Source organism: Fibrella rubiginis (genome assembly GCF_017353185.1).
Taxonomy (GTDB): Bacteria; Bacteroidota; Bacteroidia; order Cytophagales; family Spirosomataceae; genus Fibrella; species Fibrella rubiginis.
In genome coordinates this window covers 1-115,343 of the sequence record NZ_JAFMYV010000008.1, presented here as the reverse complement: position 1 = coordinate 115,343, position 115,343 = coordinate 1, and the positions used below count along the sequence as shown (strand labels likewise).

General features: G+C 52.3%; 81 protein-coding genes and 1 pseudogene. 58 read left to right on the top strand and 24 right to left on the bottom strand.

The features are described 5' to 3' along the window. Window positions 1–29: 29 nt before the first annotated feature. Window positions 30–2,162, bottom strand: a complete 2,133-nt coding sequence (locus tag J2I47_RS16155) for a prolyl oligopeptidase family serine peptidase (RefSeq protein WP_229374689.1) — start codon at window positions 2,160–2,162, stop codon at window positions 30–32. 121 nt (window positions 2,163–2,283) lie between these two features. Between J2I47_RS16155 and J2I47_RS16150 the strand changes: the two genes are divergently transcribed. Further along, window positions 2,284–3,210, top strand: a complete 927-nt coding sequence (locus J2I47_RS16150) for a DUF1207 domain-containing protein (protein ID WP_207365623.1) — start codon at window positions 2,284–2,286, stop codon at window positions 3,208–3,210. Between the two features lie 31 nt (window positions 3,211–3,241). Continuing rightward, complete coding sequence (gene purB, locus J2I47_RS16145) at window positions 3,242–4,573, top strand: adenylosuccinate lyase (RefSeq protein ID WP_207365622.1); 1,332 nt, start codon at window positions 3,242–3,244, stop codon at window positions 4,571–4,573. A gap of 96 nt (window positions 4,574–4,669) precedes the next feature. Here purB and proC read toward each other — a convergent pair whose 3' ends face one another. From proC to gatB, 4 genes are all read right to left on the bottom strand, one after another. Then, window positions 4,670–5,473: a pyrroline-5-carboxylate reductase gene (gene proC, locus J2I47_RS16140; protein ID WP_207365621.1), complete on the bottom strand. Its 804-nt coding sequence runs from the start codon at window positions 5,471–5,473 to the stop codon at window positions 4,670–4,672. 46 nt (window positions 5,474–5,519) lie between these two features. Continuing rightward, the gene (locus tag J2I47_RS16135; protein WP_207365620.1) at window positions 5,520–6,410 is read right to left on the bottom strand and encodes a DMT family transporter; all 891 of its coding nucleotides are present in this window, start codon (window positions 6,408–6,410) and stop codon (window positions 5,520–5,522) included. A gap of 4 nt (window positions 6,411–6,414) precedes the next feature. Continuing rightward, window positions 6,415–7,578 (bottom strand): TlpA disulfide reductase family protein, encoded by a 1,164-nt coding sequence (locus J2I47_RS16130; RefSeq protein WP_207365619.1) that lies wholly within the window; start codon window positions 7,576–7,578, stop codon window positions 6,415–6,417. A gap of 87 nt (window positions 7,579–7,665) precedes the next feature. After that, the gene (gene gatB / locus J2I47_RS16125; RefSeq protein ID WP_207365618.1) at window positions 7,666–9,150 is read right to left on the bottom strand and encodes an Asp-tRNA(Asn)/Glu-tRNA(Gln) amidotransferase subunit GatB; all 1,485 of its coding nucleotides are present in this window, start codon (window positions 9,148–9,150) and stop codon (window positions 7,666–7,668) included. 199 nt (window positions 9,151–9,349) lie between these two features. Here gatB and bshC point away from each other — a divergent pair, with 199 nt between their 5' ends. The 5 genes from bshC to J2I47_RS16100 all read left to right on the top strand — a co-directional run bounded on the left by bshC (window position 9,350) and on the right by J2I47_RS16100 (window position 14,332). Beyond that, complete coding sequence (gene bshC, locus J2I47_RS16120; RefSeq protein WP_207365617.1) at window positions 9,350–10,984, top strand: bacillithiol biosynthesis cysteine-adding enzyme BshC; 1,635 nt, start codon at window positions 9,350–9,352, stop codon at window positions 10,982–10,984. A gap of 12 nt (window positions 10,985–10,996) precedes the next feature. Next, on the top strand, window positions 10,997–11,587 hold the full coding sequence (locus J2I47_RS16115; protein ID WP_207365616.1) for a 5-formyltetrahydrofolate cyclo-ligase: 591 nt from the start codon (window positions 10,997–10,999) through the stop codon (window positions 11,585–11,587). Between the two features lie 97 nt (window positions 11,588–11,684). Continuing rightward, window positions 11,685–12,386 carry a porin family protein gene (locus tag J2I47_RS16110; RefSeq protein ID WP_207365615.1) on the top strand — a complete coding sequence of 234 codons (702 nt, stop codon included), beginning with the start codon at window positions 11,685–11,687 and terminating at the stop codon, window positions 12,384–12,386. A gap of 128 nt (window positions 12,387–12,514) precedes the next feature. Beyond that, window positions 12,515–13,261: a porin family protein gene (locus J2I47_RS16105; RefSeq protein WP_207365614.1), complete on the top strand. Its 747-nt coding sequence runs from the start codon at window positions 12,515–12,517 to the stop codon at window positions 13,259–13,261. Between the two features lie 57 nt (window positions 13,262–13,318). After that, window positions 13,319–14,332 (top strand): aspartate-semialdehyde dehydrogenase, encoded by a 1,014-nt coding sequence (locus tag J2I47_RS16100; RefSeq protein ID WP_207365613.1) that lies wholly within the window; start codon window positions 13,319–13,321, stop codon window positions 14,330–14,332. A 101-nt stretch (window positions 14,333–14,433) separates the two neighbouring features. On the opposite strand, the gene J2I47_RS16095 is transcribed toward J2I47_RS16100, so the two are convergent. From J2I47_RS16095 to J2I47_RS16055, 9 genes are all read right to left on the bottom strand, one after another. Next, window positions 14,434–15,612, bottom strand: a complete 1,179-nt coding sequence (locus tag J2I47_RS16095; RefSeq protein ID WP_207365612.1) for an acetyl-CoA C-acyltransferase — start codon at window positions 15,610–15,612, stop codon at window positions 14,434–14,436. Between the two features lie 134 nt (window positions 15,613–15,746). After that, entirely contained in the window at window positions 15,747–17,315 is a 1,569-nt protein-coding gene (locus J2I47_RS16090; RefSeq protein ID WP_207365611.1) for a cryptochrome/photolyase family protein, read from the bottom strand. 63 nt (window positions 17,316–17,378) lie between these two features. Continuing rightward, entirely contained in the window at window positions 17,379–17,936 is a 558-nt protein-coding gene (locus tag J2I47_RS16085; RefSeq protein ID WP_207365610.1) for an NADH-quinone oxidoreductase subunit J family protein, read from the bottom strand. Between the two features lie 145 nt (window positions 17,937–18,081). Further along, on the bottom strand, window positions 18,082–18,642 hold the full coding sequence (locus J2I47_RS16080) for a NuoI/complex I 23 kDa subunit family protein (protein ID WP_207365609.1): 561 nt from the start codon (window positions 18,640–18,642) through the stop codon (window positions 18,082–18,084). Window positions 18,643–18,649: 7 nt separating this feature from the next. Next, on the bottom strand, window positions 18,650–19,810 hold the full coding sequence (nuoH, locus tag J2I47_RS16075) for an NADH-quinone oxidoreductase subunit NuoH (RefSeq protein WP_207365608.1): 1,161 nt from the start codon (window positions 19,808–19,810) through the stop codon (window positions 18,650–18,652). Between the two features lie 78 nt (window positions 19,811–19,888). Next, complete coding sequence (locus tag J2I47_RS16070; protein WP_207365607.1) at window positions 19,889–20,965, bottom strand: NADH-quinone oxidoreductase subunit G; 1,077 nt, start codon at window positions 20,963–20,965, stop codon at window positions 19,889–19,891. A 128-nt stretch (window positions 20,966–21,093) separates the two neighbouring features. Further along, entirely contained in the window at window positions 21,094–22,098 is a 1,005-nt protein-coding gene (locus tag J2I47_RS16065) for an STELLO glycosyltransferase family protein (protein ID WP_207365606.1), read from the bottom strand. 81 nt (window positions 22,099–22,179) lie between these two features. Continuing rightward, complete coding sequence (locus J2I47_RS16060) at window positions 22,180–22,881, bottom strand: glycosyltransferase (RefSeq protein ID WP_207365605.1); 702 nt, start codon at window positions 22,879–22,881, stop codon at window positions 22,180–22,182. Window positions 22,882–22,921: 40 nt separating this feature from the next. Continuing rightward, complete coding sequence (locus J2I47_RS16055; RefSeq protein WP_207365604.1) at window positions 22,922–24,592, bottom strand: hypothetical protein; 1,671 nt, start codon at window positions 24,590–24,592, stop codon at window positions 22,922–22,924. 181 nt (window positions 24,593–24,773) lie between these two features. Here J2I47_RS16055 and msrA point away from each other — a divergent pair, with 181 nt between their 5' ends. The 3 genes from msrA (at window position 24,774) to J2I47_RS16040 (ending at window position 27,014) form a co-directional block, all read left to right on the top strand. After that, window positions 24,774–25,460 carry a peptide-methionine (S)-S-oxide reductase MsrA gene (gene msrA / locus J2I47_RS16050; protein WP_207365603.1) on the top strand — a complete coding sequence of 229 codons (687 nt, stop codon included), beginning with the start codon at window positions 24,774–24,776 and terminating at the stop codon, window positions 25,458–25,460. A gap of 228 nt (window positions 25,461–25,688) precedes the next feature. Next, the gene (locus J2I47_RS16045; RefSeq protein ID WP_207365602.1) at window positions 25,689–26,681 is read left to right on the top strand and encodes a ribonucleoside-diphosphate reductase small subunit; all 993 of its coding nucleotides are present in this window, start codon (window positions 25,689–25,691) and stop codon (window positions 26,679–26,681) included. A gap of 189 nt (window positions 26,682–26,870) precedes the next feature. After that, entirely contained in the window at window positions 26,871–27,014 is a 144-nt protein-coding gene (locus J2I47_RS16040; protein ID WP_229374687.1) for a DUF2283 domain-containing protein, read from the top strand. 1 nt (window position 27,015) lies between these two features. Here J2I47_RS16040 and J2I47_RS16035 read toward each other — a convergent pair whose 3' ends face one another. Next, a complete protein-coding gene (locus tag J2I47_RS16035) occupies window positions 27,016–27,477 on the bottom strand; it encodes a regulatory protein RecX (RefSeq protein WP_207365601.1) in 462 nt (153 codons plus the stop codon). Window positions 27,478–27,676: 199 nt separating this feature from the next. On the opposite strand from J2I47_RS16035, the gene J2I47_RS16030 reads away from it, so the two are divergent. The 15 genes from J2I47_RS16030 to J2I47_RS15960 all read left to right on the top strand — a co-directional run bounded on the left by J2I47_RS16030 (window position 27,677) and on the right by J2I47_RS15960 (window position 48,509). Further along, a complete protein-coding gene (locus J2I47_RS16030; protein ID WP_207365600.1) occupies window positions 27,677–28,528 on the top strand; it encodes a 3'-5' exonuclease in 852 nt (283 codons plus the stop codon). Window positions 28,529–28,571: 43 nt separating this feature from the next. Continuing rightward, window positions 28,572–28,919 (top strand): NADH-quinone oxidoreductase subunit NuoK, encoded by a 348-nt coding sequence (gene nuoK, locus J2I47_RS16025; RefSeq protein ID WP_229374685.1) that lies wholly within the window; start codon window positions 28,572–28,574, stop codon window positions 28,917–28,919. Between the two features lie 144 nt (window positions 28,920–29,063). Then, window positions 29,064–30,998 carry an NADH-quinone oxidoreductase subunit L gene (gene nuoL, locus J2I47_RS16020; RefSeq protein ID WP_207365599.1) on the top strand — a complete coding sequence of 645 codons (1,935 nt, stop codon included), beginning with the start codon at window positions 29,064–29,066 and terminating at the stop codon, window positions 30,996–30,998. Window positions 30,999–31,019: 21 nt separating this feature from the next. Next, a complete protein-coding gene (locus J2I47_RS16015) occupies window positions 31,020–32,489 on the top strand; it encodes a complex I subunit 4 family protein (RefSeq protein WP_207365598.1) in 1,470 nt (489 codons plus the stop codon). Between the two features lie 132 nt (window positions 32,490–32,621). Further along, window positions 32,622–34,049, top strand: coding sequence for an NADH-quinone oxidoreductase subunit N (locus J2I47_RS16010; protein WP_207365787.1), 1,428 nt, complete (start codon window positions 32,622–32,624; stop codon window positions 34,047–34,049). A gap of 100 nt (window positions 34,050–34,149) precedes the next feature. Beyond that, window positions 34,150–34,659, top strand: a complete 510-nt coding sequence (locus J2I47_RS16005) for a GtrA family protein (RefSeq protein WP_207365597.1) — start codon at window positions 34,150–34,152, stop codon at window positions 34,657–34,659. Between the two features lie 140 nt (window positions 34,660–34,799). Continuing rightward, a complete protein-coding gene (locus J2I47_RS16000; protein ID WP_207365596.1) occupies window positions 34,800–35,012 on the top strand; it encodes a hypothetical protein in 213 nt (70 codons plus the stop codon). A gap of 67 nt (window positions 35,013–35,079) precedes the next feature. Next, window positions 35,080–35,709: a SprT family zinc-dependent metalloprotease gene (locus tag J2I47_RS15995; RefSeq protein ID WP_229374683.1), complete on the top strand. Its 630-nt coding sequence runs from the start codon at window positions 35,080–35,082 to the stop codon at window positions 35,707–35,709. Window positions 35,710–35,811: 102 nt separating this feature from the next. Beyond that, entirely contained in the window at window positions 35,812–39,225 is a 3,414-nt protein-coding gene (porU, locus tag J2I47_RS15990; RefSeq protein ID WP_374759911.1) for a type IX secretion system sortase PorU, read from the top strand. Window positions 39,226–39,320: 95 nt separating this feature from the next. Continuing rightward, window positions 39,321–40,535, top strand: a complete 1,215-nt coding sequence (porV, locus tag J2I47_RS15985; protein WP_207365594.1) for a type IX secretion system outer membrane channel protein PorV — start codon at window positions 39,321–39,323, stop codon at window positions 40,533–40,535. A 161-nt stretch (window positions 40,536–40,696) separates the two neighbouring features. Continuing rightward, complete coding sequence (locus J2I47_RS15980) at window positions 40,697–41,983, top strand: M16 family metallopeptidase (RefSeq protein WP_207365593.1); 1,287 nt, start codon at window positions 40,697–40,699, stop codon at window positions 41,981–41,983. Window positions 41,984–42,111: 128 nt separating this feature from the next. Next, window positions 42,112–42,759, top strand: a complete 648-nt coding sequence (plsY, locus tag J2I47_RS15975; protein WP_207365592.1) for a glycerol-3-phosphate 1-O-acyltransferase PlsY — start codon at window positions 42,112–42,114, stop codon at window positions 42,757–42,759. 71 nt (window positions 42,760–42,830) lie between these two features. Then, the gene (locus J2I47_RS15970) at window positions 42,831–44,195 is read left to right on the top strand and encodes a dipeptidase (protein ID WP_207365591.1); all 1,365 of its coding nucleotides are present in this window, start codon (window positions 42,831–42,833) and stop codon (window positions 44,193–44,195) included. 190 nt (window positions 44,196–44,385) lie between these two features. Then, entirely contained in the window at window positions 44,386–47,592 is a 3,207-nt protein-coding gene (locus J2I47_RS15965) for a ligand-binding sensor domain-containing protein (protein ID WP_207365590.1), read from the top strand. 245 nt (window positions 47,593–47,837) lie between these two features. After that, a complete protein-coding gene (locus tag J2I47_RS15960; RefSeq protein ID WP_207365589.1) occupies window positions 47,838–48,509 on the top strand; it encodes a TetR/AcrR family transcriptional regulator in 672 nt (223 codons plus the stop codon). A gap of 94 nt (window positions 48,510–48,603) precedes the next feature. Here the strand turns inward: J2I47_RS15960 and J2I47_RS15955 are convergent, their stop codons facing one another. Together J2I47_RS15955 and J2I47_RS15950 are read right to left on the bottom strand one after the other, a co-directional pair. Continuing rightward, on the bottom strand, window positions 48,604–50,667 hold the full coding sequence (locus J2I47_RS15955) for a kojibiose hydrolase (protein ID WP_207365588.1): 2,064 nt from the start codon (window positions 50,665–50,667) through the stop codon (window positions 48,604–48,606). A gap of 56 nt (window positions 50,668–50,723) precedes the next feature. After that, entirely contained in the window at window positions 50,724–51,449 is a 726-nt protein-coding gene (locus tag J2I47_RS15950; protein ID WP_229374678.1) for a hypothetical protein, read from the bottom strand. Window positions 51,450–51,590: 141 nt separating this feature from the next. On the opposite strand from J2I47_RS15950, the gene J2I47_RS15945 reads away from it, so the two are divergent. From J2I47_RS15945 to J2I47_RS15935, 3 genes are all read left to right on the top strand, one after another. After that, window positions 51,591–52,838, top strand: coding sequence for a TolC family protein (locus tag J2I47_RS15945; protein ID WP_207365587.1), 1,248 nt, complete (start codon window positions 51,591–51,593; stop codon window positions 52,836–52,838). A gap of 20 nt (window positions 52,839–52,858) precedes the next feature. Continuing rightward, entirely contained in the window at window positions 52,859–53,941 is a 1,083-nt protein-coding gene (locus tag J2I47_RS15940) for an efflux RND transporter periplasmic adaptor subunit (protein WP_207365586.1), read from the top strand. Window positions 53,942–54,099: 158 nt separating this feature from the next. Beyond that, window positions 54,100–57,249 carry an efflux RND transporter permease subunit gene (locus J2I47_RS15935; protein WP_229374676.1) on the top strand — a complete coding sequence of 1,050 codons (3,150 nt, stop codon included), beginning with the start codon at window positions 54,100–54,102 and terminating at the stop codon, window positions 57,247–57,249. A 38-nt stretch (window positions 57,250–57,287) separates the two neighbouring features. Here the strand turns inward: J2I47_RS15935 and J2I47_RS15930 are convergent, their stop codons facing one another. Beyond that, entirely contained in the window at window positions 57,288–59,372 is a 2,085-nt protein-coding gene (locus tag J2I47_RS15930; RefSeq protein WP_310587677.1) for a sialate O-acetylesterase, read from the bottom strand. An 825-nt stretch (window positions 59,373–60,197) separates the two neighbouring features. Between J2I47_RS15930 and J2I47_RS15925 the strand changes: the two genes are divergently transcribed. The 17 genes and pseudogenes from J2I47_RS15925 (at window position 60,198) to nuoF (ending at window position 79,304) form a co-directional block, all read left to right on the top strand. Next, window positions 60,198–61,031 carry a MotA/TolQ/ExbB proton channel family protein gene (locus J2I47_RS15925; RefSeq protein WP_207365584.1) on the top strand — a complete coding sequence of 278 codons (834 nt, stop codon included), beginning with the start codon at window positions 60,198–60,200 and terminating at the stop codon, window positions 61,029–61,031. Between the two features lie 68 nt (window positions 61,032–61,099). Continuing rightward, complete coding sequence (locus J2I47_RS15920; protein WP_207365583.1) at window positions 61,100–61,726, top strand: ExbD/TolR family protein; 627 nt, start codon at window positions 61,100–61,102, stop codon at window positions 61,724–61,726. Window positions 61,727–61,838: 112 nt separating this feature from the next. Continuing rightward, window positions 61,839–62,375: an ExbD/TolR family protein gene (locus J2I47_RS15915; RefSeq protein WP_207365582.1), complete on the top strand. Its 537-nt coding sequence runs from the start codon at window positions 61,839–61,841 to the stop codon at window positions 62,373–62,375. Window positions 62,376–62,378: 3 nt separating this feature from the next. Then, the gene (locus J2I47_RS15910; protein WP_207365581.1) at window positions 62,379–63,206 is read left to right on the top strand and encodes an energy transducer TonB; all 828 of its coding nucleotides are present in this window, start codon (window positions 62,379–62,381) and stop codon (window positions 63,204–63,206) included. A gap of 371 nt (window positions 63,207–63,577) precedes the next feature. After that, window positions 63,578–64,102, top strand: a pseudogene (locus J2I47_RS15905) (ExbD/TolR family protein). Window positions 64,103–64,149: 47 nt separating this feature from the next. Next, complete coding sequence (locus J2I47_RS15900; RefSeq protein ID WP_229374674.1) at window positions 64,150–65,166, top strand: PstS family phosphate ABC transporter substrate-binding protein; 1,017 nt, start codon at window positions 64,150–64,152, stop codon at window positions 65,164–65,166. Window positions 65,167–65,266: 100 nt separating this feature from the next. Further along, a complete protein-coding gene (locus J2I47_RS15895; RefSeq protein WP_207365580.1) occupies window positions 65,267–67,096 on the top strand; it encodes a tetratricopeptide repeat protein in 1,830 nt (609 codons plus the stop codon). A gap of 117 nt (window positions 67,097–67,213) precedes the next feature. Next, window positions 67,214–67,798 (top strand): adenylate kinase, encoded by a 585-nt coding sequence (locus J2I47_RS15890; protein WP_207365579.1) that lies wholly within the window; start codon window positions 67,214–67,216, stop codon window positions 67,796–67,798. A 30-nt stretch (window positions 67,799–67,828) separates the two neighbouring features. After that, entirely contained in the window at window positions 67,829–68,839 is a 1,011-nt protein-coding gene (gene obgE, locus J2I47_RS15885; RefSeq protein ID WP_207365578.1) for a GTPase ObgE, read from the top strand. A gap of 92 nt (window positions 68,840–68,931) precedes the next feature. Next, window positions 68,932–72,087 (top strand): T9SS type A sorting domain-containing protein, encoded by a 3,156-nt coding sequence (locus J2I47_RS15880; protein WP_207365577.1) that lies wholly within the window; start codon window positions 68,932–68,934, stop codon window positions 72,085–72,087. Window positions 72,088–72,207: 120 nt separating this feature from the next. Then, on the top strand, window positions 72,208–74,427 hold the full coding sequence (locus tag J2I47_RS15875) for a T9SS type A sorting domain-containing protein (protein WP_229374672.1): 2,220 nt from the start codon (window positions 72,208–72,210) through the stop codon (window positions 74,425–74,427). A gap of 140 nt (window positions 74,428–74,567) precedes the next feature. Next, window positions 74,568–74,942 carry an NADH-quinone oxidoreductase subunit A gene (locus J2I47_RS15870; protein ID WP_207365576.1) on the top strand — a complete coding sequence of 125 codons (375 nt, stop codon included), beginning with the start codon at window positions 74,568–74,570 and terminating at the stop codon, window positions 74,940–74,942. Window positions 74,943–74,962: 20 nt separating this feature from the next. After that, window positions 74,963–75,508, top strand: coding sequence for an NADH-quinone oxidoreductase subunit B (locus J2I47_RS15865; protein WP_207365575.1), 546 nt, complete (start codon window positions 74,963–74,965; stop codon window positions 75,506–75,508). 83 nt (window positions 75,509–75,591) lie between these two features. After that, window positions 75,592–76,089, top strand: a complete 498-nt coding sequence (locus J2I47_RS15860) for an NADH-quinone oxidoreductase subunit C (RefSeq protein ID WP_207365574.1) — start codon at window positions 75,592–75,594, stop codon at window positions 76,087–76,089. A gap of 110 nt (window positions 76,090–76,199) precedes the next feature. Next, the gene (locus J2I47_RS15855; RefSeq protein WP_207365782.1) at window positions 76,200–77,444 is read left to right on the top strand and encodes an NADH-quinone oxidoreductase subunit D; all 1,245 of its coding nucleotides are present in this window, start codon (window positions 76,200–76,202) and stop codon (window positions 77,442–77,444) included. A gap of 6 nt (window positions 77,445–77,450) precedes the next feature. Continuing rightward, on the top strand, window positions 77,451–77,954 hold the full coding sequence (locus J2I47_RS15850) for an NADH-quinone oxidoreductase subunit NuoE family protein (RefSeq protein ID WP_207365573.1): 504 nt from the start codon (window positions 77,451–77,453) through the stop codon (window positions 77,952–77,954). A 9-nt stretch (window positions 77,955–77,963) separates the two neighbouring features. Then, window positions 77,964–79,304, top strand: coding sequence for an NADH-quinone oxidoreductase subunit NuoF (gene nuoF / locus J2I47_RS15845; RefSeq protein ID WP_207365572.1), 1,341 nt, complete (start codon window positions 77,964–77,966; stop codon window positions 79,302–79,304). 96 nt (window positions 79,305–79,400) lie between these two features. Here the strand turns inward: nuoF and J2I47_RS15840 are convergent, their stop codons facing one another. Continuing rightward, on the bottom strand, window positions 79,401–80,507 hold the full coding sequence (locus J2I47_RS15840) for an LBF_2804 family protein (protein WP_207365571.1): 1,107 nt from the start codon (window positions 80,505–80,507) through the stop codon (window positions 79,401–79,403). Between the two features lie 216 nt (window positions 80,508–80,723). Between J2I47_RS15840 and J2I47_RS15835 the strand changes: the two genes are divergently transcribed. Beyond that, a complete protein-coding gene (locus J2I47_RS15835; RefSeq protein ID WP_229374669.1) occupies window positions 80,724–81,269 on the top strand; it encodes an IMPACT family protein in 546 nt (181 codons plus the stop codon). Between the two features lie 28 nt (window positions 81,270–81,297). On the opposite strand, the gene J2I47_RS15830 is transcribed toward J2I47_RS15835, so the two are convergent. Together J2I47_RS15830 and J2I47_RS15825 are read right to left on the bottom strand one after the other, a co-directional pair. Further along, on the bottom strand, window positions 81,298–83,130 hold the full coding sequence (locus tag J2I47_RS15830; protein WP_207365570.1) for an ABC transporter ATP-binding protein: 1,833 nt from the start codon (window positions 83,128–83,130) through the stop codon (window positions 81,298–81,300). An 85-nt stretch (window positions 83,131–83,215) separates the two neighbouring features. Next, on the bottom strand, window positions 83,216–83,890 hold the full coding sequence (locus J2I47_RS15825; RefSeq protein WP_207365569.1) for an SDR family oxidoreductase: 675 nt from the start codon (window positions 83,888–83,890) through the stop codon (window positions 83,216–83,218). Window positions 83,891–84,021: 131 nt separating this feature from the next. On the opposite strand from J2I47_RS15825, the gene J2I47_RS15820 reads away from it, so the two are divergent. Then, window positions 84,022–84,753, top strand: coding sequence for an MlaE family ABC transporter permease (locus tag J2I47_RS15820; protein WP_207365568.1), 732 nt, complete (start codon window positions 84,022–84,024; stop codon window positions 84,751–84,753). 8 nt (window positions 84,754–84,761) lie between these two features. Beyond that, window positions 84,762–85,511 (top strand): ABC transporter ATP-binding protein, encoded by a 750-nt coding sequence (locus J2I47_RS15815; protein WP_207365567.1) that lies wholly within the window; start codon window positions 84,762–84,764, stop codon window positions 85,509–85,511. A gap of 97 nt (window positions 85,512–85,608) precedes the next feature. On the opposite strand, the gene J2I47_RS15810 is transcribed toward J2I47_RS15815, so the two are convergent. Beyond that, on the bottom strand, window positions 85,609–86,964 hold the full coding sequence (locus J2I47_RS15810) for a vanadium-dependent haloperoxidase (protein ID WP_207365566.1): 1,356 nt from the start codon (window positions 86,962–86,964) through the stop codon (window positions 85,609–85,611). Window positions 86,965–87,089: 125 nt separating this feature from the next. Between J2I47_RS15810 and J2I47_RS15805 the strand changes: the two genes are divergently transcribed. Beyond that, window positions 87,090–88,061 carry a quinone oxidoreductase family protein gene (locus tag J2I47_RS15805; protein ID WP_207365565.1) on the top strand — a complete coding sequence of 324 codons (972 nt, stop codon included), beginning with the start codon at window positions 87,090–87,092 and terminating at the stop codon, window positions 88,059–88,061. Between the two features lie 115 nt (window positions 88,062–88,176). On the opposite strand, the gene J2I47_RS15800 is transcribed toward J2I47_RS15805, so the two are convergent. Together J2I47_RS15800 and J2I47_RS15795 are read right to left on the bottom strand one after the other, a co-directional pair. Further along, the gene (locus tag J2I47_RS15800) at window positions 88,177–90,156 is read right to left on the bottom strand and encodes a M1 family metallopeptidase (RefSeq protein WP_207365564.1); all 1,980 of its coding nucleotides are present in this window, start codon (window positions 90,154–90,156) and stop codon (window positions 88,177–88,179) included. Window positions 90,157–90,241: 85 nt separating this feature from the next. Continuing rightward, the gene (locus tag J2I47_RS15795) at window positions 90,242–93,202 is read right to left on the bottom strand and encodes an FAD-binding and (Fe-S)-binding domain-containing protein (protein ID WP_207365563.1); all 2,961 of its coding nucleotides are present in this window, start codon (window positions 93,200–93,202) and stop codon (window positions 90,242–90,244) included. 484 nt (window positions 93,203–93,686) lie between these two features. Here J2I47_RS15795 and J2I47_RS15790 point away from each other — a divergent pair, with 484 nt between their 5' ends. The 9 genes from J2I47_RS15790 to tnpA all read left to right on the top strand — a co-directional run bounded on the left by J2I47_RS15790 (window position 93,687) and on the right by tnpA (window position 115,265). Further along, window positions 93,687–96,719 carry a SusC/RagA family TonB-linked outer membrane protein gene (locus tag J2I47_RS15790; protein WP_207365562.1) on the top strand — a complete coding sequence of 1,011 codons (3,033 nt, stop codon included), beginning with the start codon at window positions 93,687–93,689 and terminating at the stop codon, window positions 96,717–96,719. A 20-nt stretch (window positions 96,720–96,739) separates the two neighbouring features. After that, the gene (locus J2I47_RS15785; protein WP_207365561.1) at window positions 96,740–98,236 is read left to right on the top strand and encodes a RagB/SusD family nutrient uptake outer membrane protein; all 1,497 of its coding nucleotides are present in this window, start codon (window positions 96,740–96,742) and stop codon (window positions 98,234–98,236) included. Window positions 98,237–98,366: 130 nt separating this feature from the next. Beyond that, window positions 98,367–98,921 carry a hypothetical protein gene (locus J2I47_RS15780; protein WP_207365560.1) on the top strand — a complete coding sequence of 185 codons (555 nt, stop codon included), beginning with the start codon at window positions 98,367–98,369 and terminating at the stop codon, window positions 98,919–98,921. Between the two features lie 36 nt (window positions 98,922–98,957). Then, window positions 98,958–102,419, top strand: a complete 3,462-nt coding sequence (locus J2I47_RS15775; protein ID WP_229374667.1) for a VCBS repeat-containing protein — start codon at window positions 98,958–98,960, stop codon at window positions 102,417–102,419. A gap of 397 nt (window positions 102,420–102,816) precedes the next feature. Next, complete coding sequence (locus J2I47_RS15770) at window positions 102,817–105,918, top strand: SusC/RagA family TonB-linked outer membrane protein (RefSeq protein ID WP_207365559.1); 3,102 nt, start codon at window positions 102,817–102,819, stop codon at window positions 105,916–105,918. 18 nt (window positions 105,919–105,936) lie between these two features. Continuing rightward, window positions 105,937–107,508 (top strand): RagB/SusD family nutrient uptake outer membrane protein, encoded by a 1,572-nt coding sequence (locus J2I47_RS15765; RefSeq protein WP_207365558.1) that lies wholly within the window; start codon window positions 105,937–105,939, stop codon window positions 107,506–107,508. A gap of 130 nt (window positions 107,509–107,638) precedes the next feature. Further along, entirely contained in the window at window positions 107,639–111,061 is a 3,423-nt protein-coding gene (locus J2I47_RS15760; RefSeq protein WP_207365557.1) for a VCBS repeat-containing protein, read from the top strand. 206 nt (window positions 111,062–111,267) lie between these two features. Next, on the top strand, window positions 111,268–114,642 hold the full coding sequence (locus tag J2I47_RS15755; protein ID WP_229374665.1) for a VCBS repeat-containing protein: 3,375 nt from the start codon (window positions 111,268–111,270) through the stop codon (window positions 114,640–114,642). Between the two features lie 170 nt (window positions 114,643–114,812). Further along, complete coding sequence (tnpA, locus tag J2I47_RS15750) at window positions 114,813–115,265, top strand: IS200/IS605 family transposase (protein ID WP_207365556.1); 453 nt, start codon at window positions 114,813–114,815, stop codon at window positions 115,263–115,265. The last annotated feature ends 78 nt before the right edge of the window (window positions 115,266–115,343 follow it).

Below are 115,343 nucleotides of genomic sequence, written 5' to 3'. Positions count from 1 at the left end.
CCTGTGCGGTTGGAAATGAACGCTGGCCCTTACTTGCTGGCAATCTCTTTCAGCGTGCCAATCCCCATGTTCCAGAGAATGAATGAGTACATGTCGGCGGTGAGTTCGATGTTCTTTTTGGTGTTACTGGCACCGTGGCCCGAGTTTGTATCGATACGGATCAGGACGGGATTCTTACCCTTGTAAACCTCCTGCAGGGTGGCGGCGTACTTGAATGAGTGGGCCGGTACTACGCGGTCGTCGTGGTCGGCGGTCGTAATAAGGGTGGCGGGGTAGTTTAGGCCCGGCTTCAGGTTGTGCAGCGGTGAGTAAGCGCGAAGAAACGGAAACTCATCGGCATTGTCGGCGCTACCGTAATCGGCAATCCAATTCCAGCCAATGGTGAATTTGTGGAAACGGAGCATATCCATCACCCCTACCTGCGGAATAGCCACCCGAAACAAGTCGGGGCGTTGGTTCATGACCGCGCCCACAAGCAGACCCCCGTTTGACCCTCCCCGGATAGCGAGCCTGGCCGAACTGGTATACTTCTGCTGAATCAGGTATTCGGCGGCAGCGATAAAATCATCGAATACGTTCTGCTTTTTGGCTTTCATGCCCTGCTCGTGCCATTTTTCGCCGTATTCCGAACCGCCCCGCAGGTTAGCCTGAGCATAGACGCCCCCCTGCTCCAGAAACGGAATCAGCAGTGAACTGAATGCAGGTGGCAGGCTGACATTAAACCCGCCGTAGCCGTAGAGAATGGTCGGGTTGGTGGCGTCGAGTTTCAGCCCTTTCCTGTAGGTAATGAACATGGGCACTTTCGTGCCGTCTTTGCTGCTGTAGAACACCTGCTTCGTTTCGTAATCGGTGGGTTTAAAATCGACTTCCGGCTGACGAAACACACTGCTTTTTTTCGAGGCAATATCATAGCGGTAGATCGTGGGCGGGAATGTGAAGGATGTGTAGGTGTAGAACACAAACTTATCGTCGCGCTCGCCTCCAAACCCGCTGGCCGAGCCTATACCGGGAAGGGTAATCTCGTTTTCCAGCTTGCCGTTTAGGTCATGCACGTATACCCGCGAGGTGACGTCTTTGGCGTATTCAACAAATAGTTTGCCGCCCGCCGTACTGCTGCTGGTGAGGGGTTCGGGTTTTTCGGGCAGGATTACCGTCCACTTTTTTGTAGCCGGGCTGTAGCGCACCACCTTGTTGTTGGGGGCGTTATCGTTGGTTTCAATCAAAAAATCGGCCCCTACGTTGTCAATAACGCCATATTGCGAGTTAGTAATCTCAGCTACAATCGGCTGGAACGTTGCGTTGGGTTTACCCGCCTCCATGAAATACAGGGCGTTACCGTCTTTGCCTTTACCCCGGTCACTAACGTTTAGAAAAGCAAAGCGTTCATCGTCGGAGGTGCTGACTGTGTGGAAACGTTGCGGATTTTTGGGGTCCTCAAACACCAGCCGGTCGGCCGATTGCGGGCTGTTCAACTTATGAAAAAAGACCTGGTGGTTTTCGTTTTTGGCCGCCAGCGCTGACCCTTCGGGTTTAGGGTAGCAGCTGTAGTAGAACCCATCACCCTGCCAGGCTGTACCCGATACTTTTACCCATTCCAGGGTTTCGGGCAGGTAACTTTTGTCGGCCAGCTTCATGATCCGGTAATCGTACCAGTCCGAACCGCCTTTGGAGGTGCCCACCACGGCATAGTCGCCATTTTTCGAGAGGGCAAACGCCGTCATGCGGGTGGTGCCGTCGGTCGAGAGTTTATTGGGGTCGATAACCAGTTCGGGTGTGCCGTCGAGGCCTTTCTGCCGGTACAGCACTGACTGGTTCTGGAGACCGTCGTTTTTGGAGAAATAGAACCAGTCACCTTTGCGCGACGGGGCCGAATATTTGGGGTAATTGAACACCTTTTCGATCCGGTCCTGTAGCTGCTTGCGGTACGGAATCTGGGCCAGGTAGTCGAACGTAACTTTGTTTTCAGCCTTCACCCACTCGGCGGTTTCGGCCGACCGGTCATCTTCGAGCCAGCGGTAGGGGTCGGCGATCTGGGTGCCGTGGTATGTATCAACGTGGTCTGACTTGCGGGTTGTAGGGTACGTAAGGGGCGATCCGGTTTGGGCCGTGGCGGCGGTGGTGGCAAGCATAAGCGAAAAGCCAATGAGCGTTTGTTTGTTCATGTGTTGACCAGAGAAGAGTAAGCGATGCCTTAAAGTTCGGGTTTATAGCTGGTTGGTGGTGCACGTATGCGGGGCCTGCGGTCGGTTTTTGGTAGCTTTGCGCTCCGTTTTACCTACCTGCATGAGAGGATTTGTACTGGCTGGGGCTTTGTGCCTGCTTTACCTGACTGCCCGGTCTCAATCGGCCACCGACACTACTGCTTATCCACGTAAGGAATGGTTTCCCAAAAACCATTTGTTCGCGCCCATTCTGCTCGATCCTATTGAAGCGCAGGTATATGGCAGTGCGTTGCCCTTTTTCAACACCACCGGCGAACGAAAGGTGGGCTTTACCGAAACCGATACCCGCGATAAAGACCTTAACCAGGGCACCATTGTGCCGTTTGCGTTTGGCTTTCACAAACCCTTCTACCGCGTCACCACGGCACCGGGCCAAGCGCATGAATGGGGGCTTGATGTGGGGTCGTTTACGCAGTTTCAGGTGTTCAACGACACCTCGCGGTTGGCCAAAAAACCCGGGCAACTGGTCTACAAGATTATTAACAACGACTATAAACTCAGTTTTTGGTATAACCTGCACAAAGGTCGCAACAGCTACCGGGCCCGAATTTATCACGTCTCCTCGCACCTGGGCGATGACTATATTGTTCGTTACCAGCTTAATTACTACACGCCCAATGCGGTTAATTACGAATTACTCGATTTCACGATGAGTCACGATTTGCCTATTGGCCTGCGGGTATATGGCGGAGCGGGTATCTGCCTGCGTGGGCAGACCGAGCGCCAGCGTTTTAACCTGGAAGTTGGGGCTTATTACCGTCAACAGGGTAATAAAAAACAGCGGCTGGTGGGTGGAATCGACATTAAGTCGTGGCAACAGACCAATTTCAAACCCGGTATCCACGCGGGCGTCGGCTACGAATTGGGCCGTTCGAGCCAGAACCTGACGGCCTTACTGGACCTATATTATGGCTATCGGCCTTATGGCCAATATGAATACCAAACCGTTGCTTGGGCTGGTATTGGCTTGTATTTCAATCCATTTTAAAAGCCCCAACCCCCGAAGGGGGCTTACGTCTATGTCTCTCTCCGCAATCTCCCCAATAGATGGGCGCTATGCCCGGCAAGTAACTGATCTGGCTCCCTTTTTCTCCGAAATGGGTCTGATTCGATACCGGGTTCGTATTGAAGTCGAATACTTCATTGCGCTCTGCAAACTGCCATTGCCTCAGCTATCGGGCGTCGACGCAACTGTGTTTCCCCAACTGCGGGCATTGTACGAGCAGTTTACCGAAGCCGATGCCGAGCAGGTAAAGACCATTGAAGCCACCACCAACCACGACGTGAAAGCGGTGGAATATTTCATCAAAGAAAAGCTCAAGGGCCTCTCGGTGGAGCCATTCTTGGAGTTTATCCACTTTGGGCTAACCTCGCAGGATGTCAACAACACGGCCATCCCCTTACTATTGCAGGAAGCGTTGACGCAGCAAATTGAACCGGCCTACCGGCAGGTGTACATGCGCCTTCAGGAACTGGCTACGCAATGGGCCGACGTGCCGATGCTGGCCCGGACTCATGGTCAACCTGCCTCGCCCACGCGGTTGGGTAAAGAACTGATGGTGTTTGTGGAACGGCTGGAAAAGCAGCTATCCATGCTCAGCAGCATTCCGATGGCAGCGAAGTTTGGTGGCGCAACGGGTAATTTCAATGCGCACCATGTGGCTTATCCTACCGTCGACTGGGTATCATTCGGCAACGATTTCGTGGCGGATCTGGGTCTGGAACGGAGCCAGTTTACCACCCAGATTGAGCACTACGACATGCTGGCGGCCCTGTTTGATACTTACAAACGCCTCAACACCATCCTGATTGACCTTGACCGCGACATCTGGACGTACGTGTCGACGAATTACTTTAAACAAAAAATTAAGGCCGGCGAGGTCGGGTCGAGTGCCATGCCGCACAAGGTGAATCCCATCGATTTTGAAAATTCGGAGGGTAATCTGGGCATCGCCAACGCCATTTTTGAACATTTGTCGGCCAAACTTCCCATCTCACGCCTGCAACGCGACCTCACCGATTCAACGGTATTGCGGAACATCGGTGTGCCGTTTGCCCACTCGGTCATCGCGCTGAAATCGACGTTGAAGGGGCTGAATAAGCTGGAGTTAAATCAGGCCGCACTTAATGCCGATCTGGAAGCCAACTGGGCGGTGGTGGCAGAAGGCATCCAAACCGTACTCCGCCGCGAAGGATACCCGCAACCCTACGAGGCCCTGAAAGCCCTGACTCGCAAAAACGAAGCCATCACGGCCCAAACGATCAGCGAATTCATTGACGGTCTGAACGTTAGCGACGCCATAAAAGATGAGCTTCGGGCTATTACGCCGTTCACGTACACGGGGGTGTAAGAGGGTTCAACGTCCAACGTTTAAGGTCCAATGTTGCTTCGCACATAGCTTGATGCGAAGCAACATTGGACCTTAAACGTTGGACGTTGAACCCTCTTATCCCTTCGATAGCTCCGTAGCTCTTACCTGAGCGGCGTGGATGCCGGCCTGAAGTGTTTCCCCCAATGTACCTGCCTCGAACGTGCGCAGGGCGGCTTCGGTGGTGCCGCCTTTGCTGGCTACGGCTTTGATGAGGTCGTCCAGCGATTTGTCGGCGTTGTTGATGAGGTGGTAGGAGCCAAGCATGGTCTGTTTCACCAGCAATGAGGCCGTGCCTTCGTCAAAACCCATCTGCTTACCCGCCTCCACCATAGCCTTTACGACGTAGTAAAAGTAGGCCGGGCCGCTGCCGCTGAGAGCCGTAACGGCATCGAGCATGGCTTCGTTTTCGAGGAAAATAGACCGCCCGGTGGCATTGATGAGGTTTTCGACCCGGCGTAGGCTGGCAGCATCCACCTCTGGCGAGGCCGTGAAGCCTGTAATGCCCATACCTAACATGGCGGGGGTGTTGGGCATGGCCCGGATCACCATGCGGTGAGCCAGTCGTTCCTGGATCAGACTGATGGGTATGCCCGCCATAATCGACAAGATCACCTGCCGGGGCTGGATAACCGCCCGGAGTTCATCTTGTGCTGAAGCAAAATCCTGTGGTTTCACCGACAGAATAATCAGATCAGCATCGCCGGTGCGGGGGCCAATGGTGTCGACAACTACGCCCGCTTTTTCGGCGCGAAGCGTTTCGGTGCGTTCCACGCTTTTTTCGATCAGCAGCAGATCATCTTTTTTTACAAGATCATACTGCAAAAAGGACTTGGCAAACGCCATGCCCATGTTACCACAACCAAGTATTGCTATTTTCATAAGTTAAGGAGGAAGGTGTATGGAAAGCTGATTGACGAAATAGCAGTTACTTAAAAAGTATGATCAGCACGGCGCCCGTTACCATAATTACCGCCCCGGTCAGCTTACGTATCAGACCCGTTTCGTTGAAAAAGCGGTAGCCAAACAGAACGCTCAACAGAGCAGAGGTTTGAAAAAGCGCCAGGGCATAGCCCACCTGCATACGACTAAAGGCAATGTTTGTCGATACCTGCATGAGGCCAATACAGACAAACAGCGCCAGGTAGGTCGGCCATTTACGTGCCAGTATCGTTGCCTGCGCCGGGCTTGTTCGCCATTGGGTGGTGACGAACCAGACTAATGACATAACGAAGCCCAGCCAGCACCAAAAGAAAAAGGCGGTGCCCGGCGATGACAGTTGGATGGCCCGTTTGAGAAACACGCCGTCAATGCCTGAGCACAGTAAGGCCATGAGCCTCAAACGAACTTCAGGCTGATTAACGATGGCCCATGACCAGGTGCTTCCGCCGCCCTTGCTGAGTACTATGTAGCTACCCGCCACGATAAGCCCTACGCCGGTAAGCCCCAGCCAACTGGGTAGTTCGCCGAGCACTACTATGCCTGCCAACAGGCTTACCACAGCCTTGTACGCATTTATCGGACCCAGCACAGACAGGTCGCCGAGGTGCGTAGCCTTAACCAGAAACACGTTGCCCAGCACTCCTAACACACTGCAAACCAGCATGTTTTGCCAGAAGACTGCCGAAAGATCTGTTAACGCAAAGTGATTAAGAACGGTCAGGCAAGCCAGGGTAAGAAAACCGTAGGTGGCGCAGGTGACGAATAGAGGAACTGCCGAACGGTGGGTAAGCTGCTTTTGAAACACGTTAGCGAGCGGATTGGCAATAATCCGCACGCCAACGGCCACAAAAGGGAGCGAAAACAGCGCAGACAGCATGGGCCTACTGCTTCAGCACTTCCGTCAATTTAGCCTCCAGGGCATCGCCACGCAGGTTTTTAGCCACAATCTTCCCGTTGGGGTCGAGCAGGAACGTGGCCGGAATGGCACTGACGCCGTACTTCTGCGCCGCCTCCGACTGCCAGCCTTTCAGATCCGACACGTGCGTCCAGGTGAGGCCATCGTTGCGGATGGCCCGTACCCAGGCTTCACGTTTGCCGGGATTGTCGAGCGAGACACTGTAGATAGCGAAACCCTTTTCTTTAAACTTGTCATACATGCGCACCACGTTGGGGTTTTCATTGCGGCAGGGACCACACCAGCTTGCCCAGAAATCGAGGAGGACATATTTACCGCGCAACGACGACAGCGGTACCGCCGTACCATTGGTATCCGTAAGGGCGATTTCGGGGGCATCAGCACCAACGGCTACGCCCCGGATACGGCTGATCGTACCAATAAATGACTTAGTGTGGGGGCTGTTGGGATTCTCCTTTTCAAACCGGCGGGCCAGCGTATCGAGCGTGGGGAAATCCGTTTCCACGTTCAGGAAGTTAGTGGCGTAGAGCGCAGCCAGCGACGTGCCCAGTTCGGGCAACATGGCTTTGACCTTCTGGGTATTGGCCTTGGCCATATTGTCGAACATCTGCTCAACGTTGCTCATGGCTTTGGCGTCGTTCTTGGCCTGCGCCTCCTGATAGGACTTCATCAGCACTTTACCCTGCGCTTCAAGATCGCTTTGCATCTGAAACAGCTGCCGAAACTGGTCATTCACCTTCGCGCCGCTCATGGTGATTTTAGGTTTTGGACGGTCCGCTGCTGCGGCAGAGGCATTTTTGTCTTTTCCCCGAACGCCCGGCTCGGCCATCACGGTAATCTGCTCACCACCTTCCAGCAACACCGGCGATTTTACGCTGCCCATGTTGATGATGTAAATGTTGCCGCCTTCGGGCACGGCCATCTTCAGCGAAAACTTCCTGTCGGCAGTCACCACTGTCGAGTCGAGCTTGAGGGCGGGGTTGGTGTTGGTTTCCAGATAGACTTTGCTACCGGGAGCCAGGTTAGTGAGCTGACCTACCACCGTCGACGGCTTTGTGGCCTGAGCCATGGCCTCAGAGGCCAGTAAACTAACGGCGCCAGCAAGAGCGCCAATGAGTAATTGCTTCATAGTTTCGTTTAACAGGCTATTGGATGCCAGCCATTGGACACTGGAAACAGCAGACGGATTAATGGCTGTTTCAACATGAAATATTAATCAACTCAACGCATTCATAATCAACTGGTTGACCAGCTTAGGGTCTGCTGAACCTTTCGATTTTTTCATCACTTCGCCCACGAACAGGCCAAGCAGATTCTTTTTCCCTTTCCGATACTGTTCTACCTTATCGGGCCAGGCAGCAAGTACCCCATCAATTAACGATTGCAAATCGTTGGTATTACGGTTCTGTAACAAACCCTGTGCCGTTGCCAGTTCGGCGGGTGATCGTTCGGGTTGTTCTACCATCAACCCAAATACCGTCTGGGCGGCGGTTTGGCTGATCGTGCCCTCGTCAATAAGCCGAATGAGGGCCGCCAGGGCCGTTGCCGACACCGGAAACTGCCGGTCGCGCAGGTTTTTCTCCGATAATTGTGCCTTCACCGGACCCATCAGCCAGTTGGAGGCCGCCTTATAATGGGGTGTTTCGGCACAAACAGCTTCGTAGAATTCCACCAGTTCACGGGCCTCTGTCAGCAGGGCAGCATCATAATCGGGCAAGCCGTACTGGGTGGTTAGCTTGTGGTACAAATCGCGGGGAAGGGCGGGCATCCCGGCCTGAATGTTGGCCAGCCAGGCATCTGAAATGACTACAGGCATGAGGTCAGGATCAGGAAAGTACCGGTAGTCATTCATGGTTTCTTTCTCGCGCATGCCCGCCGTTTGACCCAAATCGGCATCGAACAAGCGGGTTTCCTGAATAATGCGTCCACCGGTTTCGGTTAGCATCACCTGCCGCCGAAACTCCGCATCCACGGCCCGCATTACGTTACGAATCGAATTCAGGTTCTTCACTTCCACCTTCGTCCCCAGTTCCGTAACTCCTTTCGGCCGGATAGATACGTTCACATCACAACGCAACGAACCTTCCTCCAGGTTGCCGTCGCAGATGCCGAGGTAGCGAACCAGCCGCCGTACTTCGGTCAAGAACTGCCCCGCTTCATCGGCTGAGCGCAGGCAGGGTTCCGTTACCATCTCAATCAGAGGCGTACCGGCGCGGTTGTAGTCGAGGCAGGTGGCGTTGGGGTCGATGTCGTGGATGGATTTGCCCGCATCTTCTTCCAGATGGATATGGTGCAGCTGAATGGCCGTGTCGCGGAGGGTGCCGTCGAAACCTTTAGCCCGTACCGGAATCTGCCCACCCACACAAATGGGGCCTTTATCCTGCGAAAGCTGATAGCCTTTGGGCAGATCGGGGTAGAAATAATTTTTCCGGGCAAAAATGTTCCGCCGCGTAATGGCCGACCCACAGGCAAGGCCCATCCGCACGGCATATTCCACAGCCACGCGGTTGGCTTTGGGCAACGCGCCGGGGTGCGCCAGCGTGATCACGCTCACCTGCGTGTTAGGCTCGGCGCCAAACGCGTTGGCGTCGGCAGCAAACATTTTGCTGTTGGTCAACAACTGACAATGCACTTCCAGCCCAATAACGGCTTCGTAAGTGGTTGACAATGGGGGCGTTAAAACGGTCGATTCAGCTTGCATTGGGGCAAAGATAGGGAGGAGGTTTAGCATCGGCATAACCCCCCGCCCTAAAGGGGGCCTGTTGGCGCGTTAGTAGCTCCGCTGTAGGTGTGCTGACGCGCCAGCAGGCCCCCTTTAGGGCGGGGGGTTACGCCGATGCTGAAACTTGAAACCCGCTCATCACGTTCCCTCACCTGTAACCCGTCATTCAACCTGCTGCATGGAGTGTCAGTACGTGCCCCTCTCGGCCACCGGCCAGTTTTCGTCTCTTTTTCTCGATTATATTGGTTCAGCAGATACCGGACCGGTAGGCCGGAGCCGGTCCGACGGTGCGGGCGGGGCTGAACCCAATCCACAGCTTCGTTCCTTTTATACAGATTACCCCACGATTGAGGCGTTTGCCGCGCAGATAGAGAAAAAGGGCTTTTCTGATGAAAACAGAGCTATTCTGGTCGATGCACTGGAACGCCAGTACGCCCACCTCGCCACCGAAACGGACGTGCCCCTGCCCAACCTGGCGCAGCTCCGCAACAGCAGGACGTTTACTGTCACTACGGGCCACCAACTGAATCTATGCACCGGTCCGCTGTACGTTGTCTATAAGCTCATTACGATCATTAATCTAGCCCGGAAGCTAGCCGAAAAATACCCCGATTATACGTTTGTGCCAGTTTACTGGATGGCTTCAGAAGACCATGATTTTGCTGAAATCAACCATTTTCGGCTGTTTGGTAAGACCCACACCTGGCATACGGAGCAACGTGGTGCCGTAGGCCGTATGGACCCCCGCGAACTGGCTTCGCTGTTTGATGAAATTCCTGAGAAACTGGCTCTTTTCGAGAAAGCCTATCTGAATCACAGCACGTTAGCCGACGCCGTTCGCTACTACATGCACAGCCTGTTTGGGGCCGAGGGCCTTGTCTGTATCGATGCCGATGATCCCGCCCTGAAGCAGGTATTTGCCCCCATTATGCGGGACGAACTGCAACAGCAGCGGACGAGTGGCCTGGTGAACACGACCACCGAAAAGCTGACTGCGCTGGGCTACAAAACACCGATTTCGTCGCGCGATATCAACCTGTTCTACCTTACCGGTTCTGGAGCCGACGGCCTCCGGGAACGCATTGTCCGGAATGACGCCGGTGTGTATGAAGTGAATGGTACGAAGCTGCGTTTTTCGGAAGCCGAGATCTTAACCGAACTAGCTGCTCACCCCGAACGGTTCAGCCCGAACGTGGTGATGCGGCCTCTGTATCAGGAAGTTATTCTACCGAATCTGGCATACATCGGCGGGCCGTCGGAGGTGCCGTACTGGTTGCAATTGAAGGGCGAGTTTGATCATTATGGCATTGCCTTTCCGCTACTGATGCCACGCAATTTTGCCTTGTACGTCCCCCGCGTTACGGCGCAACGCATAGCCAAACTGGGCCTCGACACGATTGATATGTTTCAGGACGTGGTGACGCTCAAGCGTGACTATGTGGAGCACCATACCGAACATAGCCTGACTTTCGACGAAGAAAACAAAAGCGTTACCCGTGCGCTGGAAACAATTTTGGTGAAAGCCCAGCTCGTTGACCCCACACTGGAAAAGGCCGTTCTGGCCGAAACAAAGCGGTTTGCCAATGCTGTGGCGCGGTTGGAAAAAAAGATGCGCCGGGCCGAAGAGCGCAACCAGGAAGTAGGCGTTCGGCAGCTGCTGGCCGTAAAAGAAGAGATGTTCCCCGGCGGCACCCCACAGGAGCGCACCGACAATTTTCTGACGTTCTACCTCAACGACCGGCAATTTCTCCAGAAACTCCTCCACAACTTCGACCCGTTTAATTACCAGATGCAGGTTTGTCTGGAAGGGTAACGTAAGGTTCAGATGACAAAAGCTCAACTTCGTGCGGAATACAAACAAAAGCGGGCTTTACTGACTTTTGAAGCCGTTTCTGCAATGAGCCAGCAACTAGCCGACCGGTTTTTTGCGGACGAGGAAATTCAGCACGTTCTGGTCAGACCCGCTGCTGTGTTGCACACGTTCCTGCCCATTGTCCGTCAGCATGAAGTAGACACCTGGCCCATTATCCGGCGAATATGGGCCGAGTTTACCCACGTTCGGGTAGTGGCTTCGATCACGGATACAGCCACTCGTACGCTGCCTGCATTCGACCTGTTTCCCGACACAGTGTTGGTCGACAATCGCTGGGGTATACCCGAGCCGCCGTCGATAGATCAGCCAGTACCGCCGGGTAAATTTGATCTGGTACTGGTGCCGCTACTGGCTTTCGACCAACAAGGGCATCGTGTGGGTTATGGGGGAGGCTATTACGACCGGCTACTGGCCCAATGCCGCCCTGATTGTCTCAAAATCGGGTTATCTCTGTTTGACCCCGTGCCGCAAATCGAAGCAATTGAGCTAACAGACATTGCTTTGCGCGCCTGCATTTGCCCTGAACATACTTACTGGATGTAGGCTTTCCGGGTAAACATGACGGAATAGTAATGGACACATTGCTTCATGTTGTCTTGTTACGTTGATTTGCGTAACCATTCACAAAAAATCAGATTACATGAAAAGAGTTTACCTGTCTATTATTGTTTGCTTACTTGCCACGGCTGCTCAGGCTCAGATTCTCTTCGGGGTGCAAAGCAGTTTCCAGTCGTCCAACGTCTCTATCAGCAGCGGAGCCATTGGTGGTATTGATCCCAGCTCGTTTTTAACATCATCGTGGGGATACCGGATCGGCGCTATGGCCGATATACCCGTTACTGACCGACTGTCTGTGCGGCCCCAATTGCTTTATTCGACCAAAGGTTATAAGGTTGATTTCAGTTCGTTGCTGGGTGGTTTCGGCGGCGGACTTGGTGGTGGGCTGTTGGGCGAAGTCGCAGCCATCCGGCTGACCACAAACTACCTTGAATTACCCGTGCAGGCCATGTATGGGTTTGATGCCGGTTCGGGACGAGTGGTGGTAGGGGCTGGCCCTTACGTGGCCTATGCACTAAGTGGGTCGGTCGACGGCGTATCGACACCATTTGAGGCTGGTACGCCTCGCCTCGATGCTGGTGCAGCTTTGTCATTGGGCTACGAGACGTCAGCGGGCATGAGTATTTCGGCTTTCTACTCCCACGGTTTCGCCAACACCATCTCGTCAAATCCTAACACGAACGCCCCGGCAGACCCTAACAACCCTGGATTTACGCCTACGGGCACCGTTATGAACCGTTCGTTTGGCCTCACGCTGGGCTACTTTTTTGGTACAGGCAACTAAGCGCATTTTTGCCTCTGTTTCCTACATACCCTGGCCAATCAGCCGGGGTATGTTGTTTTATGCCTCAACGGGTTGGCTTATGGCCTGTTCTGACGTTGCTTTGTAGACGCATTAACCAGCAAGAACTGATGAACAGGCTATTTATAATGGGCACAGTATGGTTGCTGTGCATAACCAGCACCAGCGGTCAGGTCCGATTTGGGGTGCAGGGTGGCGTGCAGGCCGCTACTGTCTATTCGAGTGTCGATCTGTCGTCGCTGACTACGCTGGGGAAGGTAACCATTCCGATTGGTGAGCGTACGGGCTTTCGAGGTGGTATCATGGCTGATATTCCCCTCTCAGCAAACTGGTCAGTGCGACCACAATTGCTTTATTCAACCAAAGGGGGCAACGCCAATGTGGTTCAGTTTGCTACTGACTTGATCACAAAACTTGGTCTCAGCGGCAGCATTGATCCAAAACAATTAGGGAATAGCCTTAACTCCGCCGTTGTGATCAACTACCTCGAACTACCCGTTCAGATCACGTATGGGCTACCCGCTGGACCGGGGAAAGTGCTGATTGGTGCAGGTCCGTATATCGCGGGCGCCACGGGCGGTACCATCAATGACAAACCGATCACTTTTGACACGGGTAATTTCAACAAGTGGGACTTTGGCGCCATCGGATCGGTAGGCTACGAACTTAACATGGGATTCTCAGTATCAGCGTATTATTCCTACGGGCTATTGAACTACTCGAAACGCTCGTCGCTGAATCTGGCTTCGCTAAACCCGAACAATGTATCAACTCTTGACCCTTCGTCGTTCGGGGGAACATTGTATAACCGGGCCTATGGCGTCAGTATTGGCTATTTGTTGCCTTCACGTCGGTAAATGGGCAAGAAAGCCGTACTTTTGCGGTCAATTTTTCAATAAAACAAACAGATTTCTATGAAAATCGCAGTCGTTGGGGCCACGGGCTTAGTCGGTGGCGAGATGCTGAAAGTGCTGGCCGAGCGGAATTTCCCGGTCACCGAACTCATTGCCGTCGCCTCTGAGCGGTCGGTGGGTAAACAGGTGATGTTTAAGGGTAAACCAGTTACGGTGGTAGGTTTCGACGAAGCTATCGCCCGCAAACCCGCGATTGCCATCTTCTCAGCGGGGGGGAGTACCTCGCTCGAATTGGCCCCCCGTTTTGCCGAAGCCGGGATCACCGTCATCGACAACTCGTCGGCGTGGCGCATGGATCCAACCAAAAAACTGGTGGTGCCCGAAGTAAACGCCGACACGCTTACCGCCGCCGACAAGATCATTGCCAACCCCAACTGCTCAACCATTCAGATGGTGGTGGTATTGAAGCCATTGCACGAGAAGTACGGCATTAAGCGGGTGGTGGTTTCCACGTATCAATCCGTAACCGGAACGGGTAAAGCCGCTGTTGATCAACTGTTTGCCGAACGAAACGGCGACGATTCAGTAGCCAAAGTATACCCGCACCCCATTGACCTGAACGTGCTGCCCCACATCGACGTATTTCTCGACAACGGCTACACGAAAGAGGAAATGAAGATGGTGAAAGAAACGACCAAGATCATGGGCGACGACTCAATCCGCGTTACAGCCACTACGGTGCGTATCCCAACCATTGGCGGTCATTCCGAAGCCGTTAACATCGAATTTGAGCGTGATTTTGATGTGCAGGAAGTGAAAGACTTACTGGCAAAAGCTGAGGGCGTCATTGTGCAGGACGACCCCGCTAATAAAGTTTACCCCATGCCTCTGACGGCCCACGGTAAAGACGAGGTATTCGTGGGTCGTATACGCCGCGATGAAAGTCAGCCTAATACGCTGAATCTCTGGATTGTGGCCGATAACCTTCGTAAAGGAGCCGCCACTAATGCCGTTCAGATTGCTGAATACCTGGTGAAGCATGAACTGGTTGCTGAGGAAGCAGAAGTAGCGTAGACTCAACCTATAAGGTCCGAAAGGAGACCTGATAGGTTGAGTCGGTGCAGTTTGCTCTAGCTCAACCTATCAGGTCTCCCTTCGGACCTTATAGGTTTATTTTAATTCAGTCGCTCAAAAATGCCGGCCACGCCCTGACCGCCACCTACGCAGGCCGACACCATGCCGTACTTCTCGTCGCGGCGTCGCATTTCGTTCAGCAGTTGCACCGTGAGGCGACCGCCCGTTGAGCCAAGAGCATGACCTAGGGCAATGGCCCCGCCATTGTGATTGATTTTGGATGGATCCAGACCCAGTTCCTGAATAACGGCCAATGACTGCGCGGCAAAGGCTTCGTTCAACTCGATCTGGTCAATATCGTCCTGTTTCAAACCCGCTTTTTGCAACGCAATGGGAATAGCCGCAACAGGGCCAATGCCCATAATGCGCGGCTCGACCCCCGCCGAAGCGTAGGACATCATTCGGGCGATTGGCTTTAGGTTCAACTCATTCACCAGCCGTTCCGACATGACAATCACAAAAGCCGCTCCATCGGATGTTTGCGAGGAGTTACCCGCCGTCACTGAGCCACCGGCCGCGAAGACAGGCTTCAGCTTAGCAAGACCTTCAGCGCTCGTGTCTTTCCGGGGGCCTTCATCCTGCGAAACGGTCCATTCGCGGGTCTTCTTCTTGCCGCTCTCCGCATCAAAATAAGTCTCCTTAACGTTGATGGGCACTATTTCGTCGGTGAACTTACCCTCAGCCTGTGCTGCCAACGCCCGCCGGTGCGACTCCAGTGCGAAGGCATCCTGCGCGTCGCGGCTAATCTTGAACTGCTCGGCCACCTGCTCGGCGGTGAGGCCCATGCCAATGTAATAGTCCGGGTGCGCCTTAGCAATGTCGTAATTGAGGGCCGTTTTCCAACCCATCACCGGCACCATCGACATAGACTCGGTGCCACCTGCAATGATGCAGTCGGCCATGCCCGCGTGAATTTTAGCTGAGGCAATGGCAATGGCTTCAAGGCCCGAACCACAGTATCGGTTGATGGTCATGCCCGGCACACTATTGGGCAATGAGAGCAACGCAATGTAACGCGAAATCTGCATGCCCTGCTCGGCTTCAGGCACGGCGTTGCCCACGATAAGGTCTTCTACACGCGCTGGATCGAGGTTGGGCACCTGCGCCAGAAGGTGTTTGATAACCTCGGCGGCCAGGTCGTCGGGGCGGGTAAGGCGGAGACCACCGCGAGGGGCTTTACCAACGGGGCTGCGAAAGCCCGCTACAATATAGGCGTCCATAAAGGAAGTTTAGAGTTCAATGTTTACCATTCTTCAGTAGCCTGATAAACTTCTGAAGCAGGTTCTACTCACTAAACAAAGTCAGATTCGGAATAGTACAAAGATAGAAAAAATAGTATGCGTGCATACTATTTTCAAAGGGATTCCAACTGGGCCAAATACGTCTGTGCCTGTTGCAAAATGGCTGCTTTATCGGCGGGCTGCATTTTATCCCAAACGCGATACATCATGCCAATACGCGGGTTGTGTTCTAGTTTAGCGCGGTTTCGGTCGTAGAAATCCCAGTACAGGCTGTTGAACGGGCAGGCCGGTTTGCCTTTGTTGTCATTTACTTTTTTAGCTTTATCGTACTGACAACCAGTGCAATAATGGCTCATCTTGTTGATGTATGTTGCCGAGGATACATAGGGTTTAGTGCCTACAATACCCCCGTCGGCAAACTGGCTCATGCCCCGCGTGTTGGTAATTTCAACCCATTGGATAGCGTCGATGTACACACCCAAATACCAGGCATCAACCTCATCGGGATGGATGCCGGTCAGCAGCGCGAAGTTGCCCGTCACCATCAGCCGCTGAATATGATGCGAATAGGCGTAGGTCAGCGAGTGGCGTACGGCATGGTGTACGCAGTTCATACGGGTATTGGCATCCCAGTAATAGTGCGGTAATTTTCGTTGATGATTGAAGAAATTTAGGTGCGCAAATGCAGGCATTTTGGCCCAATATACACCCCGCATGTACTCACGCCAGCCTAAAATCTGCCGAACAAACCCTTCTACCTGTGCATAGCTGATGCGTTCAGGGTCAGCCCAATAAGCGGCTACCACCCGGTCAATTACCTCGCGCGGAGCGATGAGTTTACTGTTCATGCCAAACGACAGCCGCGAATGAAACAGCGACCACTCGGCGGGGGCCATTGCATCCTGATACGTGCCAAAAGCGTAGAGCAGGTTATCGGCAAAATGTTCCAGCATGTCAAGATACTCGCTCCGCGTTACCGGCCACAAAAACCGGGCTGGGTCAATCGTACCCATTGTGCTTACGCCCTGTTGCTGAAGTAGTTGCACGATGTCGCTCACATCGCGGGCGTGTTCGCGGGCAGGGGGACCAACGAAGCCTTTAGGCAGGCCGTTGCGGTTGTCGGCGTCGTAATTCCATTGGCCGGTAGCCGGTTGCGCGTTGGGGTCATTGCTCTCCATCAGGATACCGTGCTTACGGCGCATATCCCGGTAGAAGGGTTCCATAATAAAATTCCGTGCACCAAACCGTTTAGCAAAATCATCCCGCTTCGTGTAAAAGTGTTCCGTATCGGCCACGCCCGTCTCGATAGGCAGCGAGGCAGCTAGTTCCACCAATTGCCTGTCGAGGCGGTGTTCATCGGGCAGCAGATACTCAAACTTTGTAAAGCCCTGTAAATTAATTAGCTCGTTAATATTACCGGGCAACGACTGCGTGTTGGCCGGATTGTCGAGCGTCAAATAGGTGACAGTATGCCCCGCCTGCCGCAGTTCATCGGCAAAGTGGCGCATGGCCAGAAAAAAGGCGACTACTTTCTGAATATGGTGCTGAGCATAGTCAGTTTCCTGACGCATTTCCATGAGTACGTACACTACGGTTGGATCTACCGTACGAAACCAGGAATGCTGCTGGTTGAGTTGGTCGCCCAGGATCAGGCGGAGGGTTTTGGGTGATGCGGCGGTCATGGCTCATAAACAAAAAAAGCCGCCCCAAGGCAGCTTTATTATAAACAAAGAAATGACTTTTGCTTAGAAGTGGGGATCGCCAGCTTCGCGCTTACCAAGCATAACGGCACCCACCATCGCCACCAGAAACAGGATAGAAGCCAGTTCAAACGGCAAGATGTAATCACTATAAAGCACAATACCCAAGCGTTCAACCAGACCCGTTTTGGCATCAAACGATGCCGGATTGTAGGTACCCACGGGTGCGTAGTTGAAGATGGAAAGTAGCAGCACCATCAGTACGCCGCCCACAATCACCGCCGCCATTTTGGTTACGTTGGTTTTGGCTTCTTCGTCTTCTTCTTTCAGGTTCAAAAACATGATCGCAAACAGGAACAGTACCATGATGGCACCGGCATACACGATGATGTTGACAATGGCCAGAAACTGCGCGTTAAGCAGCATATAATGGCCGGTTAGGCAGAAGAACGTAAAGATCAGGGCCAGCACACTGTGGATCGGGTTTTTGGCTGTCACCACCGAGATAGCGCTGATAAGTGTGATCAAACCCAATCCGTAGAACAGATAACCGGCCGTGGTCAGATTCTTGAAACTCGCCAGAAAAGTATTGAATTGATTCATGGAGAAGAGTTTAAAGTCTAAAGTTCAACGTCTAAAGTTTAATACGGTTCGCCGCAACGATTACTTCACCTACAACTGACCTGCTTATGAGGCAACCACGGCAGCGGACTGTGTTAAACTTTAGACATTAAACGTTGAACTCAATTTATCCCACCGACCGCGACAACGTCGGCTCGGTAGGGGTGGCTTGTGCGTCAGGGTTATTGCGGATATAGCGGTCGTCGAGTTTTTCAACCAGCCGGTCTTTGCCGTAGATAACCTGATCACGTTCCGTGAAAACAGGCACCATGCGGTCGTGACGAAGGTATACGGCTTGCTTGGGGCAGGCTTCTTCGCAAAGGCCGCAGAAGATGCACCGGAGCATGTTAATCTCATAGACTGCCGCATATTTCTCTTCGCGGTAGAGGGCTTCTTCGCCTTTTTTCCGCTCGGCGGCCACCATCGAAATAGCCTCGGCGGGGCAGGCAACGGCGCAAAGGCCACAGGCTGTGCAGCGTTCGCGACCCTGCTCGTCACGCTTCAGCACGTGGTGTCCCCGAAAAATCGGACCCAGATACCGCTTCACTTCGGGGTACTGGATCGTCGGCTTTTTCATGAAAAAGTGCCGAATCGTGATACCAAGGCCACCAAGGATAGCTGGCAGATACATCCGCTCGGCCAGAGTCATTTCTTTAACGCTGACTTGCTTTGATCGGTTTGTGAGCATGTTTCTCTTAAAGTTGTGGCACCGTTACCGGTTTGCGGCGGGGCGCTTTAATAGCGTTGGTAGCGGCCATGATAATCATGACGATCACAATCAGCCAGGTCGCGTATTTGAACTTATCGAACAGCAAACCTGCGCCGGTGAGCACTACGTTTAAGATCGACAGTGGGATCAGTGTTTTCCAGCCCAGATTCATCAACTGATCAAACCGGAAACGCGGGATAGTCCAGCGCACCCACATGAAGAAGAAAATGAAAAAGAAGATTTTGCCGAACAAAACGGCCGTGCCAATGCCCGTAGCAATGTTGTGGCCAACTGTGCTACCCAACGAATCCACCAGCGCGTCGTGAACCTGGTGCATGAACGGGTACTGAAATCCACCGAAATACAACGTCGAGATAATGGCCGACGAAGTGAACATGTTGATGTATTCGGCGAAGAGGTAGAAACCCAGCTTCATCGAACTGTATTCGGTATGGTAGCCGCCTACAAGTTCAGTTTCGCACTCGGGTAGGTCGAACGGAGTACGGTTACACTCAGCGAAAGCGCAGGTGAGGAAGATCACGAAGCCCAATGGTTGCGTAAACACATTCCACTGGAAAAACCCATTTTGCTCATTCACGATGTGCCGCAACGACAGCGAACCGGTCATCATCAGGATGGCAATGATTGAAAGTCCCAGGGCCACTTCGTAGCTGATATTCTGCGACGCCGCCCGGATAGCACCCAACAGCGAAAACTTATTGTTCGACGCCCACCCGCCAATCATAACGCCATATACGCCCAGCGACACCACGCCGAAGACATATAAGACCCCCACGTTGACATCAATACCCTGCACCGGTACCTCAAAACTACCATAGCGAATGCTGTCGCCGAAGGGAATCACGGCGCTCGACATCAGGGCGGTAAGCATGGCAAGACACGGCCCCAAAATAAAGAGCCACTTGTTGGCCTGGGCGGGAATAAAGTCTTCTTTAAAAAACATCTTCCCTGCATCGGCAATAGGCTGTAGCAGCCCGAAAGGACCCGCCCGGTTTGGTCCGATGCGGTCCTGCAAAAACGCGGCTACCTTCCGCTCGGCATACGTCGAGTAAGTAGCAATCAGCAGCGTGATGCCGAACACAGCCAGAATCACAAGCGATTTAATAACGAGAACGGTTAATTCCATTTGTAAGAATACTGGATGTTGGACACTGGATGCTGAACTTTTTCAGTTGTCCAGCATCCAGTGTCCAAAGTCTAACGTCTACTCTTTTGCTGATGGCAGCGTTTTGGCGAAGCGTTCGGGAGGAAGCTGTTGAATACCGAGTTGGCTGGTATCGCGTTTGTCGTCGATGGGTTTGTATTCGGCGGCAGCTACGCGGTCACCAAAACTGGGTTTCTGGAGGTCGGCGCGGTATTTATTGGCCGAAATAACCGATGACCGCGAAATCTTCGTGGGACCTTCAATTACCCAATCAGCTGTTTCTTTTTTCTCGAACCGGCAGGTGTTGCAGATAAACTCCTGCGCCTCGCCCCACTCATTTTTACGGGCCGTAACGCGGATCACTTCACTGCCTCGGTACCACAGCGATACCTTACCCGAACAGGTGGGGCAGTCGCGGTGAGCATCGACGGGTTTAGTGAACCATACCCGGTTTTTGAAGCGGTACGTCTTATCGGTCAGGGCACCTACGGGACACACATCGATGACATTGCCCGAAAAATCATTGTCGATGGCCTTTTCAATGTACGTTCCGATCTCGGCGGCATCACCCCGGCCCAATACACCATGCACGCGCTTGTCGGTGATCTGGTCGGCGGTATGCACACAGCGATAGCACAGAATGCAGCGCGTCATGTGCAGTTGGATGTACGGACCCAGATCGTGCTTCTCGAACGTGCGGCGGTCCTCTTCATAGCGCGTAGCCGAGGTGCCGTGTTCAAAGGCGAAGTTCTGGAGATCACACTCCCCGGCCTGATCACAAATAGGGCAGTCGAGGGGGTGGTTGAGCAAGAGAAATTCCACCACACCTTTGCGGGCATCAAGCACCTGCGGGCTGCTGAAATTTTCAACTACCATACCATCCTGCGCGGGCGTGATGCACGAGGCTACCAGTTTAGGCATGGGACGCGGATCTTTGGCAGAACCCGCCGCTACCCGTACCAGACAGGCCCGGCACTTGCCGCCGCTACCTTTCAAAGGCTGGTAGTAGCACATGGCCGGAGGGGCCACTTCGGGACCAATTTTTCGGGCGGCCTGCAGGATGGTTGTTCCCGGTTCCACCTCGACTTCAATCCCGTCTACGGTTACTTTAATGAGTTGAATCTGATTATCGACCATTGTTGTGCAAGCAGTTCATTACGTCGCTGAAAGAGCGTCGTCGGGCAGGCTCTTATACTATAACGAAGGGGCGGCCAAAATCCGCCAGAGGCAGGGCCGTTTCTTACCGTAAAATAACGACAAAGCACTCAGAAACCCAACTGACGCAGGTCGGCAACCCAGGCTTCAACCAGGGGCATTTCGGCTTTACCGACGTAATTTTTCTCCGTCAACAACCGGTAGCAGGTCAACAGATTAGCGTGCAGGTGTTCGCGGCCGTGGGGGAGGTCGAGGGCGGCCAAATCGGCGCAGATTTGCTTGTTCTGGGTGTAGCCGCTCACCTCGTCTTCGAAATCACGCATGAGGTTGTGCTCGTTGCGCTCCTGCCAAACGGTGGCGTTGTGAAACAGAATGCTCCAGCCACATGTCCAGGCCAGCCGTTGGGCTACGTAGCTCCGCCAGATGTCGGTCATGCGAAAGCTGCAATGCGACGGCAAATACAGCAATGGAAATGCCTCAGCAAACCATGTGGTATTCTGCGAGTTAAAGGCGCACCAGGCCCCGTCGCCGAGGGCTACGCTTTCGCGCTCGTCGAACGAAACGGGTAGAGGTAGGGTGAGCCGGTAAATGGCATCGACGTCCGGGTTTTCGTTGGCCAGGCCCTGCTGAATGGGGCAATCTACAGAGCCAAGTCCCGGCAGGGCGGGTAGTGGGTCGTGGAGGTGTTCGAGCGCGTAGCCACGGGGCCATATGTACTTATCGGTGAAGTACTTATACACGTTCGTCCAGCCTGTTTGCGTTAGCGGATGCGCCGACTGCTGCCGGTTGCGAGCTTCCCAAAATGGAGCCAACGGGTAATTGTCGTCGTCGGTTTCGAGGATCACCTGCGCGCCCTGTTGCATTGCTACGAGGTAGCCCAGGTTTTTGCGGCCGTAGTGGCGTGTAGGCAGGTTTTCGACCAAACTAAATGGCAACGTCAACTGCCGGTCGAGGCTCCAGAAATCACAGCCATCCAACTCAAATGTTGGGGGTGATTTGGTGTCGCCCATCACCACAAAGTTTACCCCGTTCAGATGTGCATTTTGGGCACAATCTTTCAATACGGCGTTGGGGGCAGCGATAGAGGTAATTATAAGAAAGGTATTGTCGTTCATATTTATTGATTGATAGACCGCTGATCGTTATGATTATCATATTGGATCATAAAAATCATAACGATCAGCGGTCTATCTTTTTTATTCAATCAACGCTGCCTTACCCGCCAGACGTAATTTGAAATAATACCAAAGCGTTGATAGTGAGTTTTTTATGGCATTTTCAGAAACACTCGGCGACGGTGCCCTGTAATGAATGGGTATTTCGGCAAAGCGTTTTTTACGAAGCAGATAGCGTAGCTCTGTCTGGTAAAAGTGCGCTGTCGATTTTAACGGATAAGCCATAAATTCAGCTACCACATTTGCATGAAACCCTTGATAACCCGAAGTCATATCGTGCATGGTAGTGCCGAGCAAAACAGTCGACATATACGTGCCAATCTTCGACAAAAATGTGCGTTTGAAATTTGATTTATAAATAGAGCCACCATTAATAAACCGACTCCCAAAGGCACATTCATTGCCTTCGTTCAAGACGCGCAAAAACATCGGGATCGCACGCGGATCGTGTGACAGGCCCGCGTCCATTTCAATGATGATATCGTGGCCGTTGGCAAGTGCCTCGCGATAGCCACGGAGGTAGGCATGCACAATGTTACGGTTCTCGGGTGCCCAAATCGTAACGAACCGGTTATCCCGCGCCGACAGCGCCCGCGCCATGTCCAGCGTCCGGTCTTTGGTGACGTTGTCGATAACCATATACACCCGGCCCGATTGAATCTTGTCTAGCTCAGCAGCCAGGGCAGCGGTGTACTCGTCGAATTCGTTTTCTTCGTTCGCCATGGGGGTGACGATGGCGAAATTGCTTTGGTAGAAAAACACGTCAGGGGATTCTGGGTGAATGATTGGCGGCAACTAATTCATTTTTGACCAGCACACAGCGGTCGGGTTGGGCGGTTTCGGTTGGTGAAACGGGATAGCGTGTAAAACCCAGCGAACCAGGATCAGCTACCAATTGGGCAAAATAAGTGTCTTTACCGTATTCAGCCACCATTTCAGGACGCATGTAGACGCAATTGATCTTGCGTTCGGCCATAAACGCCTGCATGTCTTTGGGGCGATATTGCTCCAGAAAATCGAAGTTCCAATTTTCGCCGAGGTATAGTTTGTAGAGTAATGGCACACTACCGATCATATTGACATGACCCTGCACTGGTATCTGTTGCAACCCTGTGAGCAAATGGGCAATGGGGCGGGGACGGGGCTGCCGGGCCGTCTGCCAGTGAGGCCAAAGAAATACCCCAAGCAACAGTGTAGTGGCTATGTAGGCTAGTGAAGCGGGTTGTTTCGCCAAAAGTGGTCGGGTAGCCCAGTCACGCAACAGCACCCCGGCCAGTGGTATATAGGCCAGCAGGTGAAAAACAACGTAATGTTCGCGGGGGTAAATAAGGATGCAGGAAATAAACGTGGGCGCAATACAGAGCAGTACGCACACCCAGAACCAGCCATCGCGCCGGAATCCTGCCCGCCAGTTGATCAGCGATTGTTTCCAGTTGGTAATGCCCAATATCGTTACCAGCATGGCGAGAATGAGATAGCGCCGTCCCGGAAATACTAACCGTGAAAGCCAGGGCGTAATAAGCACATCCTGAAGCATTTGCGCGGTCATCTTAACCAAGTTAATCAGGTTCTGACCAACATGCTTCATGAACATGCTCGGATTGAGAAAAAATGCGTCGCCCATAGACGTTATGTCGCGTCCAAAGCCGGCGCGGATAAACTCCTGCGAGTGCATCCACGGCGAAAACGGAAATCCGGGATGCCAAACGGCATAGTTCATGGCAAAATGCTGACCAAATGCGATGTGGCTCCGTCCGCCTGCCAGCGGAAAGCCCAGCCATAACACGAGCACTGCTGCCACACCTACCAGCGAGATAAGTGCGTAGGGTAAATGAGCTGTCTCTGAAGTCTGAGTGCCCTGCCTGCGTCGTTGCCAAAACCAGTAACCTGCCGCAAGAATGCTCAGCAGGATAAAGCCAAGGTAAAATTCTGGTCGGCCATAGGTGGCGAGCAGGGCACCAGCGGCGGCGGCTACCAGCTTACCCAGCGGTGAAACTGTTCGGTTGGCCACGACCAACCCGCCCATGAGCCAGAGCATTGTAAAGACAGATACCTTGAGTGACAGCGGAAAGTTTAAGGGGCAAAACAGGAAAAATACCGTGAGCCATACGCTTGTAGGCACCCCTACCCGCAGGCTACGCAGCAACGCGTAGAAACCCAGCCCCGGCAGCACCGACATAATGGCCCAACTGACGTAGTATGTACTGATGACATTTCCCGTAAACGCCTGAATGATAATGTACCACAGGCTAAAAAGCGGGGCCATCTGCGTGGGCGGCAGGTTGCGCCAGGTGGCGTTTAGTCCATTGCGGAAATACACATCGTCGTCGGTGGCAACAATGTCTAGCCGATGGGTGATTTGGTAGATGAGTACCCAACTACTGAGCAGAACAAACAGTAAGCCAAGAAGATCGCTACGTCTCTTGCCGAGCATTGCTTAAGATTGAATGAAGCCGCAAGTTAGCGGTTTTCAGCCTGATGCTCCGAAATATGAGCAACCGGGGATGGTTCCAGACTTCTGTCTGTGAGTCAGGAATACACGGACTGAAGTCTATGGTACTGCTCCCGCCACCTTTTTCTCGTACATACGGTTATCTCATAAACATACCTGACACATGAAACCATATGTTGCCCTTATTGCCCTGTTGAGCTTCTTTTCGGGGGGGTGTGCGACCAAGAAAGAAGCAGATAAAAAGGCGGAGAGCGAGGCTAAAGACACGTCTATTGCCAAATTGCCCGAACCAAAACCCGGCGAGGCCGTAGCTACGTTTGCGGCGGGCTGCTTCTGGTGTATCGAAGAAGAATTTGAATTGCTCAAAGGAGTGCGTGATGCCGTGTCGGGCTACGCGGGTGGACCCGGCGGGCAACCCACTTACGAAGAAGTTGGCTCCGGCAGCACCGGCCATGCCGAGTCTGTACAAGTGTATTACGACCCCAGGGTGATTCCGTATGATACGCTGGCCAAGGCGTTTCTGATGGCACATGACCCTACCACACTCAACCGGCAGGGACCAGATCGCGGCACCCAATACCGGTCGATGGCGTTTTACCGTACCCCCGCCGAAAAGGCCTCGCTGGAAGCGGCCATTGCCCGGTTCAATGCGTCGGGCGAATACACCGATCCGGTGGTGACGCAGGTAGTGCCGTTTAAGGCGTTTTACCCCGCCGAAGTATATCACCAGGGGTATTACCGCGCTCACCCTGACGACTTTTACATCATGAGTGTATCCATGCCTAAAGTGGAGAAATTCAAAAAGCATCTGGCTGATAAACTGAAGCCCGAAGGCGCTGTTAATCAGTAGCTTGTATGAATTTGTTCACTAAGTAAATTTGCCAGTTTCCCTAGTTAGTAGCGCCCATTTTACTCTGAAATGGGCGCTTTGTCTTTATGGTTTGGACCATTCGCTAACGTCAGAAATATATCTAACGGTAACTGGCAACGGCCCCGGATGAATCGCTATTTTTGTTGACCGCAACAACTATCAACGCGCCGAACAGGCGGTCTTTCATCGCTAAACAACTCATACCTTATGCTTACCGAAGTCAGTGTAGAACCTATTCTGGAAGAAGACAAAAGCCGCTTTGTGCTGTTTCCCATCAAGCACGATGACATCTGGCAGATGTATAAAAAGCACGAAGCGTCGTTCTGGACCGCCGAAGAAATTGATCTGGGGCAGGACATGAAAGACTGGAACGGCCTGGGCGACGGCGAACGTCATTTTATCTCGCACGTGCTGGCCTTCTTTGCCGCTTCCGATGGTATCGTAAACGAAAACCTGGCGGTCAATTTTCTGTCGGAGGTGCAGTATGCCGAGGCCAAATGCTTCTATGGTTTCCAGATCATGATGGAAAACATTCACTCGGAGACCTATTCGTTGCTGATTGATACCTATATCAAAGACCCCGTCGAAAAAGACCGGCTGCTCAACGCCATTGATACCATTCCGTGCGTGCAGAAAAAGGCCGAATGGGCTTTGCGCTGGATCGAAAATGGCACCTTCGCCGAGCGACTCATTGCATTTGCGGCCGTAGAAGGCATTTTCTTCTCTGGGTCATTCTGTTCTATTTTCTGGCTGAAGAAGCGGGGCCTTATGCCTGGCCTGACGTTTTCGAACGAGCTGATCTCGCGTGACGAAGGCCTACACCGCGATTTCGCCTGCCTGCTCTACACTGATCACATCCGTAACAAAATGGACCCGGCGGCGGTGTATGACATCATCCGCAATGCGGTAGAAATTGAGCAGGAATTTGTGACAGACGCCCTACCTGTTTCGCTCATTGGTATGAACGCGGGCCTGATGAAGCAATACATCGAGTTTGTGGCTGACCACCTGCTGGTTACGCTAGGTCTGCAAAAAATGTATAACGCTACCAACCCCTTCGATTTCATGGACATGATTTCGCTACAGGGAAAAACTAACTTCTTCGAAAAAAAAGTAGGCGAATACCAGAAAGCCGGCGTGATGAGTTCAACCACCAAAGAAAAAGAAGTCGGCAAGTTCTCGATGGAAGAAGATTTTTGAGGACGTTCAACGTTCAATGTTAAAGCCCAAGGGGCGCAGGGAGATCAATTCTCGTTGCGCCCCTTGTCTTTCGGTTTATCCTAGGACTAACGTACGTAACATTCAGCTTCTGCGGCAAACTAAAATGATTAACCCGTTCTATGAAACTGAAATACGACCGGGAAGCTGATGTTCTATAGGTTTGTTTGAATGACTCCCCAATTGAAGAGAGATGAAGGCCGTCCTGGCGTCATAATCCAGTATGACGCTAATGGTCAAATCGTTGGCATTGAAATTATGAATGCATCAAAGCGCAATATTCAACCCACCAAGCTAGAACTGGAAGTAGCTTAGCCTACTCCTCTTCCGCGCCCAGCACCTCCCAAACCAGGTTCGATTCGTAACCTTTGCTGAGGGCGTAGCGGGCTAATTTCTGTTTGACAACCAACGGGTTGTCATCACGGATGAGACCGCGCTTTTTGTCGATAAGCTCAACGAGGCGCGACTTATAATCGTCGGGGGCGATGTTGGCGAGGGCTTTGTTGAGGTTGTAGCCCGTGATGCCGCGCTGTTTCAACTCTTGCGTGATTTTGCGCTTGCCCCATCCCATAACCCGGAATTTACCTCCCGCAAAACTCGTAGCAAACCGCTCTTCGCTCAGGTAGCCCTGCGTGATGAGTTCGGCAATGAGTTCTTCGGCATCATCGCCGTAGATGTCCCATTTGTCCAGCCGTTTGCGTACTTCCTGCTGCGTCCGTTCCTGATACGCGCAGTACGAAGCGATCTTCCGCAGAGCATCTTTGAGGTATTCGGTCATACCCCAAAAACACCGTCGGTGGGAGTGAGGTTCGGGAGGGGGAAGTCTAAAGTACAAAGTCTAAGGTCCAACGTTGGCTGGCGCCAGAACACCTATGCGTCAGCCAATGTTGGACTTTAGACTTTGAAGCCCCTATTCACAGAAACAATCCTCGCTTATTTTTGTGGCCTACCTTTTCGGCCTACGAGATACCTTGTCCATGACGCATCACTTTATTCTGAAGAAGCCACTAGCTTTTTTCGACCTCGAAACCACCGGCGTTAACCCCGCCAAAGACCGGATCGTGGAACTCTGTGTGGCCAAGGCAATGGTAGGGGGAGAAATGCAGGTGAAAACGTTTCGGGTGAACCCAGGTATACCTATTCCGCTGGAAACGAGCCTGATACACGGTCTGTATGACGATGATGTAAAAGACGCGCCACCGTTTAAGGCCATTGCCCGTACGCTGGCGCAGTTTCTGGAGGGCTGCGACCTGGCCGGGTTCAACAGTAACCGCTTCGATATCCCGCTGCTGGTAGAAGAATTTCTCCGCGCCAACGTCGAGTTTGACGTGAAAAACCGGCGGATGGTGGACGTGCAGCGCATTTACCACCTTATGGAACCCCGTAATCTCACGGCCGCATACTGGCATTTTTGCGGGAAAGAATTGATTGGTGCCCACGGTGCCGAAGCCGATACCATTGCCACATTCGAAATTCTGGACACGATAGTGCAGGAGCATTTGGGCCGCACCATTCGCGATGAAGGCCGGCGACTGGAGTTCACCCTTAGCAACGACGTGGAAGCCCTGGATGCCATTGCCCGCAACAGCAACGTAGACTTGGCCGGGCGGATGGTTTATAATGAAAAAGGTGAGGCCGTTGTTAACTTTGGCAAACATGCCGGCAAACTGGTGCTCGACGTACTGAAAACCGAGCCTGCTTTTTACGACTGGATCCAGAAAGGCGACTTTTCGCTGGATACCAAACGCCGGCTCACCGAAATCCGCCTTCGCATGTTGACGGGAGCACTGAACGGGACGCATTCGCGGGGCGCTTCACGGGAAAAATAGATTTTATCCTACCTTTGCCCGCACTTTACATTCATTGGCACTTATGCAACCAAACGACGTAGCGGTCAACATTCCTGAGGTTATTCAACAGATTCCGCTGAATTATTACCTCATCTTTAGCACCGCCCTGTTTGTCATTGGCATCATCGGCGTGTTGACCCGGCGCAACGCCATCATCATATTCATGTCTATCGAATTGATGCTCAACGCCGTAAATACTCTCCTCATCGCCTTCTCGTCGTACCGGTCCGATCCTACGGGGCAGGTATTCGTCTTTTTCATCATGGCCGTTGCTGCCGCCGAAGTGTCGGTTGGGCTGGCCATTATTGTCATGATTTATCGTAACATCCGCACTATCGACGTGGGGGTGCTCAACAAATTGAAGTGGTAAAAGAAGTTCAAGGTTCAACGTCTAAGGTTCAAGGCGCCCTCGCTACGGTTATTTCGCCTATTCCATAGCGGTAATGCGCGAAGCAACCGCAGCGACGGACCGCTTTGAACCTTAGACGTTGACCCTTGAACCCGTTTCGTTCCTATGTCTCCTCATCTACTCTGTATCTTAATTCCGTTGCTACCCCTGCTGGGGTTTGTGGTCAATGGGCTGGGTTTCCGCAAAGTGCCGACCAGCCTGGTTGGTATAGTTGGTCTGGCGGGACCGGTATTGGCGTTTTTGTGTGTTTGCCTGCTCTGGGGCAATTTCCACGCAGGCAACGATGCCGTAATCAAAACCACCCTCTTCGACTGGATCAGTGTGGGGGAGATGCACATCAATTTCTCGTTCCAGATTGATCAGCTCACCATGCTCATGCTGGGCATCGTGACGGGTATTGGTTCGCTGATTCATTTATACAGCATCGGCTACATGAACCACGACGAGGGGTACGGCAAGTTCATGGCGTTTCTGAACCTGTTTTTGTTCTTCATGTTGCTGCTGGTGCTGGGGTCGAACTTCGTTATCATGTTTATCGGCTGGGAAGGCGTGGGGCTGTGTTCATACCTGCTTATCGGCTTCTGGAACACCAACACAAGTTATAATAACGCCGCCCGGAAGGCCTTCGTTATGAACCGCATTGGCGATCTGGGCTTTTTGCTGGGCATTTTCACCATCATGACCACGTTTGGCTCAGTCGAATATACCGACGTGTTTGAGCAGGTAGTGGGCATGGACGTCAATGCGCCGGTGATCCTGACCATTACGCTGCTGTTGTTTGTAGGGGCGATGGGTAAGTCGGCGCAGATTCCGCTGTTTACCTGGCTCCCCGATGCGATGGCCGGCCCCACGCCGGTGTCGGCGCTGATTCACGCGGCCACCATGGTGACGGCGGGCATCTATATGGTAGTGCGGGCCAACGTGCTCTTCAGCATGGCCCCGCTCACGCTCGACATCATTGGCGGCATTGCCATTGCCACGGCTCTGCTGGCAGCGTCGATTGGCCTGTTGCAAAACGATATCAAAAAAGTACTGGCTTATTCAACCGTATCGCAGCTGGGCTATATGTTTCTGGGTCTGGGCGCGGCGGCTTACACGGCGGGTATGTTCCACGTCATTACCCATGCTTTTTTTAAAGCTCTGCTGTTCCTGGGTGCCGGTAGTGTCATCCACGCCATGAGCAATGAGCAGGATATTCGGAACATGGGTGGTTTGCGGAAGTCATTACCCATTACGTACTGGACGTTTTTGGTGGGCACTATTGCCATTGCTGGTATTCCACCCTTCGCTGGTTTCTTCTCGAAAGATGAGATTCTGGCGCACGTCTACGAGCATAGTAAGGTACTCTGGGCGCTGGGTCTGCTGGGGTCGGCCATGACGTCGTTTTATATGTTCCGCCTCTTGTTTCTGACTTTCTTCGGCGAATTCCGGGGTACAGACGAACAGAAACACCACCTCCACGAGTCACCGCTGAGCATGACTCTGCCCCTGCTGGTGCTGGCCGTACTGTCGGTAGTTGGCGGATTCATGAACGTACCTGAGGTGCTGGGTGGACACAGCGTGCTGGCCGAATTTATGTCGCCCCTGTTTGATCAGGCGCGGCAGGCTAACCCAGCTCTGTTTGAAGCCAACGCCCTCGACCACGGTACCGAATTAATGCTGATGAGCATTTCGGCGGGGGTAGCCATTGTCATGGCTGTTGTTGCTTACGTCATGTATGTACGCAACGCCGCCGTACCTGCTCCCGATTCGCAGGTACGTTCACTGCCCCAACAGGTGGTGTATGGTAAATACTACATCGATGATTTCTACGACCGGCTCATTGTGCGGCCTGTTCGCGGTCTTGGTGATGCCTTCTATAGCCTTGGCGAATTTGTCATCGACGCTGTAGTAGGCGGGGTAGCCTGGTCAGTACGGAGCAGTGCAGGCGTGTTTCGCCGGGCGCAAAGTGGTTCTATCGGGCTGTATGTGCTCTTGATGGTGCTGAGTATCACCCTGTTTATTGCCCTGCGCTTCTTCAACTGGAAGGTATTTAACTGATCGCAACCGTCATACGTCACTATGCTTACGTTATTTCTCATTCTATTTCCCATCGTAGCGGCTACTGCGGTTCTCTTTTCGACGGATACTATAGCCAAGACCGCTGCCCTGATAGGCGCTATTGGCGAGTTGGTGATAGTAGGGGTGGTTTTCTTCACCTTTGTTGCCAACGATCAGTATCAGTTCGGCTTTGATTACGCCTGGTTTGGGGCTGCCACCAACGGATCGAGTGGTGTGCGGCTCAGTGGGGCTATTGATGGTATCAGCTTGTTGCCGGTGGTGCTCACAGGACTAGTCACGCCGCTTATTATTCTGTCAACATTTAAACAGACCTACACCCGACCTACTTCGTTTTATGCCCTGATCCTGTTTATGCAGGCCGCCCTAATGGGTGTGTTTGTGGCCCGCGACGGATTTTTATTCTACTTTTTCTTTGAGGCCGCGCTGATTCCAATCTATTTTCTCGCAGCCATGTGGGGCGGCGAAAATCGGATTGCCGTCACGTTTAAATTCTTCGTCTACACCATCTTCGGCAGTCTGCTTATGTTGGTGGCACTGGTGTACCTCTATCGCCAAACGCCCCTTGTCAGCGGTGCTCATTCGGCCGCCATTGCTGATTTCTATGCACTAAACTTGTCAGCAAAAGCTCAGGGTTGGGTGTTTTGGGCGTTTTTCATTGCCTTCGCCGTAAAAATGCCACTCTTTCCGTTCCACACCTGGCAGCCCGATACCTACGTTGAATCGCCAACACCAGCCACGATGTTGCTGGCGGGTATTATGTTGAAAATGGGTGTTTATGGCCTCATTCGCCTCATTCTACCCATCGTGCCGGAAGGTGTTAATATCTGGGGCAGCACCGCCATGATTCTGGCGGTGATCGGTATCGTCTACGGGGCCATCATCGCCGTCCGGCAGCGCGATATGAAACGGCTTATTGCCTACTCGTCGTTCTCGCACGTAGGCCTGATGGCAGCGGGCGTATTCTCGCGGTCGGAGATGGGCTTGCAGGGAGCATTGATCCAAATGCTGGCGCACGGTGTCAACGTAGTTGGCCTTTTCTTTATCGCCGAACTAATTTTACAGCGCACCGGTACCCGTCAGCTCGATCAGCTGGGCGGCATCACACGCAACACCCCCCGGCTTACGGTGTATTTCATGATCATCCTGCTCGGCAGCGTGGCATTGCCACTAACCAACGGTTTTGTGGGTGAATTCCTGCTATTGTCGGGCGTATATGGCTACAATCATTACATCGGTCTGGCGGCTGGACTGACTATTATTTTTGGGGCGGTATATATGCTGCGGATGTACCAGAAAAGTATGTTTGGCCAACCCGCCCCCCGCACGGCAACTTTCGTCGATCTGGCGGGCAGCGACAGTTATGTGCTTCTCATTCTCTGCGTGTTTGTGTTCTGGATGGGACTGTATCCTGCCTCATTCCTGAAACTGACTGAACCCGCCGTGCTGAACCTTATGCAATTCATCAAATAGGATTGAAGTCTGGAAAGTCATAGGGAGGAGTCCTATGAGTCTGGAAAGTGGCCTTAACTGACTTTCCAGAGATGACTTTCCAGACTCATAGGACTCCTCCCTATGACTTTCCAGACTTACGACTGTCTTCAGATGCTTCCCATCATTCTACTTTCTCTTTCGGGCATTGCGCTACTGTTTCTGGGTTTTCAGAAATCGCGGGCGTTGCTGTTGCCGGCTACCCTACTGTTTTTGGTCATTGCGTTTGTCGCCAATTTCCTGGACTGGGGCAAAACGTATATGTACTTCCGCGACATGCTGCTGGTGAACAACCTTGCCATGATTTTCACGGGTGTTGTGCTGCTCTCAACGTTTATGGTGGTGTCATTGTCGGGTAGCCTGGCCGACGATGAAGATGCACAACCCGCTGAATACTATGCTATTCTTCTGTTTTCGCTGGTGGGGGCAATCATGATGATTGGGTTCGAGAACCTGATTATGCTCTTTGTCGGCGTCGAAATTTTGTCGGTAGCCATGTATATACTTACGGGTAGCGACAAGCGCAATCTCCGCTCGAATGAGGCCGCACTGAAATACTTCTTGATGGGCGCGTTTGCCACAGGTATTCTGCTCTTTGGCATCGCCTTGCTCTACGGCGCTACGGGTTCATTCGTGTTGTCGGGCATCGGTAACTATGCACACAGTGCAACCAACGCGGGTGGTTCTATGCTGCTGTTTTACGTTGGCATGTTTATGCTCCTGATTGGTATGCTGTTTAAAGTATCAGCGGCACCGTTCCACTTCTGGACGCCCGACGTATACGACGGAGCACCGTCACTCTTCACCGCCTACATGTCGACGGTGGTGAAAACGGCCGGTTTTGCGGCCCTGCTGCGTATTCTGTCTGTCTCCTTCAGCGGCGTCTACGATTTCTGGTGGGTAGCTATGGCCGTGGTGACTGTACTCACACTGCTGATCGGCAACATTACAGCGGTATACCAAGCCAGTTTCAAGCGCATGATGGCTTACTCGAGCATTTCGCACGCAGGTTATCTGCTCATTGGCCTGGTAGGGCTATCGCAGGCATCGAAACCGGCTATTGCTTTCTATTCACTAGCCTATTCACTCTCTACCATTGCGGCTTTTGGCGTACTAATGTTGGTGGCCCGCAATCGTCCGCTCAATGCAGCCGTTTTTGGTGACCAGACCACGCTGGCCCGCACCGACGAACATTACGATGCGTTCAACGGGCTGGCCCGGAAAAATCCCCTGCTGGGCTTTGTCATGGCTGTTTCTATGCTGTCGTTGGCGGGAATTCCGCTCACGGCGGGTTTTTGGGGCAAGTTTATGGTCTTCTCGGCCGCCGCCGACCGCGGGGCTGTCTGGCTGCTGGTTGTAGCCGTGCTGATGTCGGCGGTGGGTATCTATTACTACTTCCGGGTTGTCATCGCCATGTATTTCCGCGAGGGGCAGACCGACACAATCCGGGTAGCTCCTTTTTATAGAATCGTACTCATTGCGGCTACCGTGCTTACGCTGGCATTAGGTTTGTTGCCTAATTTATTTCAAGGGCTTATCTGAACATTGTCCCGTTAGCTCAGTCAAGTAAGTTAATTGACTAGCAAAAAGCGTTGATCCGTACATTTGCGCTATTAATCGGACCAACCTTAGTTTATTCATCGTGCAGCCAGTCGATATCAGCATCGTGCAGACAGAAAAATACAAAGCGCCACGGGAGTTTTTCTCCTTTTTCTTAACGGCGTTGCTCGGTGCCTCTATCAACTTTGTGAGTCGATTTCTATACCGAGAATTTTTTGCAATAGATTTTAGCACCAGCGTTTTATTCGGTTACCTCACGGCCACTGTACTCACGTTTATCCCCACTAAAAAGTACGCCTTTGCGGCTGGTAACACGGGCAACACAAAGCGGGAAGCCATTAAATTTTTGATCATTGCTGGTGTGGCCTTAGCCGTGCAGGTATATGTGGCCAAGTTCACACTGGAATATATTGCCAACCCCCTCTTCCCTAACCTCGACAAAATCTGGCGCGAAGCAGGGTCGCACGTAGTGGGCATGGGGCTCAGTTTTCTGGCCAATTTCTTCGGTCACAAGCTACTCACGTTCCGCAGTACGGGCGTGTATGACCGCATAAAATCGCGGACAAACCGGCAGGATCAGGACATGTATTGATCCGGTCATCTTGAATGCATTTTCTGTAGTTTTTCAAGACCGCATGCCGTTCTGCAAAGATTTTGGCCTTCTATATTGCACAGAACCAAGGCGATAGCTACTTTTGCGGTGGAAAATTTAAAGCCACCAAGACGAGTACCATGAAAAAAGTTATCGCCCTCCTGTTTGTAGGCAGCGTTCTCACGTTTGCCGCTTGCCAAAGCAAACCCAAGACTGAAGAAGCTGCTGTTGATTCAACCGCCGCTGCCCTCGATTCATCAGCCGCCGCTGCTGACACGTCAGCTACGGCCGCCGTTGACTCGGCTGCTGCTTCAATGTCAGTCGTTGCTCCTGCCGACAGCGCGAAGAAGTAAGTTGGTTGCCCGATGGCAACGTCCCAAAAAGCCCTATTTTCGTAGGGCTTTTTTGCTTTAAAGACCGTTGCTACACGTACTCACGTCCCATATTCCGGCGGTTGCACTGCCATACTGCCAGCAACTGCATGCCCAGTACCCCTTCCAGTTTCGGGTGGTCCGGCCCCGCCGCACCCGGTTTGGTGATTTCCGCGTTATGCCCGACCGGTCCATGCACATTACGGTCAATGCCGATCTGAATCCCTACGCGTTTTTGCTGACTTACGTGCACGAGGTAGCTCATTGTGCCGTTTACCGCACCTATAAAAGACCGGGACCGCCACATGGCAAAATCTGGCAGACTATGTTTCGGCAATTGATGGCTCCGCTGCTTACCGACGCCGTTTTCCCGACAGATCTGCTGCCCCTGTTGCAACGCTATTTTCTGAAGCCTGCCGCCACCACGGCTGGGCACCCGGCCCTGCGGCAGGCCCTGCGTCAGCATGATTCGTCAGTAACACAATCCGCTGATCAGCAATGCGTTGTAGAGGTGGGCGAGCCGCTCTGGACCCTGCCCGATGGGCAGCCTTTTGTGTTTCAGAAAAAAACGTTTGTGCGGGGTAAGCTCCGGCGTACCCGTGTCGTTTGTAAAGAAGTGCGCACCGGGCGTTCCTACGCTATACTGGCCGACGTGCGGGTGGAGGTATTGACAGAATGAATAATGTATAATGTACAGTGGGCAATGAGTGTTGCCGGGCATAAACTCTCCTGCTTAGTGAGGCGCAATGCCCCATTTCGGTTTTGCCAATGCATACTTACATTGTCCATTATCCATTGTACATTCTTTATCCCTCTAAAAGCTCAATCTGTCCTCCAGGCGGGCAAGTGGTTTAAAATAGGGGTGCTTGGAACAGGTGTTTACAAGTTGGACTATACGTTGCTGACTCAGCTTGACCCAGCGTTTAAAACGGCTGATCCGCGGCAGTTTCGGGTGTACGGCAACGGGGGAGCCCCCTTGCCACAGGCCAATAACATCCCCCGCGCAACGGACCTAACCGAAACTGCCATTCAGGTTACTGGTGAAAGCGATGGTCGGTTTGATGCCACCGATGGGGTCTATTTCTACGCCGCCGGACCCAAAACGATTTACTTCGATAAGGTCGAAAAACGACTGCGTCACCAACTCAATCCATATTCCGACACTACGTTCTATTTCCTGACCGTCGCCGATGGTCAGGGCAAGCGCGTTGGTGTACGTGCTGTGGGTACGCCACCCAACAACCGGGTTATTAGCACCTACGACCATTACGATTTCTACGAACGCGATACAACAACACTGACCAGTTCGGGCAGGCAATGGTGGGGTGATTATTTTGGCACGTACCCACAACAGATTTTTCCGTTTACTGTGCCGGGGCGGGTGCCAGGGGCACAGAGCATCGTGACCCTGAATGTGGTAGGCGTGTCGCCGCGGAGTTCGTCGTTTTCGCTGTCGCTGAATAATGTCGATCTGGGCACGGCGAAATTTGATAGCATCAGCGCCTACGAATTCGCCCCACGCGGTTCCCTGAGGCAGATCATCAGCCGGTCGGTGTTGCCCGTCACGCCCGACGAGATGCGGTTTATGCTGACCTTCAACCGGGATGGAAATGGCGGTGGTGCAGCCTACATGGACTATTTCTCTATCCAGACTCCCCGCGAAATCCGGCAGTATGACCGGCCCGTTACTGTGCGGGGTGGGGCGGGGCAATACATAGCCAAACAGGCCACTGGTGAGCTGCAGATCTGGAACATTACCAACGTTGCCGAACCGGTTCAGCAGGCTTATACGCTGACCAATGGACAAGCCATCTGGTCGGCCCCGGACAGTTCTGCTTTTTTGTTGCACACCCTCGCTATGGCCGGTGCACCAGCATCAGTGAAGGCCGTTCCAAACCAAAATATTCATGCGGCCAGTACACCCAACCTGCTCATTATTACCCCCCAGGCATGGCTCGATCAGGCTGAGCGGCTGGCTCAGTTTCGCCGGAAAAATGATAACCTGACGGTGCTGGTAGTGACCACGGCGCAGGTATTTAATGAATTTTCGTCGGGCCAACCCGACCCTACGGCCCTACGCGATGCCTGCCGTTATTTCGACAAAAAACAGTCGGGTACGCTGCGTTACCTGCTTTTGTTTGGCGATGCAAGCTTCGACTACCGAAACAAAACCTTTTCGGTAACACCCGCCCAACTGCAAAACCTAGTACCAACCTACGAAAGCCGCGAATCGCTCGACCCGGTGCGTAGTTTCACTTCCGATGATTATTTCGGGTTTCTGCAGGACGACGCGGGCGAATGGGCCGAAAATGCTACTGGCAATCACAAACTCAACATTGGTGTGGGGCGACTGGCCGTGAAGACCCCTGCTGAGGCCCGCAACGTGGTCGACAAGCTTATTCGGTATGCGTCGGACACCCGCCTCCTGGGCGACTGGCGGACCCGCCTGATGCTCGTGGCCGACGACGGCGATGGGAATATTCACCAAAACGATGCCGATCAGTTGGCCAGTTTTGTGGAGCGTCGCCATCCCGAATTCAGGCCGCAGCGGCTCTTTCTGGATGCGTTCAAACAAGATACCATTCAACTGCCCAATCAGCCCGCCAACTACGTCAACGAACGGGCACCCGTTGTCAATCAGACCATCAATCGGGCGTTGGATGAAGGGCGACTCATTATCAATTATGCAGGGCATGGCGGCACGGTAGGCTGGGCGCAGGAGCAGATTCTGACTGTTGGCGATATCCTGACGTGGAAAAATACCCGGATGCCGCTCTTCGTTACTGCCACCTGTCAGTTCGGGCGCTACGATGACCCCAACGTGGTATCGGGAGCCGAGTTGGCACAACTGGACCGGGGTGGGGCCATTGGGTTGCTCACCACCGCCCGCCCGGTATATGCAAACACCAACTTCCTGCTCAACACAGCCTTTTATGGAGCCATTTTTAAAGCCGTCGAAGGCAAAATTTCCCGCTTGGGCGATGTGATGCGGGAGACCAAGAACAACAGTTTCAGCGACGTCCTGAATCGTAATTTTACTCTTCTCGGCGACCCATCTATGGCTATGGCTGCCCCCCGGCTATCGGTGGTATTTACCCAACTAAACGGTCAGACCACCCCCGCCGTTCGGCTCGACACGCTGCGGGCTGACCAGTTGACAAAACTGAAAATAGACACCCTGCGGGGCGGGCAACGCGTAACCTTTTCGGGTGAAGTCCGGGGAGTAAACGCAAATCAGCCGCTAACTGATTTCAACGGGACGGTGCGCGTAGTGGTGTATGACAAGCCACTGAACCTGCTTACGCGGGGCACCGAACGCACCAACCCGTTTCCGTATCGGGCTTATGAAAGCGTGCTCTACGCTGGAAATGCCACGGTGCAGCAGGGGCGTTTTTCGGTGGCCTTCACCGTGCCCAATGACGTAAACCCAGCGGTTGGTTTTGGGCGAGTGTATGCTTATGCTGTTCGGGGCGACAGTACCGCCGATGCCTTTGGGGGTTACCAGAGCCTTGTTTTGGGCGGGAAAAGCACGGTTGTTACCGATACGCGTCCACCTAGTTTAACGCTCTCGCTGGTGGGTATCGACCCCGCTGCCACCCAACCTGTGGTGCCTGGTCCGGTGGTAAACGTGCGTATTCAGGTGGCCGACGATACGGGTGTGAACCTGACCCAGACTACGGCCAACCACGGCCCCACGCTTCAGCTAGACAACAATACGCCCGTCCGGATCGCCGATTATTTTAGTGGTACGGCCGACGGTCGGGGCGGGGAGTTTGTTTTTCCGGTGCGTGATCTGGTGCCGGGCAGCTATGCAGTGCGGGTGCGGGTATTCGATCTTAACAATAATCCTGCTGATGCTACGTTGGCATTTAAGGTATCTGATCAGCCTCCCATGAGCCTTCTAAACCTCACGGCGGTGCCTAATCCGATGCAGGAACAGAGTCAATGGCAGTTTTCGCATAATCGCACGGGCCAGAACCTGACGCTTAACTGGCAACTGCTCGACCTGAAAGGGCGTATATTGACTGAGCGGCAGCAAACCTGCTACGACTGTCCCGGCACGGTTAATGTCGATGGTTGGAACAGCGCACAATCGCCAATGCCAGCTGGAATGTACCTTCTGCGCCTTCGGGCCAGAATTGACGAAACCGCTGAACAGGCTACGGCCACGAGTCGAGTGCTTAAAGTAGACTAAACGTTTTTTCTATACACCAGAAACCTTGTACTTTTGACGGTCGCAGCAACAGGTCTCATCGGCCTAGCTATTGATCGACAACTAGAACTGACTCTATGAAGCGTATCTTTTCCTGCCTTTTGCTCGGTGCAGGCTACTTTATTCTTACCACAACCGCATTGGCCCAAACAAATTTGTCTGGACAGCCCCTGCGGGTGCCCAACTCGGCGGTTCCTTTTCTGAACTTCACACCTGATGCCCGTTCGGGGGCTCTGGGCGACGCTGGTGTGGCCCTCGACAATGCTGATGCCAACTCCATTTTCTGGAATCCATCGAAATTGGTATATGCCAAGCAGGATGCTGGCGCGTCGATTTCGTACACTCCCTGGCTCCGCGATCTGATCGGCGACATGTATTACGGGTATTTCTCAGGGTATAAAAAACTGGGTAAAGACCAGGCTATCGGCCTCTCGTTGCTCTATTTTGATCTGGGTACCATCAACTTCACTACCTCACAGGGGGTTTCAGCGGGTTCGTTCAATTCGCGGGAGTATGCGCTTACGGCCACCTATTCGCGTCGGCTGGCCAAAAATTTCTCGATGGGCGTAAACCTGAAGTACCTGAACTCGAATCTGGGCGCGGGTACGTTCGTCAACGGTACACCCATTGAAGCAGGTTCGACTGCTGCTGCCGACATCAGCGCCTATTACAACAACTCAACCCGCGATGCCGTCACGGGTAAAGGCATCAGCTGGGCCTATGGCCTGATGATCTCCAACCTGGGCGGGCGTATCAACTACGGTAGTAAAGAATTATACTATATCCCAACGAACTTCCGCCTCGGTGGTTTATTCACCTACCACGCTGACACGTACAACAAGTTCAACTTTGTGCTTGACCTGAATAAGCTGATGGTGCCAACGCCACCAATTTATGGGACTCCAGTTGGCGGTGTTGCCCCTATTATCAGTGGCCAAAACCCCAACCGTCCCTACTTTAGCGCCGTCTTCGGTTCCTTCGCCGACGCCCCGGGCGGCTTTGCAGAAGAGCTGAAAGAGATAACCATCTCAACCGGTGCTGAATACTGGTACAACGATCAGTTTGCGGCCCGCGTGGGTTACTTCGGCGAATCGCTTGAAAAAGGAGGTCGTCAATACATGACGGCGGGTATTGGTGCTCGTTTGTCTACATTGGGCGTCGATTTCTCGTATCTGTTGCCTGTTCGGTCGGGTAGCCCGCTGGCTAACACGCTCCGGCTGTCATTACTATTCAATTTTAATAAAGGGCAACGGGTGGCAGAAGACGCCGAAACTGCTGACAACGACAACTAGTGAACCTTACCTCATAAATGGCACCGGCAGCTCATGCAAATGGGTTGCCGTTTTTTTTAGGAAAAATTCATCGTTTTCAGTTCACCATTTTCAGTTGCTCGGCGAGAGTAATCTGGATGCGAAACAACTTAAAACGGTGAACTGAAAACTGTAGACTGACCATGCTTCTAGATCGCACACAAGCTCCTGATTATCAACTTGTAAATGACGCCAGGCTGGTTGCTGTGAAAACGCAGAAACTTGACAACGGTGCCCCTTTGTACCTGATCGCCTTTGATCAGCAACCCGTTATGCGGGTAGAAGTAAATTTCGACGCGGGATCGTGGTTTGAACCAGATGATCAGGCCGGAGCCGCCTTTTTTGCCTGGAAAATGCTGTCAGAAGGTACCCGTAGCCGTACCTCGGCGCAGATCAGTGAAGCCTTCGACCAGTACGGTGCGTTTCTGGAACTCAACAACGGCTTCGACCGGGGGAGCCTGGTGGTGTACTGCCAGCCAAAACACCTGCACAAGGTGTTGCCCCTACTTGCCGAATTACTCACCGAAGCGGTCTATCCCGAAAAGGAATTCGATGATCTGAAAACAATGACTTTGCAGAACCTGAAGGTCAACTTCGAGAAAACGAGCCACGTAGCGTCGGTGCGTTTCCGCGAAAAACTGTTCAGCCGGGCGCATCCGTATGGGCGCAGTCAACAGCCCGACAGCGTAGCCAGACTCACGCCCGCCGACGCCCAGCATTTCTACGAGCGGCGCATCCAACTGCAACCGTTCCGGGTTCTGCTGGCCGGCCAGGTGGGCATTACCGAAGTAGCCCTGGTGAACCAATACCTTGGCGCACTGCCTGTTGGTCCGCCCGGTACCGAGGCTATGCCAACGCCAACGATCACCACTGATCCCACACCCGAACTGATCGAGAAAGCCGGGAGCCTGCAATCATCCATCCGGATGGGGCGCACGTTGTTTAAACGTAACCATCCCGATTTTCATAAGGTGCTGGTGATGAACGAAGTGTTTGGTGGCTATTTCGGGTCGCGGCTGATGAAAAACATCCGGGAGCAAAAAGGCTATACGTACGGAATCTCGTCGAACGTGGGTGCTTTTCGCGAAGCAGGGCAGTTTATGATTGGAACGGATGTGAAGCGTGAATTCACCCAGCAAACCATTGATGAAATCTGGAAAGAGATACGTCTGCTACAAACAGAACCCGTAGGCGACGACGAACTGATGACGGTGAAGAACTATATGGCCGGTGAGTTTGTGGGGTCGCTGAACACGCCATTTGAGATTGCCGATCGCTACAAATTAATCCTGCTGGATGGACTCCCTGCCGATTTCCTGAGCCACTACATTGCCCGGATCCGGGCTGTAACTGCCAGCGATGTGCAACAAATGGCCCAAACGTATCTGGCCGAAGGGAGCCTGATTGAAGTGGTTGTGGGCAGTAAATAGCCTACTTGTCTAGTTAGGTAACCAAATGGTCAATAGATGGAATTAATAGGACAATAGTTGCTTCTTGCCTATTTTTGAGGCATTACACCACCCATACTGTTGAACCGTTTTCCCTGTTTGCTTCTCGAATGACCTTGCTTTTTTGCGTCGCGCTGTTGCTTGCCTACCTGCTGGGGTCCATACCTACGGCGGTTTGGTATGGCAGAACCTTCTTCAACATCGATATTCGGCAGCACGGGAGTGGCAATGCGGGTGCTACAAATACCTTCCGCGTGTTGGGCAAACGGGCGGGCACAATTGTCATGCTCGTCGACGTATTAAAGGGGTTTGGGGCAGCGTCGCTGACGTTTTTGCTGCGCCGCGAAGGCACAATGACAGAAACAGAATTGCTGGCATGTGCGCTCATTTTCGGGTTTGTGGCCGTACTGGGGCATCTTTACCCTGTCTTCGCCAATTTCCGGGGGGGCAAGGGCGTGGCTACCTTACTGGGTATGGTGCTGGCTATCCGCCCCGACGTAGCAGCCGTTTGCATTGGGGTCTGGCTGCTGGTTGTTATCGCCTCGCAGTATGTGTCGCTGGGGTCGCTGCTGGCGGCGTTGGCGTTTCCGGTATTGCTGCTGCTGCGCGTATTTGGCCAACCCGAAAACCCACTGCTGATTGGTTTCGGCTTTCTGGTATTTTTGATGGTAGTTATCACCCACAAAAAGAACATCGGTCGCCTGCTTCAGGGCAATGAGAGCCGCACGGTACTAATCAAGATGAAGAAAACCAAATAGACGTTGGATGCCGGACATCGGATACTGGACAAGGACTAGTATCAAACGTCCGGCATCCAGCGTTCCTTCTTATGCTCGCAACCTATCTCTCCGATAATAAGCAGCGGTTTCTGGACGAACTGCTGGATCTGATTCGCATTCCGTCGGTATCAGCTGATGCTAAATTTGATGCCGACGTGCGCCGCGCTGCCGAGTTTGTACGCGATCGCCTGGCCGACGCCGGACTGGACAATGCCGAGGTAATCGACACGGCGGGACACCCCATAGTTTTCGCCGAAAAACTTATTGACCCGGCCAAGCCAACGGTGCTGGTATATGGTCATTACGACGTGCAACCGGCTGATCCTTACGAGCTTTGGCACACGCCGCCTTTTGAGCCGACCATCCGCAACGAGCGTATTTATGCCCGTGGTGCCTGCGACGACAAGGGGCAGTTTTATATGCACGTGAAGGCGCTGGAGGCTATGCTGGCTACCAACAGTCTGCCGTGTAATGTGAAAGTGATGATTGAAGGTGAAGAGGAAGTAGGCTCGGAACACCTGGGCACGTTTGTGGCTGCCAACCGCGAAAAGCTCGCCGCTGACGTGATTCTGATTTCCGACACAAGCATCATCAGCAACGAGGTGCCGTCGCTGGAAACGGGGTTGCGAGGACTTTCGTACGTGGAAGTGGAAGTAACTGGCCCCAACCGCGATTTGCATTCGGGCGTATATGGTGGAGGGGTGGCTAACCCGGCCAACGTGCTTTGCCAATTGATTGCTTCGCTGAAAGATGATCAGGGGCGCATTACCATCCCCGGCTTCTATGACAGCGTGGCCGATCTAACCGATGCCGAACGTGCCGAACTGGCCAAAGCCCCCTTCGATCTGGATGAATACAAGCGCGATTTGGGTATCGACGACGTCATGGGCGAAGCAGGCTATTCAACCAACGAACGCACCTCAATCCGGCCAACGCTCGACGTAAACGGCATTTGGGGTGGTTACACCGGCCCCGGTGCCAAGACGGTATTGCCCTCGAAAGCATCGGCCAAGATCAGTATGCGGCTAGTGCCCAACCAGACTCCCGATGAAATTACGGCGCTGTTTAAAGCGCATTTCGAGGCCATTGCTCCCAAGTCGGTACACGTAACCGTAACCCCGCATCATGGTGGGCTGCCTTATGTTACACCCACTGATTCAGTTGAGTTTGAGGCGGCAAGCCGGGCGTTTGAACAGGCCTGGGGTAAAAAACCTATACCTACGCGCGGTGGAGGCAGCATTCCCATTGTAGCTCTCTTCGAGCAGGAGTTAGGCATCAAGACGATCCTGATGGGCTTTGGCCTGGATAGCGACGCACTGCATTCGCCAAACGAAAGCTACGGCCTCTTTAACTTCTACAAAGGCATTGAAACAATTCCGTATTTCTATTCGAACTATGCGAAGATGAAGCAATAAAGGGACAGCCATTTCTCGATTAGTAAATAAAAAAGCGCTTCTGCAAGGCGCTTTTTTATTTACTAATCAAACATGTAATACACTTGGTGACTATTCGATCTGAAAAATAAGCATTTACGGATGTATTTTTCCAGTTGAAAAGTTCGTATAATTCGGTTCATTTATAAGTCGTTACAGCCTAACCATGGAGATGAACCGCCAGCAAATACCACATTTGTGGCTACTATGCCTATGGGGTTGGCTGGTGTTGCCAAACACGGTTGATGCCGAACCGCTGCTACCACCTGCCCGGTTTAGGATTGACCACATCAGCGTGGCAAACGGGCTTACACAAGGGTCGGTTTATTACATCATCGACGATTCGCGGGGGTTTATGTGGTTTGGCACTCAGGATGGCCTCAACTGCTACGATGGTCATCGGTTTCGCACCTACCGCCCAAGCGACCATCGCGCTGGCCAGATCAGGGGAGTCAACATTTTCGGTATCATTGAAGACCCCACCGGCGACTTATGGGTGGGCACTGAGGAAGGACTAAATCACTACGACCGGAAACACGACCGGTTTACCTGCTATTATGCCCGCGCGCCCAAACCCGGCGCACGCCCTACTCCTTGTCGCACGTTACCATTCTACGCCAATGCTACAGAGCTACTTTATCTCAGCGATGATGAGGGGTTGGTACGGGTCGATTTGTCCCGGCGTATGAAGCGTATACTAAACGCGTCGCTCAAACCCAAGCATGAATATGATCTGCAAAGCTCAACCGTACGTACTGCAGCAGGCGACGTTTGGTTGCACTCTCCGTCTGGACTAGTTCGCTACAATCTGGCCAGTAGACGGCTGTTTCATTATTTCAGTAACCACCCTGACAACGCGTTTGGCCCTCCCCGAACAGTATTTTCATTTCACATCGACAAAGACGATATCGCCTGGATTGGCACGGCAACGGGTCTTATTCGGTTCGACCATCGCGCTGGTGTTGCCCGGAGCTATGCTGTAGCAGGTACTACACCCATTAGCCCCATCTACAGCCTCAGCGAAGACCAGAATGAGCGGCTCTGGCTGGGTACGCAACAGCAGGGTATCCTCTATTTCGATAAACGGACCCGCCTGTTTGGCAATGCTGAGGCCTCGGTTAGTAACACTCGTCTGCTACGTTTATTTGAGATCAACAAAATTATGGTTGATCGACAGGGCCTGATCTGGGCTAACGTTGACCCCAATGGCGTTGTAAAACTGGTACCTGATGCATTTGTATTTGGTGGGGTAATGAAAGACAGCCGGGTAGATACAGACAAGAATGCCTCTCGTTTATCGAACTATACCGTACGTGGTTTTGCCGAGTATGCAGCCAATGCCTCTGATAAAGTAATGCTTCAGCCACCGTTATGGGTTGCTACTGAGCTGGGTATCAATGTAATGAACCAACAGACAGGTCAGCTAATGCGGCAGTATATGACCAACCACCCGCGTAGTCAACTGCCGATGCACAACCTGGTAAAACAACTCTACGTGGATCCTTATAACCGGATGTGGGTAGGTTCTATTGGCGGAGCTTATCTCTTTCACCCCCGTACCGATTCGTTTGAGTTGTTTCCGTTCCTGCCTGCCGGTACCACCGACGCCGATATAGCTGAAAATTATGCCCGCAACCTGGTTTCAATTAGCGCCGATACGCTGCTGGCAGCTACGGAAGACGGGATATATCAATTGAGTCTGGCCCGTCGGGGCTGGCAGAAAATGCCCTACTTAGCCAACGACAACCTGTTTGCTTTTCGTTGGGATGCGCAACGGCGGCAACTTTGGGTAGGCACCTATCTGAATGGCTTTGTTTGCTACGCCCTGCCGCCGCCGGGTTCATCGGCACCGTGGCGACGGCTGATGTCGGGTTTGCCGGGTTATACGGTGCTTCACATCCACGATGATCCTGCTCATAATGCTGTCTGGATCTCTACTGACCGTGGCCTGACCATGCTTGACCGTCGTACCAACCGATTGATAACCTACACGGAACGCGACGGGTTAGCCAACGCCTTTGTCTACGGTGTGCTGCCCGACAAGAATAATAACCTCTGGATGAGCACAAACCGGGGTATTTCCCGGTTTGACCTGGATACCCATCATTTCAAAAATTTTGACCTCAGTGACGGCCTGCAGGGCCTTGAGTTTAACGGAAACGCCTTGCTAAAAACCCGTGATGGGCTATTGCTTTTTGGTGGTGTAAATGGATACAATAGCTGCCGTCCTGAACTATACCGCAGCGTTCGGTCAAATCCACCCGTATACTTTTATAATCTACGGGTAAATGAAGAGTCCTTTCAACCCGATGCGCCCATTAGCGAGGCTAAGGAAATAGCCCTTACGAGCGCACAGAACACGTTTTCTCTTGAATTTTCGGCGGTTGATTATCAAAGCAACACACACAACCTATACGCCTACAGGCTAACGGGCTACGATACCGATTGGGTGAAAGCCGGGGAGAAAAACTACGTGCGTTATGCCAATGTACCCCCTGGCGATTATGTTCTGGAAGTGAAAGCCGCCAACAAAGACGGCCACTGGAGCAACCGTATCCAGCGGTTAGCCATTCACATCAGCCCGCCGTTCTGGCGTACATTCCCATTTCTAATCAGCCTTATTTCGGCTTTGGGTGGACTGGCTGTCTATTGGGTTCGTCACCGGGAGGATCAGTTGCGTCGGCAGCAGGCCGATCAGTTACGACTGGCATTTGATGTACAGGAACAGGCCAAGAAAGACATTGCCCGCGACCTCCATGATGAGATTGGTACCCGTCTGGCCACGTTAAAACTATACACTACGCAGTTGGCTCGCTTTGCTGGTGATGAAGAAACGCCCCGAAACTTGCGTAATGCCATCAATGGTCTTATTAATGATACCATCAGCGACGTGCGTGACCTGCTGCGTGAGTTAAACCCCCGCACATTAGCGCAATATGGCTTTGGCCCGGCGCTGGAAGAATTGTTGGAACGCATTGGGGGTACCGGTGCTATCCACACAAGTCTGGTGCTCGACGCTGCCCTCAGCCGCCTCCCCGCCGATACCGAACTGATGCTTTACCGTATTGTACAGGAGCTAATCAACAACACCTTAAAACATGCCAACGCCTCTCAGATCGACATTTCGTGCCGGTACTGGGAAGACCGAATTCAACTGACCTACGCCGACAATGGGCAGGGATTTGTCTATGAACGGGTGCGACAGGGATTGGGCATTGGTAACATCGAGTCGCGGGTGGCCATGCTGAAAGGTACCATCCAGTGGCAGGCCGCTACTGATAAGGGTACCTCGGTGTTGATTCTGGTGCCGCTACCCTACGCTGATGGTACACCCCGCCGAACGCAAACGTCGATTAAGATACCGTCCGTTTCTAATTAAAAGAGGTAAAGACGCTTGGTCTGTGTTATAGACAAAAACAGGAATAAATAAATTAATAGTTTATAACTGCGTCATTTAGCTAATTATAGCCTTACTCATCTGCGTGGTTTCTTTATTACCGTACAAAAAACTTCTGCTTGAGTATACAAATTTTTTGCAAAGCAGCCTTTAATGTGTAATCTGCCGGTGACTTCCAGACATGTTACCCGTCTCACCGAAGTTCCTAAACATAGGACTTTAACCTAATGGAAAAGACAAAGAGAAACCGTGCCAAAACCACACAGCGTATCCTCGATGCTTTCGAGGAGGTATTAGCTGAGAAGGGCCTGCAACACATTGGCGTTAACCGGGTTGCCGAACGGGCGGGCGTTAGCAAAGTGCTTATTTACCGTTATTTTGGGGGGCTGGAAGGACTAGTTGAACATTATACAAAAAGAGGTACCTTATTCCCTACGTTTACCCCTGCTGTGCTGGCGCAATTGCGCCCTGCCAACGACAGCGAATTAGGCCGTATCTGGCATCGGCAGCTTATTCAGATATTCCGTCAATTTAGGACCAGTAAGGCCGCACGGGAATTATTAAAAGCCAACACAATCAGCGATGATCCGCTGGCCGAAGCCGCGAGCAAAGCCATTGACGAGGAAACGCAGCGGCTTATTAACGAGCTTTCCTACATTGGTGGGGCCGATATACAGGCGGTGTCAGCAATTACCATATCGGCGCTATCCTATATGACTTTGTTAGCCGACAATAACCGGACGATGGTCGGTATTGATTTGCGCAGTGAAGAGGGCTGGAACCGCATTGAGCAGGGGCTTAAACTAATATATATTGCGCTTGGCCGCACAGTGGTTGATTCGAATAAGGTGCAGGTAGACCGAAAAGAAACAGCGCTGGTTGATGGGCAGTGGAAATAGCAGCGAGAAGCGAAACAAGAGGTAAGAGTCAGGAAACAAGAGGATAACACAAGCGAGTTGCTCATGCGTCATCCTCTTGTTTCGCTTCTCGCTGCTATTTTACCACCACCGTCCTCTTGTCGGTGCCAATGCCCTTGATAGTCAATGACTTCCACTTTTTAGGTAGTTTGCCTTTTAGCTGATTAATACCTGCGTCGGTGATGTCGAGACCACCAAAACCGCTAAGCACAGCTTGTAGCATCCCCCCCGCGCCAGTAGCGAAATAAGGGTTGGTTCCCCCGGCGGTTTCAGCCATCACACCAAAGGGCGGCACCTCATTCGGCTTGTAGCTACGCACAAACCACTCGTATCCTTTCTCAGCGTCGCCCAGGCGCGTGTTCAGCGTCGACAGCGTTGACCAGCCCATAGCGGGGCCATCCGGCGAGTAGCGAGGGCCGTAATAGGCCAGGTCTTTCCGAATCTGCGCCTCATTGGTAACTACCTTAAGCGGGTAGGCCAGCAGGTTCACGTCGGCCTGCTTGATTGTGACGCCGTCATAAGTGCGGTTTTCTTTGGTAGTACCGTCCGGGAAGGTCAGGATCGGGATGCCCGCTGCCACAATGTTCCACTGCGGGTCGGGGGCAAGGCCCAGTTCCTGCGCGGCTTTGGTGGCGTATTGCAACGACGTTTTAGCCATACCGTTTGTGAAGGCATTATCGTCGATGTTCTCCTGCCACTCATTCGAGCCAATTACGTTGTTGATGTGCAGTTGCCCGTCAGTACCTTTTTCCACGCGGCTTTTCCAGAAATCGGCCACCTCTTTTAGCATTGGGTAGCCACGGGTACGGAGCCAGTCTTTGTCTTTCGTGACCTGGTAATAGCTCCAGAATGACCAGCCTACGCAGCCCGTAATATGGTGCTGAAATGGACCCGTGAGTGCCCACACGGGGGTGGCCTCCTGCCCGTCGGCATCTGACTCCCAGGGAAACATAACACCCTGATAACCATGACTAAACGCGTTTTGCCGTGCCATGCTCATGCGCTCAAAACGATACTCAAGCAGTGATTTGGCTATCTCTGGTTTCAGCATCAGCAGGGGAGGGTACATCCAGAGTTCGGTATCCCAGAATACGTGCCCGTTGTAACCCAGCCCTGACAGGCCCATCGGCGACAAGCTATAGGCGGTGCCTTCCCGTGCAAACGAGTATAGGTGGTAGAGTGCCTGGCGAACTGCTCGTTGGGCGTCAGCATCACCGTCAATGATGATGTCCGACTGCCAGAGTTTATCCCATTCGGCGTTATGGCGAACCAGCAGCCGTTGGGTGCGTTCCAGAGCTGCAAAAATCGTGAGACGTTCGGCTTCGTTATGTGGGTCGGCGGTGTGGGCGGTAGAAGATACCGAACCCACTACGCTGAACTTATAAGTTTCGCCCGCCTTCAGCCGCTTTTTAAACTTGGCCAGGTGCATGTTGTAATCCCAGTCTTCGTGGATCACGTCGGGTTCCTGCCCGTGGGGTTCGTCGAAAATGAACGAGGTGGAGGCGGCTACCGTATGTTTACCCGACGGGCTTTTGGCTACCGACGTCAGCAGGCGAATGGTGACATGGGGCCGGTCGATTTCGGAGTAAAAGTTTTTGACTTCTTTTAAATTCTCCGGTGATTCAAGCACCGACATCGGAATGATTTCGCAGGCAGTTTTGGCCGTGATTTCTACCATCGTCAGGGCTGAATAAGGCAGGTGCCGCAGGGCCATAACGGTCTGTTTCACGGTCACTTTATTCTGATAGTCGAAGGTGGTGGTGAGCGCAGCCTTCTGCATATCAAGCGTTTGGCGATAGTTGCTGATGGTTTTGGGGCCAATCCGCTGTCCGTCGACGTCGAGGTTCATGTTGGCGAAGTTGAACACCTTCAGGATGTTCGACACCCGCCCGCGTCCGTATGTGTCAAAGGCCCCGTTGAGCACCACGTCTTTCACCTTCATGGGCTCGGGCGACGAGACAAGACCGATCATACCATTGGCAACGGTGATACCATAATAATTGGCCGGGTCTATATTCTGCGCCGCAATCTGCCACTCACTGGCTGGTGACGGTGACGAATTCTGCGCGGACGAAACGGGGGGTAATGCACTGGACAACAGGCCGAGCAATGCTAGTTGAGCTAAAAACAGGCTCCTCATATATGACAGGTTTTGGTCAAAATAAGGACAATATAGCAAGCCGGCCGTTGGCTAGTTCATTCCGGGCTATAGGTCAGCTGTACAATCAACCCCGACGAACCATCCTGGTTGTTGCGCTGCCAGCCCAGTGCTAGGGGAAGGCTTTTTGTTAAATAGATTTCCAGCCCTAATCCCAGTTGACCAACGTCGTGCTGCCCGGATATCCAGTCGCCAAGCAGGTGCAGTTTCTGGTAAAAAATACCCGCATCAAAGCCCGCCTGAAATCCTACCGCCTGACTGCCGCCGAGGTAGCGTACATGGCCATTGTAAATTCCCGCTGTGACCTTGTAGTGGTCATCGCGGAAAGACTTATTCAAGTTGGCGTAGACATAATGCACAAATTTTTGCTGCCCCGTCTGAGGAGTAAGGTTGAAGCCTGCCTGCCCACCCAGCCCCACATGGAAATCATGACCGAGCTTAAAAATTTTTTGCGAATTCAGCAGCAGCAGAGGTGAATAGGCGTTTTCGGTGGTCGAATCATTACGCTGAAAACTGCGCGTCTGGGGGTAATAGTCGAGGTTCAGCAGGTTAGCGCCTATTTCCCAATCCTTACCGAGCCCATAATCAACCGTAGTTAACGACCGATAAAAGTCCTGAAAGTTGAACTGCTGTTGCACCGTAAATTTATGTTTCTCTGCTACGTCCGACTCCGGAACGTTGAAATAGGACTCCTGTGCCAGAACGGGTAGACAGGTGCCTAAGGCCAATAATATGGCCGTAAAAAGTGTAAATTGATTTTTCATAACGTTGTGTAATTGTACCTGGCTACATACCAATTCCTATTAATGTTTAGGCATTAATATCATTTTAATGCATAGGGGTTTGTTTAAGTGGACCTTTGCATTGCAGTTATTGGTACTTTTTGCTGTTTTAATTTCACCACTATGCGTTTATGTTTCGCTGTGTTTTTGTGCATCTGCACAACCGCCGCAGCGCAGGACACACTGTCTGTCACGTTGCCCCAAGCCGACAGCCTATTTATTCGTCGAAACCTGCTGGCCCTGGCGGGTCGGTTTCAGATCGAAGCTGCACAGGCGCAGATTGTGCAGGCTCGCTTGTTCGACAACCCCACGGCTTACTTAGAACTGAATGCATTTAACCCTGCCGCCGGGCAAGTGTTAGACGTTGGTGGCACTGGGCAGAAAGCGCTGGCCATCCAGCAAACCATTCTGCTGGCCGGGAAACGCAGTAAGCGGGTGGCAGTGGCCACTCAGCAAAGTCGCCTGACAGAATTACAATTTGCCGATCTGCTTCGTACCCTTCGGTTTGATCTACACAGTCGATTTTACTCTATCTACTTCACCAGCAATACCTTGGCTGTGTATCGGCAGCAACGTACCCGCCTCACCGAGACGATTGCGGCTTTTGCCCGGCAGTACGAAAAAAATAATGTGGCTCTGCGCGAACTCGTCCGGCTTAAAGCTCTGCTGTTGCAACTCAACAATGACCAGTTGGAGCTACAAAACCGCCTGACCGAACAGCAACGTGATCTGCGTATTCTGCTGCAAACGTCGGCCACGATTCAACCCATTATCCGCCCCGCCGATACTACCCGCTTTGCCCGGTCATTGCCCACATTAACCGACGCGGTGTCACTTGCTCTTGAAAACAGACCCGACCTGAAAGGCGCTGAAGTAGCCGTGCGTCAGGCCGATGCAAACGCGGCTTTTCAGAAAGCACTTGCCACCCCCGACCTGCGAGTGGGGGGCATGTTTGATCAAAATGCATCCTACACACCCAACTATCTGGGTATTACGCTCAGCATGGATTTGCCGATTCTGAACCGAAATCAGGGCAATATTCAATCGGCACGGGCACAGGGAAGCTATTTGCGGTTGGCGCAACGGCAGGTGCTGACGGTGGTGGAAAACGAAATTCGGGCGGCACTGGAGGAAATTCAGCAGACCGAAGTAGCCTACCGATCTATTGACCAAAGTTTTCCCGCACAGTTCGACCAGCTCAACCAAAGCATCCTGCGCAATTTCGAGCGGGGCAACGTGTCGCTGATCGAATTTGTGGATTTGTTCGAAACATACCTTCAAAACGTACAACAACTCAACCGCCTCAGTGCCGACCGCATTACGGCCTACGAACAATTGACGTTCACCATTGGCACCGACCTGTTCCGGTAGTGCTTTCTTCCTCAAGAACCATGAAATCTGTTTTTATGCTCCTAGTTCTGGCGGCGGTAAGCTGCTCGAAAGAACAAAAACCGGCGGTGTTGGAGGCGTCTAAAGCGGCCTTTGTCCTTACTGATACTATGGTTAGCCGAGTACAGACTGAAGCCGTTCAAAGCCTGCCTATTCGCAGCCAATTGCGCCTGATTGGTCATGTAGTGCCCGACGAAAACCGCCTGATCCGGGTGTTTCCGTTGGTGGGGGGCAATGTGCGCGACGTGCGGGCCGAGCTAGGTGATTATGTACAAAAAGGGCAGACGCTAGCCATTATTCAATCGGGTGAAGTGGCGGGCTACAATAAGGAAGTGGCTCAGTCACAGGCGGAGCTACGGCTGGCCGAAAAAAACTTAAAAGTCGCGCAGGAGATGTTTACCGACAAACTCAGCTCGGAGCGCGATGTGGTGGCGGCCCGCAAGGAAGTGGAACGTGAACAAGCCGAACAGGCCCGCCTGCGTGAGGTATTGCAGATTTACGGAGCCGACAAGCAATCACAGTCAACGGTGAAGGCCCCCATTTCGGGCTATGTGCTCGAAAAGAATATTAACCGGGGTATGCAACTCCGGTCTGACGATGCCAACGCGGTGTTTACCATTTCGCAGCTCAACGAAATATGGGTTATGGCCAACGTCAATGAGTCGGAAATAGGACGGATGCGGATGGGTTTGGTGGCTCAGATCCGGACGCTCAGCTACCCCGACCGCGTTTTTTCGGGTCATGTCGACAAGATTTACAACGTACTCGACCCTACCACCAAAACCATGCAGGTCCGTATCCGGCTGGCGAATGAAAAGTTGCTGCTGAAACCGGGCATGAATGCCAGCGTCACGCTCGCTTTCGACGAAGGTGGGTCAATGCCCACGATTCCGGCGAAAGCCCTGATTTTTGATAAGAGTCGTCAGTTTGTGATGGTGTTTCACGACAAAGCGCACATCGACACCCGCGAAGTACAGGTATACCGGTCGCAGGGCGACATCGCCTACATCCGTTCCGGCCTTGCTCCCGGCGAAAAAGTTATCACCCAGTCGCAATTGCTCATTTATGACGCCTTGAATGATTAATTGTGAATGAGTGACGGTCCGGCGTCCCGGTGAGTGAATGAGTGAATAGTTTGGAATGGCTTTGCCGTGTGTATGAATAACGCTCGCGCAGCAGTCCAAGCTATTCACTCATTCGCTCACCGGGACGCCGGACCGTCACTCATTCACTCATTGACACTATGAACGCACTCATCAAAGCCATACTGACCTTTTCGTTGAAGAACCGATTCTTCGTGTTTTTCATGGTGGGGTCCATTGCCGTTGCCGGGCTGGTTAGCTACCTCAAAACACCCATTGAGGCGTTTCCCGACGTGACTAATACCCAGATTATTGTGGTGACGGAATGGAACGGACGTAGCGCCGAAGAGGTAGAACGATTCGTGACCGTGCCCATTGAGGTAGCCATGAATTCGGTGCAGCGCAAAACCAATGTTCGGTCCATCACCATGTTTGGGTTGTCAGTGATGAAAATCATTTTTGAAGACGACGTCGAAGACTTTTTTGCGCGGCAGCAGGTGAACAATCTCCTGCGTACGGTGTCGCTCCCAGAAGGCGTAGAGCCTGATATTCAGCCGCCTTATGGGCCTACCGGCGAGATTTTCCGCTACACGCTAAAATCCCCCACCCGTGATACTCGTGAACTGCTCACGATTCAGAACTGGGTCATCGACAGGCAGTTACGGGCCGTGCCGGGCGTGGCTGATATTGTGGCATTTGGTGGTCGCGAGAAAACATATGAGGTGAGCGTGAACCCTATGCTGCTGACCAAATACGGCATCACACCCTCGGAAGTGTACAACGCCGTGACGCAGAACAACCTCAACGTGGGTGGTGACGTAATCGAAAAGAACGGGCAGGCCTATGTAGTCCGGGGTATCGGTTTGTTGACTAACATCGCTGATATTGAGAATATTATCGTGGATGAGCAGGGTGGTTTACCCGTACTGGTGCGCGACGTAGCGCAGGTCAGTGAGTCTAATCAGCCGCGCGTGGGGCAGGTGGGCCTGAACAAAAGTGACGACGTTGTTGAAGGCATCATTGTGCAGCGCAAGGGTGAAAACCCGTCGGAGGTGCTGGGCCGGGTGAAAGAAAAAATCGCGGAACTGAACGAGAAGATTCTGCCCGACGACGTGAAGATGGAGACCTTCTACGACCGCGATAACCTGATGAGCTATTGCACCGAAACGGTGTTGCACAACCTCGCCGAGGGTATTCTGTTCGTGACGGTAATCGTGTTTTTGTTCATGGCCGACTGGCGCACTACGGTGATCGTCAGCATCATTATCCCGCTGGCGTTGCTGTTTGCGTTCTTCTGTATGCGCCTGCGTGGTATGTCGGCCAACCTGCTGTCTATGGGTGCCGTTGACTTCGGTATCATCATCGACGGTGCCGTGGTGATGGTTGAGGGTATTTTTGTGGTGCTCGATCATAAGGCGCATAAAGTGGGGATGGAGAAGTTTAACCATCTGGCCAAACTGGGGCTGATCCGCAAAACGGGCACCGACCTGGGCAAGGCCGTTTTCTTCTCGAAGCTCATTATCATCACGGCTCTGCTGCCCATCTTCTCGTTTGAGAAAGTGGAGGGCAAAATGTTTAGTCCCCTGGCCTGGACGCTCGGTTTTGCCCTGTTGGGTGCCTTGTTTTTCACCCTCACGCTGGTGCCGGTGCTCTGCTCGATGCTACTGAATAAAAACGTGCGAGAGAAGAACAACCCGGTGGTCAATTTCTTCAACAAGATCGTGACCAACGGCTTTGTCTGGACCTATGGCCATCAGAAAATCAGCATGTTAGTGGCTTTGCTGTTCATGGGCTTAACCTTCGCGTCGGCGTCGTTGCTTGGTACTGAATTTCTGCCGCAACTGAATGAGGGCGCCCTTTGGGTAGAAGCGAAACTGCCCATGAGTTCGTCGCTGGGCGAGACCGTGAAAATGGTGCATACCCTCCGCGAAAAACTGTCAGGCTTCCCCGAGGTGCGCGGCGTGCTCTCACAAACAGGCCGTTCCAACGACGGCACTGATCCTTCAGGGTTCTATTACGTACAAATGCAGGTAAACCTGAAGCCTAAAAAAGACTGGACCCGCAACATCACTACCGACGGCCTGATTGAGGAGATGGATGCCAAACTGAAGCAGTTTCAGGGCATCAACTACAACTATTCGCAGCCCATCATCGACAACGTGGCCGAGGCTGTGGCGGGTATGAACGCCAGCAACGCCGTCAAAATTTTCGGCAACGACCTGGCCGAACTGGATAAGTACGCTAACGAGGTGATCGGGGCCATCCGTGACGTGCCGGGGGTGAAAGATGTGGGCATTTTGCGCAACGTGGGCCAACCCGAACTGAGCATCTATGTCGACAAACAGAAGATGGCCTTCTATGGTGTGCGCGTGGGTGACGCCGAGTCGGTGATTGAGATGGCCATTGGTGGAAAAACGGCTACTCAGCTTTATGAAGGCGAAAAACGTTTCGACATCCGGGTGCGCTATCAGCCTGATTTCCGCAAAAACGAAGAGGACATTGGCCTGTTGATGGTACCCACGATTCGGGGCGATAAGATCCCGCTGAAAGAGATTTCGACGATCAAGACGCTCACGGGTCCTGCTTTTGTGTATCGGGATAAAAATAAGCGATTCATTGGCGTGAAATTCTCCGTTCGTGAACGCGATTTGGGTGGTACCATCGCCGAGGCCCAACAGCGGGTACGCGAAAAAGTAAAGTTCGAAAAAGGCTACGAAGCCGAATGGACGGGTGAGTTTGAGAATCAGGTGCGGGCTACCAAGCGATTGGGCCAGGTAGTGCCGCTGAGTCTGGTGGCCATTTTCGTAATCCTGTTTGTGCTGTTTGGCAATGCCAAAGACGCGGGGCTTGTCTTGCTAAATGTACCGTTTGCGCTTATAGGGGGCATTTTAGCGCTTCACGCTACGGGCACCATCTTTGGTATTTCGGCGGGGGTAGGGTTCATTGCGCTGTTTGGTATCTGTGTGCAAAATGGCGTAATCCTAATCTCGGTGTTCAACAACAACCTGAAAGAAGGCATGGACATCGACAAAGCTATCGCCGAGGGGGTACAATCGCGGATCAGGCCAGTGGTGATGACCGCCATGATGGCTGCCATTGGGTTACTGCCTGCCGCCGTCAGTAGCGGCATCGGGTCCGAAACGCAGAAACCGCTGGCTATTGTGGTAATTGGAGGCCTGATCACGGCTACTATATTGACCCTGCTGATTTTCCCCATCATTTACCGGTTCTTCAACCGCCGTATGGCCCACGGCATTCCGCCGCGCCCACCGAGAGGCCGTAAGCTGAGAGCCAGGGCTATTCCAGCTTAATAATTGGTTATGAAAACGCCGGGCTTTGTCCGGCGTTTTTAGTTTACCCGGAAATCCACTAACGCTTCGTCATCTTCACCAGTGGGGGTGGGTAAGCTATTACCCGGTGTCGAATCGGGATCGGCGGGGGTAGCATAGCGAATCTGGGCGCGGGTCTGTTTAAGGCCCGTGGCCATAACCCTGGCCCGAAACTGAACCGACGTGGAGGCGTTTATGGGTAGCGAACTGATTGTACCCGATATGCCGCCGCCCCCTGCTGCCATGTCGTTGCTGTCGAAGAACTGCACCCCCGCAGGCAGATATGCGGTGACACCCACGTTACTGGCCGCTGCGCCACCAATGTTTGTCAGAAACAGCGTATATGTTATCAGATCATTTAACCGTGGGGTACGACTGCTGACCTGCATTCGAAGGCTCAGATCGGCCAGGTTGGGTAGTGGAGTAGGCTGACTGCTTTGCGCGGCAGGTAATGGTACCTGATTCAGATTGGGCGAGGCGTAGATAGGGCTGCCGCTCCCCACCCGAAGGTCAAGTTGGGTGGCATCGTCCTGCCCATCGGCGGTACCGGTGCCGGGCCGACTATCGGGGTCAGCCAGAGATGCCTGCATTATCTCCGTCGCTAACAAATACTGACCATTTGCCTGTACAAAGATTCTGAAAGCTATTGTCTGGCTACTGCCTGCACCAAGGCTGTTTATTGATCCGTTTACCGCCCCATTAGATACAGAAACGTTTTCTGAAATAGGCAGGGCTGTTGTGTTGGCGGGCAACCGACACTGCCAGCTGACAAATGATACCGAAACTGGGCCGTTGTTTCGGACAGTGATGAAAATGGTTGTCGAGTCACCTGCATTCATCACTCGCCGCCGGGCTGCACTGCTAATACTTAGATCTGCTCTTCCCACCACCGTAAATACAGGTGTAGGTGCCCCTGCCACAACAGGACTTGTCGACACTACCCGCACCCGGTAGTCGCCCACGCTGAGCGAATCGGGCCAGCGAACCCGTACTGGCGAGGTTGCTGCGCTGCCCAGGGTAGCTTTAAAACGTCCTTTGGCGTCCAGCGCCTGCACCTGCCATTGATTACCTATATTATAGGTACCCAGGCTTGCAAATTTCACCCACACACTATCGCCACCTGAAAAAGCCCCACCCTGTGCCGCTATTGCCGACTCTGTTGCGGCAAACTGAACCGGCAGGATAGGTTGCGCTGTCTGAAAAAAGCTATTTGTCAAACTATTATTCCAGTTTCGGGCAAAGCGCGAGAGACCCATGTTAAGCGGTACAGATGGGCCGTTGTTGAGGTAATAGCGCGGATGTGGCGAAGGACGCAACGCATTACCGAAATGCACATTGGGTTGGCCACCTCCCCGGTTTAGAATAGTGTCGTTGAGCGGTCCTTCAAACACGCCGAAGTTAGGTGTGTTTATTACCTGATTTTGTTGGGCTACCACCGCTGGTGTTGTCGTCGTTCCATCAAATGACACGCGGGCCACTACCCAGGGCATGTTTCGTCCATTGAAGTCCTGCCTGGTTTGACGGATTAACGAGTCGAGCCGGGCGGCATAGAGCGAAATGGTAGATGACCGGGCATTTTCTGATTCTCCCTGGTGCCACAATACAGCCCGTACACCTCCCGTAGCCGCGTAGTAGCTCATGATCTGGCGGATGTTGGTGTAAGGTTGCAAATTGGGCCAGTTGGCCGCGCAATAATATATATTACAGGTAGGTACGCCTTTGGCCGTATTATTCCAATTTTCAATAATCGACGAATCCCACCCCGCGTTATAGAACGCTACAGGTACATTAAACCGGTTCACGATATAATCCCCCAGTTCGGCCCAGCCCCAGGTACTTTCGCCCATTGGAAAGATACGTTTACCTGCAGTCAGAGGTACATACGTAGCATAAGGCATGGGTGTTCCTGCTGACGAGAGTGCAGGAAGATTGGACGGGTAGTAATGATTGATTGTATCGATACCTGACACCCGGTCAGTGTCTGTGCCAAGGTCGTTGTCGCCAAGGCCAAAACCACGGGCGTTTGATTGACCTGCTGTAATAAACACTTCGCCAATGCCCACGGGCTGCACGGTTGTCTGTGCTACGATTAGTCCGTTTCGCACAGCCCGCACGGTAAGTGTGTACCAGCCCCCTGTTCCTGTTATATACCCAATAACAAGCTGCTCAGGTTGAGTTTGTACCGTTTGCCAAGCAGACGCTGTTCCTTGTCCTGTTGCTATAGGAGTAAGTTGAGCTTCAATGGCATCTGCAGATACACTTAATCGTCCGGCTATGTACAAGCGACCCCTATTAGCCAGATCGCGCTGAGTAACAAAGCGGATCGTAGGAAACTCGATAGACAGCTGAGCAACAGCAGTTTGTGTAGTGACCAGTAGTGCACAAAAGATTATACATGATAGACGTAACATGCCTCAAAAGTACACGTCAGTCCTTTCTATTACTGAAAAATTAGTATACCCAGCAGAACACTGCGTCTCCTATAGACTTTATCTTGAAAAATAGCCGCATAGCAGCTGTGGAATAGTATACAGACATGCATCTACTGGATTAACAGGTCGTTTTATGTACCAAAAAAGCTTGACAATCGGATATGACATGCTACCGTGCTCCCCCAAAAATCCTATTGGTTGTTTATAGTAAACAGTCTAACGCTACGAGCAGAAGACAACTGATTGTCAACTGATTCAGTATAGTAAAAGGGCTAAATCGTGGGCGGTTTTATTCTATAAAATAGTGAGAAAATTACAATCGGTGATTTTTTTACAAAGTAGGCGTACAGGTTTCTGGACAGAAAAAACGTAGCTTTGTAAGAGCATTCAGGGTGTTTCGCCGAAATTTTATTTCCCGAAATGGCTTCGTTGTAAAATTTTCACTTTTTTTACGTTCAAAACCTAACTTTCAATTCAACCCCAACAGTACACAGTTCAATGAAGACACAATCTGCATCCCCAGCACCCGCAAAGGCAGCCGCACCTAAGAAATCGTCAGGTGGTTTAAATCCGGTGTTTGTCATTCCGATCCTGTTCATTCTGGCCGAACTGGCGTTTCACCTCTTCTTCGGAGACGGTAGCCACTTCCAGGGTGGTGACAATGCAAAAGAACCAATCCCGGGTGATTATGTAGGTACTGTTTACAAAGGTGGTTTTATCGTACCTTTTCTCTTTACATGCCTGCTTTGCGTACTGGTCTTTTCAATCGAACGCTTTATCACTATCGGGCGGGCTAACGGTTCGGGATCAATTGATGAGTTTGTACGTAAGATCAAATCATTGCTCGACCGTAATGAAGTAGCCGCCGCTATCTCTGAGTGCGACAAGCAGAAAGGGTCAATTGGTAACGTAGTGAAAACTGCCCTGTTGAAATACCAGCAACTAGCTACAGACACCGGTCTGAACAAAGAGCAAAAGCTGGTTGCTCTCCAGAAGGAAGTTGAAGAAGCTACTACCTTGGAACTGCCCATGCTGGAGAAAAACCTGACTATCATTGCCACACTGGCTTCAGTATCTACCCTGATCGCCCTGCTTGGAACGGTATTGGGTATGATTCGTGCCTTCGCTGCCATGGGTGCTACGGGCCAGCCCGACACAGGTGCCCTGTCTACCGGTATCTCTGAAGCCCTAGTAAACACGGCTATTGGTATCGGTACGGCTGCCCTGGCTACCATCATGTACTCGTACTTCACGAGCCGCATCGATACGCTGACTTACAATATTGACGAGATTGGCTTGAGCATCCAGCAGAACTTTGCTGCGCACAATTAAGCCACCGTTTACGTTATTAAACTGGTTTACCTGCCCAGACGGGTGGGTAAACCGTAACGAACGATCCAATGCCAAAAGTTAAAGTTAAACGGGCCAGTTCAACGGTCGATATGACGGCGATGTGTGACGTAGCGTTCCTGCTGCTCACCTTCTTCATTCTGACCGCTCAGTTCCGGTCGCAGGATGCCGCTACGATCGAAACGCCTTCGTCTATCTCCAGCATTAAGGTGCCGGACAAAGACATCATGATCATCTCGCTGGACAAAACAGGTAAAGTTTACTTCGGTATTGATGGTCAGCCAACTCGAATTGCCATGCTCGAAAATATCGCTTCAGCAAAAGGCATTTCGTTTACTGATAAGGAAAAGAAAGAGTTTTCGCTATTGAGCAACTTCGGTATGCCCATTGCTCAGCTCCGTTCTTTTCTGAACCTGTCAAACGAACAGAAGGGTAAACTTAAGCAGCCTGGAATCCCAACCGATACCACGGGGGCTGGCCCTACCAATGAGTTGAAAGAGTGGGTTTATAATGCCCGGAAGGCCAATAACAACTTGCGGATTGCGCTGAAAGGTGATAATCTGGCTAAATTTCCCGGTTTTAAAAACGTGCTGGCCACGTTGCAGGCACAGAACATTAATAAGTTCAACCTGATCACCGGCACGGAAGCGCCACCGGCTGGCTGGAAAGCAGACTAATTGCGACTGTTTTGTTGTTCTGCTTTTATTTCGTGTGGAATCTGTACTGAATCTGCATCCAGGAACTAAGAGACAGCAAAACAGGTCTTAACCATTAAACTTATTTTCCCTCATGGCAGAAATTAACACCGGTGGAGGTGGTGGTAAGAAAGGAGGGGGTAAAGTACGGTCCAAGAAAGCCTCAACGCGCGTCGACATGACGCCGATGGTTGACCTTGGGTTCCTGCTCATTACCTTCTTTATTCTGGCTACCACCCTCAGCAAGCCATCATCGATGACGCTGAACGTACCGGATAAAACAAAAACGGAAGAGACAGAGCCGATCAAGGCCTCGAACGTAATGACGGTGTTTCTGGGCAAGGACAACCAGGCCCACTACATCTTCGGCAAGGCCGCCAGCGAAGACCCCGAAGTCAAGACCGTCTCGATGGGCTACGACTTTCGCAAGGCTGTCATGGACAACGTGGCTAAGGTGGGCGGCGAGAAGTTTGTGCTGGTCTTGAAGCCCACCAAGGAGTCGACCTACAAGAACATGGTAGACGTCTTGGATGACATGGCTGTCATCAAGCTCAAGCGCTATGCGCTGGTGGACGAACTGACGCCCGACGAGAAGGCCCTGCTCAAAGACAAAGTTAAACTGATCATATAAGCCATGGCAGAAACTCCAAACAATGCAACGCTCGATGATATCGTGTTTGCAAACCGGAACAAGGACTATGGTGCCTATGCGCTTCGGAAAGAATACCCACGCATTGTTACGCGTGCGCTGATTATTGGTGCTGCGCTTATGGGCCTTGCGCTGGTTGGTCCTACACTGATCAAAGTGTTGACGCCAGAACAAAAGGAAGAGGCGATGGTGGAAGTGGATTTAATGAAACTCCCTCCACCACCCATCGATCCCAATGAGCCACCACCACCACCACCACCACCGGTCGAATTGCCGAAGGTGAATACGGTGAAATTTCTGCCACCTGAAGTAAAACCCGACGAAGAGGTGCCTGAAGAGACGCCACCACCCGCCGTGGAAGAACTGAAGGAGGCCGTTGCAGCCGAAAAAACGCAGGAAGGTGATCCCAACGCTGAAGAAGTAATTGCTGCTCCTGAAGAGTCGGCAGGACCTACCAAAGCCGAGGTAGTGGTTGAAGCCCCCGCGCCTAAAGACGACGAAGTCTTTACGGTGGTTGAGCAACAACCCGAATTCCAGGGTGGTACGGCTGCTATGTATGCATGGCTAGGCAAGAACATTAAGTATCCGGCTGCCGCTCAGCGGGCCAACATTTCGGGTAAAGTGTTCGTAAGCTTCACCGTAAACACCGACGGGTCGATCACAGATGCGCAGGTACTGAAAGGCCTCGGCTTTGGTACTGATGAAGAGGCCATTCGTGTGGTAAAATCAATGCCACGCTGGAAACCAGGTAAGCAGTCGGGTCGGTCGGTCCGGGTGAAGTATAACCTGCCGATTAGCTTCCAGTTGGAATAAGATGAATCGCGACGATAATCGCATTGCAGACCAACTGACGTTATACTTGTCAGTGGTGGCAGCGATAGCATATTTGGGAGGAGGCATCGCACTGATCGCCTCCTCTCAGTCTTTTGGGATCGACATACTGGCTGGTCCTCTTCGGTATGTACTGGCTGCGTTGTTACTTGCCTACGGAGCTTTCAGAGGCTATAGGGCCATACAACGATTTCGCGAACAATAGATCGTACAGGTACGTGTATTAGCCTGACCGAATCACCTGAAAAGACCTGCTATTCAGCTATTGACAGATAGCGAAGGCAGGTCTTTTTTGCGCTTGTGGAATCTGTATTGTTGTTGCATCAAGCTGTTAAGCAACAACCTAAAAAATTATGGCAGCCATACAGGCAAATGGGACGTTGAGAAATGATAAGGTACGGTCCAAGAAGGCCTCAACGCGCGTCGACATGACGCCGATGGTTGACCTTGGGTTCCTGCTCATTACCTTCTTTATTCTGGCTACCACCCTCAGCAAGCCAAGAGCAATGGTCTATAATGCTCCTGATCAGGAAGGTGGAATAACAGAGCCGATCAAGGCCTCGAACGTAATGACGGTGTTTCTGGGCAAGGACAACTAGGCCCACTACATCTTCGGCAAGGCCGCCAGCGAAGACCCCGAAGTCAAGACCGTCTCGATGGGCTACGACTTTCGCAAGGCTGTCATGGACAACGTGGCTAAGGTGGGCGGCGAGAAGTTTGTGCTGGTCTTGAAGCCCACCAAGGAGTCGACCTACAAGAACATGGTAGACGTCTTGGATGACATGGCTGTCATCAAGCTCAAGCGCTATGCGCTGGTGGACGAACTGACGCCCGACGAGAAGGCCCTGCTCAAAGACAAAGTTAAACTAGCTCCATAGCCCTGTACTGGAAATGACGACGAGCCCGAAGCAACGTCTAACCTTTTTTGTCTATTGAACGTTGGGGAGAAGCAATCGTTTTAGCAGCAGCTGAACGCCCAAACAATGGTACCATGCCTTACTTAAAAACAACATTGTCCAGATACCTGATTGTTGGTTTTGTCTTTCTTGCCCTTGGGCTGAATGGGTGCAAAGAGGAAAAGAAACTAGACAGCCCTTCTCAGGGACGTATTACCATTGCCGCCGACGAATCATACGAGCCATTAACTGTAGAGATTACCAGGACGTATGAATTGCTCTATCCACGAACAAAATTTGATCTCGTCTTTAAACCTGAACGGGAGGCAATTCGTCTAATGCTTGAAGATAAAGCCAGACTTTGTATTGTGTCGCGCAGATTGACGGCTAATGAGCAGCGAAGCCTTGATAACGAAAAAATTACCGGCTCTGCTACGCTTCTGGCTACCGATGGTGTGGCAATCATTACCAGCAAGGCAAACTTCGACAGTCTGATGACCATGAACGAGCTACGGGGCGTTTTTAACAAACAGATCAATAACTGGTCGCAGTTAAAAGGGGGCAATCAAAGCGGCCCCATCACGCTGGTCTTCGACAATCCGAACTCGAGTAATCTGGATCACGTGATGCAGCGATTTGGACTTAAGAGTGTCAACGGGTTATCGATCTACACGGCTAAGTCGAACAAGGGCGTGATTGACTATGTACGCACACATCCAACGGCAATGGGCTTCATTGGTGTGAACTGGATAAGCGACGGTGATGGTCCGGTATCGGCGGCTTTGTCGAAAGATATTCGGGTTATTGGTCTTTCGTCGAAAGCAAATCCGCAGATACGCGACGATTATCACCAACCCTTTCAGCGCGACTTGGCCTTGAAGCTGTATCCCCTTTGGCGTGATGTGTATATGGTAAGTCGCGAGGCTCATCCCGGTCTGGGAGGAGGTCTCACCAATTATCTGGTGCGCGATTCTGGCCGGTTGCTGGTCGAAAAATTAGGATTATGGCCTAGAGTACCATATAATCGGGAAGTCCAGCTTAAGTAGACAGTGCTTTTTTTCTGTTTGAGCGCAATTTTTTACTTTTGCGCCTTGTTTTAACCAAGAGGAACAACCTTACGATTTTTTCTCCAACCTACGAATACGAATGAACCAACCCAAAAAAGTGATGCTGGCGACCCTGTTCATGGGCGCTGTTGCATTCGTGCCTGCGCTTGGTCAGGACATCCAGTCTGGCCTAAAAGACCTTGAGGCAGAGCGCATCCCAAAGGCAGAACAGACGTTTCGTCAGCTGGCTACATCGGCCCCAACTGCCGACAACCAATTTTATCTGGGCTATTTCCTGCTGAAAACTGGCAAGGTTGATGAGGCAAAAGCGGCCTTCGAAAAAGGATTGGCCGCCGACCCTAAGAACCAGCTTAATAACGTTGGTTTGGCAGGGGTGGCGCTGGCGAAGAAAGATTTGAACACAGCCAAGGCTAAAACGGACGAAGCTGTTGCCGCTACGAAAGGTAAAAATGGCGACGTGCTTTACCGCGCTGGTGAAATGTACACCTTGTTTGAAGGTGCGTCAGGGGCCAACGATCCTGCTCGGGCCATTGAGTTTCTGGAAAGGGCCAAAGTTCTGGATAAGAAAAACGCGAACGTCGAAATTCCTATGACGTTGGGTGATGCCTATACATTGAGAAATGAAGGCGGTCCTGCTGTAAGCCGGTACGAAGATGTGATTGATGGACCACTGGCCGGAGCAGCCAACAACACGACCAAAGCTGAGGCAAATGCCAAAATTGGTCAACTGTTTTTGCGCTCGAAGCAATACGCCAAATCGCAGGAGTACTTTGAGAAAGCCATTGCTGCTGACCCGGAATTTGCTCCAACATACCGGGCTTATGCCGATGCACTAGTAGGATCACGAGCTTACAAGAAGGCATCGAGCATTTATGACACATATGTGCAGAAAAGCGGTACGAAAGACCCAGAGCTGTTGCTCAACGTGGCGAAGTACTACTTCCTGGCTGGAGATCACCTGAAATCGCTGGATTACCTCGATAAGCTAAAAGGGCAGGTGAAAGATCCTATCATTGACCGGATGACAGGCTGGTCGAGTCTGGCGCTGGGTCGTAATGATCAGGCTGTGGCTTCGTTAAACAAGTTTATTGCGTCTGCTCCTAACAAAGTGATCTTCGACGATTACAAGTATCTGGGTCGGGCATATGGTCAGTTGGGTACACCTGAAGGAGACTCGTTGAGTATTGTGAACCTGGAGAAGGCAGCACCACAGGATACCACAGAGAACCTCTATAAGGACATCGCCGAAAAGTATAAGGCAACCAAGCGTTTCGACAAGGCTGCTGACTACTACAAGAAGGCCATCGCCAGTGATAAAAAGCCAACCTCAAACGATTACTTGAACTTGGGATTGGCCAATTACCAATATGGCTTCCAGATTGCCAAAGTGGTGGCCGACACGGCTCAGCAGCGGATACTGAAGAAGCAATATTTCATGCAGGCTGATTCTGCGTTTGCCAAATTGGCCGAGATGGTTGAGAAGGATGGTAAGACATACCCTGTAGCTTATTACTACCGTGGTCAGTCGAACTATTATGCCAGCCCACGGGAAGTTGTTTTAGCAAGCGGCGCGCCGGTGCCTTTCTACGAACGGTTTATTGAACAGGCCACTGCCGAGCCTGATTCTGCCAAGAAGGAGACCTATAAGAAGTACCTTATCCCTTCTTATCGTTATCTGATCTCAAATAGCATTGCCCGGAAAGACGACGCCAAAGCGAAGTCGTACGCTGCCAAGGTGCTTGAGCTAGATCCAAATGACAAAGAAGCGAAAGAGTATCTGGAAGGAGCAAAAACCCCATCGGCCACGGGCACAACGCCAGTTCGTGGTGGTACGCCCAGAGGCACAACACCGGCTAAAGCAACAACGCCAGCCAAGGGTGCTACGCCTAAGAAAGGCTCTGCTAAATAGTTAATTAGGCTGATTCAGTGAGGAGGGCGCGGGCAAGTTTGTCCGCGCCCTCTTGTTTTGTACTTTTGTCGCCGCTTATACCCACGACACCTTCGTCTTATCTACCCGTTTTCCTGTATGCTTAATCTTGTACTGTTTGGTCCGCCAGGTGCTGGCAAAGGCACCCAAAGCGAATACCTGATTCAGAAATACCACTTAGTGCACCTATCGACAGGTGATCTGCTGCGTTCGCAGATTGCAAGCGGTACAGAATTGGGGCTTCGGGCTAAATTGTTGATGGATCAGGGCTTATTAGTGCCTGATGAGGTCGTTATTGGCATGATTGAGTCGAAGTTGACGGAACACGGAGAAAGTGCCGCCGGCTTTATTTTTGATGGCTTCCCTCGAACGGTCAAACAGGCGGAAGCACTCGACCAGCTACTGGCTCAGCATAATACAGGTATTACAACCATGGTGGCGCTGGTTGTAGATCAGGAAGAGTTGACGCGTCGATTACTGATTCGAGGAATGTCCTCGGGTCGGCCTGATGACCAGGATGAGGCAACCATTCGCCGCCGGGTTACTGAATATAATGAAAAAACAGCCCCTGTTGCCAGCTACTATGAGCAACAGGGCAAATTTGCGGCCATCAACGGCATTGGCACAATCGAAGAAATATTTGCCTCGATATGCCAACAAATTGAGCTGGCACAGCTTAGTTGACCGCCTTGCTGATGGCCGTATTCAAACAATATGGCATCATCCAACTTTATTGATTACGTAAAAATTAATTGCCGGTCGGGGCATGGGGGAGCAGGTTCACTGCACTTTCGTCGGGAAAAACACGTACCAAAAGGTGGTCCCGATGGTGGCGACGGTGGGCGAGGTGGGCACATTATTCTACGCGGAAACAACCAGCACTGGACCCTACTACACCTTAAGTACCGTAAACATATAAAAGCTGATGCGGGCAAAGGCGGCGAAGGCGGCCGCCGAACCGGTGCTGAAGGTGAAGACGTTTACCTCGACGTTCCACTGGGTACTATAGCCCGGAATGCTGAAACCAACGAAATAATGGCTGAACTGACCGAGGAAGGTCAGGAAATCATTCTACTTCCCGGCGGACGGGGAGGTCTGGGCAACACCCATTTTAAGACGCCTACCCAGCAGGCTCCACATTATTCGCAACCCGGTGAGGAAGGTCAGGAAGCCTGGATTGTGCTGGAACTGAAACTGTTAGCAGACGTAGGCCTGGTTGGCTTTCCAAACGCAGGCAAATCAACATTGCTTTCTGTATTATCTGCCGCTCGTCCCGAAATAGCTGATTATCCGTTCACAACGTTAGTGCCCAATTTAGGGGTAGTGGCCTACCGCGACTACAAATCGTTTGTTATTGCCGACATTCCAGGCATCATAGAAGGTGCTTCGCAAGGTAAAGGGCTTGGCCTGCGCTTTTTGCGCCACATTGAACGTAATTCGGTGTTGCTCTTCATGATTCCCGCCAGCAGTGAGGATATTGCGGCTGAATATGCAATTCTATCCAATGAGTTAGTAGCCTTCAATCCTGAACTAGCTGATAAGACAAGAGTATTGGCTGTTACCAAAATTGACCTTGCAGACGACATAGAACTTGACCGTATAAAAGATTGCCTACCCAAAAACATACCAACTGTGTTTATTTCGTCTGTGCAACAACGTGGTTTAGGCGAATTGAAAGACTTGCTCTGGCAAACGCTTAACCAACCAAGTGCAACAGACGAATAACTTTTCCCCTCTCTACCTCAACGTGAATTTACTTTCTTCGCAACGGCTGACTTGTCAGGTACATATAAGTCTACCGGCGGATTACCCAACTCATGAATGCATCATCAATACTTTATCTGTTATTTTTTAGTGTTGGTCTAATCAGTCAGGTTCAGGCGCAGACGCAGGTTGCTTTTCCTATAACCCGAGCCGTTTTCCAACGGAGTAACGCCAATAGTGCATCCGTCCCAATCACGGGTACATACTCTATACCCGTAACCCGCATTGAAGCGCGTGTAGTAGCCCGCACGAATGGACAAGGGTTTACAACTGACTTTCAAACAATTGTAGACAACCCGCAAGGGGGAGTTTTCAACGCTCAACTGACCGTACAGGGCGGCTGGTATGATCTTATTGTGCGCTTTATGCGGGGCAATGATGAAGTGGCCCGGCAAACTGTTGAGCGTGTTGGCGTGGGGGAGGTGTTTGTTATCGCCGGTCAATCAAACGCACAGGGTATCCGGGGCGAAACAGAGCCTGCTCTGGATGACCGGGTTAATGCAGTCAATTATGACTACCAACCTGAGCAATATCCTGCTGATGCTCCCTATCCAGTGTTTAGCCAGCTTAATGGTAATAATCGTATTGCCCCCCGCGGATTTAGCTCCTGGTGCTGGGGTAATCTGGGTGATTTATTGGCGCAACGATTAAACGTGCCCATCTTATTTTTTAATGCCGCATTTCTGGGTACATCGGTTCGAAACTGGGCCGAAAGTTCGCAGGGGAAACCAACCCTAAGTGACTATATTCCCGCTTATTATCAACGCGGTCAGCCTTATGCTTCGCTACAAATTGCCTTGACCAGCTACGTTAGTCTGGTGGGTATGCGGGCTATTTTATGGCACCAGGGCGAAACTGACAATGCTTTTTCGACCTCTAGAAGCCAATATGCCGACCGGCTCAACACACTCGTCAAACAGAGTCGAATCAATTCCGGAAAGAACCTGTCGTGGGTTGTTGCGCGAGCATCGTACGACGATGCACTCAAGTCTAACCCCAATATTATTGGTGCCCAAAACGATGTGATCGCCGCCGGGAACGGCGTATATGCAGGACCAAATACAGAAGCAATACAAATTCCGCGGGCGCGGCCACCCTATAACGATCCTATTCACTTCGACAACGGGGGCTTACGTGAGTTAGCTGCTGCCTGGAACACTAGTCTGACTGACGCGCTGTTGAGCAGTATCACGCCTGTTACGCCCAGCCCGGTGCCCATTGTCACTGTAAGCTGCCCTGGTGGCAACGCTGTCAATTTCACCGTAACTAATTATGATAATGTCACATGGGAGTCGGGCGAGAATGGAAAAAGTATTACCAAAACATCGGGCCAGGTAGTGCGGGCTAAGGTGAAAGATCCTCTAGGCTACGTACACTATACCCCTTATCTGACGGTATCTAACGCGCCTATTATTCAAACAAATGGTGCTGCCGCCTTTTGCCAAGGTGGTTCGGTGCAACTCACCAGCAGCTATCCCGTCAACAACACCTGGAGCACTGGCAGTACGGAGCCATCTATTTCGGTAAACACGACTGGCGATTATTCTGTCAGCTACAAAGATGTTAGCGGCTGCACGTTTAAGTCAAACACAGTAAAGGTTACGTCTAATCCAATACCTGCCGCGCCAAGCGTCAGCGCCGAAAAAGCAACGACCTTCTGTCAGGGCGACAACACGGTGCTGGCCAGCAGCCCGGCGGCGGCCTATGAGTGGAGCAACGGCGAGCGGACACAAAAGATCACCGTAGGGCAGGCGGGCAACTACTCGCTCCGGATCACCGACGCCAACGGCTGCACCTCGCCCACCTCCTCGACGGTGGGGGTGACGGTCAACCCCCTGCCTGCCCCGCCCCAGCTGACGGCCAGCGGCAAGACCACCTTCTGCGCCAACGAGTCGGTCACGCTCACGGCCAGCCAGGAGGCCAGCTATGAGTGGAGCAACGGGCAGACCACCCGCAGCATCAACGTGAGCACGGCGGGCACCTATAGCGTACGCACCCGCAACAGCTTTAACTGCCTCTCGAACCCGTCTAACAGTGCAGTGGTCGTTGTAAATGCCCTGCCCGCCGCGCCAAGCGTCAACGCCGAGAAAGCAACGACCTTCTGTCAGGGCGACAACACGGTGCTGGCCAGCAGCCCGGCGGCGGCCTATGAGTGGAGCAACGGCGAGCGGACACAAAAGATCACCGTAGGGCAGGCGGGCAACTACTCGCTCCGGATCACCGACGCCAACGGCTGCACCTCGCCCACCTCCTCGACGGTGGGGGTGACGGTCAACCCCCTGCCTGCCCCGCCCCAGCTGACGGCCAGCGGCAAGACCACCTTCTGCGCCAACGAGTCGGTCACGCTCACGGCCAGCCAGGAGGCCAGCTATGAGTGGAGCAACGGGCAGACCACCCGCAGCATCAACGTGAGCACGGCGGGCACCTATAGCGTACGCACCCGCAACAGCTTTAACTGCCTGTCGGCTCTGTCCAACACGGTCAATGTGGTGGTGAATCCACTGCCCAGCCCACCCACCATTAGTACGAAAGGATCACTCATCTTTTGCGAAGGTGATTTTGTGACACTGCAATCCAGTTCGCCATTTCGCACTCTCTGGTCTACCGGCGACTCAACACAAACGCTGATAGTTCGGCAGGGGGGCACGTATAGTGCCCGCACACGTGACAACAATGGGTGCCTTTCAACCAACAGCGGGCTTATTCTAACCGCTACGCGTGCACGGCCTGCCGCACCAACGCTACAACAGGTTGGTACATTTTTGTTGCAGGCCAGCGGGGCACCTGCCAATGAACGGTACTACTGGCGGCGTGGCCAGGATTCGTTGATGGTATCTACGGCCCAGATCCGGGTAACGCAGGCTGGTCAGTATACGGTTCGCACAGCCAATACCTATTCGTCTGCGCTGGTTTGTCTGTCACTTCCCTCCGCTCCCTACGATTTTGTGTTGCCCGCTAATGGCGAGACCTTGAGCATATACCCAAATCCCAGCCTGGATGGTAACTTTTTGATTGAGACTCTGGAAGATCTGTCGAATGCAGTTATTGTCATATACACTCTCTCGGGCCAGCAGGTTTATCAGACAGACGCAACCACCCTGGGCGAGCGAAAACAACTCCAGTTATATATGCTGGCGCCGGGTCCATACATTCTGCAGTTACAGGCGACCGGGCTAAAGACATCAAAGCGCATCCAGATTGGTCAGTAATAATAATGGGCAATTTGCGTTACTTTTACGGTCCGAAAGACCGGATTAATGGCATGGTACGTGTACACCGATCGGTGTGAGACCGGCATAGTACTTGTCCGTACCTGTATCAACCTACTCATGAAACGAACGTGTATGCGTCGGATTTTATACGCATGTTTAGTTGGCCTGTCGACCACGAGTGTGCTGGCTCAGACGGGAATTAAGATTACATACCCCGAAAGTCGGGCCGTTTTTCAGCGAAACAACGATAATACCAGCACCATCTTTTTGTCGGGTACCTACTACCAGGCCGTTGATAGTTTGCAGGGACGTCTGGTGGCTGAAGTAACCGGACAGGGCATCAATACCAACTGGACTACTTTTCAGCGGAACCCTCAGGGTAGCGTATTTCAGGGTGCAGTACGGGGCACAGGCGGCTGGTACCGGCTGGAGGTACAGGCCTTTCAGGGCGGCAAAGTCATTGCGCAGGACGTAATCCGTAAAGTGGGTATTGGCGAGGTGTTCATTATCACCGGCCAGTCTAATGCCCAAGGCTTTTTAGACTACGGTGCTGCCTCTGCAGCCGATGATCGGGTTAACTGCGTCACGTACAACAATATAGCTGCCAGCTCACTTGCCGATCCACCCGCTCCAACGTTTGAGCAGTTGAGCGCCAATTCAATCATTGGCCCTCGGGGTCAAAGCGCTTGGTGCTGGGGTAAACTGGGCGATCTGCTGGCTCAGCAGTATAATGTTCCTGTTTTATTTATTAATACAGCCTGGGAGGCAACATCGATTCGGAACTGGATCGAAAGCTTCGATGACAAGCTCACGAAGAATATTTTTGCCCTTGGCACGCCCAACGAGTACTTTCCTAAGGGAATGCCCTACGCCAATTTGCGTATTGCACTACGCTACTATTGTTCATTGCAGGGCATGCGGGCCGTTTTATGGCAACAGGGTGAGAATGATAACCTGCTTGATCAGAATAATGACGCCTTAAAATTCACGCAGGAGGAGTACCGGGCTGCCATGCAAAGCCTGGTTGACAAAACCCGTTCCGACACCCGTCGTTATCCAGCCTGGATATTGGCCCGTTCCTCGAGAATTGGCTTCCCCGATGGGAATTGTATCAGCGGTTGTAAAGGCAATAAAGACTGCGAAAAGGCCTGCGGATACACCTATATTAATAGTCCCAAGTTTATTGCCGCTCAGACGTCGGTTATCAACACATTTAATAACAACGTGTATGCGGGGCCATTCACCGACGTCATCCAGCCAAACCGGCCCGATGGCATTCACTTTTCGGGCGATGGGCTGTTGCAATTAGCGCAGGCTTGGTATGAGAGTATGAGTCCGGTGTTTTTTGCGGCATCTATTCCTTTGCTGCCGCAGGCACAACCAGTGGCCACGGTCAACTGCGGACCAACCAACAACAGCGTGTCGGTTAGCCTGCCGTCGGGATATCAGAGCTATGAATGGCGTACGGGCCAAACGGGCCGAGCGCTTACAATCACCCAACCTGGCTTGTATCAGGCCAAGTTGAAAGATGGTTCTGGCAACACTTACCTATCGCCGGTCGTAGAGGTAAGCAATCCCATTCAGCCGGCTGTACCTACAGTCTCGGTAGCGCAGCAGGGTACCGCCGTAGCGGCGGCTCAGCAGCAGGTTTGTGCCGATTCGGTGTTGTCTCTTGTGGCCAACGTAGGCCCTCAGTCGCAGGCAGTGTGGAGCAACGGCAGCACACAACGAACCTTGACTATTGCCACGGCAGGTACATATTCAGTACAGGCGGTTAACACATACGGCTGTAAGTCGTCTACGTCGTCGGGTATCTCATTGGTCGTGCGGCCCCGTCTGATTACACCTACCATTGAGCAGGTCGGTGCGTTTACGCTACAGGCTAACCTACCGGGTTTTCCTAACAACGAGCAGTTCGACTGGCGGCGGGGCACCCAATTTTTGAACAATCAGAATGGCCCCACAGCCAAGGCTGTCATTTCAGGGCCATATTCGGCCAGAGCCAAAGCTGTGTTTACACTACCTGGAAGCAGCATCACATGTTATTCAGGCTTTTCAAATGAGCTGCAGTACACAGCCAATGATGCTGGTGGTGGTATGAACGTGTACCCCAACCCCTCGGCAAACGGGGTTATTGCCATTGAAACTGTTGAAGATTTGCAGAATGCTGACATCACCATTGCTACGCTGACGGGGCAGACGGTCTATTCGGCAAAAGTAGCATCATTTAACGAACGGAAAGTCATCAACGTGCAGGGACTCACCGCCGGTCAATACATTGTCCGGGTACGGTCGCAGGGGTTCAACGTGGCTCGTCGGGTGTTGGTTGTGCCGTAGGGTAATCTTATACACAAACAGCCAAAAGCCCTCTGATGGAGGGCTTTTTTATGGCCTTTTACCGTATGGGATGGCACCGAACTGCCGCCAACTATGTTCGTTTTATAGCTAACTTGCGGTCGTTTTTGTCCCTGCTCTCTATGAATACAGCGTCGTATTTGCCCTCTGATTACATCCCTATTTTTATTCAGTTAAGTCTGGCTTTGGGGTTCATTGTTGTCACTATGCTGGTGACACACAATATTGGCCCTAAACGCCATAGCGTCAAGAAAGACGACCCTTTCGAGTGCGGTATTCCAACACAGGGTGATGCCCGTGCCCCCATTTCAATCAAATACTTTCTGGTCGCTATTCTTTTCGTCCTGTTCGACGTTGAGGTGATCTTTATGTACCCCTGGGCAGTGAATTTTATGCAACTGGGTCAGGAGGGATTCATTCAGATGGTCTTGTTTATGGGCTTGCTGCTGGCCGGGTTTTATTACGTGATTCGCAAGGGTGTTTTGAAGTGGGAATAAACAGTATCAACAAACACACGATGACGTCAAATGTTAAAATGGTTGAAGCACCCGAAGGCCATGAAGGCGCTGGGTTCTTTGCCACCTCGCTCGATAAAGTGGTGGGTATGGCTCGTGCCAATTCGCTTTGGCCATTGCCGTTTGCTACCTCATGTTGCGGTATTGAATTCATGGCTTCTATGGCCTCGCACTATGATTTCGCCCGCTTCGGTTCTGAGCGCCCCAGTTTTTCACCCCGGCAGGCCGATCTGCTAATGGTGATGGGTACCATCGCCAAGAAAATGGCCCCAATTGTGAAGCAAGTGTACCTGCAAATGGCTGAACCCCGCTGGGTGATTGCCATGGGTGCCTGCGCTAGTAGCGGCGGTATTTTTGACACGTACAGCGTGCTTCAAGGTATTGATCGGATCATTCCCGTCGACGTGTACATTCCGGGTTGCCCACCCCGCCCCGAACAGGTAATAGACGGTTTAATGCAAATTCAGGAAATGGCTCGCAACGAGTCTACCCGGCGCCGTAACACCGAGGAATATCAACTGCTGCTCAATTCATACGGAATACAGTAATTGTGAAAGAGCTAAAGAGTGAAAAGCGTTTGTCTTGGTGTGTAGCAACACAAGCGCTCTTTCACTCTTTAGCCCATTAATCCATGACTAACCAGGAAGTTGCCCAGGAGCTTGTTCGCCAATTTGGCGACTATGTCACCGACCTTGATGAGCCATTTGGTTTGCTGACGCTGACTACCACGCGTGAGCAGATCATCCCGATGCTCCAGTACCTGAAAGACCACAAAACGTACAAAATGTCGTTCCTGACCGACTTAACGGGTGTCCATTACCCCGACAACGCTGGTCAGGAGTTTTGCGTGGTGTATCACGTGCATAGTCTGGTCAACAATTTCCGAATTCGAATTAAAGTGTTTTTGTCGGAGGCCGACATCCATGTACCCTCAGCAACGGTATTATATTCGTCGGCTAACTGGATGGAACGCGAAACGTTTGATTACTTCGGCATTTTATTCGACGGACATCCCAACTTGACCCGGATCTTGAACATGGAAGAGATGGATTACCATCCCATGCGCAAACAGTATCCGCTGGAAGACGGCACCCGCGAAGACAAAATTGATGCCCTCTTTGGGCGATAAATACAGTCTTCTGTTTACCGTTTGCTGTCTTCTGTTGGCTTGCGCCAGCGTGTTGCTCTCGCGCAAGCCAACAGAAGACAGCAAACGGTAAACAGTAAACTCCTTTTATGATGACAACTGAAGATCTTAGCATTGATGCCGTGGGGGCACGTAATACCCCTGCTACCCCAGAGGGGCCGATTCAGTACGTCAACGAACTGACCACCCTGAATTTAGGGCCAACGCACCCTGCCACGCACGGTATTTTTCAGAACATTCTGCAAATGGATGGTGAGAAAATCGTGTCGGGTGAGCAGACAATCGGCTACATCCACCGGGCGTTTGAAAAAATTGCCGAACGCCGCCCTTTCTACCAGATTACCACCCTGACCGACCGGATGAACTACTGTTCGTCGCCGATCAACAACCTGGGTTGGATGATGACCGTGGAGAAACTACTGGGGGTGAAAACTCCGAAACGTGCCGATTACATCCGGGTGATCATGATGGAACTGGCCCGTATCTCGGACCACCTCATTTGCAACGGTATCTTGGGCGTAGATACCGGCGCGTTTACGGGTTTTTTGTACCTGTTTGAAGAGCGCGAACATATCTACGAAATCTACGAAGAGATGTGTGGAGCCCGTCTGACTACCAACATGGGTCGGATTGGTGGCATGGAGCGCGATTTGTCAGCTGAGGCCATTCGGAAGATTCGGAAGTTTCTTAAGGACTTTCCGCCGGTGATGAAAGAGTTCGAAAAGCTCTTCAACCGCAACCGTATTTTCATGGACCGCGTGGTCGACGTGGGGCCAATTACTGCCGAACGTGCCTTGAACTACGGTTTTACGGGGCCGAACCTCCGCGCTGCCGGCGTTGACTACGACGTACGCGTGATGAATCCGTACTCGTCGTATGAAGACTTTGAGTTTGAGATCCCGGTGGGCGAGAATGGTGATACGTATGATCGCTTCATGGTCCGGAACGAAGAGATATGGCAGAGTCTGCGCATTATCGAGCAGGCACTAGATAACCTTCCCGAAGGCCCTTACTACGCCGATGCGCCCGAATACTACCTGCCGCCAAAACAGGAGGTATACAAGAACATGGAGGCGCTGATCTATCATTTCAAAATTGTGATGGGTGAAATCGACGCGCCCGTGGGCGAGGTGTACCATGCCGTAGAAGGTGGTAACGGTGAACTGGGTTTCTACCTTATCAGCGACGGTGGCCGCGCTCCTTACCGGCTGCATTTCCGTCGGCCAAGTTTTATCTACTACCAAGCATTTCCGGAAATGTGCAAAGGCACTACCCTGTCAGACGCTATCGTTATCATGAGTAGCCTGAACGTAATCGCTGGCGAACTGGACGCGTAACTACCAATGACCACTACCAACACGACACGTACCGTTGAATTTACACCTGAACGGTTGGCGCAGGCGAAGGCCGTAATTGCCCAGTATCCGGCGGGAAAGCAAAAATCGGCCTTGTTGCCCTTGTTGCATATTTTGCAGGAACAGGAAGGCTGGACCAGCCCAGAAGGCATGGATTACGTAGCAGATATGCTCGATATTCAGCCAATTGAGGTATATGAGGTAGCTTCATTCTACACCATGTATCACCTGGAACCGGTTGGTAAGCATGTGATTGAATATTGTCGGACTGGCCCTTGCTGCCTCATGGGCGGTGAAGAAGTGTATGCCCACCTGAAGCAAAAGCTGGGTGTAGAAGCGGGTCAGACAACTGCCGACGGTCTCTTTACGGTGAAGGAGGTAGAATGTCTCGCTGCGTGTGGTATGGGTCCCGTTTTCCAGATTCGGGAGAAGTATTACATGCACCTAACCAATGAGCGCGTTGATGAAATTATTGACGAACTGTCAAAATAACCTTTCGTTATGGGCAAGAAAATATTAACCGAACACATTGACGTTCCCGGCATCGAAACCTTCGATGTGTATCGGAAACAGGGCGGCTACACGGCTGTTGAAAAGGCGATCAAGACCATGACGCCTGAGGCGGTGGTGGAGGAAGTGAAGAAAGCAGGCGTTCGTGGCCGGGGTGGTGCAGGTTTCCCGATGGGCATGAAATGGAGCTTTCTGGCCAAGCCCGAAGGCGTACCCCGCTACCTTGTCTGCAATGCTGATGAATCGGAGCCGGGTACATTCAAGGACCACTATCTGATGAAAAACATCCCTCACTTGCTTATCGAGGGAATGATTGTTTCGTCGTTTGCGCTGGGGGCCAATACCTCGTTTATCTACGTGCGCGGTGAACTGATGTACGTAATCAAGATTTTGGAGAAAGCTATTGCCGAAGCAAAAGCGGCCGGTTTCCTGGGCAAAAATATCCTGGGCAGCGGCTATGATCTGGAACTGGTTGTACAGCCAGGGGGCGGTGCTTATATCTGTGGTGAAGAAACGGCCTTGCTCGAATCGCTGGAGGGCAAGCGAGGCAACCCGCGCAACAAACCGCCCTTCCCGGCTGTGAAGGGCCTTTATCAGTCGCCCACGGTGGTGAACAACGTGGAGTCGATTGCCACCACGCCCTGGATTATGAACAACGGCGGTGATGCGTATGCCGCCATTGGCATTGGTCGGAGTACGGGTACCAAACTGATCTCGGCGTCGGGACATATCAAAAAGCCGGGCGTGTATGAAATCGAACTGGGCGTTCCGGTCGAAGAGTTTATCTATTCCGATGAGTGGTGCGGCGGTATCCGCGACGGTCACCACCTGAAAGCGTTAGTCGCCGGTGGGTCGTCGGTGCCTATTCTGCCCGCTGGTTTGGCACTGAAACTGGCTAACGGCGAACCCCGCCTGATGAGCTACGAATCACTCTCGGAAGGCGGTTTTCAGACCGGTACCATGCTCGGCTCAGGCGGATTTATCGTATTCGACGAAACAGCCTGTATCGTGCGTAACACTTGGAACTTCAGTCGTTTCTACCACCACGAGTCCTGCGGGCAATGCAGCCCCTGCCGTGAAGGCACTGGCTGGATGGAGAAAGTGCTCCATCGCATTGAGCACGGCCACGGGAGCCTACACGATATTGATCTGCTGGTTGATGTGGCCCGCAAGATCGAAGGAAACACTATTTGTCCCCTTGGCGACGCCGCAGCGTGGCCTGTTGCCAGTGCCATCCGGCATTTCCGCGAAGAGTTTGAATGGCATATTACCAATCCATTCGAGGCTACCCAACCCGGCGCCGTTTTCCGTGGTGAGATGGCGTTAGCGTAAAGGCTGGTTTAACGTTCAAGGTCCAATGTTGCTTCGCGTCAGCACTAAGCACGCGAAGCAACATTGGACCTTGAACGTTAAACTTTAGACTAACCTTCACACCCAAAGCCCCCGGCCCTTATAATATTCTTCTCCAATAGCTTCAATGTCTTCCAGAGAATAGCTGAGCCAGCCATGTGTTTTGAGCTTACGCAGCTGCTGTTTTTCGACCCACGACAGGTCACCGTCGATGAGTACGCCAAAAACTACCAATCGTTCGAGGGGGCGGCGCAATGCCGGAGATGTTCTTTCGAGCAACGTCAGGAAATCGCCGGTTGGCTTAACTGACTGAATGCCAAAACGATTTGTTAGGCTTTCTGTCAACAGCAGATGAGCATAGTTGTATTGCCGTTTTAAGATAGCCACATACTGCAGGGCTTCGGGAATAAGACGGCGAAACTCGTCGTCGTGCTTCCACTCATCGTGCAAATTCTCGACAAATTCGCGGATCGTCAGCGGGGCCATCACCCGGATTTTGGCTTCGTGAATGACCCGGTGCGATGCCCATACGTTCCAGAAGGCATAGACGGGCATGCTAACCAAATCGGTTACCTGCCGAATTACGAAGCGGCCAAACAAACGCTTCATAACAAACTTCAACAGCATATTACTCAGGACAGCTTTCAGCCGGTTGATGATGAAATAAAACATCAATCCCCAGCGTGGTAGGCCCAAATAGGGGTCGATGCTAAAGCGCAAAATGGATTCATTCTCTTTCTCCTGAGCAGCATCGGCAAGGGTTTTAAGGTGCCGTTCATACTGTGCATCGTGATGGCGGGGAAACTGGCAAACGGCCATGATATAGCGCACAGCCCGCAGGTTAATGTAGAGTAAAGCGTAGATCTCCAGGTATACCAGCAGAATACCGTATAAAGCAGTGATCAGGGGAGCTTCAACCGAGTAATCGAGAAGCGTCAGCGATGTACTGTCGAAAAAGGAAGGCCAGAAATACTGCGGGAGGTAGAGCAAGACTACGCCTAAGGCGCCAAATAAACCGGCCATACCCAGCGTCTGCCACTTAATTTTGTGGATCACATAGGCCTCCATCTCATTCAGCACGTACGGCTCATCAGTCGGGTGGCTCGCGTCGAGGGCCCGCCGAAGGTACCGCAAAGCCAACTGGTCAATTGGCCCAGGCGTATTTTCGGGGGGTTGGTTTGACATGGTGGAGACGTGCATGGTGGATGGTTTGTAAATCATATAACTCAGAAAAGGCCGGGCGTGTTTATGCTCAGCGTAACCCGCTACGTAAGTGGTCACGCACAAATGCTGGTCATCAGCTTTCCTTTTTACCCCAACGATCCAGATGCTTTTCAGTGATACCTACCGCACCCTGGCTGCACCAGCCGAAGGTGATTTCCGCGACCGGGGCAGCAAATTTTGGCTTATGCCTATCCCATCCAGGACGAAGGCGAGGCCAAAGTATACCTCGATAGGCTTCGACAGCAACACCCTAAAGCCAACCATCACTGCTACGCCTGGCGGCTGGGGCTTGACCGGTCTGTTTTCCGTGTAAACGATGATGGCGAACCGAACGGCTCGGCGGGGAGGCCTATGCTGAACATGATCTATGCCCGCGACTTACCCGACAACCCGCTGACTAACCTGCTTGTGGTAGTGGTACGCTATTTTGGCGGCACGTTGCTGGGTGTACCAGGCCTAATCAACGCCTACAAAATGGCCACTAACGCGGCTCTTGATCAAGCCAAAATCATTGACGGTGTATTGACCGATACCCTACGCATTAGCTTTGCTTTCGAGCAAATGAACGACGTAATGAGAGTGGTGAAGGAGCAGGGCCTGACAGTACTCAAACAGGATTTTGACACAGCCTGCGTGTTGGTTATTTCCGTAAGAAAAACCCTGACAAACAGCGCCTTGAACCGATTTGGAGGATTAAGAGATGTGGAGGTAAAGGTCGTTTAACGTTCAAGGTCTAACGTGTAAACTACTTTTATCCCTGTTGCATCGTCTGCAATCGCCAGTAATAGCCGCCTTCGGTAGATAACAGGGATTGGTGCGTGCCACGTTCGGCAATTTGGCCTTTGTGAATCACCAGAATCTCGTCGGCATGTTGGATGGTGCTGAGACGGTGGGCGATCACCAGCGTGGTGCGGTTAGCCATTAGCCGCGTAAGTGCCTCTTGTACAAGCTTTTCTGATTCGGTGTCCAGCGCCGAGGTAGCTTCGTCGAGGATCAGGATAGGTGGGTTGCGCAGCACGGCGCGGGCAATGCTGATGCGCTGCCGCTGCCCACCGGAGAGCTTGCTGCCGCGGTCGCCGATGGGCGTTTCATAGCCGTTGGGCATGGCGCTGATAAAGTCGTGGGCGTTGGCGATGCGGGCGGCCTGCTCCACTTCGGCGGGGGTGGCATTGCTGCCAAAAGCGATGTTATTGAACACCGTATCATTAAACAGGATGCTCTCCTGGGTCACCAGGCCCATTAAGTTTCGTAGCGAGGCCGTTTGGCAATCGCGCAGGTCGTGGCCGTCGATACACACCCGGCCCGATGTGGGGTCATAGAAGCGCGGCACCAGATCGGCCAGCGTTGATTTGCCCCCGCCCGATGAACCAACCAGCGCAATGGTCTTTCCTTTCTGCAGTTCAAAGCTTACGTCGCGAAGCACAGGCGTAGCTGTTTCGTAAGCAAACGAGACATTCTCAAATGAAATAACGTCTTTAAAATCAGTAAGTTGAACAGCGTCGGGTTTGTCAACGATGGCTGATTTCGCATCGATCAGATCCAGTACCCGTTTACCTGAAACCAATCCCCGTTGCGAGGCACTGAAGGCATTGGATATGTCTTTGGCGGGACGTGTCACCTGCGAAAAAATGGCCAGATAAGCCACAAACTCACCCGCCGTGAGCGGCGACTGTCCCGATAATACCAGTGAACCGCCGTAGAGCAAAATGCCCGCCAGCACCGTCACGCCCATGAATTCCGAAAAAGGCGAAGCTAGTTCACGGCGGTTGGCCAGCGACCGTACGGCCTGTCGGTAGCCGTTGTTTTCAGACTGGAACTTGCCTAAAACAAATCGTTCTGCGTTGAATCCTTTCACTACACGCATACCCCCGAAGGTTTCGTCGAGCACCGTTAGCAGACCACTAAGGCGTTGTTGGCCCTGGGTGGCGTCGCGTTTCATCCGCCGCACCAACGTGGCAATGATTACCCCCGACACCGGGATAACCAGAAACGCCACCAGGGTAAGTTGGGTAGAGATGCTAAACAGCACGATCAGAAAGCTGATCAGCGTAAAGAGTTCTTTCGAGGCGGCAGAGAGCGTATTAGCAATCGAGTTTTCAACCTCCTGCACGTCGGTGGTGATGTGGGAAATGAGATTGCCCTTTCGCTGATCGGAGAAATAGCCGAGGTGCAGGTTGAGCACGCGCGCAAAAACCGTCTCACGCAGCGTAGCCACCATTCTGGCTTTGAATGACTCTAACTGTCTGACCGATAGATACTTAAAAATATTGCTGCTCAGCACCGAAATCACCACGGCTACGCAGACGAACTTCAACGTACCCATCTGCCCATACTCGCGGAAGAAGTAAGCAAAATAGTAGTTGAACCAGGCCGTGACATCGTACCAGTGGGCAGGGGCGGGCTTCGTCAGCATCGCCTGCACTTTGGCGGTATCGGTCTGATTGAACAGTACGTTAAGCAGCGGAATCAGCAGTGTAAAGTTGACCGTGGCAAACACCGCCGCCAGCAGTGACGTAAGCACATATGGCACCAGGAATCGCCCCAGCGGCCTACCAAACGAAAGAAGGCGGAAGTAGGTGTTCATATCTTTTAATGTATAATGAACAATGGCTTCGCATTCGGAATGCACTGATTACAAGGCCATTGCTCATTGTACATTGTACATTCCCTTAAATGTCTCCTAGTTGAGGGCGCATGAGGATTTCTTCGACAACGGCAGTGGGAGGGAGGGCGCAGGCAGCCCAAACGGTTTCGGCCACGTCGCTGGCTTGCATAAAGCGACTCGTGGGCAGGTCGGTACCTTCCCAGCTGGCGGTGAGCGTGGCACCGGGCAAAACGGCCGTCACGCGCACATTGTGAGGTTTTAATTCTTCACGCAGTACTTTACTCATACCCAGCAGCGCAAACTTCGAGATGCAGTAAGACCCCCCATTGGTGTAGGCTGTAATACTGGCTGTAGAGCACATCATCACGATATATCCCGCTCGCCGGGCAATCATATCGCCCACAAGGCCCCTCGTAAGGTGGTAGGCACTGGCTACGTTGGTGTTCATCAGGGTTTCAAACGTGCCTTCGGCTTCGTTGCTGATCTGCCCAGGCTGGAACGTGCCCGTGTTATTGATCAGCACGTCGACGGGTCGGTTCAGTCTCTTCACGTACCCCACCAGCGCGTTGACGCCCTCGCGGGTGCTGAGGTCAGCGGCAAAGGGGAGTATCCGTTCTCCTACAATGCCATCGACGGAGCGGGCGCAGACCACAGCATCATAACCACGCCCGGCAAAGAGTTCGGCAATGGCCCGGCCAATACCTTTCGACCCACCGGTAACCACAATTAGCTTATTCATGGGGCAAAGTTCGGCCATTCAGCTATCAAACGGAAGCCGCCCCCGAAACCATTCGCCGGGTCGGGTCGTTCTTTCTGATAGTGCCACTATACATGACCATTACGGTCTGGCACCTCGTTCTCCCCCTTACTATGGTTACCCTTGGTCGGTATTTTATTTTTCTGGGCACGCTAGTCCGCAACCGCGAACGTCTCAAAGTATATCTGCGCTTAATCATGGACGAATGCGTCGACATCGGCGTAAACTCGGTCTTCATTGTGGCCATTGTGGCTTCGTTCATTGGCGCAGTAACCTGTGTACAAACGGCATACAACCTCGATAACCCCTTCGTGCCGCGCAACATCATTGCTTTCATTGTGCGCGACAGCACCATTCTGGAGTTTGCGCCGACCATCAGCAGCATTGTACTGGCCGGAAAAGTCGGCTCAAGTATCGCGGGCCAGTTGGGTACCATGCGTGTAACCGAACAGATTGACGCGCTGGAGGTGATGGGCATCAATTCGAGCTCATATCTGGTATTGCCGAAGGTGATTGGCGCCATGCTCATGTTTCCGTTGCTGACCATTATGGCTGCGTTTCTGGGTATTCTGGGCGGTTATCTGGCAGGGGTGTTCGTAGGCGTTATTTCGCACGAAGATTTCATGACTGGTCTGCGCTTCAGCTACAACCCATTTGGCATCAAATTCGCGCTGATTAAAACGGAAGTATTTGCCTTTCTGATTGCCACCATTTCGGCTTATCAGGGATTCAACGTAAGCGGGGGTGCGTTGGAGGTTGGTAACGCCTCTACCAACGCTGTTACGGCCAGTTGTATCTCCATCATCGTTGCCGATTTCGTGCTTACCCAATTGCTACTGGCCTAACAGACAGTATGATAGAGATTAAGAATATTGCCAAAATGTTTGGCGACCGCCAGGTGCTGGCGGGTGTAGATGGCGAATTTCAACCAGGTGAAACCAGCCTGGTTATTGGCGGTAGTGGTACCGGCAAAAGTGTATTGCTGAAGTGTATGATTGGCCTTGTAACCCCCGACGAAGGTGAGGTACTCTACGATGGCCGTAATTTCCTGACCGCCGACGAAAACACCCGCAAGGCCATACGCCGCGAAATGGGCGTTCTCTTTCAGGGGTCGGCCCTGTTCGACTCGAAAAATGTGTTTGACAACGTCCGTTTTCCGCTCGACATGCTCACGCAGATGAGTGAAGATGAGAAGGTAGAGCGTGCTCATGCTAGTTTGCAACGCGTAGGACTGGAAAACGCTGAACAGCGGATGCCGTCTGAGATTTCGGGAGGGATGAAAAAGCGGGTGGGTATTGCGCGGGCCATTGTTATGAATCCCAAATACCTCTTCTGCGATGAACCCAACTCCGGCCTCGACCCGCTCACGTCGATCAAGATTGACCAGCTCATCAAAGAAATTACCGACGAGTACAAGATCACGACAGTGGTGATTACGCACGACATGAACTCGATGATGGAAATCGGCGAGAAAATTATGTTTCTCTATGAAGGACACAAGCTCTGGGAAGGCAATAGTGATAGCCTGCCCCACTCCGATGTGAAAGAGTTGAACGAGTTTATCTACGCCAACAAACTGTTGCGGGAGTTGGAGAGGAAATAAGCAGCCGTGAGCAGCGGCAGTAAGCAAAAAAGGCTTACGCAGGAGCATTACACTTCTGCGTAAGCCTTTTTTGCTTACTGCCGCTGCCCACGGCTGCTTATTTTGCCGCTACTTCGCTTTTGCGGGTTTTTGCCCTTTCCAGTACGTTTTGACCTACTTTGGCTCCCATTGCCGCGCCGTTGACCAACGCCGACCGATAGTGAATACCACCATATAGGCGGCTGATTGAGGCCTGGTCGGCGGCATCCTTAAACGACTTAAATGAGCGTACCCCGTGCCCATACTTGTACTCGGTTGAGTCAGTGAAGGCAATATTGTCGCCCATAAGCTGGGTCAACACAGTGGCAGCAGCAGCTGAAATAGTGCTGTGTCCGCTGGGGTATTCGGGGAAGGGTGGGGTCTGCAGGAACGGTGCCCATTTTGGATCGACCACCTTGTTGATCACTGTTTCGGGGCGGACGGTTTTGCTGCGGTATTTTTCGTCCCAGCAGGCAATAAACCCGTCGGCCAGGGCAAATGAGGTTAATGCATAGGCTTCGGCCATGCGCATCAGGTCGAGTTTCTGCTGCCGGCCCACGGTCTGTGCAATAGCCAGCCAGTGTCCCCCCGGTGTCATCTTTTTCGAAGCGTAGGACACGTGCCCGGCCACGTTCATCACAAAAGCATTGTCGTCCCAGAAATAAGCTTGCTCAGTCTGGTCTTTCGTGAGGTTTTTGCCCACATTATACACCTCTGTCAGCTCTTTTTCGTAGTCAGACCCTTTAGTTGTATTAAACTTAAAAGGCTTGGGTGGCTGAAACTGGTTGCAGGTGTCCATCGTCCAGCAGCGGATATGATTCCACTGCGGTTCGGCGGCATCCATATAAGCAGGCGGCGTAGGTACCCAGGTGCCATCTTCGTTGGTGACGGTGTGTTTGAACCCCCTCGTTTGCTTATAGGTATCTTTAGCGGCGAAATCCAGAATGGCTTTGGCCACGGTTTCGCCGTAGGCCATTGACCGTTCGCGCACGTCGTCGGGCACGCCATCGTCCTCGAACTGTTTGTAGAATGTTGGTTCGAACTCGTCGTAGAAATCAGCCGAGAATGTCAGGGCGCGGGCCACAGTTAGGAAGGCTTTGGCCCCGGCAATAGGGTAGCAGTAAGTTTGCCCGGCTTCGGGTTTAGGCGGCGACTTAAACCGCTTTAGCTTACCCCCCAGCGATTCATAATCAGGGTTAAAGGTGGCCATGGCTTCGTAGCCCGCCAGGGTAGCGTAACCGTAGATGCGGCTAGCCACAGGTGGCGAAAAAATGTCGTGAATGACTACCTGAGTCAGTTTATTCAGGCAGGCATTATAACGCTCCGGATTGGCTGCTTTGGGCATGTATTCCTCCGGTTTGGCTTGCTTCTGACACCCGCTCAGGCCTACAAACAGCAGTGCCAGTAGTGTACTGAAAAGCAGCGATTTTTTCATGTTACGTGTTGGTTAATCAAAGATACGTCTTACAAAATTACGCTAAAATCGCTGATAAGTACAAGCTACATAGCGCGCTTATGGCGTTACTTTGATCTATAATTCAAATCTCATTAGTTAGCACAATGCATGCTATTCAAGTAGCCAAAACGGGTTGCCCGGAAGTGCTTACGCTGGTCGATGTCCCTACGCCTAAACCGGCTGCGGGACAGGTATTGGTGCGTCACACCGCCATCGGCGTAAACTATATCGACACCTACCACCGCAAGGGAATGTACCCCGTTCCCCTTCCATTTGTGCTGGGCAACGAAGCCGCGGGCATGGTAGAGGCAGTGGGTGAAGGCGTAAAAGACGTTGCGGTGGGGCAGCGTGTAGCGTATTACACCACGCAGTTAGGCGCCTATGCTGAGTATGCTGCTGTACCCGCCGATAAACTCATTCCCCTGCCCGACCACATCAGCGACCAACAGGCAGCGGCCGTATTGCTACAGGGTATGACGGCGCATTACCTGGCCTTCACGGTCTACCCCATCCGTCCCAGCGACACCGTTCTGGTCCATGCAGGCGCGGGCGGTGTGGGCTTGCTGCTAACCCAGATAGCTCGTCGGCGGGGGGCGCGGGTCATTACCACCGTTTCCACAGCAGACAAAGCCGAACTATCCCGAGCCAACGGAGCCGATGAAGTGATTATTTACACCAAAACCGATTTTGCTGAGGCGGTGAAGGCCCTCACGGGTGGGCAGGGCGTTCATGCGGTCTACGACGGCGTGGGCAAAGACACCTTCGAGGGAAGTTTGAATAGCCTGCGCCCCCTGGGAATGATGGCCTCCTACGGTTCGGCCAGTGGACAGGTGCCCCCCGTAGCCTTGACCGAACTGATGCGCCGGGGTTCACTGGTGCTGACGCGGCCTTCGCTGGGGCATTTCATTGCTACCCGATCTGCCCTGCTGGAACGTGCCGGAGCTATTTTTAACTGGGTAGCCTCAGGCGAACTGAACGTTCTCATCCAGCCACCTTATTCACTTGCTGATGCCGCCCAGGCTCACCGGGACCTTGAAGGCCGTGGTACTACGGGTAAGCTGATTCTGGTGCCGTGATTTTGTCTAATGGAGCAGTTTGCTCCATTAGACTGTTCGTTACGCAAAACGGCGACCCTAACGAGTCGCCGTTTTGCATGTAAAACAACTAAACCGATAAACAACCAAACAGATCTTAGTTTCCCTGGCTGGTGGCCTCGCCTTTCCAAACGTTGTTGCGTTCGTTATAGTCGGGCAGTTTCTCGTCGGGGTCAATGGTTACGCGCGAAATGGTCGAGGTAGTATTGGCCCGGAAACTCCAGGTGCCGCCGCGCTGCCAAATTTCTACAGGCAAGTTCATACGAGTCTTTTTGCCATTGCTTTCCTGAATTTCTACTACCGCAGGCATAGCCAGCTTGTCGAGGTTTTCGATGGTGATGGTCGAGCCTTTTTCGGGGGCAGAGTCCACATATTTCACGTCTTTTACCCCCTGATCGAGTTTCCAGGTTTCGAAGAACCAGCCACGCCAGAACCAGCCGAGATCTTCGCCGGCGCCGTTTTCCATGCTCCGGAAAAAATCGTGTGGCGTGGGGTGTTTAAACGCCCAGCGTGCTACGTATTGCCGGAAGGCGTAGTCGAAGCGTTCGGGACCAAGTACGCTCTCGCGCAGCATCCGTAGGCCCATGCCAGGCTTGTAATAGGCCAGAATACCTAGTGCCCGTGCGGGTTGCACATCGGGAATGGTCATGATCGGCTCCTGAGGTGAATACAGGGCAGGGGCCACGTCGTGCATGGTGCCGCGCTCCCGATTGTACTCGCCCTTGTTAAAGGCTGCCGTCGACAGAAAGTTGATAAAGGTGTTAAAACCCTCATCCATCCAGGCGTATTTCCGTTCGTTGTTGCCCACGATCATGGGGAACCAGTTATGGCCAAATTCGTGGTCAACCACGTTGAAAAGCGCATCTTTTTTGTCGCGGTGATCGCAGAAAACAATGCCGGGATATTCCATTCCGCCCACAATACCCGCCACATTGGTCGCTACGGGGTATGAATACTCATAGACATAGCCCGAATAGAACTCGATGCTGTGCTTTACGTATTCCGTAGCGCGGTTCCACGAATCATCCGTAGCGCTTTCGGCCGGGTACACCGACTGCGCCAGGGCCGTTTTGCCACTCGGCAGGTTGATCTTGGCGGCATCCCAGACAAATGCCTTCGATGAAGCCCAGGCCGCATCCCGCGTGTTGGTGATGCGGAATTTCCACGTTAACCGACCCGACTGCTTGGGCCGAGTGTTGGCGTTGGTTACTTCATCTTTGCTGCGAATGATCACCGTTTTATCGCTCGTGCGGGCTTGTGCTAAGCGTTTTATTTGTTCGGCAGTCAGCACCTCTGTCGGGTTGGTCAACTCGCCCGAACCCACCACAATATGATCCCAGGGCACATTTACGGCGTAATCGATATCGCCATATTCGAGGTAGAACTCACCCGCGCCAAGGTAAGGAAGCGTGTTCCAGCCCTGAATGTCGTCGTAAACACACATGCGGGGGTACCACTGCGCAATCTCGTAGATAATGCCGTCTTTGCGTTTCACCTGCCCCATCCGGTCTGAGCCGTATTCGGGTACCTTAAACATGTAGGCGATCTTCACCTTTACCACGTCACCGCCGGCCTTTAGAGCCTCACCCAACTTGATCTGCATCCGGCTGTCGGTGATAAGGAAATTGGCCGGAACGAATTTTTTGTTGGCACCCTGCTCTACAGATACCGCCGTGATGGCATCGCCCCCCGCGAAGTCTTTGTTGCCAAACCGCCCCCCCTGAATGGGTGTGGTCTTGGCCGCTCGCGACGAGTCGCTAAAAGCGTTTTGGTCTAGTTGCAGCCAGAGGTAGTTGAGGCTTTCGGGCGAATTGTTTTTATACGTAATCTCAATCTCGCCTGTCACCGTGTTCTGCACATCGTCGAGGCTGACATTGATCTTGTAGTCGGCCCGGTTCTGCCAGTAGCGAGGGCCGGGAGCACCGCTGCCCGTGCGGTAATCGTTGCCCGGCTGCATATTAAACAGCGGGTGAAACAGCACTTTGGCATCGTAACCCGCTGTGCCAGTGGTTGATGAAGTTTGGGCCATGCTCTGCCAGCTCAGAAGGCAGGCGGCGCCAAGGAGGAATTTTTTCATTAAGTCGGTGACTGATAAAATACCCACGAAAGTACGAAAATGCATCCGAACCCAGACTGCAACGTGTACTGAATTGGGCTTGACACTACTCGCGTAAAGCTTCGTACAAAATCTCAGCCGGGTGTTTGGCTGTGCGGTGTGCCCCGTCGTGAATCTGGTGGCGGCAGGAAGTGCCTGCGGCGGCAATAATCACGTCGTCGGCCATGCCACGAACAGCCGGTAACAGCACCAGCTCGCCCACCTGCATCGACACGTCGTAGTGCTCTCTTTCATAGCCAAACGACCCTGCCATGCCGCAGCAGCCTGACGGAATTAGCTCAACCGAGTAATTCTTCGGCAACGCCAGCATGCGCTTGCTGTGGTCCATGTTCGACACTGCTTTTTGCTGGCAGTGGCCGTGGATTTTTACCAGCCGTTTTTCGTCAGTAAAGGCTTGTGAATCAATGCGCTTATTGTCCAGTTCACGGGCAATAAACTCTTCAAACGTCAGCGCATTTTTGGCAATCCGGCGCGCATCGTCGGCCAGTGACGCATCGACCAGATCGGGGTATTCATCGCGGAACGTGAGGATGGCCGAGGGTTCCAGGCCTACCAGCGGCGTTTCATCGGTGATCAGGTTACGCAGGGCCAATACGTTGCGCTCGGCGAGGGTTTTAGCGTACTTCAACATCCCCTTCGAGAGCGCCGCCCGGCCACTTTCGCCATGTTTCGGAATGATAACTTCGTAACCCAGCCGACCTAATAATTTGATTGCTTTGTGGCCAACGGGTACGTCGTTATAGTTGGTAAACTCATCGCAAAACAGGTACAGTTTCCGACCACTAATCGGCTTGTTCTCCGACGCTGTCGGCCAGGTACGGCGGTACCAGCTCAGCAACGTGTCGGAATGCATCAGCGGCATAGTCCGGTCGGGGTGGAAACCCACCAGACGGTTGGCAATTCTACGTAGGGCTGGGGTACCTAATACGGCGTTCCATGCCCAGGGTACGTAGCTGGCAAGGCTAGATAACTGCGCGAAGTTGGCCACCAGTCGCGACCGAAGGGGCACTCCATTGGCATCATAATAGTGTTGCAGGAACTCGGCCTTCAGCTTCGCCACATCCACGTTCGACGGGCACTCTGACTTACACGCCTTGCACGACAAACAGAGGTCATACACATCTTTTATCTCTTTGTGGTCGAACCGGTTTTCTTTCGGCGACCGTGTCAGCATTTCGCGGAGAATGTTGGCCCGTGCCCGCGTCGTGTCCTTTTCGTTACGGGTAGCCATGTAACTAGGGCACATGGTTCCCCCCGACTTTTCCGTTTTCCGGCAGTCACCCGACCCATTGCACTGCTCGGCGTGTTGCAATACGTTTTGGTCGTGGTAGCGAAAATAGGTCTGAAAGTCAGGCGTTTGCTGATCGGCATCGTACCGCAGGAACGTATCCATGGGTGGTGTATCCACGATCTTGCCGGGGTTAAACAGGCCTTCCGGGTCCCAGAGGCGTTTGATCTCCCGCATCAATTCGTAGTTGTGCGCGCCCACCATCTGCGGAATAAACTCACCCCGTAGCCGCCCGTCGCCATGTTCGCCAGAGAGCGAGCCGTTGTATTTTTTTACCAACGTAGCAATCTCTTCGGCAATCATCCTGAACTGCCGGTGTCCTTCGGTGGTCTTCAGGTTAATAATGGGCCGAAGATGCAACTCGCCAGACCCCGCATGGGCATAATGCACCGACGCCATGTTATGGGTTTTCAGGATCTCGTTGAACTCGCGGATATAGGCCGGTAAGTCGTTGACATCCACCGCAGTATCTTCAATCACGGCCACGGCTTTTTCGTCGCCGGGAAGGTTACCCAACAGGCCCAGTCCGGCTTTGCGCAGGATCCATACTTTCTTGGTATCCTCGCCGAAGAGGAGCGGGAAATGATAGCCCATACCCGCCGCCCGCATGTCGGCCTCCATTTGTGCCGCGGCCTCCACTACCTCGTCATGCGTGGGGCGTGAGAGGTCAACAACAAGGATGATCGGGAAACCACCGACGGGGGTTTTCTGGACAAAGAAGCTGTTGGCACGTTGCGCCGAATTAGTATCGGCCCGTTCCAGAATAATATCGTCGATGAGCTCAACGGCCTGCGGCTTATACTTCAGGGCAACCAGGGTAGCGCGCAAAGCCTCGTCGATGCTGTGGCAATGCACACAAACCAGTCCACCTTCTTTGGGGGGCAACGGCACCAGATTCAGCTTTATTTCGGTCATGAAACAAAGCGTACCTTCTGAACCCGCAATGAGTTTGCAGAAGTTGAACGGCTCGCCACCGGGCGTAAACGGTTCACAATTCAGCAGTTCATCCAGCGCATAGCCCGTGTTGCGGCGTTCGATACTGGGTTTGGGAAAATGCGCCCGAATTTCAGCCTGATTGGTTGGGTTGCTCAGTAGGGCATTTGTTTTCAGCAGAATTTGATCAACCAGCGTTGCCGACCCGTTTCTGCGGCTTGCTTCGCCCACGGCCTTGGTATACTCCCAGCCTGATTGATTACCAAACTCTACTGTCGAGCCGTCAGACAAGATTGACTTGACTGACAAGGTATGCTCACGCGTGGCCCGATAGACTACGGAGTTTGACCCGCAGGAGTTGTTGCCTACCATACCGCCGATCATAGCCCGGTTGGCAGTTGAGGTCTCTGGCCCAAAGTAAAGGCCGTGTGGTCTCAGAAACTGATTTAACTCGTCGCGCACTACACCAGGCTGTACGCGCACCCAGCGTTCATCGACGTTAATTTCCAGGATCTTGTTGAGGTATTTCGATACATCGACCACAATGCCGTTGCCTACCACCTGTCCAGCCAGCGATGTACCTGCCGTGCGCGGAATCAGGGGGAGCTTATGCTGCCGGGCATACTGGACCAGCAACGATAGATCAACCTCCGAACGGGGTACGGCCACTGCCAGTGGCATTTCGCGGTAGGCTGAGGCATCGGTAGCATAAAGAGTACGGGTGGTGCTATCGGTATGGAACTCACCAGTATACTGGCTTGGCAACGGGGCCATTAACTTGGTCATATTCAACTAGTGACGAAAGCGCCAGGCCAGAGGCCCTTCAACGCCCTGTTTATTAGTACAAAAATACGACTTCCTATCCAAAGCGTGATAGTATACAAGTGTATGTAGATACATTGAATTAATAATACTCAATTTAAAGTAGGATTATACTTAATTTATTGGTTGTTAATGCATTGAATGGGTATAACGTAGGTGCAACAAATGCCTGATCTAAGCAAATATCCGGCTATATAGCTTCGATTTAAACACTATATTGACTTAAGCTGATCTTATTTTATCTCAACGTATTTGTACCTGACAAACTTTTTCTTGTAATTTGCCGACTGGTTTCCCCCCAAAAGTAAGTTTATTCCTTATAAGGTGCTGTGTTCTACCATTAACCACTCATTTCAGGTTGACATAGCCATGTTAAGGGTTTTACTTAATATCAATTTTTATAAGTTCAGTAGTATTCACCAAAACTTTTTTCAAACAATTCAAACCTATGATGGACAATTCCTACTTAGTAGGTAGCGCCGTATCTACTCGGCGTGTGCAACCGGTTCGGTCACTGCTTCGGTTGGGGCTGATGCTATTCGTGTTTCTTACACTGAGCAGCCAGGTAACGTTTGCTCAGGACGCCAGTGTGTCTGGTAAAGTGATCGACAATGGTGGCCGGGGGCTTCCAGGGGTAAGTGTGAGCGTGAAGGGTACTACGCGTGGTACCAATTCAGACGCTGATGGTAGTTACAAAATCAGCGCGGCCAACAACGCTGTGCTGGTATTCAGCTACGTAGGCTTTACAAGCCAGGAAGTAACGGTGGGCAATCAGTCGGTGATCAACGTCACCTTGCTTGAAGACGATAAAACGTTGAACGAGGTAGTTGTTATCGGTTACGGTACTGCCAAGAAAAAGGACTTAACCGGTGCGGTTAACACCATTGGTACCAAAGATTTCAACAAGGGTATCATCTCATCGCCTGAGCAACTGCTTCAGGGCCGGGTGCCAGGTGTGGCTATCACCCAAAACAGCGGCGAGCCAGGTGGTGGTATCAACATTCGTATCCGGGGTACGTCTTCGGTACGTAGTAATAACAACCCACTATTCGTGGTTGATGGTGTGCCCCTGAGTGGCGATGCCACATCGGCGGGTGGTGACAACTCGGGTATCGGTTCAACGGCCCCGAAAAACCCGCTGAACTTTCTGAATCCGGAAGATATTGCCAGCGTCGACATTCTGAAAGATGCTTCGGCTACGGCTATCTATGGTTCGCGGGGTGCCAACGGCGTGGTGCTGATCACGACTAAAAAAGGAAAAGTGGGCAAGGGAAGCCTGGAATATTCGCCCTCAGTGGGTTTTAGCTCTATCACGAAGCGCTACGACCTGTTGAGTGCAGCAGAATATAAAACGCTGCAACCTACGCAAGATCAGGGCGGTAGCACCGACTGGCAGGATGTGCTGTTCCGTACGGGTACAACCAATCAGCACAACCTAGCCTATGGTGGCGGTGATGGTAACGGAGGCAACTACCGGTTTTCGCTGGGTTACCTCGATCAGCAGGGCATTATGCAGAAAAGCTCACTGAACCGGGTGGCCGGTACGTTCAACGGTAACAAGAAGTTTATCAACAACAAGTTAGCTGTAGGTGTACAGGTAACCGTGTCACAAACCAAAGACGGTAACATTCCTGTAACCGATAACGCTGGCTACCAGGGTGACCTGTTGGGTGGTATTCTAAAGTCGAATCCAACGGCCATAGTATATAACACTGATGGGACATACAAGCAGTCGAAGAACATTGCTGAGCCAAACCCCGCAGCCTTACTTGGCCTGTCACGCGACAACACGGGGACACTCCGTACCCTGGGCAACATCAATGCCGAATACGAAATCTTCAGCGGCTTGAAATTCAAAGCGGTCTACGGCTTTGACAAGTCGATGTCGTCACGTAAAGCGGCTTTCTCAAAAGACCTGCTTTATCAAGATATCCAGAATGTGGGCCGTTTGATATTCAATGACATTGAGGTGAACAACACGCTGTTCGATGGCTACTTCTCGTATGATAAGGAGATCGGCAAAATAAACCTGAGTGCTACCCTGGGTTACGAATACCAGAGCTTTGACTATTTCTCGAAGCGCACCACGGCCACAAACTTCCGTACGAATAACCTGGATCTGATGATAAACAACGCGGCTTCGGCTGACAACTCGAAGGGCTTGTCGGGTAGCTTGCTGGCTAACTCAAATGCTTCCTACGACGAAATCCGGTCTTATTTCGGTCGTGTAAACGTTGGATTTGGTAAGTTTCTGGCTACGGCTACCCTGCGTGCCGACGGCTCGACGCGTTTCGGTAGTGGTAATCAGGTCGGTTACTTCCCCTCTGCGGCACTGGCCTATAAGTTGAGCGACGAATCGTTTATTCCCAAAACCGTTTTCTCTGATCTGAAACTCCGTGTAGGTTATGGTATCACGGGTAACCAGGAAATTCCTCATAACCTCTACACACAACGGCAGCGCTATGGTGACTGGGGTACTAACTCAGATGCCAACGATATCAACGGTGGTGGTTTGAACGATGTAGCCTTTCCAAATCCAAACCTGAAATGGGAGCAGACGGCGCAAACTAACATCGGTGTTGACTTTGCTCTGGTTGGTAACCGCGTTACGGGTAACATCGAGTACTACCACAAAAACACGACCGACTTGCTGATTCAAGTGACATCGGCACAGCCAGCTCTAACGCCGTTCGTGTGGAAGAACCTCGACGCAAACGTGATCAACCAGGGTTTTGAACTGGGCCTGAACGTAGTGGCTGTTGATAAAAAAGACTTCGGTTGGGACGTGCAATTCAACGCCGCTTACAACAATAACGTGGTGAAAAACTTTAGCGGCTTGATCAACACGGGTGCTATCAGCGGTCAGGGTCTGACGGGTGCATTCTCGCAACGGATTGCGGAAGGTCAACCTCTGTTTGCTTTCTTCCTGCGTGATTTCGGTGGCTATGATGAATCGGGCAACTCGATTTATAACGGTGGTGACGTACAGAAGTTTTTAGGTAAAAGCCCACTGCCAACCGTTACGGGTGGTCTGACCAACAACATCCGGTGGAAGAACTTCAGCCTGAGCCTGTTCTTCAACGGCGTTTTCGGCAACTACATCTACAACAACACCGCCAACGCTTACTTCACGAAAGGTGCGTTTAACAACGGTCGTAACGTAACGCGCGACGTACCTGCCCTGAAAGAAGGTGGATTCAACGCCCCCGACGTATCGACCCGTTTCCTGGAATCAGGTTCATTTGTCCGGCTGCAAAATGCCAGCCTCGGCTATAAGTTTAATACGGGTAACAGCTCAGTGTTGTCAAACCTGCGTGTGTTTGTAACAGGCCAGAATCTGTTGCTGTTCACGAGCTACACCGGTCAGGATCCAGAAGTAAACACCAACAAAGCGATCAACGGTGTGCCATCGCTGGGTATCGACTACACGGCCTACCCACGCGCCCGGACCATTACGCTTGGCGCTAACCTTGCATTTTAATCTGCCAAACACTAAAACCAATGAACAAGAGAGGGACAATTAATCTGCTGACGCTTGGTATGAGCGTTACGCTGGCAACCTTATCGGGTTGCACGGACTTGGTAGTACAAGACAAAGACTCTATCATCGTCAAGTCGGATGGTAGCATACCTAAAATTGATGTGGCAGAATCGCTGAAAGCCGCATACATTGATTTAGGTGCTTACACCGACCAGGCAAACATTTATTCGCTGGGTGAGCATACAAGCGCCGAAATGATTCCACCAACGCGAGGCGTTGACTGGGGTGACAACGGTGTATGGCGCACGCTTGATCAGCATACCTGGGATGCCACACACTCATGGGTACTTGGTGCCTGGAACCAACTGAATCAGCGAGTGTACAAATGCACGCAGATCATTGCTGCCAATCCTGCCGCACAGCCAATGGCCGAAGCTAAATTTCTGCGTGCCTGGAATATGTTTCACGTTATGGATTACTGGGGTCAAGTACCATTCCGTGAAGTGACTGAAGGGGTAAATGATAACCCAAAGGTGAAATCACGGGCTGAAGCGTTTGCCTTCATCGTGAAAGACCTAACGGAAGCTCTGCCCGGTTTGCCTGAAGCCGTTCCGGCTAATCGCGAAAACTCCTTTGCCTCAAAGGCCGCTGCTAATTTCCTGTTGGCTAAGTTATACTTGAACAAAGCGGTTTACACGGCTGCCAGCGCAGAAGGTACGTTCACTCACGCCAAAGCCGACATGGATCAGGTAGCAAAGTACGTAGACGCCATTACGGCGGCTGGTTTCAAACTGAACCCAGATTACTACGGTACATACACAGCAACCGGCAAGAATGAAATCATCTTCACCAGCCCGGAGGGTACGGCTCAAAACCGCTGGTACATGACCCTGCACTACGACCAGAACCCGTCGGGCTGGAATGGCTTCGCTACGCTGGCTGATTTCTACGATAAGTTTGAAGCAAACGACGTGCGTAAGGGCATTCCTGCCAAAAAAGACGGAACAAACTATTCAGGTATTAGCCGGGGCTTCCTGATCGGTCAGCAGTATGACGATAAAGGGGCACCGATCACGGATAGCCGCTCGAAAAAGCCGCTGGTCTTCACGCGTGACATCACGCTGGCCGGTACGCCAACCGACAAAGGTATTCGTGTAATCAAATACCACCCTGCCGACGCTGGCAAGTACATCCTGATGCGCTATGCCGATGCCTACCTCATGAAGGCCGAAGCGACACTACGCGGTGGTGATGCTGCCGGTGCACTGGCACAGGTAAACGCGCTGCGTACATTGCGTAAAGCATCTGCTCTGACTACGTTGACTGATGATGCTATGTTCGACGAAATCGGTCGCGAAACATACTGGGAAGGTGGTAAGCGTACGGTTGAAGTACGCTTCAACAAATACCTGACAGGAACAGGCGTTGACCGGAAGGATCCAGGTACCGTACTGTTCCCAATCCCGTCTGACGCCATTACGTCGAACCCAAATTTGAAACAAAACAACGGGTATTAAGACGGAGTGACGTTACTGTTTACCAAAAAGGCCCGCCGGAGCGGGCCTTTTTGCTTTTTAAGGTGCCCCCAGAAACCTATACCACTCCCGATACCTTATATAGTTGGTTTGACGCCAATGCCCACCTGTCATGCGTTTTATACTTATTCTACTCCTGATTTCCCCACTTCTTAGCGCCTGTACTACACAACCCGATCCCAGTACGATCTATGATTCGCTGAAGAACGGGGAAGCCAAGTTCATTGTCACCATGAATGGAGCCGCCTTTTATGCTGATGATAGCCGGTTTAAAGGGGAAGTGACCATTGCCCCTACGGCTCTTCGGATGAATCTGTTCGATCAGTTTGAGAGTAACGTCATTTTGACGCTGAGTAGCGAAGACCTGTTTGCCAAACGGCCTGTTAAGCGCACTATTCAGGTCGACAACCAGGTAGCGGGTAGCGTTATGATTGGCCGTATACGTGACCGTAGATTACGTACTGGCGACGGGTTTTTGATGTCGGCGGGCGAGGTAACTGTAGAGTCCTTATCGGAGCAGAAAATAGTGGTCCGGTTGTCGGGTAAGGTGGGTAACTTCAATACCCTGCGTGATGCTCAGACCTGGAAACGGCTTGATGGCCTGCTGGTTTATAAACGCCCACAACTCATTATGCAGGGTGGGGCGGAAAAATCGTTGCTATACTGATATTAACCTGCCTGAAGTGCCATCTGTAACTAACCTATGAATCAGTTTGCTTTTATGCCCTTTCCTGTACGGCTGTTGCCCTTTTTGTTGCTCTTTGCCTCTGCTTGTTCGACCAAAAAAACGGACACGCTGTTTGAGAAGATGGATAATGAAGCCATTGGAGTCACCTTTCAGAACAAAGTAGAGAACCGGGCCGACTTCAATATTTTCAACTACCGCAACTTCTATAATGGCGGCGGTGTAGCCATAGGCGATATCAACAACGATGGCTTTGCCGACATTTATTTTACCTCCAACATGGGGTCGAATAAGCTATACCTGAACAAGAGTAAGCGTAGTGGCGAGCCCTGGCATTTCGACGATATCACTGAAAAAGCGGGCGTAAATGGCAAAGGAAAATGGGGTACGGGCGTGGTGATGGTTGACATCAACAATGATAAACTGCTCGATATATTTGTTTGCAATGCGGGTTACCAGAAGGGCATAGGGCAGCAAAAAGACCTGTACATTAACCAGGGCAATGGCCCCGATGGCGTACCCGTTTTCAAAGAGCAGGCAAAAGCGTATGGACTGGATGAGGACGGCTACACCACTCACGCTGCTTTTCTCGACTACGATAAAGATGGTGACCTGGACTGTTATATTTTGAATAACAGCTTTATACCGGTTAACACACTCAATTTCGAGAACAACCGAACACTGCCTGCTAAAGACTGGCCGGTGAAAGATTTCCTGAAAGGAGGTGGCGACAAGCTCATGCGGAACATGAGCGTAGAACGGAGCCTGGAGCTAAAATCTAAAAAGCAAGCATCAAACGTTGCGTCAACCGACCCGCGCGTAGCCCCTGCAGAGCCACTGTTTGTTGACGTGACTAAAGATGCCAATATTTATAACAGCCTCATTGGTTTTGGCCTGGGTGTGACTATCGGCGATGTGAACGGCGATAACTGGCCCGATATATATGTATCGAACGATTTTTTCGAGAAAGATTATCTCTACATCAACCAGCACAACGGCACGTTTAAAGAAGAGATCGAGCAGCGCATGAAACACCTGAGTATTGCCTCGATGGGTGCCGATATGGCCGATATTAACAATGACGGGTACGCTGAAATTTTTACCACCGAAATGCTGCCCCGCGACGAGAAACGGTTAAAGACCACAACCTCGTTTGAAAATCACTATGTAGCCAATCTGAAACGCGACAAGGGCTTTTACAACCAGCTTCAGCAAAATTGCCTGCAGCTGAACAACCAGAACGGTACGTTCAGTGAGATTGCCAACTATGCCAACGTGGCGGCCAGCGACTGGAGTTGGGGTGCCCTGCTATTTGATGCTGACAATGACGGCTACAACGATATTTTTGTTTGCAACGGCATCTATAATGATGTTATTGACCAGGACTTTATTGACTTCTTTGCCAATGAGTTAGCGCAGAAAATGGTGCTGTCGGGCGAGAAAAAGCAATTCGATGAGATTGTAAAGAACATGCCGTCGCGGCCTATTCCGAACTGCTTTTTTCAAAACCAGAAGAACCTGCACTTTGCCGAAAATGCCGAGGCGATGGGCCTGGCCGATCCATCGTTTTCGAATGGAGCAGCCTATGCCGATCTGGACAATGATGGGGATCTGGATCTGGTGGTCAACAATGTGAATCAGCCCTGCTTTATCTATCAGAACCATGCCGAGAAAAAGGCGGGTGGCAATGGTTTCTTGAAGGTGAAGCTCCAGGGAGACGGACACAATACCTACGCCATTGGTTCTAAAATAGAGGTCTTCGCCGGGGGGCAGAACATGAGTCGGTATCTGGCTCCGTCGCGCGGGTTTCAGTCGAGTACCGAATATGTGCAGACTATTGGCCTGGGCGCATTGAAGCAGATTGATTCGGTGCGCGTGACCTGGTTTGATGATCGGATGACGGTGGTGAAAACGCCCAAGATCGGTACGACGCTGACCCTTGCCCACTCAGACGCAAACACCGCGGCACCTCTGTCTGCACTGCCCAAAAAAGCCCAACCGGTGCTGTTAACATCGGTTTCGGAACCGTTTGACGCTCATGTGGAAGATAAGTACGAGGATTTCTTCGGCGAACGAAACATCCCGATGAAACTCTCGTCGGAGGGGCCAAAAGCAGCGGTTGGCGACGTGAACGGCGACGGGCGGCAGGACATTTACATAGGCGGTGCCAAGGGTCAGGGCGGGCAGCTGTACTTACAGACAGCAACGGGTTTCACGAAATCGAATCAGCCCATATTTGCTGAACTGAACGGATTTGAAGATACCGCCGCCCAATTTTTCGATGCTGACCATGACGGTGATCTGGATTTGTATGTGGGGAGCGGCGGTAATGAAGTGCCCGCTGGCTCCCGCGAGTTGATGGACCGGCTTTACCTGAATGATGGAAAAGGGCAATTCGCTTTCAACAGCCGCGCCTTGCCCATGGGAGGCATGAACACAGCTGTGGGCATCCCGTATGATTATGACGGCGACGGCGATCTGGACCTGTTTGTGGGTAGCCGTAGTTACCCCCGCGAATATGGCGTTAGCCCACAGAGCTTTATTTACCAGAACAACGGCGCAGGCGAATTTACGAACGTGACCCGCCGTGTAGCCCCCGACCTGGTTACGCTGGGCATGGTACGCGATGCTGTCTGGACCGACCTGACTGGCGATGGTCGCGCCGAACTGGTAGTGGTGGGCGACTGGATGGGACCGCAGGTGTTTAGTTATGCCAATGGTCAATTCACGAGACACACGAACACAGGTCTGGCTGAACTGACTGGTTTTTGGGGTAGCGTGGCCCCCGCCGATGTAGACGGTGATGGCGATAAAGACCTGATTATCGGGAATATAGGCGAAAACTTCTCACTCAGCTTCGACGCTGAACATCCGCTGAAACTGTGGGTAAACGACTTCGACAAAAACGGCATTCTTGATAAGATTATGACCAAAACCATCGATGGGCGCGATATACCAGTGTTCCTCAAGCGCGAAATGGCTGACCAGTTCCCTTTTCTGAAAACCAAAATCCTGAAGCACAGCGATTACGCTACCAAGACGTTGCAGGATCTGTTCTCGCCCGATGTGCTCAACGCGGGCCAAAACAAAGCTGTCACCTACCGGCGATCTATCGTGGCCATCAATGATAGCCCCAAGGGCAGTGCCCCACATTTCACTGTGCGCGATTTGCCCGCTGCTGTGCAAATGACGTGTGTAAATGCCATTGCCTGTCAGGACCTAAACCACGACGGCCAAACCGATGTGCTGTTAGGAGGCAATTTCACACATTTCACGCCTCAGCTCGGTATGATTGATGCCTGTCAGGGGCTGGTGTTGCTGGGGCAAAAGGGGGGGATTTTCCGGGTGATGGCCAGCAAAGAGAGCGGCTATCTAACCAATGGTGAGGTAAAGCAGATTGCTCCTATTACAATCAATAGGCAGCCCTACTTCCTCAACCTGATTAACAATGCGCCCCCAACCCTATTTAAAACCAATTAAAAAACAGGGCGAACACAGCCAATTAGGGCCTTCCGGCTGGTTAGAGCCCTATTTATCAAATCAGAAAAACCTTGAGATAAGGGTCTATACGAATGGTATAGGCCCTTCTTCACTATGCTATATTTACCTACAGTAGTACTATTTTACCCCAAATCGCCAAATTATATACTCGTAGACATGTAACAAAAGTTGAATTTTTCGATTCTTATCTTGTAATTTGCCCTATCGACTAAAGCTGCTTTGTCCAACTACAAATCAGAATGAGTCAATTCTCAACGCTATGGAATGTAATGTGTTCAGTATCAGAGTGCGCGCTTTGGGATTGATTTGTATTGATAACCTGTAGACAAAGTGGTGATTGGTCATTTATTAACCAGTTTCATTAAGTCAACATTTTATGAAGAACAAATCCTACTCAACGGTAGGTCTAACGGCTTATAGTCCCCCACAAGGGCTTATGACCCGGCTAACGAACCTATGGATAGCGGTCACGCTATTGTTTATGGTCAGCACTTCGGCGGCTTTCGCGCAGGAGGCCGCTGTAACGGGAAAAGTAACAGATGGCGCTGGTAGCATTGGTTTACCTGGCGTAACCGTACAGGTTAAAGGTGAAACCCGTGGTACAACTACTGATGTCGATGGGAAATATAGACTGACTAACGTTGGCTCAGGGGCTACGTTAGTATTTAGCTCTATTGGCTATACAACGCAGGAAGTGGCTGTAGGCAACCGCCAAACTATCGACGTAGCGTTGGCCGAAGATAACAAAACCCTGAGCGAAGTAGTCGTGGTGGGTTATGGTAGTCAGCGGCAGAAAGACGTAACGGGTTCGGTGGAATCGATTGGTGCGAAAGATTTCAACAAAGGCGTTATTTCGTCGCCAGAGCAACTCTTGCAGGGCCGTGTAGCCGGGGTGCAAATTACGCCTTCGAGTGGTGAGCCAGGTGCACCTATCAACATCCAGATTCGGGGTACGTCGTCACTTCGGGGGGGGAACAACCCTCTGTTTGTGGTAGATGGTGTGCCGCTCGACAATGGTACACCCAGCAATGGTGACCCTAACAACGGCGCGGGTGGTACGCCTGACTTTGGTGGTGGTTCATCGGCTGCCCGTAACCCACTTGCTTTCCTGAACCCGGCTGACATTGAAAACATCTCGGTATTGAAAGATGCGTCGGCAGCTGCCATTTATGGTTCGCGGGGAGCTAATGGAGTTGTGCTGATCACTACGCGCAAGGGCCGTGCCGGCTCAAACAGCTTGTCATTCTCTGCTTCAACGGCCTTTTCAGGTGCACTGAAACGGTATAACGTGCTTGATGCTCCGGCATTTTTGTCGGGTGTGCAGGCTGCCGGTGGCGACATTAGCGGTGCGGTGAACCAAAAAGGGAACACCAACTGGCAGGATCAGATTCTGCGTAATAGTGTGTCGCAGATTTATAACATTGGCTTCGGTGGTGGTACGCAGGATACACGGTATTACTTGTCACTGGGTTATCAGGATCAGCAGGGTATTGTGCGTAACTCGTCGCAGCAGCGGATCACGGGTCGGATCAACGCCTCACACGAACTGTTCAATGACAAAGTAATTATCGATCTGAACGCAACCACGTCGGGTTTGAACGACCGCTATATCCTAAACGGCGACAACGCTGGTTTCCAAGGTAACCTCATTGGTGCTGCTATCCAGGCTAACCCAACGTATCCTGTTACCAACGCTGATGGCTCGTTCTTCCAGCCCGGTGGTGATTTCCGGAACCCTGCCGCTATTCTGGCCTACGACAACGACCGTGGTACAACCAGCCGTACGTTGGCCAACGCCAGTGTAACCTGGAAAATCCTTGATGGCCTGTCGGCAAAGGCAAACTTTGGTATCGACAACACGAACTCGAACCGGCAGACATCGCTCGATTCGCGGTTGAACGGGCAATTTAACCTGGCCATTATTCCAGGTCTGGCTAACGTAAACATCTTCCGCGATAACACAACGGGGCTGGGTGGTGCTGCATACATTCAAAACACGGCCCGCACTTCGCGGCTAGTTGAATACACGCTGAACTACAATAAGAAACTGGGTCCCGGTAGCCTCGACGCCCTGGCTGGTTTCTCATACCAGATTTTCCAGAACAAAGGCAACTACGTGGCAGCGGGTAACTTCCCATTCGACGAGAGCCAGATCAGCTATGTTGACAACATTGGGTCAGCTAATGCCAACAACCGGACGTCGTTTGGTGGTGGTTCATCACGGAGCCAGAACGAATTGCAGTCGTACTTCGGTCGCGTAAACTACAACATCAACGATAAGTACTTGGTAACGGGTACGTTGCGTGTTGATGGGTCGTCGCGATTTGGTATTAACAATAAGTACGGAGCATTCCCATCATTGGCCGTAGCCTGGCGTTTGTCGCAGGAAAGCTTCGTGCCCAAGAACGTATTCGATGACCTGAAACTGCGGCTTAACTACGGTGTGACGGGTAACCAGGATTTTGCGGGTGGTGCGTCGAAGATCATCTTCAACTACAACTCAAACGGGTCGACCACCCAGTTGAACAACCCCAATCCAAACCTGAAATGGGAGCAAAATGAAACGATTGGTGCTGGTATTGACTTCAGTTTGCTGAAAGGTCGTCTGGGTGGTTCAATAGATTACTTCCACAAGTCTGTATCGAACACGTTGTTCCAGGTGTTCTACGCACAACCTGCGCCGGTCAACTTTCAGTGGGTTAACCTGCCAGGTCAGATCATCAACGCTGGTGTGGAGCTAAACCTGAACTACCAGGCTGTGCAGTCGCAAAAGCTGACTTGGGAAGTACTGTATAACATGACTTTCCTGAATAACACGGTACGGAATTTTGGAACGGTTGTGCCAACAGGTGGTATCAACGGACAAGGGTTGTCGGGTGCTTATGCCCAGACGATCCAGGATGGCTATCCAATTTTCTCGTTTGTGTTGCCCACGTTCTCGGGCTTCGACAGCAACGGCTTTGCTACCTACGCCGACAATGGCGTCTCGACCATTCATGGTAGTCCACTGCCGAAGATGCGGTTGGGCCTGACCAACAACTTTACGTTTGGTCGCTGGAATGCCAGCTTGTTTTTCAACGGTCAGTTTGGTGGGTTCATTTACAACAACACGGCTAATGCCCTGTTCCTGAAGGGTGCGCTCAAAAACGGTCGTAACGTGTTGACCGATGTGGCTAGCTCACCCGAGAATGGCCTGAACTCAGGTGCGGTGTCAACCCGCTTCCTGGAAAAGAGTGATTTTATTCGGTTAACAAATGCCAGCATTGGCTATTCGTTCAACCTGCCGCAGGGTGGTTTTGCCAAGACCCTGGGCGTATCGGTAGCTGGGCAAAACCTGTTGCTCTTCACGGGCTATACAGGCCTGAACCCAGATGTAAATACGGTGAAATACTACAACAACATTCCGTCGTTGGGTATTGATTACACGCCTTACCCCACTGCCCGCACCGTCACGATAGGTCTGAACGTGGGCTTCTAAATTTTTCAATCAACAACCATGATATTTTCAACTAAACAGCAAACGATTGGCCTGCTCGGCGTAGCCTTGCTTTCCGGTTTGGCAGGTTGCACTAACCTCGATGATAAGGTCTTTGGCCAGCTATCATCGACGGAGGCCTCAGCCACGAGCGTACCTCTCGACCCGGCCAGTAGCCTGGCCGGTGCCTACGCCAGCTTGAACGATATTGCCACCAACCAGGGCAACACGTATGCGATGGAAGAACACCCATCCGACGAAATGCTTGGACCCACGCGCGGTACTGACTGGGATGACTTTGGCCAGTGGCGGAAGTTGCACCAGCACAATTGGGATGCGTTTCACCCACAAGTTATCGGTACCTGGGACGACCTGAACCGGGGTGCTTTCCGGGCTACCCAAGCCTTGTCTATTGCTAGTGCTACTACGCAGCAAAAGGCTGAAGCCTCATTCCTGCGGGCTTTTTATACCTTCTACATTGTCGATCTATATGGTCAGGTGCCATTTCGTCAGGTGACTGATGCCGCCGATGCTAACCCGAAGGTATACACCCGTCAGCAGGCTACAAATCTGATGATCAGCGACTTGCGCTATGCGTTCAACAATTCAGCTGCTACAGCACCAAACGTAGCTACGAAAAATGCGGCGGCCACTATGCTGGCTAAAGCGTATCTGAACCGGGCGGTCTATAACCAGGACGTGGCGAATGCGGCGGGTCCCTACACGTTTGCGAAAGCCGACATGGACTCATCGATCTACTTTGCCAATCAGGTAATTGCATCAGGTAAATATGCGCTTACCCCTAACTACTTCGACAACTTCCACTGGGAGAACGATTCGCGGTCGAAGGAGTTGATTTTCACTATTGTGAACACGTCCGCCAGCCAGCCTGGTAACGTACGGAACCGGTATTTCATGACGACCCACTACAACCAGGACTCAAGCTCGCTGGGTGTAAACGGTTGGAACGGTTTCACCACGCTAAGTGACTTCTACAACAGCTTCGAGGCCACCGATGGCCGGCGTAGTGCAGCCATTCCGGGTGGTGTGAACGGTAAAGATGTAACAGCGGGCTTTCTGGTAGGGCAGCAAACCAACGCCTATACCGGCAAGCCTATCCGCGACCGGTCGGGCAATCCGCTGGTGTTTACGCCTGACATCAATATTGCTTATGCTCTGGAGCCAAAAGGTATTCGGGTGATCAAGTACTTCCCCAAAGCGGGCGAGCGCGACAATCCAACCAACGACTACGTGTTCCTGCGTTACGCTGACGTATTGTTGATGAAGGCCGAAGCGATTCTGCGCGGCGGTACGGATTCTCAGGGCCAAACAGCTGCGGCTATTGTAAACAACTTACGTACTACCCGCAAAGCTACCGCTCTGAGTACAGTTGATTTACCTGCTCTGCTGGCCGAACGTGGTCGTGAGTTGTATTGGGAAGGCTGGCGTCGGAATGACCAGATTCGTTTTGGCACATTCCTGAACCCGGTTGATCAGCGTGCGGTTAAATCGCCCAACACAGCGGTGCTGTTCCCATTGCCACAACGCGCAATAGACAGCAACCCGAACCTGAAGCAAAACCCAGGGTACTAAGCTTTAGTGAGTGAATTGCGAATGCGTGAATGAGCAACCAGGGCTCTGTTGATACATCGTTTGGTGGCATCGGCAGAGCCCTGGTCGCTCATTCACGCATTCGCGATTCACTCATTATCTTTACGTACCTATGAAATCTGCCGTAATCCTTTTAATTCTACTGACTTGCTTTGGTTGCCGGAACGACGGTACGTTATTCGAGAAAACCGATCCGACACAAACGGGCGTGGCGTTTTCGAACCAGCTCACCGAGACCGAGCAGGAAAATATCTTATCATTTGAATATTTCTACAACGGCGCAGGCGTCGCGGCGGGTGATCTGAACAATGATGGTCGTCCGGATTTATATTTTACTGGTAATCAGGTAGGTAACAAATTATTTCTGAATAAAACCGAAGCAGGGCAGTCGCTTAAATTCACGGACGCTACAGCGCAGGCAGGTGTAGCCGGCCGGCCGGGGGGCTGGAAAACAGGCGTTACCCTGGCCGACGTAAACGCCGATGGCTGGCTCGATATTTACGTTTGCTACTCAGGTATGCGCCCCGACTCTCTGCGGCGAAACCAGCTCTTCATCAATAACAAAACGACTGTTGGCGGTGTGCCTACCTTCACCGAACGGGCGCACGAATATGGCATCGACGATTCGGGCTATTCCGTTCAGGCCAACTTCTTCGATTACGACTGCGACGGTGATCTGGACTGCTTCCTGATCAATCACAACCTGAAAAACTACCAGCGCAAAGAAGCCGCCGTGATGCGCGCCGAGCGTGACTACAACGCAGGTGACAAGCTCTTCCGCAACGAAGGCGGACGGTTTGTTGACGTATCCGAAGCAGAAGGTATCAAAGGTAATCCGCTGGGGTTTGGGCTGGGCGTTTCTGTCAGCGATGTAAACAACGATGGTTGGCCCGACGTGTACGTGACGAATGACTTTGTAGAAGACGACTACCTGTATATCAATCACCTGGGTAATAAGACGCAAGGGATAAGAGGCAAGAAACAGGAAGAAGGGGATGAAGGGAAGTCCCAAATCAAGGCGCAGGTCTCACCTCCTGCCTCTAGGCTCGTGTCTTCGAAGGCTTTCCGTGATGAACTGCGGGAGCGGATTAATCACACCTCCTACTCGGCAATGGGCGTAGATATTGCCGACGTGAACAACGACGCCCGGCCCGATATTTTCACGCTCGATATGCTGCCCGAAGACAACGCCCGGCAGAAACTGCTTATCTGGCCCGACAACTGGCAGGTGTATCAGGCGCAGTTGAAAAATGGTTTCTGGCATCAGAACATGCGCAACATGCTTCAGATCAATGAGCCGGGTGAATCAGGGCATTTCGCCGAGATTGGACAACTCGCGGGGGTGTCGGCCACAGACTGGAGTTGGGGGGCATTGCTGGCTGATTTTGACCTCGACGGGCGGAAGGACCTCTTCGTGAGCAATGGCCTGGGTCGTGACTTAACCAACGCCGACTTTACCAAATACATCAGTTACGAGGAAGAGATGCGCACGGGCACCAGCATGTTGGAGCAGTTGAAGCAGATGCCCTCTACGCCCACCAAAAACTACATTTTCCGAAATACAAGTGGGGCCGATAGTGTAACCTTTCAGAACAGGCAAAAAGAATGGGGTTTCGACGAAAACACCCGCTCCAACGGTTGCGCCTACGCCGATCTGGACGGTGACGGTGATCTGGATTTAATCACGAACAACCTGAACGAACCCGCCCGGGTCTACCGTAATACCCAACGTGAACAGGAGCAGGGTCATTACCTGAAAATTAAGCTTAAAGGCCCTGCCGGTAATCCATTTGGCATTGGAGCCACGGTGACAGTCTCGCAAACGGGCAAAATGCAGACGCAGGAGTTTTTCCCCACGCGCGGCTACCTCTCCTGCAGCCACGATGCGCTTCTTTTTGGTTTACCCGACGGTGAAAAGCCCGTACGCCTACACGTGCGCTGGCCCGACGGGTCCATATATGAACTTTCACAAACCCAAACTGACCAGACATTGACGGTCGATTATAAACAAGCAAAGCCCGGCCCTGCTTCGTTGTCCACTGTTCATTCTTCTACTGCCCTTTCCTCCCTTCCCCCTTTTCTCCCTTCCTCCCCCCTTTCCTGGACTCACACCCTGACGCCCGTTAATGATTTTGAGCGGCAGCTTATGCTACCTATGCAGTACTCCTATACCGGTCCGCGCATGGCCGTGGGCGACATTAACGGCGACGGTGTATCTGACGCATTTGTGTGTGGAACGCCCGAAAAACCAGGTGCAGTATTGCTGGGAATGAAACCCCAAAATGGCGTCACTACAGCCCAGGAAACTCGTTTCACGCAGACAACCCTGCCCGACACCGCCCACCGGAAAAACACCGCCGCTGTGTTGGCCGACTTCAACGGCGACAAACAGCCCGACCTGTACGTCGTGAACGGCGCCTATAACCTGCGCGATTTCGGGCCATTGCAGGACCAGCTTTGGCTGAATAACAACGGTACGCTGCAACCTGCGCCCCTGCCCGACGAAAAAATCAACGGTTCATGTGTGGTGGCCCTCGACGTAGATAAAGACGGCGACATGGACCTGTTTGTGGGTGGGCATGTGCGCCCCAACCGCTTTCCGCTCGCCGAAGAAAGCCTATTGCTCATCAACGACGGCAATGCGCCGGGCGGCGTACCGCACTTTACCCAAAAATCGCTTGGTCGCCTGGGCCTCGTCACTGACGCCACTACCACCGACCTCAATAAAGACGGCTGGCCCGACCTCATCGTTGTCGGTGAATGGATGCCCGTTACAGTGCTCAAGAACAGCAAGGGCCAACTACAGCCAAACGAACAAACAGACGAACAGACAAACAACCTTCGGGGCTGGTGGAACCGCATTGAGAAGGCCGATCTGGATGGCGATGGCGACGAGGATCTGATTGTGGGCAACCTGGGCAAAAACACACAGTTTCACGCTACCGAGGCCGAACCCGCCACGATGGTCTACGACGATTTCGACCAGAACGGCACCATCGATTGCTTCATGAATTACTTCATCCAGGGCAAGTCGTATCCCGCCTACACCCGCGATGAGGTGGGCGATCAGGTGACGAGCCTACGCCGCACATTCACCACCTACGCCGCTTATTCTACCGCCACCATCGACCAGTTTTTCGACCAGTCGGTGCTACAACAGGCTCATAAAGAGATAATTAACGAATTGAGGACGATAGTACTGGAGAATGCCAATGGCGAATTGCTCCCCCATGTGCTACCCCAACCGGCGCAGGTAGCTCCCGTATACAGTATCCTGGCAGAGGATTTCGATCATGATGGGAAGAAGGATCTACTGCTGCTGGGCAACAACTCCTACTTCCGCCTGCGACTGGGTAAGGTCGATGCTAACCATGGGGTGTTACTTCACAATAACGGCGCATTCCAGTTCCAGACCGTGCCCCCTGACAAAACTGGCCTGTTTATCACCGGCGATGTCCGCGATGCCAAACGAGTGGGCAATTCCCTGCTTATTGGCCAATGCAATGGCCCATTGCAAACGTTTACAATACGGTAATACGGCAGTGTGAATTGCTGGCACTACTGGCTTCGCGCGGGTTGCCCTTCGACAAGCTCAGGGTGACAGGCCACTAGAGCCAAGTTTACTGAGTGGATTCAAGGTCATTGTCACCCTGAGCTTGTCGAAGGGCAACCCGCGCGAAGCCAGTAGTGCCAGCAATTCACACTGCCGCATTACCGGATCGAATCAAAAAACACAATACATTGATAATCAGCAATAAACATTTCCTAATTCCACTTCTCCTCGTCATTTGGGGTTGCAAAACTGCGCCTACCGAATCCCCGCTTTTTATCTCGCTCGATTCAACGCAGACAGGCGTAGGCTTCGTGAACCGGGTGAGGGAAACACCGCAGCTTAACATCATCGACTATCTCTATTTCTACAACGGCGGCGGCGTGTCGGCGGGGGACGTAAACAATGATGGCCTGACCGATCTCTATTTTGTGTCGAATCAGGGGCCGAATAAACTGTATCTGAACCAGTCAAAGAAAGGAGAGCCGATTCACTTTCAGGATGTTACGACCAACGCGGCTGTGGCTGGCAAGGCCGACTGGCAAACCGGCACCACCATGGCCGATGTCAACGGTGACGGGCTGCTCGACATTTACGTTTGTGCCGTAAGTCAGTTTCGGGGTACCAAAGGCCACAACGAACTCTATATCAACAACGGCCCTGGTCCCGACGGGGTGCCCACATTCACCGAACAAGCCGAAGCCTACGGACTAGCCTTCAAGGGCTTTTCGACGCAGGCTGCCTTCTTCGATTATGACCACGACGGCGACCTCGATTGCTTTCTCCTCAACCACGCCGTTCACTCCGTCCGGTCGTATGATAAGGTTGCCGCCCGCACACAGAAGGATTCATTGGCTGGTGATTATTTGTTTGAAAATCAGCGTGCTAAAGGTGAGAAAGCCCCGCAAAAATTTGTCGACGTGACCCCGGAAGCGGGTTTGTTCATGGCCCCAATGGGCTATGGCCTGGGCGTGGCCGTGGCCGACTACAACAATGATGGCTGGGAGGATATCTACGTCTCGAATGATTTCCACGAAGACGATTACCTCTACCTGAACAATCAGCACGGCGGATTCAGCAATGATGCCCCCCGGCAACTAGCCCATACCAGTCGGTTTTCGATGGGGAACGATGCTGCCGATGTAAACCACGATGGGTTGCCCGACATCATCACGCTGGACATGTATCCCGATGATGAGCGCGTCGAAAAATCGTCGGCGGGGGAAGACCCGTATGATATTTATCAGTACAAACTGGCTTACGGCTATATGAATCAGTATAGCCGTAACTGCTTGCAGATCAATACAAAAGGCGCATTTTGTGACGTTGCTGCGCTGGCGGGCGTAGCCGCAACAGACTGGAGCTGGTCGCCGTTGCTGGCCGATTATGATCTGGATGGGCAAACTGATTTGTTCATTGCCAACGGTATTGCCCGCCGCCCCAATGACCTTGATTACGTCAAGTATGTGTCCAACGATTCGGTGCAGCAGGCCATGGCCAGTTCACCTGAATTTCTTCAAAAAGCCATTGACAAAATGCCCGACGGACGGGTACCAAACTACCTGTTTCGAGGCATGTCGGGCCTGCGGTTTCAGGATAAATCGGCTGCCTGGGGCTTTGCCGAAGCCGGTTGTGCCAACGGGGCCGCCTACGCTGATCTGGACAACGACGGCGATCTGGACCTGGTTACGAACAACCTGAACGAGCCCGCCCGGATTCACCAAAATCAGGCCACAACGCTGTTTCCCCAAAACAAGCACCTGACCGTGAGCCTACGCGGCGACGGAGCCAACACCGCCGGAGTAGGAGCGAAGGTGATTCTCCGTTACGGCGACAGCCTGCAAGTACAACAACTGATGCCCACGCGAGGCTTTATGTCGTCGGTTGAACCACGCCTGCTATTTGGGCTGGGTACCCGCAAACAGGTCGATTCGTTAATTGTAGTCTGGCCCGATCAGCGCATGGAAGTCCGCACGGGTGTGGCGCTGAACCAGTCGCTGGTGTTGACGCAGGTCGATGCCAAACTAGATGGGCGAGGGTATAAAATTGGCCTTCCGGCGTCGAAAAGGCTATTTTTTGCCCAAACAGACTCTACCCGCATACCCTACCGGCACCGTGAGAACACGTATTTCCTCGATTTCGCACGGGAGTCGCTGATGCCGTTTAAAGTGTCTACGGAAGGTCCCCGGCTGGCGGTTGGCGACGTGAACAGTGATGGCCTCGAAGACATATATGCCGGCGGTGCCCGTGATCAGTCGGGGAGTCTGCTACTGCAACAGCCCGACGGCCGGTTTTTGGTCTCGAACCAACCTGCCATTGCTGCCGATTCGGCCGCTGAAGATATAGATGCGGCCTTTTTCGACGCTGACCGCGACGGTGATCTGGACCTATATGTGGTGGCTGGCGGTAATGAATTTTCGCGGAACGATCCACCCCTGCAAGACCGACTCTATGTGAATAACAACGGGCAATTCAGCAAAAGTCCGCTGCCGCCGTTGCCCGGCAATAAAAGTTGCGTTCGCCCCGCCGACGTAGATGGCGACGGTGATCTGGACTTGTTTGTAGGTGGACGCGTGCTGCCCAATCACTACGGTCAAACGCCTGATTCATACCTGCTCATTAACGACGGGCACGCGCACTTTTCGATCAAAACTGACGCCCTGGCACCTGGTCTGAGACTGGCGGGCATGACTACCGACGCCGTATGGACCGACCTCAACACCGACCATCAACCCGACCTGGTCGTGACCGGCGACTGGATAGCTCCCCGCGTATTTTTAAACAAAAATGGCCATCTGAATGAACTAGAGGCGCCCTTTGGTGAAACACCCATGCACGGTTTGTGGCAATGCATCGCCGCTGCCGACTTCGACAACGACGGCGATACGGATTTCGTGGTAGGCAATCTGGGCCTGAATACCAAGCTTCGCAAATCACCCGACGGCCAACTGCGGATGTGGGTGAAAGACGTCGACAAAAACCAAACGTCAGAAACGATTCTGGCCTATAACCGGGGCAACAACCTGGATGATTGGTTTCCGGTGGCGACTAAAGATGAACTGGGCAAACAGATGCCAAGCGTGATTAATAAGCGTTACGTGCCCTACAGCAGTATTGCGGGTAAGACCGTAGCCCAGATCTTCACCGCCGCCGACCTCGCCGATGCAGACATAAAACAGGTTGATCAGTTTGCTTCGGTATACCTGCGCAACGACGGTGGTCCCAACGGTAAACCGCATTTCACGGTACAACCGCTGCCCTTACTGGCGCAGGTCTCCAAACTGTTCGCCCTCATCCCTTTTGACATCGACGGTGATGGTGACCTGGATGTGCTGGGTGGCGGTAACTTCTACGGCGTAGCGCCATACCAGGGCCGCTATGATGCCAGCAACGGCCTAGTACTGCGCAATGACAAGGGTACGTTTACCGCTCTCTCGCCAGCAGAAACAGGCTTTTTGCTCACCGGCGAGGTACGGTCTATCGTGCCCGTTCGGAGCCGTGCAGGCCGATTCATCCTCGTTGGCCGGAATAATGACCGGACTATACTGTATAAATTGGGGGTATAGGGTTGGTGGTTATGGGGGCGATGGCCCAATATCCCAATACATAGGGCGATGCCCTATGCTAAAGATTAGGCCCTTTCAGGGCTATTTTTGATGCTAGCAGCCCTGAAAGGGCTTAATCATTTGCATGGGGCATCGCCCTATGGCCTTTATGATTCCTAGACACCAACCCTATGCCACAGTCATTGACCAAAGTGTATGTTCATCTTGTGTTTAGTACCAAATACCGAGAGCCTATTATCGGCGATGAGGTGAAGGATGAACTCTATGCGTATTTGGGAGGTACGTGTCAGGCGCTGGAATGTCATCCGGTGCGGGTTGGCGGCTATTACGACCATGTCCATATTCTTTGCGTCCTCTCGAAAAAGATTGCGCTTATGAAGCTATTAGAGGAGGTAAAGAAAAATTCGTCGAAATGGATGAAAACGAAGGGTGTTGCTTACCGAAACTTTTATTGGCAGGATGGCTATGCCGCCTTCTCGGTCAACCCATCACAGCTCGGCAGGGTGATTCGCTACATAGATAATCAATACCAACATCATCAGGAAACCACATTTCAAGACGAATGCCGGGGTATTTACAAAGCCTATGGCATACACTATGATGAGCGCTATGTCTGGGATTGATAGGGGTTGTTGGTGCTATTGGGATCATAGGTGCCATTGGGGATCATAGGAATCATAGGGCTAGGCCCCATGCAATGG

What these genes read in the sequence shown, in the direction of transcription:
- J2I47_RS16155 (WP_229374689.1), bottom strand. Translation starts at nt 2,162, where the DNA reads ATGAACAAACAAACGCTCATTGGCTTTTCGCTTATGCTTGCCACCACC.
- J2I47_RS16150 (WP_207365623.1), top strand. Translation starts at nt 2,284, where the DNA reads ATGAGAGGATTTGTACTGGCTGGGGCTTTGTGCCTGCTTTACCTGACT.
- purB (WP_207365622.1), top strand. Translation starts at nt 3,242, where the DNA reads ATGTCTCTCTCCGCAATCTCCCCAATAGATGGGCGCTATGCCCGGCAA.
- proC (WP_207365621.1), bottom strand. Translation starts at nt 5,473, where the DNA reads ATGAAAATAGCAATACTTGGTTGTGGTAACATGGGCATGGCGTTTGCC.
- J2I47_RS16135 (WP_207365620.1), bottom strand. Translation starts at nt 6,410, where the DNA reads ATGCTGTCTGCGCTGTTTTCGCTCCCTTTTGTGGCCGTTGGCGTGCGG.
- J2I47_RS16130 (WP_207365619.1), bottom strand. Translation starts at nt 7,578, where the DNA reads ATGAAGCAATTACTCATTGGCGCTCTTGCTGGCGCCGTTAGTTTACTG.
- gatB (WP_207365618.1), bottom strand. Translation starts at nt 9,150, where the DNA reads ATGCAAGCTGAATCGACCGTTTTAACGCCCCCATTGTCAACCACTTAC.
- bshC (WP_207365617.1), top strand. Translation starts at nt 9,350, where the DNA reads ATGGAGTGTCAGTACGTGCCCCTCTCGGCCACCGGCCAGTTTTCGTCT.
- J2I47_RS16115 (WP_207365616.1), top strand. Translation starts at nt 10,997, where the DNA reads ATGACAAAAGCTCAACTTCGTGCGGAATACAAACAAAAGCGGGCTTTA.
- J2I47_RS16110 (WP_207365615.1), top strand. Translation starts at nt 11,685, where the DNA reads ATGAAAAGAGTTTACCTGTCTATTATTGTTTGCTTACTTGCCACGGCT.
- J2I47_RS16105 (WP_207365614.1), top strand. Translation starts at nt 12,515, where the DNA reads ATGAACAGGCTATTTATAATGGGCACAGTATGGTTGCTGTGCATAACC.
- J2I47_RS16100 (WP_207365613.1), top strand. Translation starts at nt 13,319, where the DNA reads ATGAAAATCGCAGTCGTTGGGGCCACGGGCTTAGTCGGTGGCGAGATG.
- J2I47_RS16095 (WP_207365612.1), bottom strand. Translation starts at nt 15,612, where the DNA reads ATGGACGCCTATATTGTAGCGGGCTTTCGCAGCCCCGTTGGTAAAGCC.
- J2I47_RS16090 (WP_207365611.1), bottom strand. Translation starts at nt 17,315, where the DNA reads ATGACCGCCGCATCACCCAAAACCCTCCGCCTGATCCTGGGCGACCAA.
- J2I47_RS16085 (WP_207365610.1), bottom strand. Translation starts at nt 17,936, where the DNA reads ATGAATCAATTCAATACTTTTCTGGCGAGTTTCAAGAATCTGACCACG.
- J2I47_RS16080 (WP_207365609.1), bottom strand. Translation starts at nt 18,642, where the DNA reads ATGCTCACAAACCGATCAAAGCAAGTCAGCGTTAAAGAAATGACTCTG.
- nuoH (WP_207365608.1), bottom strand. Translation starts at nt 19,810, where the DNA reads ATGGAATTAACCGTTCTCGTTATTAAATCGCTTGTGATTCTGGCTGTG.
- J2I47_RS16070 (WP_207365607.1), bottom strand. Translation starts at nt 20,965, where the DNA reads ATGGTCGATAATCAGATTCAACTCATTAAAGTAACCGTAGACGGGATT.
- J2I47_RS16065 (WP_207365606.1), bottom strand. Translation starts at nt 22,098, where the DNA reads ATGAACGACAATACCTTTCTTATAATTACCTCTATCGCTGCCCCCAAC.
- J2I47_RS16060 (WP_207365605.1), bottom strand. Translation starts at nt 22,881, where the DNA reads ATGGCGAACGAAGAAAACGAATTCGACGAGTACACCGCTGCCCTGGCT.
- J2I47_RS16055 (WP_207365604.1), bottom strand. Translation starts at nt 24,592, where the DNA reads ATGCTCGGCAAGAGACGTAGCGATCTTCTTGGCTTACTGTTTGTTCTG.
- msrA (WP_207365603.1), top strand. Translation starts at nt 24,774, where the DNA reads ATGAAACCATATGTTGCCCTTATTGCCCTGTTGAGCTTCTTTTCGGGG.
- J2I47_RS16045 (WP_207365602.1), top strand. Translation starts at nt 25,689, where the DNA reads ATGCTTACCGAAGTCAGTGTAGAACCTATTCTGGAAGAAGACAAAAGC.
- J2I47_RS16040 (WP_229374687.1), top strand. Translation starts at nt 26,871, where the DNA reads ATGACTCCCCAATTGAAGAGAGATGAAGGCCGTCCTGGCGTCATAATC.
- J2I47_RS16035 (WP_207365601.1), bottom strand. Translation starts at nt 27,477, where the DNA reads ATGACCGAATACCTCAAAGATGCTCTGCGGAAGATCGCTTCGTACTGC.
- J2I47_RS16030 (WP_207365600.1), top strand. Translation starts at nt 27,677, where the DNA reads ATGACGCATCACTTTATTCTGAAGAAGCCACTAGCTTTTTTCGACCTC.
- nuoK (WP_229374685.1), top strand. Translation starts at nt 28,572, where the DNA reads ATGCAACCAAACGACGTAGCGGTCAACATTCCTGAGGTTATTCAACAG.
- nuoL (WP_207365599.1), top strand. Translation starts at nt 29,064, where the DNA reads ATGTCTCCTCATCTACTCTGTATCTTAATTCCGTTGCTACCCCTGCTG.
- J2I47_RS16015 (WP_207365598.1), top strand. Translation starts at nt 31,020, where the DNA reads ATGCTTACGTTATTTCTCATTCTATTTCCCATCGTAGCGGCTACTGCG.
- J2I47_RS16010 (WP_207365787.1), top strand. Translation starts at nt 32,622, where the DNA reads ATGCTTCCCATCATTCTACTTTCTCTTTCGGGCATTGCGCTACTGTTT.
- J2I47_RS16000 (WP_207365596.1), top strand. Translation starts at nt 34,800, where the DNA reads ATGAAAAAAGTTATCGCCCTCCTGTTTGTAGGCAGCGTTCTCACGTTT.
- porV (WP_207365594.1), top strand. Translation starts at nt 39,321, where the DNA reads ATGAAGCGTATCTTTTCCTGCCTTTTGCTCGGTGCAGGCTACTTTATT.
- J2I47_RS15980 (WP_207365593.1), top strand. Translation starts at nt 40,697, where the DNA reads ATGCTTCTAGATCGCACACAAGCTCCTGATTATCAACTTGTAAATGAC.
- plsY (WP_207365592.1), top strand. Translation starts at nt 42,112, where the DNA reads ATGACCTTGCTTTTTTGCGTCGCGCTGTTGCTTGCCTACCTGCTGGGG.
- J2I47_RS15970 (WP_207365591.1), top strand. Translation starts at nt 42,831, where the DNA reads ATGCTCGCAACCTATCTCTCCGATAATAAGCAGCGGTTTCTGGACGAA.
- J2I47_RS15965 (WP_207365590.1), top strand. Translation starts at nt 44,386, where the DNA reads ATGAACCGCCAGCAAATACCACATTTGTGGCTACTATGCCTATGGGGT.
- J2I47_RS15960 (WP_207365589.1), top strand. Translation starts at nt 47,838, where the DNA reads ATGGAAAAGACAAAGAGAAACCGTGCCAAAACCACACAGCGTATCCTC.
- J2I47_RS15955 (WP_207365588.1), bottom strand. Translation starts at nt 50,667, where the DNA reads ATGAGGAGCCTGTTTTTAGCTCAACTAGCATTGCTCGGCCTGTTGTCC.
- J2I47_RS15950 (WP_229374678.1), bottom strand. Translation starts at nt 51,449, where the DNA reads ATGAAAAATCAATTTACACTTTTTACGGCCATATTATTGGCCTTAGGC.
- J2I47_RS15945 (WP_207365587.1), top strand. Translation starts at nt 51,591, where the DNA reads ATGCGTTTATGTTTCGCTGTGTTTTTGTGCATCTGCACAACCGCCGCA.
- J2I47_RS15940 (WP_207365586.1), top strand. Translation starts at nt 52,859, where the DNA reads ATGAAATCTGTTTTTATGCTCCTAGTTCTGGCGGCGGTAAGCTGCTCG.
- J2I47_RS15935 (WP_229374676.1), top strand. Translation starts at nt 54,100, where the DNA reads ATGAACGCACTCATCAAAGCCATACTGACCTTTTCGTTGAAGAACCGA.
- J2I47_RS15925 (WP_207365584.1), top strand. Translation starts at nt 60,198, where the DNA reads ATGAAGACACAATCTGCATCCCCAGCACCCGCAAAGGCAGCCGCACCT.
- J2I47_RS15920 (WP_207365583.1), top strand. Translation starts at nt 61,100, where the DNA reads ATGCCAAAAGTTAAAGTTAAACGGGCCAGTTCAACGGTCGATATGACG.
- J2I47_RS15915 (WP_207365582.1), top strand. Translation starts at nt 61,839, where the DNA reads ATGGCAGAAATTAACACCGGTGGAGGTGGTGGTAAGAAAGGAGGGGGT.
- J2I47_RS15910 (WP_207365581.1), top strand. Translation starts at nt 62,379, where the DNA reads ATGGCAGAAACTCCAAACAATGCAACGCTCGATGATATCGTGTTTGCA.
- J2I47_RS15895 (WP_207365580.1), top strand. Translation starts at nt 65,267, where the DNA reads ATGAACCAACCCAAAAAAGTGATGCTGGCGACCCTGTTCATGGGCGCT.
- J2I47_RS15890 (WP_207365579.1), top strand. Translation starts at nt 67,214, where the DNA reads ATGCTTAATCTTGTACTGTTTGGTCCGCCAGGTGCTGGCAAAGGCACC.
- obgE (WP_207365578.1), top strand. Translation starts at nt 67,829, where the DNA reads ATGGCATCATCCAACTTTATTGATTACGTAAAAATTAATTGCCGGTCG.
- J2I47_RS15880 (WP_207365577.1), top strand. Translation starts at nt 68,932, where the DNA reads ATGAATGCATCATCAATACTTTATCTGTTATTTTTTAGTGTTGGTCTA.
- J2I47_RS15875 (WP_229374672.1), top strand. Translation starts at nt 72,208, where the DNA reads ATGAAACGAACGTGTATGCGTCGGATTTTATACGCATGTTTAGTTGGC.
- J2I47_RS15870 (WP_207365576.1), top strand. Translation starts at nt 74,568, where the DNA reads ATGAATACAGCGTCGTATTTGCCCTCTGATTACATCCCTATTTTTATT.
- J2I47_RS15865 (WP_207365575.1), top strand. Translation starts at nt 74,963, where the DNA reads ATGACGTCAAATGTTAAAATGGTTGAAGCACCCGAAGGCCATGAAGGC.
- J2I47_RS15860 (WP_207365574.1), top strand. Translation starts at nt 75,592, where the DNA reads ATGACTAACCAGGAAGTTGCCCAGGAGCTTGTTCGCCAATTTGGCGAC.
- J2I47_RS15855 (WP_207365782.1), top strand. Translation starts at nt 76,200, where the DNA reads ATGACAACTGAAGATCTTAGCATTGATGCCGTGGGGGCACGTAATACC.
- J2I47_RS15850 (WP_207365573.1), top strand. Translation starts at nt 77,451, where the DNA reads ATGACCACTACCAACACGACACGTACCGTTGAATTTACACCTGAACGG.
- nuoF (WP_207365572.1), top strand. Translation starts at nt 77,964, where the DNA reads ATGGGCAAGAAAATATTAACCGAACACATTGACGTTCCCGGCATCGAA.
- J2I47_RS15840 (WP_207365571.1), bottom strand. Translation starts at nt 80,507, where the DNA reads ATGTCAAACCAACCCCCCGAAAATACGCCTGGGCCAATTGACCAGTTG.
- J2I47_RS15830 (WP_207365570.1), bottom strand. Translation starts at nt 83,130, where the DNA reads ATGAACACCTACTTCCGCCTTCTTTCGTTTGGTAGGCCGCTGGGGCGA.
- J2I47_RS15825 (WP_207365569.1), bottom strand. Translation starts at nt 83,890, where the DNA reads ATGAATAAGCTAATTGTGGTTACCGGTGGGTCGAAAGGTATTGGCCGG.
- J2I47_RS15820 (WP_207365568.1), top strand. Translation starts at nt 84,022, where the DNA reads ATGGTTACCCTTGGTCGGTATTTTATTTTTCTGGGCACGCTAGTCCGC.
- J2I47_RS15815 (WP_207365567.1), top strand. Translation starts at nt 84,762, where the DNA reads ATGATAGAGATTAAGAATATTGCCAAAATGTTTGGCGACCGCCAGGTG.
- J2I47_RS15810 (WP_207365566.1), bottom strand. Translation starts at nt 86,964, where the DNA reads ATGAAAAAATCGCTGCTTTTCAGTACACTACTGGCACTGCTGTTTGTA.
- J2I47_RS15805 (WP_207365565.1), top strand. Translation starts at nt 87,090, where the DNA reads ATGCATGCTATTCAAGTAGCCAAAACGGGTTGCCCGGAAGTGCTTACG.
- J2I47_RS15800 (WP_207365564.1), bottom strand. Translation starts at nt 90,156, where the DNA reads ATGAAAAAATTCCTCCTTGGCGCCGCCTGCCTTCTGAGCTGGCAGAGC.
- J2I47_RS15795 (WP_207365563.1), bottom strand. Translation starts at nt 93,202, where the DNA reads ATGACCAAGTTAATGGCCCCGTTGCCAAGCCAGTATACTGGTGAGTTC.
- J2I47_RS15790 (WP_207365562.1), top strand. Translation starts at nt 93,687, where the DNA reads ATGATGGACAATTCCTACTTAGTAGGTAGCGCCGTATCTACTCGGCGT.
- J2I47_RS15785 (WP_207365561.1), top strand. Translation starts at nt 96,740, where the DNA reads ATGAACAAGAGAGGGACAATTAATCTGCTGACGCTTGGTATGAGCGTT.
- J2I47_RS15780 (WP_207365560.1), top strand. Translation starts at nt 98,367, where the DNA reads ATGCGTTTTATACTTATTCTACTCCTGATTTCCCCACTTCTTAGCGCC.
- J2I47_RS15775 (WP_229374667.1), top strand. Translation starts at nt 98,958, where the DNA reads ATGAATCAGTTTGCTTTTATGCCCTTTCCTGTACGGCTGTTGCCCTTT.
- J2I47_RS15770 (WP_207365559.1), top strand. Translation starts at nt 102,817, where the DNA reads ATGAAGAACAAATCCTACTCAACGGTAGGTCTAACGGCTTATAGTCCC.
- J2I47_RS15765 (WP_207365558.1), top strand. Translation starts at nt 105,937, where the DNA reads ATGATATTTTCAACTAAACAGCAAACGATTGGCCTGCTCGGCGTAGCC.
- J2I47_RS15760 (WP_207365557.1), top strand. Translation starts at nt 107,639, where the DNA reads ATGAAATCTGCCGTAATCCTTTTAATTCTACTGACTTGCTTTGGTTGC.
- tnpA (WP_207365556.1), top strand. Translation starts at nt 114,813, where the DNA reads ATGCCACAGTCATTGACCAAAGTGTATGTTCATCTTGTGTTTAGTACC.